Origin of the sequence: Planococcus salinus (assembly GCF_003719725.1) — a bacterium.
GTDB classification, from domain to species: domain Bacteria; phylum Bacillota; class Bacilli; order Bacillales_A; family Planococcaceae; genus Planococcus; species Planococcus salinus.
On sequence record NZ_RIAX01000004.1, the window covers coordinates 1 to 115343 of the forward strand.

The 115343-nt window shown below is 45.2% G+C and carries 102 protein-coding genes, 1 pseudogene and 1 riboswitch (1 of these 104 running past the window's edge); of the genes and pseudogenes, 24 read left to right on the forward strand and 79 right to left on the reverse strand.

Features of this window, described 5'->3' with window-relative positions:
* Window positions 1-52: 52 nt before the first annotated feature.
* Window positions 53-265, reverse strand: a complete 213-nt coding sequence (locus EEX84_RS06700) for a hypothetical protein (RefSeq protein ID WP_123164853.1) — start codon at window positions 263-265, stop codon at window positions 53-55.
* 337 nt (window positions 266-602) lie between these two features.
* Between EEX84_RS06700 and EEX84_RS06710 the strand changes: the two genes are divergently transcribed.
* The gene (locus EEX84_RS06710; protein WP_123164855.1) at window positions 603-1127 is read left to right on the forward strand and encodes a DUF421 domain-containing protein; all 525 of its coding nucleotides are present in this window, start codon (window positions 603-605) and stop codon (window positions 1125-1127) included.
* A gap of 12 nt (window positions 1128-1139) precedes the next feature.
* Here the strand turns inward: EEX84_RS06710 and EEX84_RS06715 are convergent, their stop codons facing one another.
* The gene (locus tag EEX84_RS06715; RefSeq protein WP_123164856.1) at window positions 1140-1616 is read right to left on the reverse strand and encodes an acyl-CoA thioesterase; all 477 of its coding nucleotides are present in this window, start codon (window positions 1614-1616) and stop codon (window positions 1140-1142) included.
* 91 nt (window positions 1617-1707) lie between these two features.
* On the opposite strand from EEX84_RS06715, the gene EEX84_RS06720 reads away from it, so the two are divergent.
* A complete protein-coding gene (locus tag EEX84_RS06720; RefSeq protein WP_123164857.1) occupies window positions 1708-2547 on the forward strand; it encodes an AAC(3) family N-acetyltransferase in 840 nt (279 codons plus the stop codon).
* A 35-nt stretch (window positions 2548-2582) separates the two neighbouring features.
* On the opposite strand, the gene EEX84_RS06725 is transcribed toward EEX84_RS06720, so the two are convergent.
* The 4 genes from EEX84_RS06725 to adh all read right to left on the reverse strand — a co-directional run bounded on the left by EEX84_RS06725 (window position 2583) and on the right by adh (window position 5396).
* Window positions 2583-3173, reverse strand: coding sequence for a Fic/DOC family protein (locus EEX84_RS06725; RefSeq protein ID WP_123164858.1), 591 nt, complete (start codon window positions 3171-3173; stop codon window positions 2583-2585).
* Entirely contained in the window at window positions 3166-3357 is a 192-nt protein-coding gene (locus tag EEX84_RS06730; RefSeq protein ID WP_123165139.1) for a hypothetical protein, read from the reverse strand. Before EEX84_RS06730 ends, EEX84_RS06725 begins: the two co-directional genes overlap by 8 nt.
* A gap of 136 nt (window positions 3358-3493) precedes the next feature.
* Entirely contained in the window at window positions 3494-3856 is a 363-nt protein-coding gene (locus EEX84_RS06735) for a DUF779 domain-containing protein (protein ID WP_123164859.1), read from the reverse strand.
* Window positions 3857-3875: 19 nt separating this feature from the next.
* Window positions 3876-5396, reverse strand: coding sequence for an aldehyde dehydrogenase (gene adh / locus EEX84_RS06740; RefSeq protein WP_123165140.1), 1521 nt, complete (start codon window positions 5394-5396; stop codon window positions 3876-3878).
* A gap of 255 nt (window positions 5397-5651) precedes the next feature.
* Here adh and rluF point away from each other — a divergent pair, with 255 nt between their 5' ends.
* Together rluF and EEX84_RS06750 are read left to right on the forward strand one after the other, a co-directional pair.
* Window positions 5652-6359, forward strand: coding sequence for a 23S rRNA pseudouridine(2604) synthase RluF (gene rluF / locus EEX84_RS06745; RefSeq protein ID WP_123164860.1), 708 nt, complete (start codon window positions 5652-5654; stop codon window positions 6357-6359).
* A gap of 11 nt (window positions 6360-6370) precedes the next feature.
* Complete coding sequence (locus EEX84_RS06750) at window positions 6371-7087, forward strand: DUF6904 family protein (RefSeq protein ID WP_123164861.1); 717 nt, start codon at window positions 6371-6373, stop codon at window positions 7085-7087.
* A gap of 41 nt (window positions 7088-7128) precedes the next feature.
* On the opposite strand, the gene EEX84_RS06755 is transcribed toward EEX84_RS06750, so the two are convergent.
* Both EEX84_RS06755 and EEX84_RS06760 read right to left on the reverse strand, forming a co-directional pair.
* Window positions 7129-7425, reverse strand: coding sequence for an AraC family ligand binding domain-containing protein (locus tag EEX84_RS06755; protein WP_123164862.1), 297 nt, complete (start codon window positions 7423-7425; stop codon window positions 7129-7131).
* 132 nt (window positions 7426-7557) lie between these two features.
* On the reverse strand, window positions 7558-8034 hold the full coding sequence (locus tag EEX84_RS06760; protein WP_123164863.1) for a thioesterase family protein: 477 nt from the start codon (window positions 8032-8034) through the stop codon (window positions 7558-7560).
* A gap of 230 nt (window positions 8035-8264) precedes the next feature.
* On the opposite strand from EEX84_RS06760, the gene EEX84_RS06765 reads away from it, so the two are divergent.
* Entirely contained in the window at window positions 8265-8675 is a 411-nt protein-coding gene (locus EEX84_RS06765) for a hypothetical protein (RefSeq protein WP_123164864.1), read from the forward strand.
* A 130-nt stretch (window positions 8676-8805) separates the two neighbouring features.
* Here the strand turns inward: EEX84_RS06765 and EEX84_RS06770 are convergent, their stop codons facing one another.
* From EEX84_RS06770 to EEX84_RS06785, 4 genes are all read right to left on the reverse strand, one after another.
* Window positions 8806-9231, reverse strand: a complete 426-nt coding sequence (locus EEX84_RS06770; protein ID WP_123164865.1) for a CBS domain-containing protein — start codon at window positions 9229-9231, stop codon at window positions 8806-8808.
* Between the two features lie 127 nt (window positions 9232-9358).
* Window positions 9359-10081, reverse strand: coding sequence for an amino acid ABC transporter ATP-binding protein (locus EEX84_RS06775; RefSeq protein ID WP_123164866.1), 723 nt, complete (start codon window positions 10079-10081; stop codon window positions 9359-9361).
* Between the two features lie 11 nt (window positions 10082-10092).
* Window positions 10093-10761: an amino acid ABC transporter permease gene (locus EEX84_RS06780; RefSeq protein WP_123164867.1), complete on the reverse strand. Its 669-nt coding sequence runs from the start codon at window positions 10759-10761 to the stop codon at window positions 10093-10095.
* A 29-nt stretch (window positions 10762-10790) separates the two neighbouring features.
* The gene (locus EEX84_RS06785; protein ID WP_123164868.1) at window positions 10791-11639 is read right to left on the reverse strand and encodes a transporter substrate-binding domain-containing protein; all 849 of its coding nucleotides are present in this window, start codon (window positions 11637-11639) and stop codon (window positions 10791-10793) included.
* A 319-nt stretch (window positions 11640-11958) separates the two neighbouring features.
* On the opposite strand from EEX84_RS06785, the gene EEX84_RS06790 reads away from it, so the two are divergent.
* Window positions 11959-12192 carry a DUF378 domain-containing protein gene (locus EEX84_RS06790; protein WP_123164869.1) on the forward strand — a complete coding sequence of 78 codons (234 nt, stop codon included), beginning with the start codon at window positions 11959-11961 and terminating at the stop codon, window positions 12190-12192.
* Window positions 12193-12324: 132 nt separating this feature from the next.
* On the opposite strand, the gene EEX84_RS06795 is transcribed toward EEX84_RS06790, so the two are convergent.
* The 14 genes and pseudogenes from EEX84_RS06795 to EEX84_RS06855 all read right to left on the reverse strand — a co-directional run bounded on the left by EEX84_RS06795 (window position 12325) and on the right by EEX84_RS06855 (window position 30483).
* Window positions 12325-13770, reverse strand: coding sequence for a DEAD/DEAH box helicase (locus tag EEX84_RS06795; RefSeq protein ID WP_123164870.1), 1446 nt, complete (start codon window positions 13768-13770; stop codon window positions 12325-12327).
* Between the two features lie 104 nt (window positions 13771-13874).
* Window positions 13875-14726 carry a transglutaminase family protein gene (locus EEX84_RS16775; RefSeq protein ID WP_420812564.1) on the reverse strand — a complete coding sequence of 284 codons (852 nt, stop codon included), beginning with the start codon at window positions 14724-14726 and terminating at the stop codon, window positions 13875-13877.
* Between the two features lie 135 nt (window positions 14727-14861).
* Window positions 14862-15746: pseudogene (locus tag EEX84_RS16780) on the reverse strand (alpha-E domain-containing protein); the annotation flags it as partial.
* Complete coding sequence (locus tag EEX84_RS06805; protein ID WP_123164872.1) at window positions 15739-17199, reverse strand: circularly permuted type 2 ATP-grasp protein; 1461 nt, start codon at window positions 17197-17199, stop codon at window positions 15739-15741. The pseudogene EEX84_RS16780 and the gene EEX84_RS06805, both read right to left, overlap by 8 nt.
* Before the next feature lie 119 nt (window positions 17200-17318).
* Window positions 17319-17828, reverse strand: coding sequence for a hypothetical protein (locus EEX84_RS06810; protein WP_123164873.1), 510 nt, complete (start codon window positions 17826-17828; stop codon window positions 17319-17321).
* A gap of 175 nt (window positions 17829-18003) precedes the next feature.
* Window positions 18004-18909 (reverse strand): HD-GYP domain-containing protein, encoded by a 906-nt coding sequence (locus EEX84_RS06815; protein WP_123164874.1) that lies wholly within the window; start codon window positions 18907-18909, stop codon window positions 18004-18006.
* Between the two features lie 87 nt (window positions 18910-18996).
* Window positions 18997-19428 (reverse strand): hypothetical protein, encoded by a 432-nt coding sequence (locus EEX84_RS06820; protein WP_123164875.1) that lies wholly within the window; start codon window positions 19426-19428, stop codon window positions 18997-18999.
* Between the two features lie 219 nt (window positions 19429-19647).
* The gene (locus EEX84_RS06825) at window positions 19648-21135 is read right to left on the reverse strand and encodes a glutamate synthase subunit beta (RefSeq protein ID WP_123164876.1); all 1488 of its coding nucleotides are present in this window, start codon (window positions 21133-21135) and stop codon (window positions 19648-19650) included.
* 27 nt (window positions 21136-21162) lie between these two features.
* Window positions 21163-25749 carry a glutamate synthase large subunit gene (gltB, locus tag EEX84_RS06830; protein ID WP_123164877.1) on the reverse strand — a complete coding sequence of 1529 codons (4587 nt, stop codon included), beginning with the start codon at window positions 25747-25749 and terminating at the stop codon, window positions 21163-21165.
* Window positions 25750-25986: 237 nt separating this feature from the next.
* The gene (gene recQ / locus EEX84_RS06835; protein WP_123164878.1) at window positions 25987-27759 is read right to left on the reverse strand and encodes a DNA helicase RecQ; all 1773 of its coding nucleotides are present in this window, start codon (window positions 27757-27759) and stop codon (window positions 25987-25989) included.
* Window positions 27760-27939: 180 nt separating this feature from the next.
* Window positions 27940-28422 (reverse strand): DUF4334 domain-containing protein, encoded by a 483-nt coding sequence (locus EEX84_RS06840; RefSeq protein ID WP_205125692.1) that lies wholly within the window; start codon window positions 28420-28422, stop codon window positions 27940-27942.
* Window positions 28423-28435: 13 nt separating this feature from the next.
* Entirely contained in the window at window positions 28436-29221 is a 786-nt protein-coding gene (locus EEX84_RS06845) for an SDR family oxidoreductase (protein WP_123164879.1), read from the reverse strand.
* 86 nt (window positions 29222-29307) lie between these two features.
* The gene (locus EEX84_RS06850) at window positions 29308-29820 is read right to left on the reverse strand and encodes a hypothetical protein (RefSeq protein ID WP_148039014.1); all 513 of its coding nucleotides are present in this window, start codon (window positions 29818-29820) and stop codon (window positions 29308-29310) included.
* Between the two features lie 306 nt (window positions 29821-30126).
* On the reverse strand, window positions 30127-30483 hold the full coding sequence (locus tag EEX84_RS06855) for a helix-turn-helix domain-containing protein (protein WP_123164881.1): 357 nt from the start codon (window positions 30481-30483) through the stop codon (window positions 30127-30129).
* A 273-nt stretch (window positions 30484-30756) separates the two neighbouring features.
* Between EEX84_RS06855 and pxpB the strand changes: the two genes are divergently transcribed.
* The 6 genes from pxpB (at window position 30757) to EEX84_RS06885 (ending at window position 35392) form a co-directional block, all read left to right on the forward strand.
* Window positions 30757-31473, forward strand: coding sequence for a 5-oxoprolinase subunit PxpB (pxpB, locus tag EEX84_RS06860; protein WP_123164882.1), 717 nt, complete (start codon window positions 30757-30759; stop codon window positions 31471-31473).
* Entirely contained in the window at window positions 31457-32431 is a 975-nt protein-coding gene (locus EEX84_RS06865; protein WP_123164883.1) for a 5-oxoprolinase subunit C family protein, read from the forward strand. Before pxpB ends, EEX84_RS06865 begins: the two co-directional genes overlap by 17 nt.
* A complete protein-coding gene (locus EEX84_RS06870; RefSeq protein ID WP_123164884.1) occupies window positions 32428-33198 on the forward strand; it encodes a LamB/YcsF family protein in 771 nt (256 codons plus the stop codon). Before EEX84_RS06865 ends, EEX84_RS06870 begins: the two co-directional genes overlap by 4 nt.
* Window positions 33199-33283: 85 nt before the next feature.
* Entirely contained in the window at window positions 33284-33976 is a 693-nt protein-coding gene (locus tag EEX84_RS06875) for a DUF1538 domain-containing protein (protein ID WP_123164885.1), read from the forward strand.
* Window positions 33976-34719 carry a DUF1538 domain-containing protein gene (locus EEX84_RS06880; RefSeq protein WP_123164886.1) on the forward strand — a complete coding sequence of 248 codons (744 nt, stop codon included), beginning with the start codon at window positions 33976-33978 and terminating at the stop codon, window positions 34717-34719. The genes EEX84_RS06875 and EEX84_RS06880 overlap by 1 nt, the downstream gene beginning before the upstream one ends.
* Window positions 34703-35392: a P-II family nitrogen regulator gene (locus EEX84_RS06885; protein WP_123164887.1), complete on the forward strand. Its 690-nt coding sequence runs from the start codon at window positions 34703-34705 to the stop codon at window positions 35390-35392. Before EEX84_RS06880 ends, EEX84_RS06885 begins: the two co-directional genes overlap by 17 nt.
* Before the next feature lie 59 nt (window positions 35393-35451).
* On the opposite strand, the gene EEX84_RS06890 is transcribed toward EEX84_RS06885, so the two are convergent.
* Window positions 35452-37074: a catalase gene (locus EEX84_RS06890; protein WP_192892929.1), complete on the reverse strand. Its 1623-nt coding sequence runs from the start codon at window positions 37072-37074 to the stop codon at window positions 35452-35454.
* A gap of 162 nt (window positions 37075-37236) precedes the next feature.
* On the opposite strand from EEX84_RS06890, the gene EEX84_RS06895 reads away from it, so the two are divergent.
* Window positions 37237-38424: a CDP-glycerol glycerophosphotransferase family protein gene (locus tag EEX84_RS06895; RefSeq protein ID WP_123165143.1), complete on the forward strand. Its 1188-nt coding sequence runs from the start codon at window positions 37237-37239 to the stop codon at window positions 38422-38424.
* Between the two features lie 66 nt (window positions 38425-38490).
* Here the strand turns inward: EEX84_RS06895 and EEX84_RS06900 are convergent, their stop codons facing one another.
* Window positions 38491-39246 carry an exodeoxyribonuclease III gene (locus tag EEX84_RS06900; RefSeq protein ID WP_123165144.1) on the reverse strand — a complete coding sequence of 252 codons (756 nt, stop codon included), beginning with the start codon at window positions 39244-39246 and terminating at the stop codon, window positions 38491-38493.
* Between the two features lie 215 nt (window positions 39247-39461).
* Between EEX84_RS06900 and EEX84_RS06905 the strand changes: the two genes are divergently transcribed.
* A complete protein-coding gene (locus tag EEX84_RS06905; protein ID WP_123164888.1) occupies window positions 39462-40739 on the forward strand; it encodes an MFS transporter in 1278 nt (425 codons plus the stop codon).
* 61 nt (window positions 40740-40800) lie between these two features.
* Here EEX84_RS06905 and EEX84_RS06910 read toward each other — a convergent pair whose 3' ends face one another.
* Window positions 40801-41604: a YkuS family protein gene (locus EEX84_RS06910; RefSeq protein ID WP_123164889.1), complete on the reverse strand. Its 804-nt coding sequence runs from the start codon at window positions 41602-41604 to the stop codon at window positions 40801-40803.
* A 245-nt stretch (window positions 41605-41849) separates the two neighbouring features.
* Window positions 41850-42953, reverse strand: a complete 1104-nt coding sequence (locus tag EEX84_RS06915) for an ABC transporter ATP-binding protein (RefSeq protein ID WP_123164890.1) — start codon at window positions 42951-42953, stop codon at window positions 41850-41852.
* A 250-nt stretch (window positions 42954-43203) separates the two neighbouring features.
* On the opposite strand from EEX84_RS06915, the gene EEX84_RS06920 reads away from it, so the two are divergent.
* The 3 genes from EEX84_RS06920 (at window position 43204) to EEX84_RS06930 (ending at window position 46494) form a co-directional block, all read left to right on the forward strand.
* A complete protein-coding gene (locus tag EEX84_RS06920) occupies window positions 43204-44526 on the forward strand; it encodes an ABC transporter substrate-binding protein (protein ID WP_123164891.1) in 1323 nt (440 codons plus the stop codon).
* Between the two features lie 141 nt (window positions 44527-44667).
* A complete protein-coding gene (locus tag EEX84_RS06925; protein WP_240033933.1) occupies window positions 44668-45579 on the forward strand; it encodes a carbohydrate ABC transporter permease in 912 nt (303 codons plus the stop codon).
* Complete coding sequence (locus EEX84_RS06930) at window positions 45580-46494, forward strand: carbohydrate ABC transporter permease (RefSeq protein ID WP_338048375.1); 915 nt, start codon at window positions 45580-45582, stop codon at window positions 46492-46494.
* 181 nt (window positions 46495-46675) lie between these two features.
* On the opposite strand, the gene rlmN is transcribed toward EEX84_RS06930, so the two are convergent.
* Window positions 46676-47749, reverse strand: a complete 1074-nt coding sequence (gene rlmN / locus EEX84_RS06935) for a dual-specificity RNA methyltransferase RlmN (RefSeq protein WP_123164892.1) — start codon at window positions 47747-47749, stop codon at window positions 46676-46678.
* A 157-nt stretch (window positions 47750-47906) separates the two neighbouring features.
* Between rlmN and EEX84_RS06940 the strand changes: the two genes are divergently transcribed.
* Window positions 47907-48374, forward strand: a complete 468-nt coding sequence (locus EEX84_RS06940; RefSeq protein ID WP_123164893.1) for a VOC family protein — start codon at window positions 47907-47909, stop codon at window positions 48372-48374.
* A 144-nt stretch (window positions 48375-48518) separates the two neighbouring features.
* Here EEX84_RS06940 and EEX84_RS06945 read toward each other — a convergent pair whose 3' ends face one another.
* A complete protein-coding gene (locus EEX84_RS06945) occupies window positions 48519-50033 on the reverse strand; it encodes an acetyl-CoA hydrolase/transferase family protein (protein ID WP_123164894.1) in 1515 nt (504 codons plus the stop codon).
* 617 nt (window positions 50034-50650) lie between these two features.
* Window positions 50651-51295: a LytTR family DNA-binding domain-containing protein gene (locus EEX84_RS06955; protein ID WP_123164896.1), complete on the reverse strand. Its 645-nt coding sequence runs from the start codon at window positions 51293-51295 to the stop codon at window positions 50651-50653.
* A 507-nt stretch (window positions 51296-51802) separates the two neighbouring features.
* Here EEX84_RS06955 and EEX84_RS06960 point away from each other — a divergent pair.
* From EEX84_RS06960 to EEX84_RS06970, 3 genes are all read left to right on the forward strand, one after another.
* Window positions 51803-53038, forward strand: coding sequence for an MFS transporter (locus EEX84_RS06960; protein ID WP_123164897.1), 1236 nt, complete (start codon window positions 51803-51805; stop codon window positions 53036-53038).
* Between the two features lie 135 nt (window positions 53039-53173).
* Complete coding sequence (locus tag EEX84_RS06965) at window positions 53174-54373, forward strand: MFS transporter (RefSeq protein WP_123164898.1); 1200 nt, start codon at window positions 53174-53176, stop codon at window positions 54371-54373.
* A 161-nt stretch (window positions 54374-54534) separates the two neighbouring features.
* Window positions 54535-55422, forward strand: coding sequence for a MerR family transcriptional regulator (locus tag EEX84_RS06970; protein ID WP_123164899.1), 888 nt, complete (start codon window positions 54535-54537; stop codon window positions 55420-55422).
* 206 nt (window positions 55423-55628) lie between these two features.
* Here EEX84_RS06970 and EEX84_RS06975 read toward each other — a convergent pair whose 3' ends face one another.
* A complete protein-coding gene (locus tag EEX84_RS06975) occupies window positions 55629-55817 on the reverse strand; it encodes a hypothetical protein (RefSeq protein ID WP_123164900.1) in 189 nt (62 codons plus the stop codon).
* A gap of 148 nt (window positions 55818-55965) precedes the next feature.
* On the reverse strand, window positions 55966-57264 hold the full coding sequence (locus EEX84_RS06980; protein ID WP_123164901.1) for an NCS2 family permease: 1299 nt from the start codon (window positions 57262-57264) through the stop codon (window positions 55966-55968).
* Window positions 57265-57673: 409 nt separating this feature from the next.
* On the opposite strand from EEX84_RS06980, the gene EEX84_RS06985 reads away from it, so the two are divergent.
* A complete protein-coding gene (locus tag EEX84_RS06985) occupies window positions 57674-58576 on the forward strand; it encodes a nuclease-related domain-containing protein (protein ID WP_123164902.1) in 903 nt (300 codons plus the stop codon).
* A 224-nt stretch (window positions 58577-58800) separates the two neighbouring features.
* Here EEX84_RS06985 and EEX84_RS06990 read toward each other — a convergent pair whose 3' ends face one another.
* From EEX84_RS06990 to EEX84_RS07015, 6 genes are all read right to left on the reverse strand, one after another.
* Window positions 58801-60012, reverse strand: a complete 1212-nt coding sequence (locus tag EEX84_RS06990) for a NupC/NupG family nucleoside CNT transporter (RefSeq protein WP_123164903.1) — start codon at window positions 60010-60012, stop codon at window positions 58801-58803.
* A 428-nt stretch (window positions 60013-60440) separates the two neighbouring features.
* Complete coding sequence (locus EEX84_RS06995; RefSeq protein WP_123164904.1) at window positions 60441-61877, reverse strand: DHA2 family efflux MFS transporter permease subunit; 1437 nt, start codon at window positions 61875-61877, stop codon at window positions 60441-60443.
* Window positions 61878-62024: 147 nt separating this feature from the next.
* The gene (locus EEX84_RS07000) at window positions 62025-65069 is read right to left on the reverse strand and encodes an efflux RND transporter permease subunit (protein ID WP_123164905.1); all 3045 of its coding nucleotides are present in this window, start codon (window positions 65067-65069) and stop codon (window positions 62025-62027) included.
* A gap of 104 nt (window positions 65070-65173) precedes the next feature.
* Complete coding sequence (locus EEX84_RS07005; RefSeq protein WP_123164906.1) at window positions 65174-65422, reverse strand: hypothetical protein; 249 nt, start codon at window positions 65420-65422, stop codon at window positions 65174-65176.
* A gap of 157 nt (window positions 65423-65579) precedes the next feature.
* Window positions 65580-66746 (reverse strand): TraB/GumN family protein, encoded by a 1167-nt coding sequence (locus EEX84_RS07010; protein ID WP_123164907.1) that lies wholly within the window; start codon window positions 66744-66746, stop codon window positions 65580-65582.
* Window positions 66747-67207: 461 nt separating this feature from the next.
* A complete protein-coding gene (locus EEX84_RS07015) occupies window positions 67208-67810 on the reverse strand; it encodes a class I SAM-dependent methyltransferase (RefSeq protein WP_123164908.1) in 603 nt (200 codons plus the stop codon).
* A 104-nt stretch (window positions 67811-67914) separates the two neighbouring features.
* Window positions 67915-68094: riboswitch (Lysine riboswitch) on the forward strand.
* Window positions 68095-68221: 127 nt separating this feature from the next.
* Between EEX84_RS07015 and dapA the strand changes: the two genes are divergently transcribed.
* Window positions 68222-69103, forward strand: a complete 882-nt coding sequence (gene dapA / locus EEX84_RS07020) for a 4-hydroxy-tetrahydrodipicolinate synthase (RefSeq protein WP_123164909.1) — start codon at window positions 68222-68224, stop codon at window positions 69101-69103.
* A 54-nt stretch (window positions 69104-69157) separates the two neighbouring features.
* On the opposite strand, the gene EEX84_RS07025 is transcribed toward dapA, so the two are convergent.
* The 13 genes from EEX84_RS07025 to EEX84_RS07085 form a co-directional block, all read right to left on the reverse strand.
* Window positions 69158-70069 carry an SDR family NAD(P)-dependent oxidoreductase gene (locus EEX84_RS07025; RefSeq protein ID WP_123164910.1) on the reverse strand — a complete coding sequence of 304 codons (912 nt, stop codon included), beginning with the start codon at window positions 70067-70069 and terminating at the stop codon, window positions 69158-69160.
* 26 nt (window positions 70070-70095) lie between these two features.
* Window positions 70096-71001 carry an SDR family NAD(P)-dependent oxidoreductase gene (locus EEX84_RS07030; protein WP_123164911.1) on the reverse strand — a complete coding sequence of 302 codons (906 nt, stop codon included), beginning with the start codon at window positions 70999-71001 and terminating at the stop codon, window positions 70096-70098.
* A 35-nt stretch (window positions 71002-71036) separates the two neighbouring features.
* Complete coding sequence (locus EEX84_RS07035) at window positions 71037-71954, reverse strand: SDR family NAD(P)-dependent oxidoreductase (protein WP_123164912.1); 918 nt, start codon at window positions 71952-71954, stop codon at window positions 71037-71039.
* A gap of 175 nt (window positions 71955-72129) precedes the next feature.
* Window positions 72130-72864, reverse strand: a complete 735-nt coding sequence (locus EEX84_RS07040) for a class I SAM-dependent methyltransferase (RefSeq protein WP_123164913.1) — start codon at window positions 72862-72864, stop codon at window positions 72130-72132.
* A 119-nt stretch (window positions 72865-72983) separates the two neighbouring features.
* Window positions 72984-73754 (reverse strand): SDR family NAD(P)-dependent oxidoreductase, encoded by a 771-nt coding sequence (locus EEX84_RS07045; RefSeq protein WP_123164914.1) that lies wholly within the window; start codon window positions 73752-73754, stop codon window positions 72984-72986.
* Between the two features lie 506 nt (window positions 73755-74260).
* A complete protein-coding gene (locus tag EEX84_RS07050; RefSeq protein WP_123164915.1) occupies window positions 74261-75328 on the reverse strand; it encodes a YeiH family protein in 1068 nt (355 codons plus the stop codon).
* 248 nt (window positions 75329-75576) lie between these two features.
* Window positions 75577-75798: a biotin/lipoyl-binding carrier protein gene (locus EEX84_RS07055; protein WP_123164916.1), complete on the reverse strand. Its 222-nt coding sequence runs from the start codon at window positions 75796-75798 to the stop codon at window positions 75577-75579.
* A 27-nt stretch (window positions 75799-75825) separates the two neighbouring features.
* Window positions 75826-77403: an acyl-CoA carboxylase subunit beta gene (locus EEX84_RS07060; RefSeq protein WP_205125693.1), complete on the reverse strand. Its 1578-nt coding sequence runs from the start codon at window positions 77401-77403 to the stop codon at window positions 75826-75828.
* A 32-nt stretch (window positions 77404-77435) separates the two neighbouring features.
* Window positions 77436-79040 (reverse strand): acyl-CoA carboxylase subunit beta, encoded by a 1605-nt coding sequence (locus tag EEX84_RS07065; protein ID WP_240033935.1) that lies wholly within the window; start codon window positions 79038-79040, stop codon window positions 77436-77438.
* Window positions 79041-79061: 21 nt separating this feature from the next.
* Window positions 79062-79757 (reverse strand): acetate--CoA ligase family protein, encoded by a 696-nt coding sequence (locus EEX84_RS07070; RefSeq protein ID WP_158599077.1) that lies wholly within the window; start codon window positions 79755-79757, stop codon window positions 79062-79064.
* Window positions 79758-79759: 2 nt separating this feature from the next.
* Window positions 79760-81193, reverse strand: a complete 1434-nt coding sequence (locus EEX84_RS07075; RefSeq protein ID WP_123164919.1) for an acetate--CoA ligase family protein — start codon at window positions 81191-81193, stop codon at window positions 79760-79762.
* 81 nt (window positions 81194-81274) lie between these two features.
* On the reverse strand, window positions 81275-82291 hold the full coding sequence (locus EEX84_RS07080) for a TAXI family TRAP transporter solute-binding subunit (protein ID WP_123164920.1): 1017 nt from the start codon (window positions 82289-82291) through the stop codon (window positions 81275-81277).
* A gap of 28 nt (window positions 82292-82319) precedes the next feature.
* The gene (locus EEX84_RS07085; RefSeq protein WP_158599078.1) at window positions 82320-84224 is read right to left on the reverse strand and encodes a TRAP transporter permease; all 1905 of its coding nucleotides are present in this window, start codon (window positions 84222-84224) and stop codon (window positions 82320-82322) included.
* Window positions 84225-84671: 447 nt separating this feature from the next.
* On the opposite strand from EEX84_RS07085, the gene EEX84_RS07090 reads away from it, so the two are divergent.
* Complete coding sequence (locus EEX84_RS07090; protein ID WP_123164922.1) at window positions 84672-85574, forward strand: LysR family transcriptional regulator; 903 nt, start codon at window positions 84672-84674, stop codon at window positions 85572-85574.
* A 120-nt stretch (window positions 85575-85694) separates the two neighbouring features.
* On the opposite strand, the gene EEX84_RS07095 is transcribed toward EEX84_RS07090, so the two are convergent.
* The 25 genes from EEX84_RS07095 to EEX84_RS07215 all read right to left on the reverse strand — a co-directional run.
* Window positions 85695-86336 (reverse strand): YIP1 family protein, encoded by a 642-nt coding sequence (locus tag EEX84_RS07095; RefSeq protein WP_123164923.1) that lies wholly within the window; start codon window positions 86334-86336, stop codon window positions 85695-85697.
* Window positions 86337-86478: 142 nt separating this feature from the next.
* Window positions 86479-87816 (reverse strand): NCS1 family transporter, encoded by a 1338-nt coding sequence (locus tag EEX84_RS07100; RefSeq protein WP_158599079.1) that lies wholly within the window; start codon window positions 87814-87816, stop codon window positions 86479-86481.
* 99 nt (window positions 87817-87915) lie between these two features.
* Complete coding sequence (locus tag EEX84_RS07105) at window positions 87916-88650, reverse strand: aspartate/glutamate racemase family protein (RefSeq protein WP_123164925.1); 735 nt, start codon at window positions 88648-88650, stop codon at window positions 87916-87918.
* A 91-nt stretch (window positions 88651-88741) separates the two neighbouring features.
* Window positions 88742-90163, reverse strand: a complete 1422-nt coding sequence (gene ncs1 / locus EEX84_RS07110; RefSeq protein WP_123164926.1) for an NCS1 family nucleobase:cation symporter — start codon at window positions 90161-90163, stop codon at window positions 88742-88744.
* A 145-nt stretch (window positions 90164-90308) separates the two neighbouring features.
* Window positions 90309-91565, reverse strand: coding sequence for a M20 family metallo-hydrolase (locus EEX84_RS07115; RefSeq protein ID WP_123164927.1), 1257 nt, complete (start codon window positions 91563-91565; stop codon window positions 90309-90311).
* Between the two features lie 20 nt (window positions 91566-91585).
* Window positions 91586-93358, reverse strand: coding sequence for a hydantoinase B/oxoprolinase family protein (locus EEX84_RS07120; protein WP_205125694.1), 1773 nt, complete (start codon window positions 93356-93358; stop codon window positions 91586-91588).
* Window positions 93355-95433 carry a hydantoinase/oxoprolinase family protein gene (locus tag EEX84_RS07125; protein ID WP_123164928.1) on the reverse strand — a complete coding sequence of 693 codons (2079 nt, stop codon included), beginning with the start codon at window positions 95431-95433 and terminating at the stop codon, window positions 93355-93357. The genes EEX84_RS07120 and EEX84_RS07125 overlap by 4 nt, the downstream gene beginning before the upstream one ends.
* A gap of 184 nt (window positions 95434-95617) precedes the next feature.
* Complete coding sequence (locus tag EEX84_RS07130) at window positions 95618-97216, reverse strand: sigma-54 interaction domain-containing protein (RefSeq protein ID WP_123164929.1); 1599 nt, start codon at window positions 97214-97216, stop codon at window positions 95618-95620.
* A 530-nt stretch (window positions 97217-97746) separates the two neighbouring features.
* On the reverse strand, window positions 97747-99138 hold the full coding sequence (allB, locus tag EEX84_RS07135) for an allantoinase AllB (protein WP_123164930.1): 1392 nt from the start codon (window positions 99136-99138) through the stop codon (window positions 97747-97749).
* A 27-nt stretch (window positions 99139-99165) separates the two neighbouring features.
* Window positions 99166-100104: a dihydroorotate dehydrogenase gene (locus tag EEX84_RS07140; protein WP_123164931.1), complete on the reverse strand. Its 939-nt coding sequence runs from the start codon at window positions 100102-100104 to the stop codon at window positions 99166-99168.
* Window positions 100101-100886, reverse strand: a complete 786-nt coding sequence (locus tag EEX84_RS07145) for a dihydroorotate dehydrogenase electron transfer subunit (RefSeq protein WP_123164932.1) — start codon at window positions 100884-100886, stop codon at window positions 100101-100103. Before EEX84_RS07145 ends, EEX84_RS07140 begins: the two co-directional genes overlap by 4 nt.
* 5 nt (window positions 100887-100891) lie before the next feature.
* Window positions 100892-102133, reverse strand: a complete 1242-nt coding sequence (locus EEX84_RS07150; protein WP_123164933.1) for a Zn-dependent hydrolase — start codon at window positions 102131-102133, stop codon at window positions 100892-100894.
* Between the two features lie 192 nt (window positions 102134-102325).
* Window positions 102326-103624, reverse strand: coding sequence for a CapA family protein (locus EEX84_RS07155; RefSeq protein ID WP_123165149.1), 1299 nt, complete (start codon window positions 103622-103624; stop codon window positions 102326-102328).
* Window positions 103625-103639: 15 nt separating this feature from the next.
* The gene (nfsA, locus tag EEX84_RS07160; RefSeq protein ID WP_240033936.1) at window positions 103640-104389 is read right to left on the reverse strand and encodes an oxygen-insensitive NADPH nitroreductase; all 750 of its coding nucleotides are present in this window, start codon (window positions 104387-104389) and stop codon (window positions 103640-103642) included.
* Between the two features lie 31 nt (window positions 104390-104420).
* Window positions 104421-105695, reverse strand: a complete 1275-nt coding sequence (locus EEX84_RS07165) for a TRAP transporter large permease (protein ID WP_123164935.1) — start codon at window positions 105693-105695, stop codon at window positions 104421-104423.
* Between the two features lie 70 nt (window positions 105696-105765).
* A complete protein-coding gene (locus EEX84_RS07170) occupies window positions 105766-106239 on the reverse strand; it encodes a TRAP transporter small permease (RefSeq protein ID WP_240033937.1) in 474 nt (157 codons plus the stop codon).
* Between the two features lie 168 nt (window positions 106240-106407).
* Window positions 106408-107460 carry a TRAP transporter substrate-binding protein gene (locus EEX84_RS07175; protein ID WP_240033938.1) on the reverse strand — a complete coding sequence of 351 codons (1053 nt, stop codon included), beginning with the start codon at window positions 107458-107460 and terminating at the stop codon, window positions 106408-106410.
* A gap of 197 nt (window positions 107461-107657) precedes the next feature.
* Window positions 107658-109250 carry a PucR family transcriptional regulator gene (locus tag EEX84_RS07180; RefSeq protein WP_123164937.1) on the reverse strand — a complete coding sequence of 531 codons (1593 nt, stop codon included), beginning with the start codon at window positions 109248-109250 and terminating at the stop codon, window positions 107658-107660.
* Window positions 109251-109285: 35 nt separating this feature from the next.
* Window positions 109286-109465: a hypothetical protein gene (locus tag EEX84_RS07185; protein ID WP_123164938.1), complete on the reverse strand. Its 180-nt coding sequence runs from the start codon at window positions 109463-109465 to the stop codon at window positions 109286-109288.
* 458 nt (window positions 109466-109923) lie between these two features.
* Window positions 109924-110988, reverse strand: coding sequence for an acyl-CoA dehydrogenase family protein (locus tag EEX84_RS07190; RefSeq protein WP_123164939.1), 1065 nt, complete (start codon window positions 110986-110988; stop codon window positions 109924-109926).
* A complete protein-coding gene (locus EEX84_RS07195; protein WP_192892930.1) occupies window positions 110985-112148 on the reverse strand; it encodes an acyl-CoA dehydrogenase family protein in 1164 nt (387 codons plus the stop codon). Before EEX84_RS07195 ends, EEX84_RS07190 begins: the two co-directional genes overlap by 4 nt.
* Before the next feature lie 60 nt (window positions 112149-112208).
* Window positions 112209-112982, reverse strand: a complete 774-nt coding sequence (locus EEX84_RS07200; protein ID WP_123164940.1) for an enoyl-CoA hydratase-related protein — start codon at window positions 112980-112982, stop codon at window positions 112209-112211.
* A 15-nt stretch (window positions 112983-112997) separates the two neighbouring features.
* Entirely contained in the window at window positions 112998-113804 is an 807-nt protein-coding gene (locus EEX84_RS07205) for an enoyl-CoA hydratase/isomerase family protein (protein WP_123164941.1), read from the reverse strand.
* On the reverse strand, window positions 113797-115233 hold the full coding sequence (locus EEX84_RS07210) for an acetate--CoA ligase family protein (RefSeq protein WP_123164942.1): 1437 nt from the start codon (window positions 115231-115233) through the stop codon (window positions 113797-113799). The genes EEX84_RS07205 and EEX84_RS07210 overlap by 8 nt, the downstream gene beginning before the upstream one ends.
* Window positions 115226-115343, reverse strand: partial view of an acetate--CoA ligase family protein gene (locus tag EEX84_RS07215; protein WP_123164943.1) — the end only. The gene runs 632 nt beyond the window's last position; 118 of the gene's 750 nt are visible here — the last part of the coding sequence; its start codon lies beyond the right edge, outside the window; the stop codon is at window positions 115226-115228. Before EEX84_RS07215 ends, EEX84_RS07210 begins: the two co-directional genes overlap by 8 nt.

A 115343-nucleotide genomic window follows, 5' to 3' on the forward strand; every position in this document is an offset into this window, starting at 1 on the left:
CTGCGTAAATAAAACTCTAACTTTAAGGGGTCACTACCCGGCTGCTCTTTTTTTAATCCTCTTTTCTCCTTCTGAACCTGACAAGGATGTATGCCAGGATGCCCACAATCGCCAGGAAAAGATAAAGGCGGGCAAAATAGATTTCAAACCAATGAACTTCACTGAAATTCATAACAAAATTCAATAAAGTGATCACCAATAAAACAATGGCTATTCCGAAAACGGCCAAACCTGCATACCGGAGCAGTTTTAAAAAAGGTTTCATCACCATTCCCTCCATAAGACGCGTATTCCATGGGAACTGCCAGCAATACTACCCTATTCCCGATTGGCTTTGAAACATGCAAAAAACTCGAAAACATTCTGTCAGCCGTGTTTGTTTCGGTAAAGAGCGGGAATTCAAGAAATACGGTCGTCCTCGCAATAGACCTGCAAGGCAATCAGCTTATGCACAATGAAGAAGGTTACTCACAATAAAATCGAAACAACTGTACATTATGTGGATAAATATTTGATAAAGTTCCAAAATTCGTATAAAAAATAACTTATCAACATGTGGATAACCGAATAACCATGCGTTTTCCACAGAAAGGAGTTTGTCTATGTTTGAAATTTCATTGGATAGCTTTATCCGTATCGTGACAGTCGGCGTCTTGGCGTATATCGGCCTCATTTTGTTTTTACGGATTTCCGGAAAACGAACACTGACCAAATTGAATGCTTTTGACCTGGTTGTCTCTGTTGCACTCGGTTCTACGCTTGCCACCATCCTGCTCGACAGCAGCATTTCACTGTTTGAAGGCCTGACAGCTTTTGCGGTGCTTATTTTTATGCAATACATTATTGCTATTGGATCTGTATATTTCAGTTGGTTCAACGACTTGATCAAATCGGAGCCCAAACTGCTTTATCTGGAAGGAAGGTTTTTGAGAAAAGCCATGAAGGAGGAAAGAATCAAAGAAATTGAGATTCTCCAGGCAATGCGCTCATCCGGAATGGGCGATACTGAAAAAGTAAAAGCGGTCGTTCTCGAAACAGACGGCAGCATGTCCATCATCAGCAGCGAACCGAAAGACGCTTTGGCGAATGTTAACTCACCCGACCAAAAACTAACTGCACCGGATTGACCGGTGCAGTTTTTATCGTGGCGTTTTTACGCGGTTTTTCCGATACTCTCTGCGCGCAGGAGCTGTATCAAAAAATCGCTTTTCCCCTTCCGACTCCGGAACAACAGGAGGAACCGGGACAGGCTTTCCATCATCCCCCATAGCCACCAGTGTTAAAAACGATTCTGTCGTCAGTTTCGTTTTTCCCGTCTGGAGGTTCTGAGAGGTCACACGGACATATACTTCCATCGAAGTTCTTCCGGTGGAGGTGACATTCGCTTCCAATCCCAGGACTTCCCCCACATGGGCAGAAGATAAAAAGTCGACCGAATCAATGGAAGCTGTGACCACTACCGGACGCCTTGAATGCTTCATAGCGGCGATGCCGGCTACTTCATCGATGTAAGCCAGTACTTTCCCTCCGAAAATCGAATCCATATGATTGGTATCCGGCGGTAACACTAATTTCGTTTGGATGGTGCGTGATTCTTTCATCGGAACCCCTTCCATAGCCATCTCTCCTTTTCTTCTATGACTTTTATTATACCTCAAAACACTAGACAGGCAGCTCGTGATATATTGAGATAAAGGAGGAATCGGCATGTCCGAATTACTGAACATATTAAACACCCCTGAATTTCAATCGAAACAGACTCTTACAGCCCAGATTCGGAAGCTGGGCATATCAGCTGGAGATGCATTGATGATCCATTCTTCGCTTAAGTCGCTGGGCTGGATTGCCGGCGGGGCTCAAGCGGTGGTCGAAGCGTTCATGGAAACCGTAACCCCTGAAGGCACACTTGTCATGCCAGCTCAATCAGCGGATAACTCTGATCCGGTCTACTGGATGGAGCCTCCCGTCCCTGAAAATTGGCATCAGGCGATCCGGGATCAATTGCCGGCCTATGACCCACATTTAACAGCGCTGCGCGGCATGGGGAAAATCGCAGAATGCTTCCATCGCCATCCGGGCACGGTAAGAAGTCCTCATCCCGCCCATTCCTTTATGGCTTGGGGAAAATACGCCTCCGCTTGGATGGCTGATCACCCACTGGAAGATTCGTTCGGCAGTCGCTCCCCGCTTGGCAAGATGATGGCGACTGACGTGAAAATTGTATTGATCGGCGTTGGATTCGACGTTTGCACGGCTCTTCACTTTGCCGAATTCATGCAGAAAAACCCCAGTTATTCCCCTCAAGGAGCAGCTGTTCTGGTGAACGGAAAACGCACTTGGCAAACGTATGATTGTGTGGATATGGATGCGGATCGTTTTCCGGAGCTGGTCAAACAATATGACGGAGACATTGTGAAAGGAACTCTGGGTCAAGCGGAAGTGAACATCACAGACATGCGGCCTTTAGTGGATTTTGGAATCCGCTGGCTCTCTGAAAATCCTTCACCGGTGCAACGGGCCTCCTCCATTGCAGACTCTGAAAGATAACCATGTCAAAAGCCGGCCCACATAAGTGAGCCGGCTTATTTTGACAAAATCTCATCCAAGAGTTGTTCCAGACGCTGATTGTCCGCATGGAATGAGTCCACAAACGCATTGATGATGTCAGCAGGTCGCAACACTTTTTGCCACTCTAATTTGTAGCCCGCATTCAGCATGAGCTGGCGGGCAAATTCACGAATTGTGCGCCCGTTGCCTTCCCGAAAAGGATGCAGAGCATTGAGCTCAGCCAAAAAATATGCAAGCCGCGATATCGTCTTTGACCGCGGCAGATCTTTCAAATAATTTTCTTTTTCCAAGTCGTTGAAAATCTTATCGAGCTGTGGCCCGATATATTTCGGATGGGCAAATGAAGAAGAACCTTTTGAAATCATTTCTCTTCTGATTTCCCCGGCAAAAGGATAGACATCCTGTAAAATGTAATGATGGATTGCGATAAAGGCTTTTTTGTCCAGCGGATCGGCCGGTTTCTGGATCAGCAGTTCTGAAAGACGGAAAAGAGTATAAACCGTTTCCAGCTCTTTCAGCTTTTCTTCGTCCTTTATCTCAAATAAATTAATCAGGACTTCCGTACCGGGATAGCAGTACAACGAAGTATGCTGATACTTAGACATCGAATTTCATCTTGATGGTCTTATGGAATTGATCTTCCGTCCGCTCACCAGTCAATACTGACCGTACAAAATTTTTGTCGTCACTAGTCACATGAAACCCTTCGGTAGCGAGTGAATGTGAGGCATATGAAATTGCATGGTTAGCTTGTTCGCTGGACACCCGATTCTCTAATTTCGTCAACATCATGACCACCTTTCATTCTCCTATTATACCATTTTCCACCCCCCATTTCCATTACGGGCACCCCTCAACTTTCGCTTAAAAGCTTGGCAGAACAACAAAAAGAGCGGTTGGGAGATACTCCTCAACCGCTCTTTCGCTATAGTTGTTCCTGCAGCTCCTGATTTTCCTCCGCGGTAAAAGCCCGCGATCTGGTAAGGAACCGTTTGCCTTCCACTCCTTCAAGAGAGAACATTCCTCCGCGTCCGGAAACAACATCGATAATCAATTGTGTATGCCGCCAGTAGTCAAATTGGTTTTTATGCATGTAGAATTTGCTGCCGCCGATTTCGCCCAGCAGCACATCCTGGTCGCCGACCATCAAATCGCCTTCCGGATAGCACATGGGGGAACTGCCGTCACAGCACCCTCCCGATTGATGGAACATAAGCGGTCCGTGCTTGCTTTTCAGCAGTTCGATCAACTCCAAAGCTGCATCTGTCGCAATCACTCGTTCGACCATTGATATCCCTTCTTTCCCATCAAAAGAATCCTTGTTTGTCCTGGCTGTAGCTGACGAGCATGTTTTTGGTCTGCTGGTAATGGTCCAGCATCATTTTGTGGTTTTCACGCCCCACACCGGACATTTTATAGCCGCCGAATGCTGCGTGCGCAGGATATTGGTGATAGCAGTTGGTCCATACACGGCCAGCCTGGATGCCGCGTCCGAAACGATATGCTGTGTGTGTGTCACGTGTCCAGATGCCCGCTCCCAGTCCATACAATGTGTCATTGGCAATTTCCATCGCTTCTTCTTTTGTCTTGAAAGTCGTCACCGACACCACTGGCCCAAAAATCTCTTCCTGGAAAATCCGCATCTTATTATTTCCTTTGAACACTGTCGGCTTGATGTAATAGCCTTCTTTCAGATCACCTTCCAGCACATTCCGCTCTCCACCGATCAGCACTTCAGCGCCTTCCTGTTTTCCGATATCGAGGTAGGACATGATTTTTTCCATCTGTTCCTGTGAAGCCTGCGCCCCCATCATCGTTTCGGGATCGAGTGGGTTGCCGATTTTAATCGCTTCGACGCGTTTCAGTGCCCGTTCCATGAATTCGTCGTAAATATCTTCCTGAATCAACACACGTGAAGGGCACGTACACACTTCACCTTGGTTCAGGGCAAACATCACAAATCCTTCAATTGCTTTGTCCAAAAATGCATCGTCTTCATCCATGATGTCTTTGAAAAAGATATTTGGTGATTTTCCGCCCAGCTCCAATGTGACAGGAATCAGGTTTTGAGACGCATATTGCATAATCATCCGGCCGGTAGTCGTTTCACCGGTGAATGCGATTTTGCTGATGCGAGGGCTTGAAGCAAGCGGCTTTCCTGCTTCCAATCCAAACCCATTCACGATATTCAGCACGCCTGGAGGCAAAAGATCCCCTACCAGCTCAGCCCATACCAGAATGCTGGCCGGCGTCTGTTCAGCCGGCTTAAGGACAACACAGTTCCCGGCAGCAAGAGCAGGCGCCAGTTTCCACGTTGCCATCAAAAGAGGGAAATTCCATGGAATGATCTGCCCCACCACTCCAAGCGGTTCATGAAAATGATAGGCTACTGTGTCTTCGTCGATTTGGCTGATGGACCCTTCCTGCGCACGGATCACGCCTGCAAAATACCGGAAATGATCGATTGCCAACGGCAAGTCAGCATTTAAAGTTTCCCTCACGGCTTTACCGTTGTCCCAGGTTTCTGCTACAGCAAGCATTTCCAGGTTTTCTTCCATCCGGTCGGCAATTTTCAGCAGGATGTTGGAACGTTCCGTTGTGGACGTTTTGCCCCACGCATCTTTGGCTGCATGTGCTGCGTCCAGTGCCGCTTCCACGTCTTCCGCCGTCGAACGTGCGACTTCCGTGAATTTTTTGCCGTTTACAGGTGAGACGTTGTCAAAATACTGTCCTTTGACAGGTGCTTTCCACTCCCCATTTATGAAGTTGTCATACCTTTCTTTAAAAGAACTCTTCGCGCCTTCCGTGTTCGGTGCAGAATAATCCATTACCATTTTGTTTCCTCCCTTTTTTGAGATTGCCGTTATGTATACGCTTACATTTAAACAAAGGAAATCATGAAAGCGCAAACGGCTCCACCTCTATATTGTCAAATAAGTAAGAAGATTGCAATACCTATATTTATTTTTTATTCAGCAGAACCAGCACTTTTTCATCTTGAAGACTGACTGGTTTTGCGGAAAAGTCAGAAAGGGTATACTAGTAACCATGGAATATAACTTTAGAAGTGAAGGGATCTAATTATGCGCATCAATAAATTTTTAAGTGAGACAGGTATCACATCCCGGCGAGGAGCCGACAAATTCATCGAAGCAAATCGTGTAACAATCAACGGAAAACCGGCTGAACTTGGCAGCAAAGTCCAAGAAGGAGATGTGGTGAGAGTCGATGGCACAATCATTGAGCAGCCGGACCAACAGTATGTCTATATTGCACTCAATAAACCCGTAGGCATCACCAGCACAACAGAACGTCATATAAAGGGGAATATTGTGGATTTCGTCAACCATCCACTTCGAATTTTCCATGTTGGAAGGCTCGATAAAGACTCAGAAGGACTTATTTTACTGACCAATGACGGTGACATTGTCAACGAAATATTGCGCGCTGAAAACGAGCACGAAAAAGAATACATCGTGAAAGTGGATATGCCGGTCACTGAATCATTCCTTAAAAAAATGGAGGAAGGCGTCGAGATCCTCGATACCAAAACCTTGCCTGCAAAAGCCGAAAAGTTATCAAAGTATACATTTAAGCTTACCATCCGTCAGGGATTGAATCGGCAAATTCGCCGGATGTGTTCTGCACTCGGTTATGAAGTCCGCAATCTGCGCCGGATCCGCATCATGAACATCCAGTTGGGGGATTTGGGCGTTGGGGAATGGCGCGATTTAACCGACCAGGAACGAAATGAATTATTCAAGCAATTAAATTATCGACCGAAACGGTAAGGAGGAATCATATGCTGACAATAACGGCCACTCCCCGGCATACTGGAGTGAAAATCAGTGGAGATTATTTTGACCTTGATGAACTCAATCAAGCCATCTACCGTGTCATCGGCGATGAAGACGATTACTATCACCTGGAAGGCTCCAGAATGCGGATACTTGGTGTATGCTATGAAATCCGGCATGCCGCTCAGGGAGACCGCAATGTGGAATCTGTTTTTAACGGACTGCATGAACAGGTAAAAAAGCAGCATGGCTTTATTGCTCCTGACAAAAATGTTTATTTCTCGGCTGAAATTTTATGGCCGGAAGTTCTGTACACAGCTATTGCGCTGAAGAATTTTACAAAGCTTTACCGCGAGTCTGTGGAATTTCCGGAATGGGATATCCATCTGCCGATCGTTCATCATTTCCAATCGCTCATCCTCGACTGTTTACACGGCCATGTGAAGGAGGATGAATACCAGGTTATATTGAAAGCTTTCAATCAGGCAGCCTCTGTCGAAGACTACGCAACCCAATATGTCGATTATTTCAATCTGCAGTACATCAAGATGACAAAACAGCAACGCGAAAAGAGTCTGTCGACCATTGCCGTCAAATTGGCGAACCAGGATAAAGATTACCAGACATTCCGGCAGCAAGTTCTGAAAGCGGCCACCCCGGCAAAAAAAGCAATTCACGAAATTCCGCTGCAAGCTGAATATCCGGAACAGATTGAATGGTAACAAAAGGCTCACGTTTACTTGACGTGAGCCTTTTTCAATCATTAACTTATTTGTATCACGATAATATCACATGCTTTTTCCGCCTTTAAGCTATGGGCTTCGCCCGGTTCTATGTGCAGTATTTTTCCAGGAGTCACTGTCGACATTTCCCCTCCAATATTAAAGGATACACTACCACTTCTGACAACAATCAGGACATCCGCGTCTATTTCGTGCTCCGGCACCACTTCGTTTTCCCGCAATTGAATATTGACGATATTGGTGTTTCCAAAGCTCGACACCTTATGCATATACTGCCTTTTTTCCTGTAAAAAGTCCGGCGTTTCAATTAATTCCATATTATCCACTCCTCCTCTTTACTGGTACTATACCCTCTTAACCCTTCTGAATGTCACAAATTTCGCTTCCTCCTAACCTTGTCCCTATCCGTCAGAAAATAAAGCCCGTGTAAATTCTGCCTGCAGCTGCGCTTAAGATTTTCGCTTAATCCCAATTTTACTGCCGGCTAGTTTGGGTACAGGCAACTCTTTATGGGTCGTCCACATCTTTTGGACCGCCTGCTCAACGTGGGCCGGAAAAGGAGCTGACTTTCTTTTCACGGAATCGATGCCCATCAGCATCTGTTCACTTGTCGCCACTATATCACCTGCTTTGTTCTTCATTTCAAAAAATAAATGAATCCGCTTGGCATCACGATCCAATAACTGCACGCTGGTTCTAAGCGTTTCCGTTTCGTGAACTTCTTTTAAATAACAAATATGGTGCTCCAGCGTAAACATCGTGTAATCATAGCTGGCACGGGCTTCTGCATCCAGGCCGATCAAGTCCATCACCCGGCCTCCCGCTATGCTGAATACTTTTGCGTAGGCAGCATCATTCATATGGCCGTTGTAATCCAACCAACGGCTATGTACTGTCGTTTCATGTATCAACGTCTGTTTTGTCATCCCAATCCCTCCTTATACTTCCTTGTAACAACAATTCGCCATACCCGCCCCAACTTCCTTTCGATTTATCTCTAAACAGCTTCTTTTAGAAGCAAAGGCAAGCCCTCTCCCCTTCAATCGATTGCTCGTATGTTACCGGCGATTTTCCACAGCAAGGCTTCCGTTTTAAAAGCTTCGCTAACAGGGTATATTCTTTACAACAGTTTTTATACAATCGGGAGTGATATAACATGAGAAAATGGTGGATACCTGCAGCAATCGCCTTATTGCTGACTGCATGCGGAAACCCGGAAGACACCAGCCTCCCTGAAGAAGGCGAAACGGAGGTTTCTGCTCCAGAAGGAGAGCTTGACCCTACCGACCCGGAAGAAGTCGACGAAGCCGAATCTGTCACTTTTTCCGCCTTGGTAAATGAGGAAATAGAAGTGGGTGAACCTGTTACCTTGTCAGGAACGGTACAGGAACTGACAGATGATAACGCCTTTCCCGCCTTCATTCTAACGGATGGAGAGCAGGAAGTATTTATCCGCAATATGGCTGAAACTCCAGTGGACGTAAACGACTCAGTGACCGTTCACGGCATCTACGAAGGACTTGCCGAAGAAAGCATGCCGCTTGTTTCCGTATCAGCCATTGAGTAAGCCGGAAGCGATTCATTTATCCACAAAAAAACCGGCTCCTGCAGAAGGGCCGGTTTTTGTAAGATTCACTGTAAGCCTTTTACTTTTTCACCATTTATCCATTCGAAAAACCCGAAAGTAACGCCTTTTCTTATCTTTCAGGTTCTGCAGGTTCGGAAACTTCGTCCAAAGCGGTATCTGCATTTCCGTAAGTTTTATCTTTCACCGCAATGTCTCCCAATGAAACGATGCCGACGAGCTGATCGTCTTCAACAATGGGCAAACGGCGAATTTGGTGCTCAGCCATTAAACTTGCTGCCTCTTCCACATCCATTTCCGCATTTCCTTTGACAATATCAGAAGACAGGATATCAGAGACGGGTGCATTCAGCGAAACCTGTTTTGCAATTCCTCGTGTAACAATATCGCGATCCGTCACAATTCCGAGCAATTTTTTATCATCACTGACTGGTATGGAACCAACGTCCAATTCCTTCATCTTCGAAGCGGCTTCCTGCAAGGTCGTATTCGGTCCGCAAGTCTCAACATCAGGTGTCATGATCTCTTTGACCTTCATCGATTAAGCCTCCTTTGTTTTTTCCTACTCTTCTTTATCCGTTTTGGCAGCAATAAAACTCGCTTCCATAAGAAAAACGGTTCCAGCCGCCAAGCTGAAACCGTTTCTGTACACTTATTCCAAGCAATTATTCGACCATTTGGATGAATTGGCGTGTTCGTTCATGTTTCGGGTTTTCGAAAAAGGTTTTAGGATCAGCAGATTCAATGATTTTCCCTTGGTCTATCATAATAATGCGATCTGCCACTTCTTTCGCAAACTTCATCTCATGCGTCACCACTACCATTGTCATCCCTTCTTCCGCCAATTGCTTCATGACTTGCAGCACTTCGCTGACAAGTTCCGGGTCCAGTGCTGAAGTCGGCTCGTCAAACAGCATGACTTTCGGTTCCATAGCAAGAGATCGGGCAATGGCTACACGTTGTTTCTGGCCACCGGAAAGTTTGCTTGGGTAGACATCCGCCTTGTCGGCCAATCCGACTTTTTCCAGCAATTCGCGACCTTTTTTCTCTGCTTCCGCCCTCTTCTGCCGCTTCACGATAAGCGGAGCTTCTATGACGTTCTCCAGAACAGTCTTATGAGGGAACAGGTTAAAATGCTGGAACACCATCCCCACTTCCGCACGCACTTTTGCTAAATTCTCTTTTTTAGGATCGATGGTATGGCCGTCGATTGTTATTTTTCCTTCGTTGATCAGTTCCAGAAAGTTGAAGCACCTGAGAAGCGTACTTTTGCCGGATCCACTGACGCCTACAAGAACAACCACTTCCTGGGGCTTTACATGCAGATCCACGCCTTTTAGAACTTCCAGATCGCCAAAGGATTTGTGAATATTTTCTCCGATAATCATATGATCCCTCCTCAGGCTTTATCCACATCAAGTTTATTTTCATACAAACGCAATAGGAATGTGAAAATCATAACAAGTGCCAAGTAGTAAAGCGCAACAACCAAAAATGTTTCAAACGGCTGAAAAGATTGCGCCGCTTCCCGGTTGGCAAGTGAAAAGATTTCCGCAACTCCGATGATGTAAACGAGGGATGAATCTTTTAATGTAATAATAAATTGGTTGCCCAGGGGCGGGATGGACCGGCGCAGGGCTTGTGGAAAGACGATTCGCTGCATCGTCTGTTTCCGGTTCATGCCGAGCGACATACTTGCTTCCCGCTGCCCTGGGTCTACACCCTGGATGGCCCCACGGAAAATTTCTGCGATGTATGCGCCGTTATGGACACCCAGAGCGATGGCACCTGCCCAAAAACCAGGCATTGCGTAAATCTCAGAAATACCAAAATATAAAAACATGATCTGGACAATAAGCGGAGTTCCGCGTATTACTGTGATATAGAGGTTTGCGATTCCCTGAAGAATTTTTGATCCGGAAATTTTCATAAGAGCAAAAATCAAACCAATGAGTGTCCCTAAAATAACCCCAACTGCTGTTAATTGGAGCGTGACAAGCGTCGCTTCCAGGAACCCAGGATATGTCCGCATCAATACATCGTATACTGTCACCAAAATTTCCGGCATAAAACTTCACTCCTCCGTATAGCAGCTGCTTATTCGAGAATTTCAATTCCTTCAATATCTACATCGAGGAGGTTACGTCCAAACCACTTCTGGGAAATCTCGTCATAAGTTCCATTTTCAATGATTGTGTCAAGTGCTTCGTTAATCGCTTCCAACAATGCCTCGTCTTCCGGACGCACAGCGATGGCAGCTTGTTCGATCCATAAGTTTTCCCCTACCATTTCAATTTCGAGACCTGCATTCTGTGCTTCGAATCCGACTACATCTGCGGTGATAACAGCATCCAGACGGCCTTCAATCTCCAAATCCTGCAATGCTACGACATCGCTGTCATAGTATTGGATGTTTTCAGTATATTCCTGGGCAGCAGTGTCATAGGTGCTTTGCCCAACGACTCCGATGGTAGCGCCTTCCAGGTCTTCTTTTGATTGGATTTCTGTATTTCCTTCACGAACAAAAATCACACCGCCTGAATAGTAGTAAGGATCTGAGAAAGCCACTTGTTCAGCGCGCTCATTTGTGATGGCCATCGAGCCAAGAATCGCGTCGTAACGATTGGATGTCAAACCTTGGATAATCGTCTGAAACGGAGTAGTTACCGGATTTGGTTCCAATCCCATCTCCTCAGCAATGGCATTGCCGATATCAATATCGAAACCGGTCAAAGTGCCGCCTTCTTCAAAATTGAAAGGTCTGTACAGTCCACTTGATGCTGAAGTGAATTTCCCTTCTTCCACCAGGTTCAACTCGCTGCCTCCACCTTCAGTGCCAGTGTCTGATCCTTCTGACCCGTTTGACGCTTCTTCTTCTGATCCACAGGCTGCCATTAGCATTCCTGCTGAGAAAACCACTCCTAAAAACGATAGCTTCTTTTTCATCTTGATCTCCCCTTTTCTCTTATGACTGACCAAAGCGCCAAAGCGCTTTGGGACTTACAGTATTCGGAAAAACGTGCATCGCGTCGCCTTGTTATGCTGCCGTTGCCAGTACAAAATCTCTCTTGACGAAAAAGAGAATTGCTTGAAAACCGGGCCAAGTACTTAAATTATACAGTTATGAGGTAAACCCTGCAACAAAAGGCAGAAATTTCTGTACATGTGCATCCTTCTCCCTGCGCCTTCTTCCATTTGTTTCAAGCTAAACCAGACGGGTATAGTAACAATAGATTTCAAGTCAAAAACAGAAAGGAGTAAACCCATGAAAACCTTGAACTTGATCGCTTTGATATTGCTGATTGTCGGCGGTTTGAACTGGTTGCTTGTTGGTCTTTTCTCATTTGACTTAGTTGCTGCAATTTTCGGTGGAGATGTTGGTGAAAAATCAGCCTTCTCACGTGTCATTTATGTCATTGTCGGGTTATGTGCACTTTATGCATTGAGATTCATCCCATTCGTCTCAAACGAGCCGAACCGCGATCGGACACACACCTAAAGTTAAACAAAAAAGCATTCCGTCATTTGTCGGAATGCTTTTTTTATTTTTTTATTTCCCGGGAAATAAGCTCTTGGCGTATCAGTGAGAGCGTGTCAGCACAGGAGCTTTATCAATGCCATGTGATTCTTGTTATTTTTTCGCCTTATGGACTTTCAACGTCTTACCTTTGACTGTCTTGCCTTTCATCGCTTTCAATACCATAGGACCTTTCCCGTTCAAAATATCGATATAGGTGACAGTATCCTGTATTTTGATAATGCCGATATCTTCTGCAGTTACATCAGGAATGCTTGTCAGCGTGCCCACAAAGTCAAAAGCCCGCAGCTTCTTTTTCTTGCCTCCATTAAAATACAACTTCATGATGTCTTTGTTTACTTGTTCATTTTTATTCTTTTTTAATGGCGGAAGGCTTTCCATCTTTTCTGTAAATGCTTTTTGTGCTTTTTCAATTTCCTGCGAGGAAGGTAAATTCCCATGATCGATAGCAAAGCCAATAAACTTTTCGATTTCACGGAGGAATTTATCTTCGTAAGGTGTAGCCAATGTAATCACTTTTCCTGTTTTACCTGCACGCCCTGTCCTGCCTGCACGGTGAACATAACTTTCCTTCTCCAACGGAATGTCGTAGTTGATGACATGGGTAATGCTGTCGATATCGATGCCACGCGCCGCTACGTCTGTAGCAACAAGATAACGGAACTCCCCGCGCTTGAATTCATTCATCACCGCAAAACGGTCTTCCTGTACCATACCGCCATGGAGTTTGTCACAAGTATAGTCGAGTTTCTCAAGTTGCTCCATGACAAAATCGACATTATCTTTGGTACGGCAAAAAATAATGCAGCTGTCCGGATTTTCGATGATGGTGACATCACGAAGCAGCGAAAACTTCTTTTGCTCTTCAACTGTGTAGAGTGAATGTTCAATTTGATCCGTTAAAGTGGCTGCAGAAGCAATTTCAATATATTGAGGGTCGGTCATGTACTTTTTCTGCAGCGATATGATATGTTCCGGGAGAGTGGCCGAAAACAGCATGGTCGTCCGATGTTCAGGAATTTTTCCGATAATCGCCTCAACTTGTTCAATAAACCCCATATTGAGCATTTCATCCGCTTCGTCAAGTACCAGAAATTCGATGCGTTCCAACTGCATCGTCCCTCTTTCAATATGGTCCAGTACACGGCCTGGAGTTCCGACGACCACATGGCATTTTTGCTTCAGCTCTGCCTGCTGATATGCAAAGGGGTGCTTGCCATAGACGGCGGCCGCTTTGATTCGCTTGAAACGCCCAATATTTGTGATATCCTCTTTTACTTGATCCGCCAATTCCCGTGTCGGGGTCAAAATGAGAGCCTGAGGCTTATTTTCTTCCCATTCGACCAATTCGCAAATTGGAATGCCGAAAGCCGCTGTTTTTCCGCTGCCTGTTTGAGACTTTACCGTTACGTCATTCTTCTCCAGAGCAACTGGCACCACTTTTTGCTGCACTTCCGTCGGTTCGGTGTAACCAAGACCTTCCAGTGCCTGTAAAATAGAGTTGCTTATCTTAAATTGAGTAAATTTTTTGCTGTTCATTTCCGTACTCCTTTGTTGTTCGAAGAATTGCCACTGCTCCTATTATGGCACGGATTTCTATTTTCTGCCGTTAATGAATTAATGAATCTTTACAGCGCTCTTTGTTATTGATCCAGAAGACTGACCGAAACTTTGACATCAAGGTTTTGGCTTCCTCCCCGGTAAACTCCCTGCACCGGACTGACATCATTATAATCACGCCCCACTCCAACGCGAATATGATTTTCCAGCGCTTCGACGTTATTGGTCGGATCAAGCCCGACCCAGCCAATGCCCGGTACCATGACTTCCACCCATGCATGACTGGCCGCATCTCCGATAAGCGCCGAGTTTTCTCCTACATACAGATATCCGCTGACATACCGGGCGGGAATCTGCTTGTTCCGCAATATCCCAAGCATGACATGGGTGATATCCTGGCATACGCCTTTCATCAAATCGAATGATTCCGTTCCTTTAGTGGAAACAGTTGTCGATTCGCCATCATAAGAGAAATGATCATGCATATACTCCATCACATCAATGGCATATTGAACGGGGTTTGACATAACGCCCAGCTCACGGTCCACCTGCTTCATCTGATCCACCGATAAATAAGTGTATGCAGTATTGCTTAAAAAGGCCAAATAATGTTCGCTGAATAACTGGGAATGAAAAATGGCGTTCATTTCCGGCGAATAGTCAATGCGATGGATAAAGGGACTTTTTTGTATGCTGACAATGGAAGTCGCTTTCACTTCCAAATGCTGATGATGTTCAGCGATAAAGAAAGTTTCTACACTATTGCCCCATATGTCGACATGTTCTTTTGTCAAAGAGGCAGGTGTGATATCTGCACGGTAAGACAATAAGCGCTGGCATTCATCCGTTCTCGGTTTCAGCCGGATGGTGTTCATGCTCTGGTCCACTATTGTTTCGTATTCGAAAATATTAGTATGTTCAATTTTATATTTCATAGAAGTAAGTCCTTCCATCGTTAAAGTTTGTGATTGATAGTTCCCCGACTGCTGTATGGCGGGATCGATTAAGTAATAGGTTTTTGAAAAGATATGTCCGATTTCATTGCAGCCGTCCTGAAAGTGGTTCAGGAAATCCATCATTTCGTCAGAATTCCATTCATCGATGTGTACTTCGTCAAAATCCGTCCGCAACTGATCCAGTTTCGCAAACAATTCCCATGAATAGTGAGACACTTTCCCACTCTCCAGCTCATTTACTGCATCTCTTACATGATCCAGGCAGTAGATGATCGAGCGTGGAAACGTTTTGTCGGAAATAAGGAAAGACAACACCATTTTCGGATCCATCTTAGGAGGATTTGCTTTCAGATAAGCTTCGTAGCCATTGGTCATACGCAATGCTGACAACCAGTAAAAATAATCTTCCGCTTGCGCTTCCAGTGCTCTTTCCCGTGTGCGTTCACATACGACATTTAAAATTCGGGCAATTTTTTCCGCCCTCTCGAGCCATTTGCCTATCTTGATGATTTGATAAGCGACTCCTCTGGACATAGTGGATTCAATAATGCCTTGAGAAATCAGTGAAGTCGTTTTGACGTGATCAAGGAACTGACGCACCTCTTTTACCGTATGATGCTGCCCCTCCATTTGCTGTAATGCCAAATAACAGCTGTTCCATGATTCCCAATAGTCGTCTGTCACGTGGTCACGGCTGACGCGGGCATTCTCCCTTGCTATACCAAGACAGCTTGCCACCGAATTTGAATTGCTCTGAGCCAATGCCAAAAAGTCTATGAGCTGGCTCTCTTCATAGGAAGGAAGAGATTTAAGCTGCGTCATAATTTCAGACGAAGCACATATATCAAAAATAAGCTTCCAGTCACTGTCACGCACCAGTTCTTCATCAGAAGCTTCCAGCATCTGCAGAAGCTGAACATCTAAAATTCGCGCGTTATTTTCCGCTCGTTCTGCATTGCGTGACATCCAATACAAAGAGTTTGCTACACGGCTAAGCATGATGAAGTCCCCCTCCCACGTCTTTATGGACCCATGTATCTTTTCCTCCGCCTCCCTGCGAAGAGTTGACCACGAGTGACCCTTTTTTCAAAGCCACCCGGGACAGACCACCGGGAAGTACCCTTGTCTTTTCGCCACGCATAACAAATACGCGCAAATCGACGTGGCAAGGATAAAATTCTTCGCCCTGGTACGCGGGAGCCCTCGATAACTTAATGGTCGGCTGGGCAATGTATTGGTGAGGTGTTTCAAGAATTTTTTCACGAAATTTTTCAATCAGCTCTTTTGAGGCATGGGGGCCTACGAGCATATCGTAGCCTCCGGAAGCGCCAACATTTTTTACTACCAGCTCTTCCAAATGCTCAAGCACCCATTCCCGGTCCTCTTTGTTATCCAGCAAATACGTTTTGACATTGTCGATGATCGGCTCTTCACCCAGGTAATACTGAATCATTTTCGGTACGTAGGCGTAGATCGCTTTGTCATCAGCCACTCCATTGCCGATGCCATTCAAAATGGCCACATTTCCTTTGCGGTAAGCCTGCACCAATCCTGGAACACCTAATGCGGAATCTTCCCTGAAGGCTTCGGGATCCAAAAAGTCATCGTCAATCCGCCGGTAAATGATATCTACCCGTTTTAATCCACGGATCGATTTCATATAGACGATATTCTTCTTGACCACCAGATCCCTTCCTTCTACAAGCTGCAGCCCCATTTGCTGTGCCAAAAATACATGATCGTAATACGCTGAATTGTACATGCCCGGAGTCAGCAGCACCGCAAATGGTTTGTCATTTCCTGTGGCGGGGGCATGGTCCAAAATAGCTTCATGCAAGTGGACCATCTGCTGTTCCAGTGTGTGAACGGAATATTTCGCGAAAAATTCCGGATACACTTGCCTCATGACATACCGATTCTGATAAACGTAGGACATACCGGAAGGATTACGCAGATTATCTTCAAGTACATGGTATTTCCCTTGCTCGTCCCGAATCAAATCGATTCCGGCCAAAAAGATATGGTTCTTCAGCGGAATATCAATGCCTTGGACTTGCTTGGCGTAGTAATAAGGGTTTTCTTCGATCAAATGCCTTGGAATGATTCCATCTTCAAGAATTTTCTGCTCATGATATACATCTTCCAAAAACCGATTAAGGGCTTCTGCCCGTTGAACCATCCCTTTTTCTATTGTTGCCCACTCCTCCGGAGAAATGATGATGGGCACAAAATCGAAAGGCATTGTACGTTCCGTCCCTACGTTATTATTGTAAACAGTGAAAGTAATCCCTTGTCTCAAAAAGGATAATTGAGCCGTTTCGTGTTTCTCTTTCAATTCCTCCTCCGAAAACTGGTTCAGAATCTCAAAGAACTTCCGATAATGCTTTTTCGGCTTTAGCTTGTCCGTGAACATTTCATCAAAAAATTGGTCGGTCGAGTAAGATTTAAACATCGGCTTTCCCCCTTTTTAATAGATTACTAAAAATTCTGAAATAATTATAGAGAGAAAAAAAGCTATCCCTCTTTTTTTATAGGAGCGATAGCTTTTCTATTGGTTATGTTATCCATCATTCACTTGTCAAAAGTGGAATCTTTTTTCGAGCCGTCTTCGTCCAGGTCTTTCTTGAGAGATTCGGTGTATGGAGTGCTTCCGCCATAAACTCCACCACTCGGTGCAGTATTGGACGAGGAACCGGTTTTCGAAGGTTCACTGCCGGAAGATGTATTTTCTGAAGAGCCTGTGGTCTTCTTATCAGATGAATCCCCAACTTCTTTTTGCAGAACCTGATTTGCCTTATCAAGCGTATCTTTCTCTTTATCCATCATTTTCTGCTGGCTGTCGATGACTTCTTTGACCGCTTCAACAGCCTTGCTGACACCAGGCTTTATCCGATCTACCATACCGCCTGACTGCTCATTTAAACGCTCCAGGCTTTTTTTCATATTCTCTTTCACGTTACTGGTTTGTTGTGTGCCAGTACCGTTTGAATCCACTTTCTTTTGTGCCATTGCAGAGCCGATTGCAGCACCAATTCCCAGTAATACCAACTTGCCCATGAGTCCACCTGATTTTCGTGCCATGTAAATTCCCCCTTTGATTTTAGATACACTACGACTTTTGTATCCCCTTTTCCTTGTATTTTCAAACCTAAGAAAATGAAAAATGCAAATAATTTTGAAAATAAATGGGATGCCGGCTTATAGTAAGATAATTTTCTTGGCCATCCTGCTATGTCAATTTGGCGAACGCCAGCTATCAAAAAATTTTTCCATCCTGTAACATGGCTTCTTCGAATGCTTTCACCACTTCCGGGTCATATTGTATGCCAGCAAGGCTTTTAATTTCATTCATGGCGTAATTCGCAGAATACGCTTTTCGGTATGCGCGGTCTTCTGTCATCGCATCAAACGTATCACAGACGCCAATTATTTTCGCCTCCAGCAATATCTCGTCCCCTGTTAATCCCAAAGGGTAGCCCCTGCCGTCTATCCGCTCATGATGCTGTTCCACGATGTCGGCCAGATCTGCATAAGCCGTTTTTCGAATCATGTCAGCGCCATCTCCAGGATGCTTTTTCACCATTGTAAATTCTTCGTCTGTCAGTTTGCCAGGTTTTTTTAATACTTTTTCCGGTATATTGATTTTTCCGATGTCATGAAGAATGGATGCAAGAAACAAGTTTTCTATTCTGCCTTTTCTTAATTTCATCTTCGTGGCTGTCTTTAGTGCATATTGAGATACCCGGGCACTGTGCTTGAAGGTGTAACGGTCCTTCTTTTCCACCGCTTCCCCCACCTTGCGCAACTCGTTGATTTCCTCACTGAGGTAATGAAATGTTGGAGCGGTGGAAACAGCCAACAGAACAACGTCTGTCTTGGCAGTAAAATGGAAGGTCTCTTGCAAATTCTTTGCCGAAAACACATCATCCTGCGCAAGCCCCACTTTTTCCCCGTTCAATTCCAGCTCAATTTCTCCCTGCAATATGTAGTAATATTCTTGGACACTGGCATCTTCGCTTGGAAAAAGAGCAAATAGATTCCCTTTCGGAATCGTCTGCTTCATGATTTCGATGCCATCCCCTCTTCCAAGGAGACTCAGAGATGTTAACCCGTTATTCACTTTTTCCAGACAACCATTTTTTAATATGTCCAAGCCTTTCATTTTCACACATCCTTTTAAATACATTATGAGAGTATAGAAGTTCTATACTCTCATAATAGTCCATCTATCCTTTTGTGGCCATTCAGTTTACCAACCAATCACACGAATAGGGTCGATCAACGCTTCCACATCCCCAAACTGGCCAGGTGTTAAATAAATTTCAGTCTCTACACCAGCTTTGGAAGCTTTGGAAATTTCTTTCACTGTCATTTTTTCCGCTTTGACTCTCAGATCAGCGATTAACTTATCTCTTTTCTGCTGGTATTTTACTTGCAGCCTCTCCTGTTTGGCTGAGTTTTTTTCCAGTGTTGACTTGTTCTTGTAATGCGCATAGAACCTGTCAGCTTTACTTTCATTTTTTTCAATTTCAAAGTCGATTTTGTTATTGGTTTTTTCGATACCGCTCAGAGCTTTTTCAACTTCTTGATTTGTTTCAGCCCCTGCTGCAAACCCTGGAGCTCCTGCTGATAAAATAAGTGCCAGCGAAACGCCGAAAGCCATTACCCCTTTTTTGAACATAAACTTTCCTCCTGTTTATTCATTGTCAGCAGGAAGCCAATATACATATCTTATTACACTTCATCCTCCCGGTACACAGTTAAAATAGGATATTATGACTACCCGCTGTTATTAGTATATATGAACTAACATAAATAAACAACAAAGATCGAAATATTCAATATATTTACTTTTTCAAAAAAAGACCAGGAGTATTGCATCCCGGTCCTTTTCAGTCATTTATGGCAACATTGTGGTTCCCATTAAAAATCGATCGCATTCTCTGGCAGCCTGGCGCCCTTCATTGATCGCCCATACAATCAGACTTTGTCCGCGGCGCACGTCGCCTGCTGCGAACACACCTTCAATATTGGTGGCATGTTCACCATACTCCGCTTTTACCCTCGAATTTTCATCCGTTTCTACAGCCAGCTTTTGAATCAATCCTTGGTCAGGACCGCTGAAGCCGATTGCCAACAGCACCAGATCCGCTTTCCAGACTTTTTCAGTGCCTGGGATCTCTTCGCGAATGCGGTTGCCGTTTTCATCGATTTTCAGTTTAACGTTAACCGTGTGGACTTCTTTCACGTTTCCTTTTTCATCGCCCACAAACTTTTTCGTCATCACAGCATAAGCTCTTGGATCATCGCCAAAATTGGCAGCGGCTTCTTTGTGGCCGTATTCTACCCGGTGGACGCGTGGATACTGAGGCCATGGGTTGCCTTTCTCGTCACGGAGGGCTCCTTTTTGATCGTAAACATCAAATTGGACAAGACTCTTGCAATTATGGCGGACTGACGTTGCCAAACAGTCCGTCCCCGTGTCGCCTCCGCCGATGACAATAACGTCTTTTCCTTCTGCTGAAATATAATTGCCGTCTTCCAGGTTGGAATCCAACAAGCTCTTGGTAGTGGAGTGAAGAAAGTCCATTGCATAATGGATGCCTTTCAAATCACGGCCTTCCACATCGATATTACGATGAACAGTGGCTCCTGCACACATCACTACTGCATCAAAATCGGCACGTAAAGTTGAAACAGGGTAATCTTTCCCCACTTCGGTATTTGTCACGAATGTGATGCCTTCCTGTTCCAGAATGTTGACGCGGCGCTTCACCACGTCATAAGACAGTTTCATCTCCGGAATGCCGTAGGTCAGCAGTCCACCGACGCGGTCACTGCGTTCAAAAACCGTCACAGAATGGCCCGCTTTGTTTAGCTGGGCAGCAGCAGCCAAGCCGGCAGGACCAGAACCGATGACAGCCACTTTTTTGCCTGTCCGTGTTTTCGGCGGTTCCGGTACTACCCATCCTTCTGCAAAGCCTCTTTCGATAATCGAGCGTTCCACCGTCCGGATGGCTACAGGCGGTTCATTGATGCCCAGTACGCAAGCACCTTCACAAGGCGCAGGACATGCGATGCCTGTAAATTCCGGAAAATTGTTCATCAGGTGTTCTCTTCTTAATGCTTCTTTCCACTGCCCTCTGTAAACGAGGTCATTCCATTCAGGGATCAGATGGTAAACCGGGCAACCTGTGGTCGTCCCGGCCAGTTCCATTCCCGACTGGCAGGTTGGCACGCCGCAATCCATGCAGCGCGCTCCCTGTTTTCTTACTTCTTCATCCGACAGCGGAATCGTATAGTCTTTCCAGTCATTCGTCCGCTCTGCAGGATTTCGCTCTTTGAGTGTCTGTCTGTCATATTCCATGAATCCAGTTGCTTTTCCCATCATTTCCCTCCTGTTCACGGCTTTGCTTTATTTTCCTGCACCAGCCATTTTACTTTCTTCAAATGCCGCCATCTCAGCTTCGAATTTCTCCATTCCGCTTGCCTGCAGCTTGTTGATCCGTTCGTTGATCTTCAAATAGGATTTCGGAATGACGCGCACGAATTTCGCGGAGAAAATTTCCCAATGGTCCAAGATACGCTGGCCATTTTTACTTCCTGTGTAATGAACATGTTTTTCGATCATTTGTTTCAATTCTTCGATTTCTGCCGGCTCCGCCAATGGCTGCAGATGCACAAGTTCGGTGTTGCATTGCTCGCCGAATGTGTCATCTTCATCCAGTACATAAGCGACTCCTCCCGACATACCGGCTGCGAAGTTTTTGCCTGTTTTTCCAAGAATGGCTACACGGCCGCCTGTCATATACTCACAACCATGATCGCCGACACCTTCGACGACAATATTAGCTCCACTGTTCCGAACGGCAAAACGCTCGCCGGCCAATCCGTAGATGTAAGCTTCTCCAGCTGAGGCTCCGTAAAATGCCACGTTGCCGATAATTATATTTTTCTCAGGTATGAACGTTGAATCATTTGCCGGATACGTGATGATTTTCCCGCCCGACAGGCCTTTTCCAAGAAAGTCGTTGGAATCCCCAATTAATCGCAAGGTCATTCCCTTTGGAATGAATGCCCCAAAACTTTGACCCGCAGAGCCCTGGAAATTCAATTTGATGGTATCTTCCGGCAACCCTTCCGCACCGTAACGCTTAGAAACCGCGCTTCCAATGATGGTTCCTGTCGCACGGTGAATGTTTCGGATGGCAGTCATGACTTCCACCGGCTCACCCGTTTCAATCGCATTTCTACAACGCGGCAGCAACTCCTGATAATCGAGTGTTTGCTTCAATCCATGGTCTTGTTTAATGGTTGCATAGCGGCCCACTTTTTCAGGAAGGTCCGGCTGGTAAAGAAGCGCAGATAAATCGATGCCTCCTGCTTTCCAGTGGTCAATCGCCTTATTAGCTTCAATTACATCTGTACGGCCGATCATTTCATTGATGGTACGGAAGCCAAGTTCCGCCATCAACTCGCGTGCCTCGCGTGCGATAAAGCGCATGAAGTTCGCGACGTGCTCCGGATCTCCCGTGTACTTCTTCCGCAATTCCGGATTTTGCGTGGCAATTCCCACCGGGCATGTATCCAAATGGCAGACACGCATCATGACACATCCCAGAACGACTAACGGAGCTGTTGAGAAGCCATATTCTTCTGCGCCCAATAAGGCAGCCGTTACGACATCCCGGCCGGTCATCATTTTCCCGTCCGTTTCCACAACGATACGATCACGTAATCCGTTCAACAAGAGTGTTTGATGTGTTTCTGCAAGACCGATTTCCCAAGGCAGGCCTGTATGCTTCAAGCTTGTTTTCGGTGCTGCACCGGTTCCTCCATCGTAGCCGCTGATCAAGACAAGGTCAGCGCGACCTTTCGCAACACCCGCAGCAATTGTGCCGACACCGACAGCCGATACAAGCTTCACGCTGACACGGGCGGAAGGATTGGCATTTTTCAAGTTGAAAATCAATTCTGCCAGGTCTTCGATGGAATAGATATCATGATGTGGAGGAGGCGAAATCAGTTCAACGCCTGTTGTCGATCCTCTCACTTCAGCAATCCACGGATACACTTTCTTTCCAGGCAAATGGCCGCCTTCTCCGGGTTTCGCCCCTTGGGCCACTTTGATCTGGATTTCATCCGCATTCACCAAATAATGGCTTGTAACGCCAAATCGGCCGGATGCCACCTGTTTGATGGCACTGCGGCGGTTATCGCCATTTTCATCCGGAGTAAAACGGGATACTTGTTCGCCGCCTTCTCCCGAGTTGCTGCGGCCTCCAATTTTATTCATCGCAATAGCCAGCGCTTCATGGGCTTCTGAACTGATGGAACCGTAGGACATAGCGCCTGTTTTGAAACGCGCACATATTTCCTCTACAGATTCCACTTCTTCAATTGGCACAGGCGTCCGTTTCTTGAAAGACATCAAGCCGCGCAAGGATTGCAGGTTGGCTTTTTCATCCGTCAATAAGCGGGTATACTTCTTAAACGTTTCATAGTCATTTGTGCGGCATGCCTGCTGCAGGGTATGGATTGTCATCGGGTTGTATTGATGGCTTTCCCCGTTCTCACGGTATTGGAACTCGTCGCCTGCCTGCAGCGCATTGTTCCCGCCTTCGCGTTCCGGATAACCCTGTTCATGTCTCATAAGCACTTCTTTCGCGATAATATCAAGGCCGATTCCGCCCAGTCTCGAGGAAGTCCGAGTGAAATATTTATCGATGACATCCATGTGAATGCCGACCGCTTCAAAGATTTGTGCTCCGCGGTAACTTTGGATAGTGGAAATCCCCATTTTAGAAAGGACTTTGATGATTCCGTCCGTAACCGCATTTACATATTTTTGTTCCGCTTGCTCAAAGTTTTCGTCAGTAATCTCTTTTGTGTCGACCAGTTCTTTGATTGAACGGAACGCCAGGTAGGGGTTAATCCCTTCCGCTCCATAGCCAAGCAACGCGGCGAAGTGGTGTACTTCACGCGGTTCACCCGATTCGAGAAGAAGGCTCACCCGTGTGCGTGTTTCTTTTCGGATCAAGTGGTGATGTAACCCCGAAACTGCCAATAGCGCTGGAATTGCAGCATATTCTTTATTGACTCCGCGATCAGACAGAATCAGCAGCGTGGCACCGTCTTCAAAAGCTTTGTCGGCTTTTTCAAACAATTCCTCCAACGCCTGTTCCATTGCCCCTTCTCCTTCCGCTGCGCGGAATAAAATCGGCAAAGTGACCGCCTTGAATTCTTTGATGTCCTGCTGACGCAGTTTTTCGAGCTCCCGATCGGTTAAAATTGGCGTCTCTAAGCGAATATGGCGGCTGCTTTCGGGACGCGGGTCCACCAGGTTTCCTTCCGCACCGATGGTTGTCCGTACCGCTGTGATAATTTGTTCACGGATTGCATCGATAGGTGGATTTGTGACTTGTGCGAACAACTGCTTGAAATAATTGTAGAGCAGTTGAGGTTTTTTCGACAAAACCGCCAATGGTGAATCGTACCCCATCGAACCGACCGGATCTTTGCCGTCTGTAGCAAGAGGTTTGATGATTTTCTGCACTTCTTCCGTCGTGTAACCGAAAGCTTTTTGCTGCTCGAGCACCCCTTCTGTATAAAGATTGTTTTTAAAATCTTTCGGTTCTGGCAAGTCTTCCAGATCCAGCATGTTATTTTGAACCCAATCTTTATACGGAAGCTCTGCTGCAATTTGCAGTTTGATTTCTTCGTCCGGAATGATCTTTCCTTCTTCCAGGTCCACCAACAGCATTTTCCCTGGGTGCAGGCGTTCTTTGTAAACAATATCATCTGCGAAGATATCGAGCGCTCCTACTTCTGAACCCATGACAATCATGCCGCTTTTTGTCACGTAATAACGTGCCGGACGCAATCCATTGCGGTCCAGGCATGCGGCAATCTGCTTGCCGTCTGTAAAGACCAATGCAGCGGGCCCATCCCATGGTTCCATCAATGTGCTGTGGTACTCATAAAAATCCCGTTTCTCTTGTTTGATGGTCGGATCGTTGACCCATGGTTCAGGCACCATCATCATGGCTGTATGCGCAAGAGAACGTCCAGATAAATGCAAAAATTCAAAGCAGTTATCGAACATGGAAGAGTCACTGCCTGTTTCATCGATGACAGGCAAAACCTTCTTCAGATCTTCTTCGTTGAAATATGGCGAAGTACACAATGACTGACGTGCGCGCATCCAGTTGACATTTCCGCGCAGTGTATTGAACTCTCCATTGTGGATTGAATAGCGGTTTGGATGCGACCGCTGCCAGCTTGGGAATGTATTCGTACTGAAGCGTGAATGAACAAGCGCCAAAGCTGATTTAAATTCAGGGTGGTTCAAGTCAATATAAAAAGAATCGAGTTGTTCCGGTATCAGCATCCCTTTGTAAACGATTGTGCTCGAAGACAGACTGCTGAAATAGACGTCCTTGTAGGAAGGATCGCCCGCCATCTCCTGTTCAATCCGTTTACGGATAATGTATAGCCGACGTTCCAGGTCCATACGGTCCTTAATGGTTTCTGCTGCACCGATGAATACCTGTCGGATGACCGGTTTTGTTTTCGCCGCGACTTTCCCGACAAATGAATCATTCATAGGAACTGGACGCCAGCCGAGGCTTTCCTGTCCTTCTTCCTGAATAATACGCTCGATCGCATTTTTTGCCTTCATGCGCAAATCGTAATCCTGTGGCATAAAAATCATGCCGATTCCGTATTTTCCTTCTTCGGGAAGGAAAATATCTTCTTTTTCGCATTGTTTCAAGAAAAACCGATGCGGAATTTGCGTCAGGATACCCGCGCCATCCCCGGTACTTGTATCAGAAGACTGCCCCCCACGATGTTCCAGGTTGCACAGGATATTGATTGCATTTTGAACAATTGCATGCGATTTTTCGCCGTTAATGTTTGCAATCATTCCAATGCCGCATGCCTCATGCTCCTGATCCGGATGATACAGCCCCTGTTGAATTGGATATTCTTTCTTTTCCATCGAATCGCCTCCTTCGTTATGGTAGAGTACCATAATGTTGGAATAGTATATCATAAAAAACTGAATAAATATAAGATTGTAATTAATAAAAATCGCTAAAAAATGTTGAAAACGCTTACAGTGCGTAGGTCTTAAGTGGTCTGATATTTGCTTAAAAATCCTTTTGTAAAGCGAATTTTTTAATATTCTCCTATAAAAAAATCCCGCCTGTCCGGCGGGAAAATTTGTTCACAAAATTCATTTTTTCACCGTTGTATTTTCGCGGAGAGCCGTTAAGAAGAACGACCCGTATTTCTCCAGCTTGTTGGAACCCACGCCGTTCACTTCCAGAAACTCTTCTTCGTTTTGAGGCAGCCGGGCACACATGTCGCGCAAGGTCTTATCTGAAAAAATGACAAAAGGCGGAACTCCCCCTTCATCAGCCAATTGCTTTCTCACTTTTCGCAGCTCTTCAAACAGCGGGTCATTTTCTGCGATTTGCTTAGTGGTCACCGCCCCTTTCCGAAGCACTTTCCGTTTACCCAGCAGAACATCTCTTCCTCCGTCCGGCACGTAGATGGTCGGAAACGAACCCTGTTCTACTGCCAGCAGTTCCTGGGAAATCATAAATTCAATCAGATTCGACACTTCTTTTGTATTTTGGTGCTTCAAGATGCCGTAAGTTGAAAGTTTATCAAATCCGAAATCCAGTACTTTTTTATTGCGGGAACCGGTCAGCACCTGGGCTGTCATCATTTTACCGAATTTCTGTCCCATCCGGATCACGCACGACAACACCATTTGAACATCCTGCGTCACATCGAGGCTTTCCCGATCGTCAACACAGTTGCCGCAATGACCGCATACTTCTGCGCCTGAATCCCCGAAATAGTGAATAATGAACTGCTGCAGGCAACTTTCGGTATGGCAATAATCGACCATCCCCTGCAACTTCACCAGTTCCGCCGGAATCCTGCTCGGATCCTGCGCCTGATCGATCAAAAAGCGCTGGGTCTGAACATCTTGAGGCGCGTACAATACAATGCACTCACTCGGCAGTCCATCGCGTCCTGCACGACCAGCTTCCTGGTAATAGCTTTCCATGTTTTTGGGCAACTGATAATGGAGGACGTATCGTATGTTTGATTTGTCGATTCCCATGCCGAATGCGTTTGTCGCGACCATTACCGTCACTTCATCGTTCAAAAAGCGTTCTTGTCCGTGCCGGCGCTCTGCATCCGGCATGCCGGCGTGGTACTTGGCGACTTTGACTCCTTTTTTAAGCAGCATTTCGTATACTGAATCGACTGTTTTCCGTGTAGCTGCATATATAATCCCGGCTTCGTTGCCATTTTTCTGTACGTATTCTTTCACAAAGCGCTGGCGATCCTGTCCGCGGATAACCGAAAATGTCAAGTTGGCGCGTTCAAACCCGGTCATCACCGTCTGGCGTTCATCGATATTCAATATGCGGCAGATGTCTTCACGCACTTGAGGAGTGGCTGTGGCAGTAAGGGCCAGCACGGTCGGGTTATTCGGAAATAGATCAGCCATCCGGTTGATCAATCGGTAACTCGGACGGAAGTCGTGGCCCCACTGGGAAATGCAATGCGCTTCATCCACAGCGATCAACGGCACCTGGACGCCTTGCAATTCGTTTAAAAACATTTCCGAATCGAGTCGCTCAGGCGCAATGTACAAAAGTTTTACGGCACCTCTTTGAACGTCGTGCAAGGTTTCCCTTACTTCGTCAAAATCGAGTGAGCTGTTAATATAAGCAGCCGGGATACCAGCTGCCAAAAGTGAATCCACCTGGTCTTTCATCAGGGAAATCAAAGGAGACACCACAATTGTCGTCCCTTCCATCGCAAGGGCCGGAATTTGATAACACATCGATTTCCCGCCGCCTGTCGGCATGACGCAAATGGAATTGTGCCCATCCAGCACCTGCGAAATCGCCTGTTCCTGTCCTGTCCGGAACGTTTCATAGCCAAAATACGACTGCAACAATCGTCTTGCTTCTTCCAACAAAATCACACACTCCTAATACTCGTATCGTATGTGTAGCTTACCACATTTTCGAGTGATTTTTGTTGATGGCTGTTCAGCGGTTTTGATGATTTTATGAAGTCCCTAACGAACTGGTGAAATTCATGGACAAACTAAAAAAGTTGCCACTCAAGCATTTTTGCTCAAGCGGCAACCCCGTTTCTATTCTACTTTCTCCAAAACAAAAAAATACGCTTGCTTGGCACCTTTCCAGTCCATTACTCCCAGCAGCATGCTGTCATTCACTTTCCTGAAATGGTCATGAATCGGCAAATTATCGTAAATCATGGTCCCGCTCACTTTCCCGCGGTATTCCATCATCCGCATCCGGGCTTTGCCGCCTGGCGCTTTGACCAGTTTGCGCAGATCCATGAAAGGCACAGGGTCTACTGCAAAAATATTTCCATTGAGACCCCTGAACAATAAAGGATCGACGTTTTCCGCGTCATGGAACGCCTTCCCGTACCAGTTCAACTTCTTCAATACTCCATCAAGAGGATGGCCAGTGTAAAATTCCTTTCCTTTCCAAGTGCCAACAAGTGATTCCAACTCAACCGCTTCCAACTTGTCGAAGAGCTCGAAAGCCGTATGCACATCCGTTTTCCCTTGCTCATAGATGGTGCGGAAATCCATTTCAGCGCTCACAGTCGCCACTCCTTTAAATTTCCAAATCCCAGCGTTTGGCTTCTTCTTCTTTCATCTGCTGTTCCGTTTCCGGCGGATAAGCTATACGGAATTTATGGGAATCCTGAGGAATGATTTCCACCATTTTGGCAATCATATCAGCAGGATCATACTGGTTTTCCAGCCCTTTTTCAGCCTCTTCCATATCACTCTTCCGGGTGAAATGCTTTTCCTCGTCGTACCATTTCCATTTTGCCTCGGCGCTGCGATCGTTAAATCCTGTGGCAAAAGCTCCAGGATTGATCGTGGCTACCTGGACACCGAATTCCTGCATTTCTTTCTGCAAGGTTTTGGCAATTCCTTCAATGGCATGTTTGGTGGCTGTGTAAGGTCCCACGTATGGCGTGGACATAATTCCCGCCATGGAAGACAGGAAAACGATTTTCCCTTTTCCTTTTTCCACGAACTTTTTCGCTGCCACCTGCACTGTCTCTAAAGTGCTGAACACATTCACTTCAAACAATTCACGGAAATTTTTCATCGGCACTTCTCCAAGAGGCCCGCCTTCGTTGATGGCCGCATTGGCTACAAATATGTCAAAATCGTATTCTTCCATTTGCGCACGGTCCTGTGGGTTTTTGATATCCAACTTAAAGACTTCCAGCTGCGCTCCTTCTGCAGCAGCTTCTTGTCTTAACGCAGTTACTTGGGGCGCTGTCTCCACAGATGCGATTACCCGGTACCCTTTCTTTGAAAGTCCCAGGGCGGTTCCTTTCCCAAGCCCGCTGCCGGCTCCTGTGATGAAGATCGTTTTGCTCATGACATTTTGCCTCCTATAATTATCTGTCTTCGTCTACTTCAGTGTTTCCCCTGCAGCGAATGGGATAAACAATTATAGAAGGAACTTCAGCTTTCCCAGTTTTTATCGTCGAACTCGTTGGCATAATGTTCAAATTTGGACAGCATATCGATTAACGCTTTTTCATTTTTAGCCAACATCCGCTCTCTCGCCTTTTTCCGTTTGAATCGCACGCCATATGCCTCCTGCGCTGCCTCATAAGCTTCCAGCAATCCCCTGAACTGGATCACCAGTTCACTGTCCTGGTCTTTCAGCAGAGCCAGCAGCAAGTCGATTTTTCCGTACAGCGCTTTTGTCGTGTATTGTTCCCGATTCCGGTAAAGCAAACCCACCACAATACAGCTTGGCAGCTCTTCATCTACCCCTTTGGCCAAATCCGTCAGCAGTTCCAGCATGTCCCGCCGACTTTTGGCCAGGGAAAGGACATAAAACACATGAGGAATTTCTTCTGTCGGAGTTTCGGATATAAAGTCATCAATTTCACGAATTAAGTCTTCCCGTTTTAATAGATCGATTAGCATACCCAATCGATAAGTCTCATATAATATGTACCGTTCCATTTCCTAATCGCCCGCTTTAGAGAAATTTACTTGCTCTTGTATGATTATGGTTGAACTGCCATCTTTTCTTTTATGCACTCCAGCAGCTGATTATAGGAAAGAACCACAACCAAACAAGTCCGTTACTACCAGAATACAAGACAGCCGACGGTTCGTCACCTAATCCACCAGCCGCCGGACAACAAAACAGGTCACTATTTCAAGTTCCCACGCCGCCCCCTTCTGCCGGGTCTGCTGTTCCTGGTCATTAAGAAACGCCCATTCCGAACCGGAATGGGCGTTTACTCAACTGTCAGATCACCTGGTTTATGAAGTGGCTGCACCGTAACCACCCATACGTCTTTTGACTTGGATATAGGAAGCAGCTTCTGCAATTTCTTTGGCATTGAGCGGTTTGTTGTCAATCATCAATTTATATTCACTTAATTCATTGGCATTTTGTAAATCAAGGTCAATTGTCCGGTCCACCCGATCAAGCAGGCCATCTACTGAAACTTCAAAAAAGTCGGCGATGCGGGCAAGATGGCTGACAGAAATTTGTTTCTTGCCGCTTTCATAAGCCCAAATCGTACTTTTCGCAAACCCAATTTTTTCAGCCAGTTCTTCCGGCGACAATCCTTTTTGCTCTCTTAAATCTCTGAGTTTTTTACTTAGTTGTTCCATTTACATTCCTGCTCCTTTTATAATTAAATTCTAACTATTTAAAATATACTGTATCTTAGTTTATTATACAATATATTTAGATAATTTTATGTAAAAAGTTTGAATATTTAATGAACAAATATCAACATTTTACCATTTCATTTCCATCCGCTTTCTAGCTATACCCTTTTTCTTTATTTTTAAAACAGTCTGAACAGTTAATTTTTCCTTCCTAGGAGGATAGACGCCATTTGTTATATACTATATTCAGAAAACTTTTAAGGAGTGAGCTATTTGACTTATTCGATTTCGCCGTTCGGCGATTGTGCTTTGATGATTGAAATTCATGCAGACAGCTCCAACGACACACAGCAGGAAATTCAAAAAATCGTTTCTTTCCTGGAAACCCATCCGCCTGTGTGGCTGGTTGAATACATTCCTGCATTTACTACAGTGGCTGTTTTGTTTGACCCTCTTCTGGCGGTTTCCGATTCCTTCGCCACCCCTTATGACAAAGTCAGGACAGAACTCCAGAGGTGCTTTCAGCAACTGGAAAAGAATCAGGAAAGCACAATAAAAACAGTGGAACTTCCTGTCTGTTACGGTGGAGAATGGGGGCCTGATTTGGAATTTGTCGCTTCCCACAACAATCTTTCACCCAAAGAGGTAATCCGAATCCATAGTTCCACAACGTACAGAGTTGCCATGATTGGATTTGCACCCGGCTTCCCCTTTCTGGAGGGGATGTCCGAAAAAATAGCTGCACCGCGAAAAGATTCCCCACGGCTGCGGATACCCGAGCGCTCAGTTGGAATCGCCGGAAAACAAACAGGCGTTTATCCCATTGAGACACCAGGGGGATGGCAGCTGATCGGACGCACACCTTTGCGCTTGTTCCTTCCCGAGAAATCAGAGCCAAGCTTGCTTCGTGCAGGAGATTTCGTTCGTTTTGTCGAAGTTTCACCACAGGAATATGAAAAATTGGAGGCTTCCTATGATCAAAATACATAAAGCCGGCCTTCAGACAACTGTTCAGGATTTGGGGCGCAGAGGGTTTCAGAAGTTTGGTGTGATTGTGAGCGGTGCAATGGACCTTTTGGCATGCCGCATGGCTAATATACTGGTGAACAATGCAGAAAACGAAGCCGTTCTTGAAATCGCCATCACCGGCCCAACAATGGAATTTACAGAAGAAGCTGTCATTGCCATTTGCGGAGCTGATATGTCTCCTTCAATTGACGGCCATGCTGTCAGAATGTGGCGTCCCTTGTTCGTGGAAAAAGGGAGCGTCCTGTCCTTCGGGCCTCTTCGTTCCGGGTGCCGCACATATGTGGCCTTTTCAGGAGGAGTTGGAGTACCGGAAGTGATGAACAGCAAGTCAACTTATCTGCGGGCACAAATCGGCGGATTTCATGGGCGTGCTTTGCAGAAGAGCGATGAATTGGAAATCGGCATTCCTTCATTAAAAGTGAAAAGCTCAGCCGCCGCAAATTGGGGAGTGTCCTCCTCTTTTATAACCGATTATTCAACAGAACCGGAAATCCGTCTGCTTCAAGGCAGACAATACGAATTATTCACAAAGGCAAGCCAGAAGCGGCTTGTAACAGAACGCTTTGAAGTTTCAACGCAATCCGACCGGATGGGTTACCGGTTATCCGGACAATCGCTGTCCCTTGAAGAGCCGGCTGAATTATTGTCGGAAGCCATCATTTTCGGTTCCATCCAAGTTCCGCCTGACGGCAATCCCATTGTGCTGATGGCGGACCGGCAGACAACCGGAGGATACCCGAAAATCGGACAGGTTGCATCAGTCGATTTGCCGCTGCTGAGCCAACTGAAACCCGGGGATGGAATCCGCTTCAAGAAAACGACGCTTGCAGAAGCTCAAAAAGCTTATCTGGAACGGGAACAGCTTCTCCAACAAATAAAGATGGCCATTCAATTAAAATATGGAGGGAACGGAAAATGAAATATAAAGTAGACGTAAACTGCGATATGGGTGAAAGTTTTGGAGCTTATAAAATGGGACAGGATGAACAGATTCTTGACTATATCACCTCTGCCAATATTGCCTGCGGATTTCACGCCGGAGATCCATCCACCATGCGCAGGACAGTCAAACTGGCTATGGAAAAAGACGTAGCAATCGGTGCACATCCCGGCCTTCAGGACCTCGTCGGTTTCGGCCGGCGAAATATGGCCATTTCGCCTCAGGAAGCATACGACTTAGTTGTCTACCAGATTGGAGCACTCGCTGCCTTTGTTCAGGCAGAAGGCGGAAACCTTCAGCACGTAAAACCGCATGGCGCTTTGTTCAATATGGCCGTTTCCAGTGATTCGCTGTCTGAAGCGATTGCAGAAGCTGTTTATCAAGTAAACCCCGAATTGATTTTGTTCGGCTTATCGGGCAGCAGAATGATTGAAGCAGGAAGAAAAATCGGCTTGCGCACAGCGAACGAAGTGTTCTCCGACCGTACATATCAAAAAGACGGAGCACTCACCCCCAGGACTGAACCGCAGGCATTGATCACCGACCCCGAAGAGGCTATTGGCCGGGTCATCCGCATGGTCAAAGATCAGAAAATCACGACGCTCCAAAATACAGAACTGGCTATCACTGCTGATACCCTCTGCATTCATGGGGACGGAGTGACCGCTCTCGAATTCGCACAAAATATCCACCAGTCCCTGCAAAACGCGGGAATTGAATTGAGGAAAGTACACGAAATCGTTTAAGGCATAACTGCAGAATCCAGGGCATAACAGTTTATATCGAAAACCTGTAGGGAAAAACAAGAAAAAGCGGAAAAAGGAGTTTTCAATGGATAATGTAAAAGACACTTTTAAAGAAGTTGCCGCTGCCATCCTGCCTGTAGCCGTCGTAGTCATTATTCTCCAAATCACATTAATCCGCCTGCCCTGGGAAGCGCTGCTTCAATTTTTAATCGGAGTGGTCTTTGTCAGTATGGGATTTTTCATGTTTCTCCTGGGCGTCAATGCGGGATTGCTGCCAGTCGGGGAACAAATCGGAAGGATATTGCCAAAAACGAAAAAAACATGGCTGATCATTGGGACCGGTTTTCTTCTCGGCATTGCAGTTACCGTGGCAGAGCCTGATGTACGTGTTCTCGCTGAGCAAATCGATCAGGTTTCAGAAGGTGCCATCAGCTCAGGAGTACTGATATTATCCGTCTCTCTCGGCCTTGCCATTTTTGTTGCGCTAGCTATGATCAGAACGATTTTCGGCATCCCGCTCCATTATATACTGATAGCCGGCTATGCCGCTGTCTTTCTTCTCTCTTTCTTCGTCCCCGAGGCATTTGTCCCTATCTCGTTTGACGCGGGAGGTGTCACCACAGGACCGATGGCGGTTCCGTTCATCCTTGCGTTGGGTGTGGGAGTCGCTACTGTGCTCCGCACCGGAAAAAATTCCTCGAGCGAAGGATTTGGATTGATCGGACTCGCTTCCATTGGACCCATTTTGGCTGTGATGATTCTGGGGGTGCTGTTCTGATGGAAATTCATATTTTCGATGGTTTTCTCGGCATTCTGGGGGAAGTCGGATTGGCACTGCTCCCACTTATAGTCTTTTTTGGAGTTTTTCAGGTTTTCATGTTACGGATGCCGATGAAACGATTGGGCCAAATAGCCATCGGTTTCATATTGACATTTTTTGGGCTCGCGTTTTTTCTGCAGGGCGTCCATGTCGGTTTTATGCCTGTCGGCGAATTGATGGGCAAGTCTCTCGGGGAAGGCGCCACTGTATGGTGGCTGATTCCCATCGGCTTTATCCTGGGGTTCGCAGCGACATTCGCTGAGCCCGCTGTCAGCATCATGAACGACGAAGTCGACCGAGTGACAGGCGGCTATATCTCCGCCAATGTGATGCTTTATACGTTATCGATCGGCGTCGGTGTCTCCATCGCCCTTTCGATGTTCCGTATTCTATCCGGCATTTCGTTATGGTACTTTCTCATACCGGGTTATTTGCTCGCTTTGATTTTAATCTTCTTTTCAAACCAAACATTTATCGCTATTGCATTTGATTCCGGTGGTGTTGCCACAGGTCCGATGACAGTGACGTTCATCTCTTCGCTCGCAGTGGGGGTAGCGTCTGTAACGGAGGGGCGTGACCCTTTGGCAGATGGTTTTGGTCTTATCGCCCTTGTGGCCTTGACTCCCATTCTCGCTGTGCTTATCCTCGGGCTGATTTTTACTAGAAAAGGTGGGAAAAAATTCGATGAATCTGAATCATAGACTGATGATAGCCATTGTGAAAAGAGGTCATTCCAGAACCGTCATACAGGAAGCTCAAAAAGCCGGCGCTGACGGAGCCACTATCCTGTATGGGGAAGGCGTTGGGCGGAACGAAAAACCGACTTTTCTCGGGTTGCCGATGACCCATGAAAAAGACGTGATTTTCATTGCTGTCGACGGCCATTTTGAAACGGCAGTAGCGGAAGCCGTTACACGTGCAGGAAAATTGGGGAAACCCGGATACGGCCTCGGATTCACTGTTCACTTGAGCAAATTGCTCGGTGTCCCTCACTTAAAAGAACGGCCTGATGATCGCAGAAGAAGGAAAGGAGAACAGATTATGGCACAAGGATTATCAAACTTCCAATTGATCGTGACGATTGTCAACAGCGGAGATTCCGAGAAAGTCATCGCAGCTGCCGCAAAAGCCGGAGCAGAAGGTGGCACAATCATAAGCGGACGAGGAACAGGTGTCAATGAGCGGCAAAAGTTCATGAATTTCACCATCGACCCCCAAAAAGATGTCGTGCTGACGCTTATCCCTGAAAGCTATACAGACGCAGTCATTGAAAGCATTGAAAATGCGGTTGATTTGAATGCTCCCGGCAGAGGAATCGCTTTCTTGATCGATGTAGAAAATGTTTTTGGCGTGAATCATTCATCGCTTGGGTGATAAAAAAGATAAACAAAAAAATCCGGCAAGCCGATAAGGCTTGCCGGATTTGCTGTTGCTTAATACCGTTCCGCTTCGTGACCTTTTTTAGAAGCACCCTGCGCTAATTTATTGGCGGCAGGTTTGCCGTAAACTTTTGGTCCGGAATCTTTCATTTCTTTCATCGCTTTCAGCTTTTCTTCCATGTTTTCACGAACACGACGGCCGTAATCTTCGTCGGCCTGTGTAAAGTGATGAATCATTTCTTCCTGGATTTTCGGATCGCACACTGATAATGCATCGCCCAGGTTATTGATCAGCTCATCACGTTCCCAGTCTTCAAAGCTGCGGTAAGTTTCACCTGCTTGTCCGTAATTGTTCGTACGGTCAATCGGCTGAGTGACAACTTTGTCATTGTAGGCCGGTGTATGAGGTGGCGTTTCACTTGAATCCGCTTCTTTATAGCCGCCCAGAACAGAAGGCTCATAGTTAATGGACGGATTTGAAGGGTTCTCATGAGGATTCTTCACATCCATCGCCCCACGCTGCTGGTTGGTAGCCACCCGTTTTTTCGGTGCATTGACCGGCAGTTTCAAGTAGTTGGCACCTACACGGTAACGTTGCGTATCAGAATACGAGAACGTACGGCCTTGCAACATTTTATCGTCAGAGAAATCGAGACCGTCAACAAGGACTCCGGTTCCGAATGCCGCCTGCTCAATCTCAGCATGGTGATCGACCGGGTTGCGGTTCAGCACCATTTTCCCTACCGGCAGGAACGGGAACTTATCCTGTGGCCATAGTTTTGTATCATCCAATGGATCAAAATCCAGTTCCGGATGCTCATCATCGCTCATAATCTGGACGAATAACTCCCATTCCGGATAATCGCCGTTTTCGATTGCTTCATAAAGGTCTTGTGTTGCATGTCCGACGTTTTCCGCCTGGATTTCGCTGGCTTCTTTTTGCGTCAAATTGCGGATGCCCTGTTTCGGCTCCCAGTGATACTTAACAAGTACAGCTTCGCCTTTATCATTTACCCATTTGTAGGTATTTACACCTGACCCCTGCATATGACGGTAAGTTGCTGGAATTCCCCATGGAGAAAACAGGAACGTAATCATATGGGTCGCTTCCGGTGACCGCGCAACAAAATCAAACATCCGTTGTGGATCTGGAATATTAGATGCCGGATCCGTTTTAAAAGCATGGATCATATCCGGGAATTTCATCGCATCACGGATAAAGAAGATTTTGAGGTTGTTCCCAACCAGGTCCCAGTTGCCGTCTTCCGTATACATCTTCACAGCAAAACCGCGCGGGTCGCGGTCTGTTTCCGGAGAGTGACGGGATCCTGCAACTGTTGAAAAGCGGACCATCAATGGCGTTTGCTTGCCTTCTCCTGAAAATACTTTTGCGCGAGTGTATTTTTCCACCGGCTCATCGCCAACTTTGCCGTAAGTTTCGAAATAGCCGAACGCACCGGTACCCCGTGCGTGGACAATCCGTTCAGGAATTTCTTCACGGTCAAAATGAGAGATTTTTTCAATGAAATGATAGTTTTCAAGAGTCGCTGGACCACGATTGCCAACGGTTCTGATATTCTGGTTATCTCTTACCGGATGGCCTTGACGGGTCGTCAGTGATTCTTCGTTTTCTCCCGTACCCATTTTCCGGTTTTGCTCTTCTTTATTTTCCTTCATAAATATCCTCCTTTTCTATTCTATATCACCTTATAATTTTCCCGTTTGCCATGCTTCTAAACCTTTTTCGGTAAAAAAATCATTTTTTCATCGAAGATGGACAAAGTTGACGCAGTGTGAAAAAATTAAAGGATGAAAACGCATCAGAAAGCAGGGCTTGGAATGAGTATAGAGTTAAAAGAAAAAAAGAAACTGGACTCCCTGAAAGTATTTTTCAAAGTGATGTCCGCCTACATACTGGCATTTTTTTTCAGACATAGAGAAAGCAAAAAAATCGTCCTGGTAGGGGGCAACCTGGGCGAAAAATACGAAGACAATGCATCAGTCTTCCACTCTTACTTAGTCAATAATCACAGTGACAAAGTAACCGCTTACTGGATGTATGATCCGGTTAAGTCCTTTAAGAGTGACCGAAATATCCCCAATGCCGTCCCACTTGGCAGCTTTAAAAATTACTTGTTGTTTTTCAACGCGGATTATACTTTCCACGGCCATTCGCTGATGTATGACATTGCCCCTTCTGTTGACAAGTTTCTATTCTTGAACCGAAAGACCATCATCACCCATGTCAGTCACGGGATAGAAGGGTTCAAAAAAATTCTGATCCAGAAAGAAGATGTCCCGTTGTTGAGACGCACCAATTATTTCAACTGCGCTTCTGTTTATGAGCGGAATTTGAAACGGGATGAGTGGAAAATCCCTGAAGACAAATTGATCATCACCGGCTTTCCCCGTTTTGACCGGTTTCCGACTAACCAGCCGGCTCCTGAAGTAAAAAAGATTCTGATGATGATGACATGGCGGGAATGGCTCTTTGACATGACGGAAGAGGAATTCCTTGAAAGTGATTATTTCCAGAGTACGGTCGGTTTGATCGCCCACGAAGGCATCCGCCAGCTGATTGCCGATAATGGTTTAAAAATGAGAATCGTGCTGCACCCGTTCATGAGGAGATTCGAGCAGCATTTTACCGGTCTGGATCATCCGGAAAACGGTATAGAATTCATGGATTTCAATAAAATGACCATCGACCGGGCCATTGTTGAACATGACATGCTGCTGACAGACATCACAAGCGTGTCCTGGGATTTCCTTTACTTGAATAAACCGATCATTTTCCATATGTTCGATAAGGAAGAGTATATAGCCAGACGAGGCACTTACTTAAGCCTTGACACGGATTTATACGGCTATAAAGCAAACTCCATCGATGAAGTGTACGGCTTCCTTCAGAAAATCGTGGAACAAGGCATCAATACGAACGAATGGTACCCAAAAGCTCCCGACTATATCGATTACTATGACCAGCGCAACTGTGAACGGCTGGCCAATAGAGTCATGGGAATCTAAGCGGAAAAGAGAAGCCATCCGATCGGAAAGCAAAAAGCGCACCGAAATTTCTTTCGGTGCGCTTTTTTATATCATCACTTCCAGTTCCACCGGACAATGATCAGATCCCCAAACGTCTGTATGAATTTTGGCGCCCGACAGTTTCGGAACAAGCCTTTGAGATGCAATGAAATAGTCGATGCGCCACCCAATGTTTCTGTTGCGGCAATCCGAACGGTATGACCACCAGGAATAAGCTCCCGCTTTGTCGGGATGGAAATAACGGAAAGTATCAACAAAGCCGCTGTCCAGAAAATGCGACATTTTCTCCCGCTCTTCCGGCGTAAAGCCCGAATTCTTTTTGTTGGCTTTCGGATTCCTCAAATCGATTTCCTGATGGGCGACATTCAGATCCCCACATAGAATGACCGGTTTTTCTGCATCCAGACCTTTTAAATAAATCAGGAGATCGTCTTCCCATTGAAGGCGATAAGCCAAACGCAACAAACCATGCTGAGAATTGGGCGTGTAGGCAGTTACAACAAAATAATCCTCAAATCCCAAGGTGATAAGTCTGCCTTCTCTGTCATGCCTCGCTATTCCCAATCCATAACGTACGGACAGGGCTGGTTGCCTGCTGAAAATGGCCGTACCGGAATAGCCTTTTTTCTCGGCATAATTCCAATATGTATGATAACCCGGAAGATCCAAATCGAGTTGCCCTTCCTGGAGCTTGATTTCCTGAAGACAAAATACATCTGCATTCACTTTGTCAAAAAACCCCATAAAACCTTTTTTCATTACAGCCCGAAGGCCGTTGACGTTCCATGATACAAATTTCAAAGCTGCACCTTCTTTCTTTGTCACCTCCCCAATTTTAATGGAAATGGAAATAGGCTTCAAACCTGCAACCTTCTTCCGTTTTGACCCGTCTGTTTAATAAAAACCTCCGTAAAGCAAACCTTCTTATAATTTTTCAGTAAATTTTTTGAAATATTAATTCTTTCCGTCTTTCTTCTTGTACAATGGACGTAACTGCTGATAAGGGGATAAGCCATATGAAAAAGTTCACGAAAGAAGAGAAAAGTTGGGCGTTTTATGATTGGGGAAATTCCGCTTACTCGATTATTATTACGACGGCCGTGTTTCCGCTGTACTACAAAGCAGCCGCAACCGATGCCGGTGTCAGCTTATCCGATTCCACCGCTTACCTTGGCTACACCATCGCTGTCTTCACCTTTATCCTGGCGATGCTCGGTCCGATTTTGGGAACCATCGCTGACTATGAAGGCATGAAAAAGAAGTTCTTCACCGCTTTCTTCCTGCTGGGCACTTTGTCCACGGCAATGCTGGCATTCGTGCCAAGCGACAATTGGCTGCTGTTACTGATCTGCTATATTTTTGCGGCGCTCGGTGCAACCGGTGCCAACTTGTTCTATGATGCCTTTATCGTAGATGTCACGGAGGAAAAACGGATGAACACCGTATCCGCATTTGGTTATGGACTCGGTTATATCGGATCGACCATCCCTTTCATCATTTCCATCGTCATTATTTTATTGGCGCAAAATGGGACGATTCCATTGTCCACAGTCAATGCCAGCCGTGCGGCCTTTCTGATTACCGCCGTTTGGTGGATCAGCTTTTCGATCCCCATGTTCCGCCATGTCCGCCAGCGCTATTACATTGAACGTGAAGCGAATCCTGTAGCTCAGAGCTTTAAACGGATTGGCAAGACCTTGAGTGAAATCCGGCAATACCGGGCCATCGTCTTGTTTCTGGTGGCGTACTTCTTTTACATTGATGGTGTCGGAACGATTATTTCCATGTCAACTGCATACGGAACGGACCTCGGCCTCTCGTCGACCAGCTTGTTGATCGTGCTGTTTGTGACGCAAGTAGTAGCCGCTCCTTTCGCTTTGCTGTATGGTCGACTGGCTGAGCGCTTTACCGGCAAAAAGATGTTGTATGTGGGAATTTGCATTTACATTATCGTCTGTATTTATGCCATGTTCATGGAGACCATTTCGGATTTCTGGGTACTCGCCATGCTCGTCGCCTCCAGTCAAGGCGGCATCCAAGCGCTTAGCCGTTCTTATTTCGGGAAACTGGTGCCGAAAGAAAATTCCAACGAGTTTTTCGGATTTTACAATATTTTCGGCAAATTCGCTGCCATTATGGGACCATTGCTTGTCGCCCTTACCTCACAAATCACCGGAAACTCGAGCTTCGGGGTGTTCAGCCTTGTTATCTTATTTATCATCGGCCTTATTGTCCTGTCCCGCGTACCGGAACCAAAGCCACATGCACCTGTTGATGAAATCACTCCACAATGAACAAGGAAAAGCTGCTTCCTGAAGCAATCAGGAAGCAGCTTTTTTAAAGTGACATCTCACGTTATTTGTTTTTATTGTCATCAGAGGTGATGGTTACATCTCCTGTTGAATTCTTTTCAACAGAAGCATCGCCCAGTTCTTCGAGTTGCACACCGCCACCTTGTTTGGCTTCTTTATCAGCTTTCTTTTGCTCTTTTTCTACTTGTTTTTCAGCTTTTTCGTGTTCTTTCTGCGCTTTTTCTTCTGCTTTCGCGTTTTTTTCAATTTCTTTCTCTCGTTTTTTCAGTTCCTTGTCTTCCTTCATTTCTTCACGTTTCGCTTTCGCTTTTTCAGTCATTCCACTGGCTTTCTCCGTTACCCCGCTCGCTTTTTCTTTTACTTGCCCAAGTTTTTCTTTCATTTGGTCCATTTTCCCTGGCCCTTGATCTTGGTTTTCATCTTTTCCTTGGTTTTGCTTCTCTTTCATTTCGGTAATCTTTTCTTTTACTGTTCCCTGCATTTCTTTACCGCTCTTCGGCGTCAACAATAAACCGGCTGCTGCACCGACAATTGCCCCTGTGGCAACTCCCGCTATAAATCCTCCACCGGATTTGCCACTATCCGATTGCGATTTTGGTGCTGCTATTTTGCCGGACCGTACCAGACGCTCCTCCACTTCTTCGATGATTTCCTGCAACGTCCGTCCCTTCGCTTCAACTAAAGGTACGTTCATGTGGAAATCCGCCAAGTCTTCTTTGTCACGGACAACCACGCAATCATAATTCATCGAATTTGTCTTGTCGTCCAGCATTTCCGCTTTGTAGCCTCTTTTTATTAACGCTTGATGTACGGATGTAAATGGTTCTTCTACTGCAATTCTCACCATAATCTGTCCACTCCTTTTTAGAAACGTTTATAGACATTTATTCCCCTAATTGGCCGGAATCTAAACACGGATGTGAAATTAGCAGGAGATTTCGCGCCATCTCCTCCGACTTCAGATTCTTTCGGCCCTGTCTTTACAAAATTCACGCTCTTAGCCAAAAGCAAATGCCGCTCTCCCTTTTGGGAAAGCGGCATGACAGATTCATTGACTGATAAAATCACCTATCGGGAAAGTTACCCTGTCTTCTATTCCGTTTTGATGCGTTTCCCGTCTTTGGGATCGAAGAACTGCGCATGCGACATGTCAAATGCCAATGTCGCATTGGTCCCCGGCGGTATCGAAGCGCTCGCATCGACACGCGCAATAAATTCCTGGCCATCATGGGCAGCGTATAAAATCGTTTCAGCCCCCGTCAATTCGGATACCGTAATCACCGCTTCGAACTCACTTGCCGGAAATCCTGATAAATCTTCGTTGTTCACATGAATATGCTCCGGCCGGATTCCAAGCGTAATCGCCTGTCCATCGAAGCCTTCCTTTTTTAAAACCGCTAACTTCTCCGGCGGGACGGTCAAGGATTTTTCTCCGATAACGAAAGAACCGTTTTCAATGGTTCCTTCAAAAAAGTTCATGGCTGGAGATCCGATAAAACTGCCGACAAATCGATTTTCCGGAAAATCATAAACTTCCTTCGGTGAACCCACCTGCTGGATAAACCCATCTTTCATCACGACAATGCGGCTGGCCATCGTCATGGCTTCTGTCTGGTCATGGGTCACGTAAATCGTTGTGGTCTTCAGGCGGCTATGAAGTTTGGCGATTTCCGCACGCATCTGCACCCGCAGTTTTGCATCCAGGTTGGACAAAGGTTCGTCCATTAAAAAGACTTTCGCATCGCGGACAATGGCACGCCCCAGTGCGACACGCTGGCGTTGCCCCCCGGAAAGCGCTTTGGGCTTACGGTTCAGATATTCCTCAAGACCCAGAATTGCTGCCGCTTCCTGCACTCTTCTTTTGATTTCGGGTTTTTTGAATTTCCGCAACTTTAAACCGAATGCCATGTTCTCATAAACGGTCATATGCGGATAAAGCGCATAGTTTTGAAAGACCATGGCGATATCCCGCTCTTTAGGCTGGACATCATTCATTCGTTTGCCGTCTATGAAAAATTCCCCTTCCGTTATTTCTTCCAATCCTGCAATCATACGCAGGGTCGTGGACTTCCCACAGCCGGAAGGACCGACAAAGACGATGAATTCTTCGTCTTTTATATGTAAATTAAAATCTGAAACGGCAAGAGCACCGTTGTCGTATGTTTTTCCCAGTTGGTTCAGCTTGATCTCTGCCATTTTGTCTCTCCCTACTTCGTTTTTCCTTTAATTATAAAGCGTTTTCTGTAAATTACAAATAACAGGTTGGAAAAGGAGGAGAAGTTGTTATATACTTCTCCTTAGAAGTCATAGAAGTTTTTTGTTTATTCATTTAAAAGGAGGATAGCAGGGCTGCAGGGCAATTTTCAGCTCATAATGTCCTATTACTTCGACTCTCGAAGTTAATTAGACAAAATATTCTAAATAAAAATTATAAGGAGTGAAGAAAATGAAGAATTCATTTAAGGTAATTGTTTTATTTTTATGTTCGATATTGATTCTCAGCGGTTGCGCCGGTTTCCAGACAAGCAACAGCGATGAAGGGAATACCAATGAAGACGGCAAAACCGTCGTCGATTTCTGGTCTTTCTGGGGCTCGGAACTTCGCAGACCCATTATCGATAAAATTGTGGCCGACTTCAATGCCTCACAGGATGAAATTGAAGTCAAACATACCTACAGCCCCTGGGGAGATATCTGGACAAAAGAACTGGCAGCAATCGCTGCAGGCAATCCGCCTGATGTAGTCATCAACGACATCAACGCCACCGCCATCCGCGGCCAGGAAAACCAGGCAATGAATCTCTCGGAATTCTACGATGACAGCTTTTCAGAAAAGTTCTATCCTGAGCTCTGGAACGCGACACTTTACGAAGGTGATTCATATGGTATCCCATTCAATACCGATACACGTGTGCTTTACTATAACAAAGATGCCTTTGAAGAAGTCGGCCTGGATCCGGAAGATCCACCGGAAACATGGGAAGAGCTGGAAGAGTACGCAGCTAAATTGGATGTGAAAAACGGCGAAAGTTACGACCGTCTCGGTTTTTATCCGCTGTGGGGCGTCGGCTATGATGTCTGGCTGCTCAACGCTAACGGCGAAAACTATTTTGGTGCAGACAATAACGTGGATACCGTTAACGTCAACACCGAAACAAACGTGGAAGTGTTGAACTGGCTGAAGTCATGGAGAGACCGGATTGGTGAAGACGTCGTCAATTCCTACCAGGCTCAGATTGACAGCCAGCAAGGAAATCCGTTCTTCAGCGGCGATTTGGCAATGCTTGTTCAGCAGCCTACTTTTTACACACAAATCCGCGACTATGCTGAAGATTTGAACTTCGGTGTGGCGCAACTCCCTGAATACGAGCCGGGCAACGGCCATACCAGCTGGGGCGGCGGGTTCGTAGCTGAAATTCCTGAAGGCTCGAGCGATCCGGAAGCGGCTTGGGCATTTATCGAGTATTTGACAGGACCGGAAGCACAGGAATATTGGGCAGTACAAAACTTTGACAATGTAGCGAACATCGAAGCTGCTGAAGCAGCCGCTCAGTCGGATGAATTTACAGAAGAAGGTCAGATGGTTTACCAGATGGCCGTTGACAGTATGGAAAACACGTTGCTGACACCGGCTCCGGTTGAAGCACCTGGTTTCTATAACTACATCAATCCGAAAGTTGACGAATTCTTCCTTGGTTCTTTGACTGCTGAAGAAGCATTGGCACAGGCGCAAGCGGACGTGGAAGCTTTAATCGAAAGCAATCAATAAAGAATGTCCTCATTTGAGTGAGAGCTTCGTCTCCCGCTCAAGTGAGGGTTATAACCCATCCAGCTTTTACGTTCAGTGAATCACTTGAAAAAGTGGGATTCTGACAATCCATTAAAGCGGGATAAGCGAGGAGGAAGTCCTTTGAGAAAAAAAGGCTGGACCATGAGGCGCAAAGAAGGCATCTACGGCTACATTTTCATCATGCCGTTTATCGTCGGGTTCATCGGATTCACCGCTGGCCCTTTGCTGTTTTCCTTGGCGGGAAGTTTCACAGATTATAATATTACATCACAGATGGAATTCATCGGAGTGGAAAACTACCAATCGCTCATCGTGGAAGATGGTCTTTTTCGGACTTCTTTATGGAATACACTGTATTACGTAGCTCTTTCTGTTCCTTTGACTACACTTGGCGCTATTTTTCTTTCGGCTCTTTTGAATCAGGACGTGCCGGGGATTCGTTATTTTCGCACCTTGTATTACCTGCCGGCCATCCTGTCGGGGGTCGGCGTCTATCTATTGTGGATGCAATTGCTTGAGCCCGGGACCGGAATGGTCAATCTGATCCTGAGTTGGGTCGGCATTGACGGGCCAAACTGGCTTTTTGACCCGGATTGGACGAAACCTTCCCTTATTCTGATGAAATTGTGGAGCGTCGGCGGATCGATGCTCCTTTACCTGGCGAGCATGCAGGGGGTCTCTAAATCCCTCTATGAAGCCGCAGAAATTGACGGAGCAAGCCGTTGGAAGCAGTTCATCCATATCACCATCCCAATGATTACACCCGTTATCTTTTTCGATGTTGTCACCAGTCTTATTGGAGGTTTCCAGATTTTCCAGGAGGCTTACATCATGTCCGGCAACGGTGAAGGCGGCCCTGCCAACTCATTGCTGTTCTATAATTTGTATATGTGGAATCAGGCATTTGAAAGTTTTGACATGGGTTATGCCATGGCGATGTCATGGATTCTGTTTGTCATCGTCTTTATCCTGACAATCATCAACCTGAAGCTCGCTCCCCGCTGGGTGCATTATGAAGGGGAGGAGAAGTAAATGGCCAAAACAGACGATAAAACCGTATATATGGATAAAAGCGAAAAAGCAAAAAGCCTTTCAAAGCCCCGTTATTTTGAACACAGAGGCAACCGGAACAACATGTGGAAAGTATTCAATTTTGTGCTGCTGGCAGCGGGAAGTTTGCTTATTCTGTCGCCTCTTTGGTGGATGTTTGCCACATCATTGAAGACCATGCAGGAAGTCATGGCTTATCCCCCTTCTTTTTTTCCGGAATCCTGGGAATGGGGCAACTACATCAGAACCTGGCAAGTGGCTCCGTTCACGACATACACCATTAATACACTGACCATCACCACTCTGGTGGTTTTTGGAAGTGTGCTGGCCAATTCGTTCATTGCCTACGGATTTGCAAAAATTCCGTTCCGCGGGAAAAACATCTGGTTCGCCATTGTACTTTCCACCATGATGATTCCGGGCTTTGTCACCCTTATCCCGCAATATGTTCTGTTTTCCAAACTCGGGTGGGTCAATACGTACTACCCACTCATTGTTCCGCATTTTTTTGGAAGCGCATTTTACATCTTCCTGCTCCGTCAGTTCTATATGACCATTCCGACTGAACTGATCGAAGCGGCAAAAATAGAAGGCGCCAGCCATTTTTACATTTGGTGGAAAATTGGGTTGCCGCTGACAAAGCCGGCTCTGGCCACCGTCGCCATCTTTTCGTTTAATGGGGCATGGAATGATTTCCTCGGACCGCTCCTTTACTTGAATGACGAGAACCTCTATACCTTGCAGCTTGGATTAGCTGTATTTAAAGGACAATTGAATACACAGTGGAATTACCTGATGGCCGGATCTCTTCTCGTGCTCCTGCCCGTCATTCTCCTGTTCTTCTTTTTCCAGAAATACTTTATCCAAGGCATCAACCTGTCGTCCGGCGGGAAATAGCAAAACTCTGCGAAAAAAGCACTCCTCACTTTCCAGGGAGTGCTTTTTCATTCTGTGAGAAACTTCAGGAAACCACTAAATGAGCTCATTAACATCCTGGAATGAAGCGGAAGGTTGGCAAGCCATTTTAACAAGCAAAAAAGCACTTCCGAAGTTTCCGGAAGTGCTTTTTGTGCTGCTGTTAAACTGTTGCTTTTTTCTTCTCTTTTTTGATTTGCTTGCTCCGCAATTGACCGCAGGCTGCGTCGATGTCCGCGCCGTTTTCGTGACGGACACCGCAGTTGATGCCTTTCTTTTTCAACGCATCATAGAAAGCCATGATCGCTTCCGGCTTGCTTTGCTGGTATTGGTCGTGCTCGTCGACCGAGTTATAAGGGATCAGGTTGACGTAAGACAAATGGCGCTTGTCTTCCAGAAGTTTCGCCAGCTGATTCGCTTCTTCCACATGATCATTGACATCATGCAATAAAATGTACTCAAACGTGATGCGGCGGTTGGTTTTCTCCAAATAATAATCAATCGAAGCCATCAATTTCTCGATTGGATAAGCTTTGTTGATCTTCATGATGCGTGAACGCAATTCGTTGGTCGGCGCATGGATGGAAATCGCCAGGTTGACCTGAAGGCCTTCGTCCGCATAATCATAGATTTTCGGAACAATGCCGCTTGTCGATACAGTAATGTGGCGCGCCCCGATAGCCAATCCTTTTTGTGAATTGACAACGTTCAGGAAGCCCATCAAATTCGTGTAGTTATCAAACGGTTCGCCGATTCCCATGACGACGATATGGCTGACGCGCTCGTCTTTTTGCTGCGCATCAAAATGCTCCTGCACCTTCATAATCTGCTCGACGATTTCACCTGCATTTAAATCACGGCTCTTTTTCAACAGGCCGCTGGCACAGAAACTGCAGCCGATGTTGCAGCCCACCTGTGTTGTGACACAGACAGAATTCCCGTATTTAAAGCGCATCAGAACAGTTTCAATCAAGTTGCCGTCCTGCATCTGGAAAAGGAACTTAATCGTTCCGTCTGCCGACTCCTGCTTTACCGTTTCTTTTAAAGTTTGGATAACAAAGTTCTCTTCCAACAGCTGAATGCATTCTTTGGAGAGATTATTCATCGCGGAAAATTCCGTTACACGCTTAATATATAACCAGTCCCAAACTTGTTCGGCACGGTACTTCTTCTGTCCATTTTCCAAAAACCATTCTTTCAGTTGATCAAGTGTCAATCCGTAAATGGATTTTTTCATTTCAGAACCCTCATTTCAATTTTTCACAATTGCTTATTATAATACTAAAAATAGAGCTTGACAACAACTATTTTTATTTAGACAGAAAACTCTGTGTTCAACCTTTGCTTATAAACGTTTTTTTCGGGGTAAAGCTTGGTAGATAGGAGGAGATACAATGGCCGAAATTACACATGTCGGATTAGCTGTACCCGACCTCGATCAAGCCATTTCCTGGTACGGAAAAGTATTCGGGTTTTACGTGCTGGCTGGCCCTTTCGATTTTGACGCAGCAGCAGAAGACCAATCCGATATGACGCAGGATTTACAGGGACACGAAATCAAAAAAATGCGGAATGTACATTTAATGTCTTCCGGAGGTGTCGGCATTGAACTTTTCGAATTCCAGTCACCTTTGTTCGATGAACCGCCTGCCAAGCACAATGGATTCTTCCATATATGTCTCATTGTAGAAGATCTTGTCGAAGCGATTGAACGCGTCGTGCTGCATGGCGGCAAGCAGAAAAGTAAGATTTGGAACGTCTCAGCTGGAAAGCCGCATTATCTCGTTTATACAGAAGATCCATTCGGCAATATCATCGAGCTCTACACCCGCAGTACTTCAGAAATGTATGCCAACAAATAAAGGGTTATGCATGATTGAAAAATTTTATGCGCGTTCAGTGGAGTTAATGCACGTTCAATAAAATCCAGTGAAAAATCCGCACTTTCTCCCGAAGTCTGCACAAAAAAAGCGGCTGATCCACAATGGTCAGCCGCTTTGTTGTTGTTATACGAATTGCTCTTCTTTTTGGAGCATCGTGCCGTTTTTCGCCAAGTTAATGTGCCATGACAACGCTTTTTCCAGAATATGAGGAGTTTGGCCTCCACGAGTCAAAGCTTCTTCGTAATAAGCGCGCAATTGCGGACGATACGATGGATGTGCACAGTTTTCAATGATCACTTCCACACGTTCACGCGGCGCAAGCCCGCGCAGATCTGCATACCCTTGCTCCGTCACGACAACGTCCACATCATGTTCTGTGTGATCGATATGAGAAGCAAATGGAACGATGCTTGAAATGTTGCCGCCTTTGGCGATTGACTTCGTTACAAAAATCGCCAGACGTGCATTGCGTGCAAAGTCACCTGAACCTCCGATGCCGTTCATCATTTTTGTGCCGGATACGTGAGTCGAGTTGACATTGCCGTAAATATCGAATTCCAAAGCCGTATTAATGGAAATCAAGCCGAGACGGCGAATAAGTTCCGGATGATTGGAAATTTCCTGCGGACGCATCACGATTTTGTTTTTGTAATTCTCAAATTCACCAAAAACCTGTTCCATTTTCGGTTCCGACAAGGTAATCGAGCAGCATGAAGCGAAATCCACTTTTCCGGCATCGATCAAGTCGAATACTGCATCCTGCAGCACTTCCGAATACACTTCCAGGTTTTCAAACTCAGAGTCGATCATGCCGTGCAGTACAGCGTTTGCGACGGAACCGATTCCGGATTGCAATGGAGCCAGTGTTTCATCCAGACGGCCGGCACGAATTTCCGAACGGAAAAACTCCAATAAATGATCGGCCATGATTTTTGTTTCTTCATCAGGCGGTACGATATTCGATGGAGAATCTTGTTGTTCTGTGAAAACAATTCCTCTGATTTTTTCCATGTCGACTGGAATGCCGGCAGAACCGATGCGGTCATCCACTTTTGTCAATGGTATCGGTGAGCGTTCACCTTGCTTGCCTGTATCGTAAATGTCATGGATGCCTTCAAACAGTTCCGGCTGTGCTGTATTGATTTCTACAATGATGTTTCTGGCATGTTTTGCAAAAACTGCGGAGTTGCCGACAGAAGTGGTTGGAATAATCATACCGTCTTCCGTAATGGCAAGTGCCTCTACTATGGCAAAGTCAATCGGCTCGATTACATTTGCTCTGATCCATTCAGCTGTGTGGGATAGATGATGGTCGACAAACAGCATGTCGCCTTCGTTGATTTTGCTGCGCATAGCCGGGTCTGCCTGGAACGGCAGGCGTTTCCCCACAATTCCCGCTTCAGCGAACAATTTGTCAATATCGGACCCCAATGAAGCTCCTGTAAAAACGTTCACTTTGAAACTTTCATTTTTCGATCGCTCTACAAGCGCTAAAGGAACCGCTTTCACGTCCCCCGCCCGAGTAAATCCACTTAAACCAAGAGTCATTCCATCGGCAATCCAAGAAGCAGCTTCAGCAGGTGTTACAACACGTTCCTGTAGTTCTGTCGCTCTGATCCGTTGTATATTCTTTTCCATATCAATCACTCTCTTTCGATAATATTTATGATAAGCACATTTTAAGAAGCAATCGTATTAAAGCGTTTTCATACACCATGGGAGAAAAGTGATTACTCTTTTTTTAATAATTATTAGATAATTTTATCTTATCTTTCACCGAATTTGAGTGTAGAGGATTGAAAAAGATGTTAATTGACCAAAGCAGAAAATTCCATGTCTGAAACAGCATTTTTTATCACCGTCATTACCGCCGCTGTCTCCGCTTTTCCATTGTCCAGCTCCGGTGCCCAGTCTCTCGAGGTCGCTTCGATCTTGGCTGCGATGGCAAAAACGCCATCACTGCCAAGACCTCCAGCGCTTGTCGAGACTCCACGGGCACCTCCGCTTTTCTATTGTCCAGCTCCGGTGCCCAGTCTCTCGAGGTCGCTTCGATCTTGGCTGCGATGGCAAAAAACGCCATCACTGCCAAGACCTCCAGCGCTTGTCGAGACTCCACGGGCACCTCCGCTTTTCTATTGTCCAGCTCCAATGGCCAGGCTCTCGGGTCATAAGCCACCCCCCTGTGCGGCTGAAAACATGCCGCTTCGGGGGGTTGGCTTATGCCCGTCGAGCCTACACGGCCATTTCCGCTTTTCTTAGAACCCCAGCAGTTTCCGGAAGTAGCTGGAGTAGGATTGGCTGACGGGGATTTGCTCGCCGTTATTCATCTTTAAGACGAACGTGGAGTGGGTGTCTGGGTGAATTTCTTCTATATGATGGACATTGACGATGAATGCCCGGTGACAGCGTATAAAAGTATCTCTTGGCAGCAGGTATTCAAATTCCTGCAGCGAGTTTTTATTGGTTCCCGAAAAGCCTTCAGCATGCACGTGCGTTTTACGATCTTTCACTTCCAGGTACTTGACTTCCGCAAAAGGGATGGGAATCCAGCCGTCCGGACTTTTGACGGTGACCACCGACTTCCCTTCCGTAAAAGTTGGGTAAATGGCCATCACGCAGCCTGCAAGCCGTCCGTCCCGTTCGAACGGCACCGCCATGCCGTGATACGGCACACCGAAAATATTGCGATCGATGAATTCAGAAACTTTTTGTCTGGACTGAAGTGCCTTATGGGCAATCGTTCCGGCTTTCACCGGATCACCGGCCTTGATTTTCAAATCCACCCGCTTACTGGAACGGTAATAAATATATTCTTCTGTATTTGAAACCGCTATGGATATCTCATCTGAAAACAACTCTCCAATGACATCCAACAGCGAACCATGTTCGAATTTCTCCATCATAAACCTCCTGTAACTTCCACAATTCTATCATGAAACAACCGTCTGCTAAATGACGGACTGGTGTCATTTCTCTTCTCAGTTCCATACACGGGCTAACCTTTCACATTGCTGTAACAAATTAATATCACTGTTTTTCATCTCAATTTTCAATTTTTTATCATCAAAAAGAAATTCTTATATAACAAAATATCTTGAAACTAGCAGAAATCCTTCTGTGAAGCCTCTTCAAAAATAATTAGAAAATTCCTTTTATAAGATAATATTTTGTTATATTTTTGTAATGTTTATTTGAGTTTATTCCATTGACTTTAACCGATAGCTATCATACTATGGGGAAGTTGTCAAAAAGACTTGTGATTTCACGATAATTAAATAGATGATTTTCTTGGCAAAAAAATTGATTTTCCCTGTCCATTCCGACACGTTATCGTCAAGACATCAAGAATTTATTATAAATATTTTGCACTACTACTATAATTTTATTAGAAATGGGGATATTTTTTAATGTCTGCAAACCAACGCAAAAAAATGGCCATCCTAATGGTCAATATGTTTATAGCCATCGCCAGTTTTGGAATTGTCGTCCCGATCCTTCCCGCTTACCTTGTGTCAATCGGCCAGGGCGGGACAGCAGCCGGCCTTATGATTGCCATCTTCGCCGGTGCACAACTTCTATTTTCTCCAATGGGAGGAAAATGGGCAGACAAATACGGTCCCCGAAAAGTCATCATTATTGGCTTAGGGCTGCTGACCGCTTCCATGTTGATGTTCTTTTCTTCTGATTCGATTTGGATTATTTATGCTTCCCGCATCGTTGGCGGAATCGGGGACGCCTTTTTGATTCCCGGTGTCTTCACTTATGTAGCCGGTATTACTACAGCTTCCCAACGCGCCAAAGGAACCGGCCTGGTAACAGCTGCCATGTCTCTTGGACTCGTTATCGGACCTGGGTTTGGTGGTTTCCTGGCTGACATCAGTTTGAAACTGCCGTTTTTAGCGGCTGCCATCGTCACATTTATCGCCATGACTTTTTCATTTATCATGTTGAAAGAAATTGAAGTAACGGAAGAAAGCAAAAAGCAAGCAGAGGAATTCGCGAAGGATGAGTCCATGTTCGAACAAATTGGACGTTCTGTTAAAATGCCTTATTTTATTCCGCTTGTCATCATCTTTATCATGAGTTTCGGACTTGTTGCTTATGAATCGGTGATCGGCATGTATTTAACGACTGAATACGGCTCGACTTCCGGCGACATCGCCATGATGATTACAGCGACGGGAATTGTCAGCGTCACGGTGCAGTTCTTTATCGTCGACCGCCTTGTCCGCCGCTTTGGTGAAATCGCTGTTCTCATTACGTTCCTCGGCGTTGCAACAACAGGATTTCTGCTTGCGCAAATGGCCGGAAGCTATGCCACATTCTTCGGTGTCTCCCTGGTGATTTTCCTGGCAATGGCTATTCTGCGCCCGGTGCTTAACGTGCTGGTGTCCAAAATGGCCGATGGTCAAGTCGGCTTTGCCATGGGCATGGCTACAGCTTATATGAGCCTCGGAAATGTTCTCGGACCGATTTCCGCCGGTTTGCTGTTTGACGTCAACATCAATTATCCATTCATTTTAGGTCTCGGACTGTTAGTGGCCACATTGTCAATTGCTGTGGCATGGCGCCGTACGAACACAGCCAAAACACTGGAAACTGAATATGCACACGACGCAAATGAAGCTGAAACCCTCGCTTAGGGTTTCAGTTTTTTGTATAAGCTCTATGTCTTCCTCAATGAGACAAACTGATTGACAAGAAGTGGAAGCTAAAATAATATAAGTAAGCTGAGAAAAAATTACCCTCCCACTATATAGAAGAAAAGAGGCTGCCTTATGACTGCAGACCAGAAAAAAAAGATTTATATTCTCATGATCAACATGTTCATTGCCATCGGAAGCTTCGGTATTGTCATTCCGATTCTTCCTTCTTATTTGGAATCCATTAACCAGGGCGGGATGGCGGCAGGATTGATGATTGCTATTTTCGCAGCGGCGCAATTTCTGTTTTCTCCCATCGCCGGTAAATGGGCGGACCAATACGGCCGACGCAAAATGATTATTTATGGATTATTGGGATTGACCGCTTCGATGTTTGTCTTTTATGTTTCCGACGCGATTTCGATATTGTACATATCGCGCGTCATCGGCGGAATCGGTGCAGCGATGCTGATTCCGGCTATTTTCGCCTATATTGCGGATATCACGACACCCGATCAGCGGGCAAAAGGAACAAGCCTTGTATCCGCCGCCATGTCTCTCGGCATTGTAGTCGGACCAGGAATCGGCGGATTTCTGGCGGATTACGGCCTCAAGCTGCCATTCCTTGTTTCCGCATTGGTGTCATTAGCCGCCGTTCTGTTTTCCGTCGCCCTATTGAAGGAGAGCGACGCAAAAGATGCAAATCCCGTCTTGGCGGCCACTTTGCCTGATGATGAGTCGATGATAGTGAAGATCGCCCGTTCCACGAAGATGCCGTATTTCGTTCCACTGATCATCACGCTGGTCATGAGCTTTGGTTTACTGGCCTATGAATCGGTTGTCGGTTTATATCTCGACAACCAGTTCAGTTCAAGCGCCAAAGACATTGCATTTATGATCACTGCTACCGGCATTGTCAGTGTCATCGTTCAATTGTTCATCGTTGACCGCATCGTTCGACGCTACGGCGAGATTGCGGTGCTGATCACATTTTTAGGAGTGGCAGCGCTTGGGTTTATGCTGTCGCTGTTCGCCGGAAGCTACGGCATGTTCTTTGCCGTATCACTGGTCATTTTCCTGGCAACTTCCATCCTGCGGCCTGTACTCAATACCTTGATCTCCAAAATGGCTGAAGGCGAAGTGGGATTTGCCATGGGCATGAACAACGCTTACATGAGCATCGGCAACGTCATCGGACCTTTGCTGGCCGGTGTGTTGTACGACGTGAACATCGTTTACCCATTCATTCTTGGATTGGCTATGCTGCTGGTCACGTTGTTCATCACTGTGGCATGGCAACGTTCCCGCACCGCCAAGTCAACTGCTCTTGTCTGATGTCGCACAATAAACCGGCCTCCGTTTTCGGGGGCCGGTTTTTCTTTCAAAAAAGCACTCCCGTTTTTACTGACAAGGCGCTGAACTTTACGTTTGCTTTGTATAAGTTGTATAATAATTATACATTCTCTATGTCAAATGAAAGAAGTGAAGGTCCTGCCATGTACAATATAAAAGCTGCCGCTAAAGTGCTGGATATGCCGAAAGTGACGATCCGCTCATGGGAAACCAGATACGGTGCCATCACGCCTGCCCGGTCGGAATCGGGTCATCGCCTGTATTCTGATCAGAACCTGGAAGATTTAAAATGGTTGAAAATACAAGTACAGGAAAAAGGTATGAAAATCAGCGAAGCTGTCAAACAACTGCACGCCTCACGAAAACAATTTCATCCGGCCGATGAAAACATCGACACCGATCCGGAACAAAAATATGACAAGCAAATCAGAGAGCTCTATACAGCAGCGGTGGATATGGATACCGAACGGTTCAATTATTTTCTTGATTTGAACTTTTCTTTATTTCACCACCGCATCGTATTTTTCTCTATACTTGTTCCGTTGATGATACGGATTGGGGATGCGTGGGAAAATGGGCAGATCAGCGTTGCACATGAACACATGATCAGCCACATCATTCAGCAGCGCTTTGCCCATTTTTTCCGCATCTTTCCGGTTTCCCCCCGGCTGCCAAAAGTCATGGCGCTTTGCCCGAGCGGCGAACACCATCAGCTGGGGCTTCTGCTGTTCACCTTGTTTTTGCGTGAAAACGGCTTTCCGGTCATCTATATTGGAGCAGATACACCGCTTGAAGGAATCAGTGAAATGGTCAACAAACAAGACATCGAACTGGTTTGTATATCCATCGCCCATCCGTCATTGCGCCCAACCATTGAGGAGTACGTAAATGACCTGTCCAACGCTTCTCCCGGACTGCAGTTTGTAGTAGGCGGTGCAGGAGCCGAAAAAATGGAAGCGGGTCAAAACACCCGATTGATGGGCTCTGACTACAATGACTGGAAAAAGTGGCTGACGGAAGAATTGTTATGAAAAGAACGGAAATGGCTGCTATATAAAAGGGCGCGGAAATTGGAATCCCAATTTCCGCGCCCTTTTTTAAACCGGACAGCAGCCAAACCAAATCTTTCATTAAATAATGGATCAACAAAATTTCATAAGAAGCTGATTGGGATTTCACAGCGAGTTATATCCTCTGCAGCATCCCCTTTGGAACATAAGCTAAAAAAAAGACCTGCCTATTTTGGCAAGTCTAAATCCTGGTAAGCCGATTGGTAAGGCCCATTGTCTGTCACTTCTGAGTGGTAAAGGGCTTTCAACGCAAAATTCTTTTCAAGCTCCATTTCTTTCATCAATGCGTTCAAACGCTTTTTCAACTCCGGATTTTCTTTGACGAGCTGCTCCATTTTCGTTTTCGTATACTTCACCGTGCGGCAACTCCTTTCCGTTCTTATATGCTTGCCTTCATTATACCACCTATCGCACTTTCAAAGGAAACGAACCGGGACATGGCTTTTTCCTTTCCTCCAAAAAACGCACCTGCATGAGCAAGTGCGTTTACTGATAGGTCTTTTATCAACCGATGACATGAAACACGAAATTCACCAGGAACAACGAGGCGATCACGTATAAAGTCACCGACACCTCACGCCATTTCCCGACGGCGATTTTTAAAATCGGGTACAGGATAAAGCCGATCGCGATACCGTCTGCGATGCTGTACGTAAAAGGGATCAGCGCGATGATCAACAGTGCAGGAAAACTTTCACTCATGTCCTGTAAATCAAGGTTGCGGATATTCTGCAGCATCAAACTGCCGATGATGATCAAAATCGGCGCGATGGCACTGTCTGGAATCAGTTTGATCAACGGAATGAAAAACGCCGATAACCCAAACAGCAGACCGGCTGTAACCGCCGGCAAGCCGGTCCGCCCGCCAGCCACCATACCCGATGTGCTTTCCACACTGGCTACCGTCGGGCTCGTCCCGAATACACCAGACGCCATCGCAGCAATTGACGTGGCCTGGAATGCGCGTCCGTATCGTTCGGGACGGCCGATGAAAGCCATTTGCCCATGGACGAGGCCGATGTTTTCAAACACCAGCACCATTGTCAGGGAAAACACAGCGACCCAGAACGTCATCGACACCAGGCTGCCAAAAGACATGGCGCCAAAGACGCCGAACGCTTCAGACGCTGTCAGCGACCCGCCATCCGTCTGGTTGAAGTCGATCAAGCCGAACAGCGACGCAATCAGCGTGCCCACCGCAATCGTGATAAGGAAATTCCCCGGAACGTTGCGGATGAACAAAACGATGGCTACCAGAAATGTCAGTACGGTTGCCAGCACCTGCGCCTCGCCGAGTGATCCAAGTGCCAAAATCGCACTCGCCCCTTTCTCGACAATGCCCCCTTTTTCAAGTCCCACCAGCATCAGGAACAGCCCTAAGCCTACTGTAATCGCTTCTTTCAAGGAATGCGGAACAGCTGCACTGATGATACCGGAAAACCGTGTAAAAGCGACGGCGACAAAAATGACGCCCGAGACGAAAACGACCGCCAGTGCCTCCTGCCATGACAAGCCCAGCGACTGCACAAGGGTATAGGAAAACAATGCGTTAATGCCCATTCCGGGAATGAGCAAAATCGGCACATTGCCCCAAAAACCCATGAGCAAACAACCAAAGACAGAAGCCCCGATTGTCGCTACAATCGCAGCTTCAACTGGCATACCCGATTCCGACAAAATCAGGGAATTGACCACGACGATGTAAACGACCGTAAAAAAACCGATCATTCCCGCCGTCACTTCCCGTTTCATAGTCGTTTCATTTTGCTGAAGACCGAAAAATCGATCAATCCAATTAAACATCATGATAACCTTCTATTAAATTAGCCCTCTCCCAACCCGCTCTTCCCAATTAATAGGTGAGCCAATATAGGAGTGTATGCCAAAACGAAAAAGCTGTCAAGGAGACAGTCTTTGTGGGCGGATGCGGTTGAAGTTTGGGTGAACGCGCATACGGTGCTGTTGAACGCGCATAAAATTTTTTAAGCGCGCAAAAGCGCCGGCGAGCGCGCATTTATTTTCCTGAACGCTCATAAATCAAAATAAGCGTGCATATCCTTGACAAACGGCAAAGAACAGCTAGTTTTTTCAAAAAGCACGCTCTTCTCATTTCAAAATGGTATAATCTTCTTAATTTAAGAGAAAGAGGTGTTTACTTATCAAAGAAAAGCTGAGTTTGCTTTCGGAAACGGAAGCGCTGGAGAGATTGCTTATGCGGCTTCCCGTCAATCATTCGCACCGAAAATTTCTTGAAACGGAGCTTTACCGGAGAGCGGCTGGCGCAAGAGGAGAAAAGCGATTGAAAGATCGGTTTAAAGAATTCCAACTGGAAGAAGAGTACCACATACTATGGAATCTCAGTTTACGCCTGGGTGAATGGAAAGTTCAAATGGACGGTTTACTGCTGACAGGAAAATGTGCCGTCATCCTGGAATCCAAAAACATTAGCGGAAAAATCCAATTCGACGAAAAAACAGATGAATTCTCACGGGAAAACCTGAATGGCGAGAAAACAATAATGGAAGATCCAACGGTCCAATTAAAGAAACACATCCGATTTTTAACCACATGGTTTAAGTCGAAGAAAATCGACCTGCCTGTAACCGGACTCGTAATATTTACAGCGAAACAATGTGAATTTCTCTCCAAACCGCCTGGCGCCCATATTTGCAAGACTTATCAAATGCCTGATTACCTGCTACAGATAGTGGAGTCCGCCCCCCTCAACTCTGAGCACCCCCAACTTTCCAAAATCAAAAGAACGCTTCAAACCAACCAAACTCCTTTTAAAAGAATCCCATTATGCAGTCAATATCATATTCAAACCGAAGACCTAACAACCGGCATTTTTTGCACGAATTGCAACCACCATCTGATGCAACGACATAAAAGAGCGTGGATTTGCAGGCAATGCAGCCATCGTGACAACCTGGCCCATAAGTTGGCGATCCAAGAATATTTCACATTAATCGATACACATTTGACCAATCTGGAATTCCGGAAATTCTGCGGCATTACTTCCCGTTCAGTAGCCACCAGGCTATTGACTCAACAAGACTTGCTAACGACAGGAGAATTTAAAGGCCGTGTATACCAATTAAAGAAGAAAAATTAAAGTTTTAAGTGTGTGGGGGAGGATGAAATTAGCTGAACGTGCAAAGAGTGCTGTTGAACGCACATAAAAATTTTTAAGCGTGCATAAGCGTCCGACGAACGTGCGTATATTTTTTTAAGCGTGCATATCTTCCCCCGAACGCGCATATCCGCCAAACAAGCAAACCTCCTCAAAAGAAAAAGCCCTGTGCGGAGAGATTTCCTCCACACAAGGCTTTCGATTCTTTACATAAACATGCCTGCAATCGATGCACTCAATAATGACGCCAGCATCCCGGCTGCGATCGCCTTGATACCGAGGCGGGCAATATCCGGCCGGCGGTTTGGTGCAAGTGAACCGAGACCACCGAGTAAGATCGCCAATGAACTGAAGTTCGCGAAGCCGCACAAAGCAAAACTGACAACCATTACCGTTTTTGGTGACAGATCCGCAATTTCAGGCGCAAATGCTGCATACGCGACGAATTCATTCAACACCAGTTTTTGTCCGATGAAACTGCCGGCCTGGACAGCTTCTGCCCAAGGCACACCAATGGCCCAGGCAAGCGGCGCAAAGACAAATCCCAGAATCGCTTGGATGGTCAAGTCTTCAGCACCGAACCAGCCGCCGATGCCGCCAAGCATGCCGTTCAACAGCGCGATCAATGCGATAAACGCCAACAGCATCGCTCCGACATTCAAAGCCAGCTGCAAGCCGTCTCCGGCACCACGAGCCGCTGCGTCGATAACATTTGTCGACGCTTTGTCTTTTTCCATAACGAAGTCTTTTTCTTCCACTTCTTCGGTTTCCGGCAGAATGATTTTAGCCATGATCAAACCAGCGGGAGCCGCCATGAAGCTTGCGGCCAATAAGTATTCCAAAGGTATGCCGAGAAGCGCATAACCAGCGAGTGTAGAACCGGCAACAGACGCCAGCCCCCCCGTCATGACCGCGAATAATTCAGAACGCGTCATCGTCTTCAGAAACGGTCGAACGACAAGCGGTGCTTCCGTCTGTCCGACGAAAATATTCGCCGCAGCCGATACTGATTCCGCTTTACTTGTGCCAAGAATTTTCGATAAAGCTCCACCGAGAAGTTTGATGACCCATTGCATGATTCCCAAATAATACAGCACGGAAATCAAAGAAGAAAAGAAAATGATGATCGGCAACACCTGGAAAGCGAACACGGAGCCGAAGTTGTCCACGTCAGCTGCCGGACCGAACAGGAACGCAATCCCTTCTCCTGCATAATCAATGACATTCTGCACAAGGCCTGTCAGCCTCAACAACATCGCTCTTCCGAATTCCCATTCCAATACAATAAATGCAAATGTAATCTGAATCGCCAAGCCACCCAATACAGTTCGTAACTTAATCGACTTTTTCGCATTCGACAACAAAAAAGCGATGCTCAACACAACAAATATACCGAATATGCCCCACAATAAATTCACTTCTTCACCTCATCTGATAAAAATTTATGCCGCTTCCGCAGGCAGTTCGATTGGATTTGCTAAATGCAGCGGAGAAGACCCCGGCTGTTACAAAATATAGCTTAACGTTACTTATCTATTCACTTCGTCTCAAACGTTGTTCCCAAGCCGTCTGCTGTCAGACATCTTACCAAATCTCTGAAAAGAAGTAAATGAACATCCGGTGACAGCTCTCATGAAACAAAATGTTGTAATGATTGAAAGATTTCAACTTTCGTCAAAAGAAATAAAATCCTTTCATTCACACTCCAGTTTCTGCTTCATTGAGGATGGAACGGACAAAAAGAAAAGCCGACCGAAAACTTTTCACAAGTATTCGGGCAGCTTTTCAGTCCGTTAATCCGCTAATACCCTCTTCAAGGGCAGGCTAAAACGTCAACATGGACAGATTATTTATTATCTGCCGGAGCAGGCTCTTGCTGATTTTCTGCAGGAGGCTTCCGTTTGATGAAAAATCCGAGAACCACACCGATGCCGCTAAGGACTCCTGCAACCATGAACGACATGTTGACGCCGTGGATCAACCCTTCCACTCCGTATTGTTCCGGATTCAACGCTGTGGTCGTCATAACCGTGACGAGGAGTGCCGTACCGATGGAGCCGGATACCTGGCGCATCGTGTTGCTCATAGCCGCACCGTGCGGAATAAGGTGTTCAGGCAATTGATTGATACCGGCAGTCGTCACTGGCATCATCACCATGGAAACCCCCAGCATTCGGATGGCATGCATCACCGTCAGATACGTGAAAGACGTGGTGGCTGTCAGAAAAGCGAATTGAAAAGTCGTGACTGTAACAAGAGACAGTCCGACAATAACCAGCCACCTGGCTCCGATTGCATCAAATACCCGGCCGGTCACAGGGTTCATGATTCCCATTACAATCGCGCCCGGCAGAAGCATCAGACCGGATTCAAAGGCGGTAAAGCCGTGCATGTTCTGCATATAAATCGGTAAAATCGTTGCGCTGCCGATCATCGAGATAAAGACGATGACACTGAGGACAGTCGAAAGAGCGAAAATACCGTATTTGAATACTTTAAACTCGAGAAGCGGCTCTTTCAACTGGAACTGTCGCCGGATGAAGAAAACCAGCGACACAACGCCAAGCGCAATTGATACAATAACCGCTGTGCTTCCCCATCCCATGCTGCCGGCGCTTGAAGCACCGTACAAAATGCCGCCGAAACCGAGCGTCGACAAAATCACCGAAAAAACATCAAGTTTCGGGAAAGTCTGCTTGGTGACATTTTTTAAGAAGAAATAAGCAAAAATAAGATCTAATATGGCAATCGGGATTACAATGTAAAACAATGCGCGCCACGGGTACTGCTCCACGATCCATCCTGACAACGTCGGACCAATTGCCGGCGCGAAGGAAATAACCAGGCCGAACAACCCCATCGCCTGCCCCCGCTTTTCAATCGGGAAAATGACGAAAAAAATCGTCTGGGTCAGTGGCATCATGATTCCCGCTCCGGAAGCCTGAATGATTCTGCCCAAAATCAAAACAGGAAAGCCGGGAGCGAGCGCGCAGACGATGGTACCTGCCGCAAACAAACTCATCGCTGTTAAAAACAGTGCCCGTGTTGAAAACTTACCGATCAAAAAAGCGGTGACAGGAATCATCACTCCGTTCACCAGCATGAAGACCGTCGTCAGCCACTGGGCGGTATTTTCATTGATCTCCAAATCTGCCATAATATGAGGCAATGCCGTGGCGAGAAGCGTCTGATTTAAGATCGCCACAAAGACGCCTGCCATCAAAACTGCCAGAAGAGGCCCTTTTTTGAAGCCTTGGCCCATTGCCGGTTCTGTATTTGTCATAGCCAAAACCTCACCGTCTTAAAAGTATTTTCATACCCGAATTAGTTTGTTTTCTATTATCCTTGTTCCCTTAACAATCTTCAACTATTCCATACTCTTTAGGAAAACAACAAAAACGCGCAGCTCTTCAGCTGCGCGTTCCATCCATTATGCAGTTTTCTCTTTCCGGTGGCTGACACGGTGAAACACCAGGTAAAGAGCCGGAATCATGATCAATGTAAAGAGACTGGAGAACGCAAGTCCGGCAATGATGGTGATAGCCAAAGGCTCGAACAGCGGATCTCCTGAAAGCGCCACTGGAATCAGAGCGACAATCGAAGTCACCGACGTCAAAATGATCGGCTTGATGCGGGCATAGCCTGATTCCATAATAGCTTCTTTGATTTCGAAGTCACCCGATAAACGGCGGGCTTCCACAAAATCGATCAGCACGACGGCATTGCGAACCACAATCCCTGTCAATGAGACGATCCCCATGACGCCGAGGAAACTGAGCGGTGTCTGAGTGATAAACAGGCCGAGGATTGCACCGGATATGCCCAGATATACAGCAATCAGCACCAGGAACGGCAAACTGAACGATTTAAACTGGAAGGCAATGACGAGATAAACGAGCAACAGCACTACCATGAACAGAATTCCGATTTCAGCAAAGAAATCTTCCTGCGCCGAATTTTCCCCGCCTGTTGAAACCGTATAACCTTCCGGCAAAGAAGAACGCTCGCTGTCCACTACATCCAGCATACTGCTTTCAAAGCCATCGCTTGTGCCAAATGCTTTTAATGTAATGGCACGCTCCGCCTCCACATGGGGCACTTGGGCGATGGAAGTTGTCTGTTCCGCTTCCAGTAATTCGTCCATACCGATCAACTGCGGCGGTCCTTCCCCGGTTGTCTGCGGAATGGTGAATTCCGACAGATCAATTTCCTGGCCTTCTTCAATGCCATCCTGCTTCAAAAAGACTTCATAAGGCATTTGGCCTTCGTAGACGGTATAGAGGGGAACCCCTTGCGTCAGCAGCTGAAGCTGATTGGTCACCATGCTGAGCGCAATGTTATTTTGTTCAAGCGCTTCCCTCTGCGGCACGTATTCAATTGTCGGAATGGATTCTCCCAAATTATCCGTCACGACATCTGCGCCATTTTCGAGCATCTGCTGTTTCAGAGAATCACGAAGACTCTCCAGCTCGACAAGGTCCTGTCCGGACACCGTAACCGTTACCGGCGCACCGACAGGCGGTCCCTGTACAATCGTATCGAGGAAAATTTCCGCCTCTGGATAGCGATCACGCAATTCCTCCTGCCATTTATCGATAAACGCGGAAGCTGATGTACTTTCCCGGTCAATACGGAATGCCACTTGGCCTGTGTTGGCACCGGTATTATCCATCGAAGCTGCGAATAAACTCGGCAGGCCTTCTCCGGTAAAGACAGCGGTTTCGGTAATGTCTTCATCTTCCGACTGCAATTGCTGCGTCAATTCAGCAAGGAATTCATCCGTTTCTTCAATCGTCGTCCCTTCAGCAAGCCGGACATCCATCGTCACTTCTTTGCGGTCGGCTTCCGGGAAAAACTCAAACGGCGTGAAAAACGCCAGTGACAGCAAGCCTGTCGAAACCACAAGGCCTGAAATACCGACCAGTAACGGACGCTTCAAAATACCCCGTAAAACTTTTTGCGAATAAAACCCAGCCAGCTTTTCAAGCGGCTTCCCTAAAAATCCGGGTGTGTCGGAAATGGCTTTCGGCTTCCGCTTCGTTTTCATGTATTGCATAATCGGCACAAGTGTCACCGATAAAATTGTGGATGCAATAATTGTCGTAATCAAAATACTCGGCAACGCTTTGATGAACGCTCCGTTTCCGCCTGACAAAAACAGCAGAGGGGAAAACGTGACAACAATCGCCAAACTGGAAGAAATGATGGAAGAATACACTTCTTTAACACCTCTTACCGCCCCTTCGCGCGGCGTATCCCCCAATTTGTAGCGGCGCTGTATATTGTCGTTCACCACAATACTGTCATCCACCAGGATTCCGATTGCGATAATCAGACCGATTACGGAAATCTGATTCAAATCGACACCCATCGATGGAATAGGGATCAGTCCGACCAACACGGAAGCCAGGACAGTCAACGCTACAGCCAAGGCTCCGAACAACGTCAAACCGGCTGTCGTCGTGATCAGTACCGCAATCACAGCAATCAATAAAGAAATATACAGGCTGTCAAAAATGGAATTGACATTGTCAGCCTGCGATTCGTACTTATCGGCCTGAACGCCGGCAGGCAAAGATTCTGCAAAGTCATCGATGACCCGCGAGACATTTTCATCTACAGAAGGGACATCCTGACCGGTCTGCAGGAAGACCGTATAGGAAATGGCCGGCTGCCCTTCATACGTCACGATATCCGTCGTCTCTTCGTCAACAATTTCAATCTCGGCAATTTCACTCAAAGGCGTTGCAGAAGAACCGACCTGCAGCTGTTCCAGCTTTTCAATGCCTTCGTTTTGACGGACAGTCAACGAAAGACGTTCATTGCCATTGTCATGAGTTCCCAGTGACAGCGGCTGGTTAGCCTGACGAAGTGATTCCAGCACTTCGAACGGCTGCAGCTGGTTTGCTGCCAGCTGCTCGCTTTGAAGCTCGATCACCACTTGCTGGGAATTTATCCCTTTGACGGTCGTCCCCGCAACGCCCGGGACTGCCTCCACGTCAGCGGACAAGTCCATCAGCGCCTGTTCCATGCCCGCCAGTTCTGCCTCATCTCCGTAAAACATGTAAGAAACGAGCGGAAACGTCAGGTCCAGCGGCTCGACAGTCGTTTCCTGGACTTGTTCCGGGAATTGTCCTGAGGCTTGCTGTGCCTGTTGCTGGATGGTATTGACCAGTTCATCCGGTTCAATGCCGTCCTCGATTTCCAGCGTAATAACCGAAGCGGAGTTCGCGGAGACTGACTGCATCGAAGAAATCCCGTCGACATTCTGGATCTCCTGTTCTATCGGTGTTGTAATGGTCGTTTCGATTTCTTCCGGTCCCGCTCCCGGCAAAACGGTCGACACCAGAATGAGATTAGGCGCCGTTTCCGGTATTTCCCGCTGCGGCAATGTCATAAAAGTATAGACACCCACCAGCATAAAGATAAAAATCAAAAACAGAAATAATTTTCCCCGTTCCAATATGTATGTCATAAGCTTTCTCCTTTTCTTTTGTATAACAATTGTATAACATCATCAGCGTAAGCACCAATTTAAAGCAAAGCAAATCGAACAAAAGCTGCCAGTTGACCCGGCAGCTAGTCAGAAAAGTTATACCAGTGGTGTTTCATGTAGTAGGCACCGGCTAACAGCAGGAGAGGGGGCACGATGCATAACCGGAACCAAATTCCTGAGCCTCCCATGAAAATCAGCAACATCGGCGGCAGCAACGCGGTTCCACTCCATGCCAGCGCTTTCCAGGAGCGCTTCCATATTCCCCAGATAAACAGCACTGCCGATAAGCCAATCAGAAACCACAAAAAGATTCCTACAACGAACAATTCCATCTGTTTCTTCCTCCTTCCCCGCTTGCTGCTCCTTGTTATTCTATACCCCATCTTTTCCGAAAGAATACAGGCTGAATGAAATAAACCCCCAAAGCAACTGTGCACCGAATACAAAAAAACCAATCAAAGCATCTGCCTTGATTGGTTCAGAGTGTTCTTATAAATTTTCAAAAAATAGCCGGATCACATCGGCGCCGCCGATAAAAGTGCCAAGCGAACTGCCGACATTCGTCAATACGATGACAAGCAGGACACGTGTGACTTTATTGTCCCAGAAGCCTTTAATCGTAAAAACGTCTTTGGACAAAGTTTCAAAATCACCGACATTCGGCCGGCGGATTGACGCCTGGACGATACCGGAAAACCAGCCTGCCGCCATCAGCGGATTCAAGGAACTGATCGGCGCCGCGAAAAATGCCGTCAATATGGCCAGCGGATGGCCAAGCGCCACGGTGGCTCCAATTGCCGCCAGGCTGCCGTTCCACAGGACCCAGCTGAGCGTCTGTTCCAAACCGGCGACCGGGTTGTTGTAGAACGTAAAAGCGATAATGGAAATAATGATCAACGGAATCGACCATCCGATGATTTTCGGCCACTTCGATTTCGGCGGCACTTTTGACAACTCTTCCAGGTCATGTTCATGGTGAATCTCTTTCGTAATACCCGGCACGTGAGCCGCTCCCAGGACCGCCACCACTTTATTGCCGGGCGCTTGTTTGATCTTCTGCGCCAAGTATTGATCGCGTTCATCGATCAACGGTTTTTTAAGGCGCGGGAAGGCTTGTGTGAAATCGTCCAGCACGGCATTCAGCGTATCCTGCGACTTCATCTTTTCCAAATCCGCTTCGGAAATCGTCTCTTTGCTGAAAATACTGAAGAACACCGAAGTCAGAAGCTGGGCTTTGCCCATAAGCCCGATGTTTCCCCAGATCCGCGAAAAAGTCGTCTGGATGTTCCGGTCTGCCAGTACCAGCTCTGCACCGGTCTCTTTCGCCGACTCGATGCCCTGAATCATTTCCTGTCCCGGCTTGATGCCGAATTGGTCCGCCAGACGGTTTTGAAACGAGGAAATTGCCAGGCTCATCAACAGCAGACTCGCTTTTTTGTCTTTGATAACTTTAAAAATATCGGTTTCCTTCCATTTTGTGCTTTCTGTCACGGACTGATAACGCTGTGCATCGAGTTCGATGCACACGGAATCCGGACGCTCTGCATGGATGACTTCCTTCACCTGCTCCGCACTTTGCCGTGAGACATGCGCTGTGCCGATTAAAATGAGTTCTTTGCCGTCTACTTGTATACGCGTAATATTTTCTTCAGGCATGTTGTACTTCCTTCATAGAATTTATTTCTTTTCATTAATTGTGTAAGTTGAACCAATTACCTTTCCGTGCCGATATTCCGCAAACCAGCTGCGCTTTCCTGCGGGCTTGCGCTGAACTAACTCGGGCTCGGCGCCCGAGTGGATTTCAGCACTTCGCTATCCCGCTGGAGTCTCCGCTGTTTTGCTCCATATCTTTTATGGAAATAGAAAAAAACAGCTCCTTGCTCATTAAGCCAATAACTTTCCTGGAGCCGGCACATTCGCAAGTGAAGCGATCCGGAAGAGTTAATTCTTGTGTTCAACTTATACAGAATGAAAAGACTGTCTATTCATTTATAATGAATTACATCGGAGAAAATATCAATGCCGGAGCCCCGTTTTCGTGGATTGTCCGCATTGAATGTGTCCGCTTCTGCAAGGTCGCCGCTCAGCTTCTACACAAAACCAAGTTTCAGCACCTTTCAGGACAGGCGATACACCAAAAAACGCTCGCGCGGCTCTTTTTCGGCACCGGGAAGCACCACTTCCTGAAAGAGTTCAAATTGCGTCTGCCGTTCCAGATAGTCGGTGTAGTCAGCCGACGGGAAAAACAAGATCAAATCGACTTGCCGCGGTTCTGTTTCCGCGGAACGCAAAATCTTATTGACGACTGTCATGAAAATCTGAACGGAAAATGGATTGAAAAAATAAAACTTGTTGTCCTGTGGTTTGATTTCATAGGATTGCGCAAGTCCGCATTCAAATTCAATTTCCCTGTTGGCACCTTTGTGCTTCTTTCCATAACGTTCCCGGTTTTTCAGTGCCTGCTTGAAAAATGCTTCACTCATTTCCACGCCGGTGCCACCCGTTCCGAATAAGTGATGAGCATAAAAATTCAATCGCCCTTTGCCGCAGCCAAAATCGATCAGCCGGTCACTGCTGTCCAGTGGATAGACAGCAAATAAACGGTCCAGCAGCTCATAAGGCGTGGCTTCGTAACGGTGAAAATGCGGCGAATCATTAAAGCCATGCTGCTCTTTCGTCGTGGCAATGTTTAATAATTCATCGTATTGCCTGTCTCTCACTTGACCACCTCTTTTTCGCATAATTTTTACGGATTTCTCTTGCAATTCACAAAAATATTTGGTACAGTCTAGCTAATTCAATATTTTCTTGCTTCGATTTATGAAGTGAGGATAGAGGCGCAAAAACCATCAGTACACAAGCCGAGGAGTATGAGCTCTTGGGACGTTTGTCGAAAGGGGAATTTGCCGAAGCGGTTGGAAGCTCATATTCCAATGCGCTGGGCCTGCTCTTGAAAAAAGGCAGGACTGTCATATAGGAAACTATATGGTGGGCTATCTGATGCAGGAACGATCGGTAAACATTGTTTCTACTGCAGCAACGGATCCCCCGTTGCTGCTTTTTTTGTTTATTCCTGAATGGCCCTCTCACCTCTAAGTTTTGAAAAAAAATTAGAAAAGGGTGTGTGCTTTATGAATTTCGGCCAAGTCATTACAGCAATGGTTACCCCATTTGATGCCAACGGTGAAATTGATTTTCAAGCAACAAGAACATTAGTGGAACATTTGATAGAAAACGGCTCAGACGGAGTAGTTGTCGCCGGCACAACCGGTGAATCCCCGACTTTATCGGCAGAAGAGAAAGTGCAATTATTTGAATTTGTCGTTGAAACCGTACATGGACGCATTCCGGTCATCGCCGGCACCGGTTCCAACAATACGCGCGCTTCGATTTCCTTGACGAGACAAGCAGAACAAGTGGGCGTTGACGGCATCATGCTGGTGACTCCATATTACAACAAACCATCACAGGAAGGCATGTTCCAGCATTTTCAGGCGATTGCGCAGGCGACACGTTTACCGGTGATGCTTTATAACATTCCGGGCAGAAGCGTTGTCAATATGTCTCCGGACACCATCGTCCGCCTGTCGGAAATCGATAATATTGTTTCCGTCAAGGAAGCCAGCGGTGATTTGGATGCGGCAGCGGAAATTATCGAACGAACACCGGACAGCTTTACGGTCTACAGCGGTGATGACAGCCTTACACTGCCGATGTTGTCCATCGGCGGAACCGGCATTGTCTCAGTTTCCGCTCACATCATCGGCAATGAAATGCAGGAGATGGTCAGCAGCTTCAAGCAGGGAGATGTCGCAAAGGCCGCGGCAATCCACCGGAAATTACTGCCGACCATGAAAGCTGTGTTCGCAGCACCGAGCCCGTCACCAGTCAAAGCGGCACTTAACCTGGCAGGTGTCCAGGTCGGCGGCCTCCGCTTGCCGATGCTGCCGCTGAACGACGAAGAAATGACAGCGCTGAAGCAGGCTTTGCCACCAGAACTGGCTGTCAATTAACTGAATGAAAAGACGTAAAAGCCTTCCTGGCATGCAGGAAGGCTTTTGTCTGTATTATTTCCCTTTATGCTCTTTCTTCATCCGTTCCCTCACGCCGCCGTCCACTTCCGTTCCGTTCGGCATCGGTGTATGGAGACTGCCGGAAGTCGGTGCGGCAGGTGGCGCGTCTTCAATCACTTGCTGAACGAATTTGGCGTTCGCTTTTTCAGTGGTGCCCGGCATGATATGGCTTGAGAAAACCGTCGCTTTTGTTTTGGCCCCGACCGCCACCGTTTCCTGCGGCTTATCGATGGCACCGATGATGGCATCGATGACCAACTCCGGATCGTCCATCGGTTTCATCTCGGCAGCATGTCCCGTGTAATTGCCGGTATGTTCGAACCACGGCGTATCGGTCGCCCACGGGAGTACTGTGCAAACATGGATATCCGAAAATCCTTCCAGCTTCATTTCTTCGTTCAGCGCCGAGCTGAAGCCGGTAATGGCATGCTTGGATGCACTGTAGGCCGTATAATACGGGAACGCCACTTCGCTGGTGACGGACCCCAGATTGATCAGTGTGCCCTGCTTCATTTCCTTGAAATGACGCAGCGCGAAATGGCTGCCATTGATGGTTCCTTTCACATTGATTTTGACCATCCGCGTCAAATCCTCCAGTGGAATCTCGGTAAACGGACCGATTGCCCCAATGCCCGCATTATTAATCCACACATCGATCTTGCCAAATGAGCCCAGCGACGTTTCGAACAGCCGCGCCACATCCTCTTCTTCGCTGACATCGGTTGTTACAGCAATCGCTCGAGGTCCGAGCTCTTCGGCAAGAGCTTTGATCAACTCCGTACGGCGTGCAGCGAGGACCACATTGGCTCCTTCTGCCGCAAGCCGCCGCGCCACTCCTTTGCCAAAGCCGCTGGAAGCACCGGTGATGACAACGGTCATACCTTTCCGGGGCAGTTTTTTGGGCATAATAATTCCTCCTTCGCGATTCTTTTTTATTTATTTTTGTTCTTCAGCCGTGCCCGCAGATCACCCGACACATCCGTCCCACCCGGCTTCGGTTCGTGTAAACTGCCGGACGTATACTTTGCCGGCGGTGCTTCCCGCATCATCTTCTGCAGCGATTTGCCGGTCAGCTTTTTGGTCGTTCCCGGTGTGACTGTGCCGGAAGTCGCGACTCCTTTCGCTTTAGCGCCCACTTCCACACCTTCCTGAGGTTCATCAAGAAGTCCGGTGATGACATCCACCACTTCCTGCGGGTCATCCGCTGGCCCGACCAGGATTTCGTGTCCGCTGTAATTGCCTGCATGCTCGGTCCACGGTGTATCCGTAACCCATGGATCCACTGCGCAGACATGGATGTCTTCAAAGTTCTCCAGTTCCATTTCCTGATACAAACCGTGGCTCAGCCCCGATATGCCGTATTTGCTGGCCGTATAGGCAGCGCCGTAAGGCAAAGGGGTTTTGCTGGCAAAAGATGAGACGTTGATGAGCGTGCCATGTTTTTGCTTTTTGAACTGATTCAGCGCCAGGTGGCTGCCGTACAAAGTGCCGAGAAAATTGACGTCCACGGTGCGGTTCAGATCGGCAAGCGGAGTGTCCGTAAAAGCGCCATAGGTACCGATTCCTGCGTTGTTGATCCAGACATCGATGTTGCCGAACTTGGACATGGCGGTTTCAAACAAACGAATCATGTCCTGCTGCCTGCTGACGTCGGTGGTCACCGCCACCGCATTGGGTCCGCAAGACTTGGCCAGCTTCTCAATTTCATCGGTGCGCCGCGCCGCCAGGACCACATTGGCCCCCTCGGAAGCCAGCTGCTGCGCTACTCCTTTGCCGATGCCGCTTGAAGTTCCGGTGATGACCACGGTCAATCCGTTACGTGATAGTTGTTTTGACATGTAAACTCCTCCAGTACGATAAACTGTATAACCCTTTACTCTTTCGTATCAGTAAGCTTTCTTTTTAACCGCTTCCGCATATCTCCGGATACTCCTGTCCCCTCAGCTACAGGTTCATGCAGGCTGCCGGATGTGTCTGGAGCAGGCGGCGCGGCTTTGAGCATCGCCAATAAGGACTGGCCATTCAATTTCTGTACAAGGCCGGGCATAACTTGGCAAATAGCGATGGCTCCTTTTGCTTTAAAACCGATATCGATATTTTCTTTTGGCTCGTCGATTAGGCCGATGATTGCCGCAATGACATTTTCGGGAGCATCCACCGGCCCCAGTTCGATGACATGGCCACTGTAATTGGCCGCATGTTCAGTCCAGGGCGTATCGGTGACCCAGGGCTGCACGGTGCAGACATGGATATTGTCGTACTTCTCCAGCTTCATCTCCCGATACAACCCGGCACTGAGTCCGGTAATGGCGAATTTGGTCGCTGTGTAAACCGCGCCATATGGGAGCGGCACCTGGCTGACAAATGAAGACAAACTGATGAGCGTACCTCTTTTCTGCTTTTGGAACTGGCGCAGCGCATAATAGCTGCCGTACATTGTGCCCAGCAGATTGGTTTCCACCAGACGGTTCGCATCCCTCAGCGGTGTATCGGTGAACGGTCCGATAATCCCGAGCCCCGCACCGTTGATCCATACGTCAACGCCGCCAAATGCTTCCACTGCTGCATCCAGCAGCTTTTCGACATCCCGCTCCTTGCTGATGTCCGTCGTCACAGCCAGCACATTCGGACCGCTTCCCGTAGCCAACTCTTTCAGCAGCGCTGTTCGCCGTGCTGCCACTACCACATTCGCCCCTTCTTCGGCGAGCTGCTGTGCCACTCCTTTTCCAAACCCACTCGATGCTCCCGTGACCACAACCGTCAAACCGTTACGTTTAGGCGCAGCTGACATAAAAAGGCCTCCATATGGAAAGAAAATAGTTTAATTAGCTTATACGTACCCGCTTGAAATAAGGTTAACCATTGCAGGGGCAATGCAACGGAAAGAAATCGAAAAAGCAAAGCGGACACCCTTTGGAGTGTCCGCTTCTTGTTAACCGCTGCTTTTTTCGACTTCAATGCGCTCTTCAGCCTGAACCAGAAATCTGTTCAGCGACAATGCCAAAATATACGCCTGGTTCTTCCGAAAACTCGATGCGTTCAAAGATGGCCCGAAATCCGGTCTCTGCAAGCAGCTTTTCCCATTCGACCATGGAGAACAGACCCGATTTCTCACTGTCATATTCTCTCGTAACTCGGCCATCTTCATCTTTCAGTACATAGACGTATTCGGTTTCCACGATATGGTCGTCCGGATTGCGGTCATAACTCCACTCCAAATACCTCATGGAGCGCTCCCCCTGGTCGGTGCCGCCGTGGCGCGTAATAGACTGGAAGGTTTCTTTGTATTGATCCGGCATGATAAACAGAATACCGTCCGGCTTTAGGTGCTTTTTGGCATTTTCCAAAACCTTCCGCAAATCTGGTTCAGAAGTGAAATAAGAAATGGCGTCATGGATAAAAACCAAGTCAAACAAAGCTCCCGCCTCAAATTCCCGCATATCCCCCTGAAGGTGCTCACACTCAGGATTCAGCCTTTTGCTCACCGCCAGCATCTCAGGAGACACATCACTCAACGTCATGGAAAAATACTGTTTGAAGTAAAAGGCATTGCTGCCTCCCCCTGATCCGAATTCCAACGCTTTCTTCACTTCTGGATGATACCGGTGAATGATTTTCAGAAAGATCGATGCTTCTTCTTCGTATTCGGTATGGGGCGACATCAACGGCCACCATTCTGCTAATTCCTTATACAGCTTCATCACAACCCACCGCCATTCCGTTATTTTCTTCATTATAGAAAGACGGCCGGTTAAAAGCCACAGGAAACACAAAACAGCCCTTCCGAAAAATCTATCCTTATAGGATTGCCTCAGCCAATTTATCCAACAGGTGCTCCTGCTACATAGATAACTTGCCCTGTCACATAACCCGCTTCTTTGGAAGCCAGAAATAAGATGACATTGGACACATCCTCCGGCTGTCCCACCCGTCGCAGAGGAATTCGCTGAATCATAGCTTTTTTATAGTCATCAAAATTGTCAATTCCTCTTTGTTTGGCAAAACCTGCTGACACTTTGCTCATTTCTGTTTCAATAAAGCCGGGAGCCACCGCATTTACATTAATTCCTTTCGGGCCCAATTCCAATGCAAAAGTTTTTGTCATGCCCTGAACCCCCGCCTTAGCTGCCGCATAATTGACACGGCCAAGCGCTCCTGTTGCAGCCTGCGAAGAAGTCATGACAATCTTTCCATAGCCTTGTTGTTCCATATAGGGCTGTACGGCTTGCGTGCACAGGAAACTGCCTTTTAAATTAACATCCAAAACAAAGTCCCAGTCTTCTTCTGTCAATTGACTGCTTAAATTGTCTTTCAGCACACCAGCATTATTGACGAGAACATCAATTTTCCCATATTCTTCAAACACCTGGTCGACGCAGCGACGGACCTCTTCCCGGTTTGTGATGTTTACATTGCATACCAGGCACTCCGTATTTTTTCTGCGAATCTTTTCTGCAGTCTCTTCACTGCCTTGTGCATCCAAATCAAAGATAGCTATTTTCGCTCCCAGTTCCGCAAATTTCATTGCAGTGACAGCGCCAATTCCTCGAGCGCCTCCGGTAACGATTACCACTTGCCCATCGAATTTCATAATTTCACTTCCTTTATTTTGTTATTGGTCATAGGCTTGCATGACATATCTTTCAAACGAAAGTGCAGCGGAAGGCTTGCCGTTTTGCCGCCTTCGCGTCCCATCCTCAAGCTTTCTATAAAAATTGAAGCAATTTTAATGCCAACAAGCTTACAGTCAAGCCAACTCCAACGTCTATTTTTCGCGGGAACAGGAACTTCAGAAAAAATAGCCCTTCAACCGGCATAAATCTTTACATCCTGTGACGGCTGTTCCTGCAATTCCATACGGCTTTTGTTAACAAAATCTATAAATTCCATTCAACTTCATATTTATCTGACACACTGATGCGGGCACTTCTTCCATTTTGGTTTCACTATAGGAGTTGACGTTTTAATTTTGAAACATAATTATTCTTCAAAAAACACAAAACGGCCTCTCCGGAAACATCCAGAGAGGCCGTTCATTATTTTTATTCGATTAAAAGTCAAAGCAGGATTATTACATATCTGTACAATATCTTTTTCTCATAAAATTAAATAGATAATTAAAATGCTAACTAAAGCAACAATCAAAGACGCGATTAATCCTAGATAAATGGGTTTTAAACCGATTTCTTTTATTTGTTTAAAATTCACACCAAGCCCTACACTGGCCATAGCCATGAGTATCATAAACTTTGAAGTTTGAGTTATATTTTGAACTGCACTTTCACTAAACATTCCTAATGTATTTAAAACTGACATAGCTAAGAACCCCAATAAAAACCATGGAAAAATTTTCGATATTTTTACACCGCTGAGTGTTCCGCCTTCTTTACTCGCCCTTGAACTTATATAAATTCCTATGAGAAGTGCTAAAGGTATTAAAAATAATGTCCTAGTTAACTTTACTACTGTAGCTATGCCTCCTGCCTCGTCACTGTAGGCAAAACTTGCTGCTACTACTGAAGAAGTGTCGTGAATAGCAGCACCTGCCCACATGCCGAACACTTCATCATTCATCCCTGTTAATACTCCTATAATAGGATACAAAATTACTGCAATTATATTGAAGATGAATATTGTTGTGATAGCAAATGCCGTCTCTTCTTCTTTAGATTTCATAATCGGAGAAATAGCAGCAATAGCTGTAGCGCCACAAATAGCCGTTCCAACCCCAATCAAAGCAGGGATGTTACCTGAAAGTCCCATCCATCTTCCTATGCCTATAGTTAGTATAATCCCCAAAATTACCACAGCTGAAATGACTACTATTGATTGGCTTCCTATTGTAAAGACTTGTACAAGATTAAGACTCGTTCCTAAAAGGATGATCGCAAGCTTCAATACTGACTTTAGTGAATACTGAATGCCCGGACTGAAAACCGTGGGCATACCGATGAAATTGCGGATTAGAACTCCCAGCAAAATTGCCGTGACAGTAGAGCCTAGCAAAGGTATATCTTTACCCACACTTTGAGATATGTATGCGATTATAAAAACCATCAACAAACCTGGAATGTTTTTCTTTATGTTTGATTCTTTAAAAGCCTGTACTGTACTTGCAGAGCGCCGGACATTTGATCTCTTTTCTTGATTAATCATTTCAGTCATTCCTAGCACCTCTTCAGTTAAACTCTTACTACTACCTCAATTCCACTAAAATATAAACCAGTAACTTTACACTCGATTTAAATATTTTGAGATAAGAAACTCATTTCTTTGATAGTTCGGAGCAAGAACTTGTAGTAAAACACTTTGTTCGTATTTTACTTTTCAGCTTTCTGCTTATTTATTGCACCGGCAACCTCTCAGGATGCCGGTGCTCCTCTTGTACAGAACAAGAAATAGCACATGGACAATTACTCTTCGATGATAACTGCTACTTTTCCTTCCTGTAAATCTTCTCCTTCTTTGACCCTGATTTCTTTTACAACGCCTGCTATAGTGGATAATAAGGGGATTTCCATTTTCATTGACTCAATAATTAGCAATACATCATCCTCTTCGACCTTCTGCCCTTCAGTGACTTCAATTTTCCAAACCGACCCTGTTATTTCCGCTTCAACTTCTTTTAATATCATTTAAATTCCTCCCTTGCATTCTTTTACTTAATAGTTTGTTGGCCAAGTACGCATCAAGTGCTCACCAATGCCGTTGCTAAGTCTCAATTTATGAATCTCTAACATCTCGATCAAATAATTCCGTGTTTCTCGCGGATCAATTACCGCTTGAGCGCCATAAACAGCTGCCATATCGTATGCAGAAGTGTCTTTTTTCATTTCATTTAATTTTTCTTGAAATTTTTCGGGTTCTTCTTTTTCATTTATTCCATATACTACGCCTACTGCCGACGCAGGATCCATAAAACTGATATCTCCCGTCCACCAAGCAGCTACTTCGTGAGCATTTCCGCCTCCGCCCATGTTCAAGAAAGCTTGACCATAGCTTTTCCGTAGGATGATAGAAATTTTCGGCACAGTGCAAAGAGAGATAGCATTCATCCAATTCATCACTTTCCCAGGCATACGTTTTTTTTCAGCTTCAATTCCGATTAAAAAACCGGGCTGATCAACTAAGAAAACAAGCGGAATATTGTAAGAATCACATAACACTAAAAAACTTACTACTTTATCACAAGCATCCGCGTCTATAGCTCCACCTTTCATTAACGGATTATTTGCGATTATGCCAACCGATTGACCATTCAACCTGGACAAAGCTGTTACCATTGTCTTGCCAAATTTCGGCTTTAATTCAAAATAACTGTCAGCGTCAACTACAGATTTGATTACTTTCCGAACGTCGTAAATACTTTTTTTTGATTCTGGAATCAAATCAAGAATCTTTTCACTTGCTTCTTCAGATCCTTCAGGCACTTTAGCAACAGGCGGTAATTCGTTGTGGTTGCTGGGCAAATAACTTAAAAACCTTTTAACGGCCTCTATGGCTTCCTCATCAGTATCCACTACCACATCAGCCATACCTGTTATTTCCGAATGCATTTTCCATCCTCCCAATGTTTCGGGATCCACTTCTTCTCTTGTAGCTAGAGAGGCGAGTCTGGGGCTTGAAACAGCCATAATCGCCCCTTTTTTCATCACATTAAAATCCGACATTGAAGCGTACCATGCTGATGAGCCAAAACAATTTCCGAGTACAGCAGACGCCCATGGAGCTTCTCTCATTCTTTTATATTGCGTTGGACTCGATGCCCCCCCCATACTTTCAGCACCCATTACATCCGGCATTCTGGCCCCAGTGGACTCACCTAAAAATACGATTGGAATACCGCGTGTTTTCGACACTTCTTTTATGTGACTAACTTTTCTGCTGTTTGTTTTACTGCTCGACGCTCCCATTACAGTAAAATCATTAGCAATTACAGATGCTTTTCTTCCTTCTATATTGCCAAACCCTGCAATTTTACCATCAGCAGGAGAACTTTCTCTTTTCTCACGTCGAAATGAGGTTGCGTATAAACCCGATTCCGTAAAAGTGCCTGGATCAAACAAATAATTTATTCTTTCTCGCGCATTCAGTATTCCTTTTTCTCTTAGCGCATCGAGCTTTCTTTTACCTCCCATCTGCATTGCTTTTTCAGTACGTTCTTGATGCTCTTTTATCTGATCTTCAAACTTAGATTTATGGATTTTTTCAGTCTCAACAATTTCCTCTTTGAATTTCAAATAAATCATCCTCTTTTAATTGTATTTTCATATTAAAGACGCATTGTTCGTTTTCTGACACCTACGAGTTGAGGAAGGAGTGCATAAGCTTCTTCCACCCACTCACATAGCACAGGGCGGGTATTCCTCGGATCGATCATCTCCTCAATTCCAAAACGTTCAGCGGTTCTAAATGGAGATTCAAATTTCCGATAATAGTCAATTAAATTTTTTAGTTCTTGCTCAGAGTTCTCAGATGCTGAGAGTTCTTTTCGAAACGCTGCCTCTACCCCACCTTCTACGGGAATCGACCCCCAATGTGCAGAAGGCCAGGCATATCTGACATTCGCTCTTCCTCTGGGTGCATATGCCGCTCCAGCGACCCCAAAAGATCTTCTGACAAAAACTGTACTCCACGGTATATTAACTTGAGAAATCGCCATCATTGCATTAATAGCTTTTTTGATTGTCCCTTTGTTTTCTGCCTGGGTTCCAATTGAAACTCCTGGTTGGTCCACCAAGTTAACGACAGGGAGATGAAATGTATCACATAAATCGACAAAGTATGCAATTTTTTCTGCAGATTCTGCACTCATGGAACCCCCATAAATATAAGGATCATTTGCCATAATACCGACTGGATATCCATTTAAACGACCAAACATCGTAATAGTTGAACGTCCGTGAAACTTACCGATTTCAAAAAGGGAACCTTCATCGAATATCAGTTTTAAAATTTTTCGCATATTGTATACTTTCCTTTTATCCCGCGGGATGATTGAAGCAAGTTCATCTTCACATCGATCAACCGAGTCTTCAAGTTCAATTCGTTCAGGAAGATTATGCACATTCGATGGAAGATACGACAAAAATGCTTTCACTTGCTCAAAAGCATCTTCTTCATCTTTCGCTTCATTTTGAACAACCCCACTTTTATGGACATGGACTTGACTTCCGCCTAATTCTTCTTTCGTTACATATTCATTTACTCCTGGGCCAACAACATATGGACCGGCAGCAAATACCTGGCTTTTTTCTTTCACCATCACTGAAAAATGGGATGCCACTACTCTTACAGCGCCTAAGCCTGCACAAGGTCCTAATGCAACACCCACAACAGGAGCTTGCCCTAACATTTCTGCCATATTCCATTGAGCATAACCAGGAATCTTGGTAGATTGATTTTTTTCTAATATTTTTATACTGCCTCCCGCAGCATCTACTAGACGTATCAAAGGTACCTGCAAATCCAAAGCTAAGTTCTCAGCAAATACCATCTTCTCTGGTGAGGCTGCCTCTGAAGAACCGCCTCTCACCGTAAAGTCATCTGCAGAAACAACTACTTTCATTTTATTCACTTTACCTTTTCCGATTATAATATTGGCTGGAGTAGATTCAAGAAAGCTCCCATCTTCACTATACGTTGCTTTTCCTGTCAGAGCTCCATACTCATGAAAACTGTTATCATCTAACAAGGCTTTGATACGCTCCCTTGCAGTTAAGCGACCAGTATCATGCTGCCTTTTAATATTTTTTTCTCCGCCAAGCTTTTCTGCAAATTCCTGTCTTTTGTTAATCTCGTCAATCTCTGGCTGCCAAATGTGTTCTTCTTTTTCCAATTCATTAACTTTCTGATTCTCTTCGATTTTTGTATCCACAAAAACACCTCTTACTTCTTCTTATTTTTCTTGCAACACTATGCGAGCATCTACCGCAATAGCGCCTTTTCCTTCTTCTCTAAGAATGACTGGATTTAAATCCATTTCCAGAATTCCATCCTCTCTGATCGCCATATCCACAACTTTTTTGCACAATTGAACTAATGCATCTATATCCAATTTCTCTTTTCCTCTGTATCCATTTAATAACGGATAAGCTTTCAATTTTTTTAACATATTTAGAATTTCATTTTCTTCCAAAGGAGCAATACCAAGTGATACATCTTTTAGTAATTCAACGAAAACTCCTCCCAGTCCAACTACAAGAACAGGACCAAAAATGGGATCTCTTTTAATTCCTACAAGTATTTCTTCTTTTCCTTCAATCATCTCTTGAACGATGACACCTTCAATTCCATTGGAAACTACGCCTCTTTTTTTGGCATTTTCGTAAATTAAATCGAAAGCTTCTTCGACTTCCTGTATATTTTGCAAATTAATTTGAACTCCTCCAAAATCACTTTTATGCACAATCAGTGGAGAAACAACTTTTAGGACAACAGGAAATTCCATTTTATCAGCTTCTTGAATAGTCTCTTCCTTTGTTTTAGCAAAGGCTGACTTATTGTGAGGAACCGCGTATTCTTTGAGAATTTTTCTGCTTTCAACTTCATTCAACACGTGGATTGGTGGATGATTTACCGGTACAGTGTTCATTGTCATCTCCCTCCCTTCAAGGACTGATTTGCAATAACACTGATTCCGGCAAGCCCTTCCTCAATTGCTTTAAAGGTAGGAATCTCTTGGCTCTCTAAAAGTTTCATCGCTTTGTATCGAATCTTTTCCACTTCTGGCTCGCCATTGTATCGCAACACAGCGACTAAGTTTGTTTTTGTTCGATCAATACTTTCCAGCTCAGTTATCATTTTTTGAACGATGCTTTCTAAGTCCATATAATTCATAATGGGCACTAGATTGAAATGAAATAGAATATAGCCGACTTCCGAATCCTCTGCAAGTATCTTCATGACACTTCCAAATAACCGACCTTCTTCTGCAGCTAACTGGTTTGCCGGCATATCGATTGGATTTGTATTCCTTCCTCCATCTGCCACACCCAGCTGATCCAAAGAGGTTGCTGATAAATTGCTGAGCTCAGCCAACTCCAAATTAACTTCTTCACAATAATCGGTGGCTAATACTGTAGCACCTCCACCATTTCCAACTATCGCAACTTTTCCGCTTTCAATCGGTGATATTTTTTGTAAACTCAACAAAACAGTCAGCATTTTATCTATACTTTTCACAGAAATAGCTCCAGTCTGGTCAAACAATGCTTCCCAGACCTGGTAATCTCCTGCAACATTTCCTGTATGAGAAGCTACAGATTGGGAACCGGTAGCTGTTCTTCCTCCTTTTAAAATAACTACTTTTTTCTTGGAAGCCGCTTTTTTTAAGGCATCTATAAACCTTTTCCCATTTTTCACACTCTCAATATAAAAACCGATAATTTCAGTCTCTTCATCATCTGCTAAATACTCTAAATAATCTGCGTGATCCAAATCAATGCAATTTCCTACAGAAATAATTTTATTGAAGTGTATTCCTGTAATATGACCTCTGGATACCATATCAAACGCAATTCCTCCACTTTGAGATACAAATGCAATATTGCCGGATATAGTCGAAGCACCTTTAGTAAAATTCAATCCACTTGAAGGACAGTAGGTTCCAATGCAATTCGGTCCAATAATTCTCATATTGTGCTCACGTGCAGTGGTTACCATTTCTTGTTCTAATCGTTCTCCATCCCCACCCATTTCACTAAATCCAGCCGAATAGATCTGGACAACTTTCACCCCTTTTTCAGCACATTCTTTTATAACTTGCGGTACTACTTTTGCAGGTACAATCACAGATGCTCTATCCACTTCATGGGGAATATCTCGGATAGAGGCGTAAGATTTATGGCCTTGAATTATCTCTTCTTTAGGATTGACAGGATAAATCTGGCCATCATAGCCCGATTCCAGAAGCAAACGCATTTCAGTTCCACCCAATCGCGCCCCATTAGAAGCTCCTATTATTGCGATGGATTTAGGTTTAAAAGCTGCGTCCAAAGATTCTTGTAAAAGCGTCAATGTATTCTCCATATTTCTCCTCCTGAATTACCAAAGATAAAGGAGCTATTAAACTTGCTTTCAGCAATAGCTCCCTTTTTTATTATCCTTTCCTTATTCTGAAGCCCCTTCTCTACGGTTTTCCCAGGCACCTATTTCTTTGTAATACTTAACCGCCCCGGGATGATAAGAGAAATCAAGTCCTAATAAAGCGTTTTCAATAGTCCATTGACTAGCAGCAGGGTGAACTTTCTCAATTTCATCTGCTTTCTCTATAAAGGTCTTTGTTAATTCATATGCCAAATCTTCATCCATGTCTTTATTTACAACATAAGCAGCAGGAGAGCCAGCTGTCGGAACATCCTCTGTTTGGCCTTCATAAGTTCCAGCTGGTATTACAGATTCCACAAACCGGTCTCCATAACTCTTACTCAGTTTTTCAACATGTTCTGCATCCATCCCTATAAATTTCAAATCTTTCTGAGTGGCAATAGACATAATCCCTGGATTAGGCAGTAAGGTTGTAATTAAGATGGCGTCTACTCGGCCATTTTGTAACTCGTCCACAGATTCCGCAAATGAAATATATGCTGGCTCAATATCATCGTAAGTAAGCCCATAAGCCTCCAATAACTTTCCTGATACCGTTTCGGTTCCACTTCCCGGCTCACCTACCGATACTTTTTTCCCTTTTAATTCTTCTACTGAATTGATACCACTATCAGCAGCCACCACAATATGTTGTAAATTCTGATGACCCGTAGCTAATGTAGCAAGTTCCTCAACTAGTTCCGGGCGATCTTTCATTGTCGTTTCGGCGTTGGCGCGGCTTGTGGTAGCAATATCCGCATCACCAGTTGCGAGTAACGCTGCATTTTCACCATATCCTGCACTACCAACCACTGTCACATTGGCATTGGGTATGTGCTTTTCAATTGCTTGTGCATAGCCGCCTCCAAGCGCATAAATAGCTGATGAAGTATTACCGGTTGCAATTTTGAGTGATACTTTCTCAGCGGGGCTGTCATTCGCTTCTGAATTTGCTGATTCCGTTTCTTCAGAACAAGCACCTAGTAATCCAATAATTAGTATGAGTGTTATAAAAAATATACTGTTTGAAATTTTCTTCACTAGTAATTCCCCCTAATTAATATAATTGTTATATCACTTCATTCAGACTCCGGTTCTCTTTCATCACCTCTCTTTTCTTATTAATCCACTGAATAATCAGTATCGCCAAGAAAGTCCCGACCCCTATCAAATCTGTCAAAAAGGTAGGCTCTATTAACATCAAAGAAGAACCTATGAGTAAGATTCTCCAAAGAATGTTTGTGCGGTAAACCAAATAGTTTTGAGCACCAGCGGCCAATGCAAATGTTCCGATAAGTGCTGTAGAAAGTGCCAAAAGTATTTCAATAGGCGATCCAATCATCAATAATGCTTCATTTCTGACAAACATAAACGGCGCTATATAACCTGCAATCCCTAATTTCATAGACATCATTCCTGTTTTCAAAGGGTTGGCGTCTGCTATTCCGGCTGTAATATAGAAGCAAGCTCCTATCGGTGGTGTTACTAAAGCCAATACTCCAAAGTATAAAACAAACAAATGGGAACCAATTGGATGTAAACCGAAATCAATTAAGGCTGGAGCCACTAGAATTGCCAAAATAATATAACTGGCTGTCGTCGGCAGCCCCATTCCTAAAACGATGGAACTGAACATCGTCAAGACCAGCAATAGCATGAGTGAACCGCCTGCCAATCCTATTAGCATAGAAGACAATTCGAGCCCTAATCCTGTTAAATTGATAATTCCAACGATTATCCCTGCTAATGCGCAAAGAGAGACAATAACTATCGAACCTCTCGCTCCATCTTCCATTGCATTCAATATTTGTTTTGGGGTCATTCTTTGACCTTTTCTCAGCCAGCTTACTGCTACGATAAAGCCAATAGTGATTACTGCAGAGTAAAGTGGTGTGTATTTGAATACCGTCAATAAAACCACTAGCACCACTGGAGGCAAAAAGTGATGAAACCCTTCTTTCAATAACGGCAATAATCGCGGAATCTGATCTTCCGGCACCGGTTCGAGATTCATTTTTCTAGTTTCAAAATATATCATAAAGAAAATAGTTATAAAAAAGAGAAGCGCAGGAATCAAAGCTGCTTTGATGATAGAAGTGTAAGGAACTCCCAAAAAATCGACCATGAGAAATGCGGCTGCTCCCATAACAGGAGGCATAATTTGTCCCCCGGTAGAAGCAAGCGCTTCCACTGCTCCTGCAAAGTGAGGCTTGAATCCAACTTTTTTCATTAGAGGAATAGTGAAAACTCCTGTTGTGGCAGCATTAGCTACGCCGCTTCCGGACACCATTCCCATCAATGCGCTGCCAAGCACTCCAACATATGCAGGTCCACCTTTTAATCTTCCTACAAATGCTAAAGCGAACTTTATATAAAATTCACCGGCACCGGATTGGTTTAGGAAAGCACCAAACAAGATGAACATAAAAACAAATGTAGCTGAAACTCCTAAAATAGAGCCAAAAATTCCTTCTGTTGTTAAAAACATAGAACTGATAAAACGTTCAAATTGGATGCCTGTATGTTCAAACACCCCTGGTAAATAAGGGCCTAAAAATACATAGGATATTGCAATAATCGTAAGAATTGGTAATCCATACCCTGCTACTCTTCTCGCTGCTTCTAATGAGAGCAGAATCACTAAAGTGCCGAATATCAAATCCCAAGTAGTGGGAAATCCGAAATTATCTATTAAAGTCTCTGACTTTTTATAGATATAAGCTATAGAAATAATTGAAGCACTGATTAGCAAAACTTTTATAGCATTATCTATGTTGGATTTTCCTCCTTCTTTTTTGAAGGAAGTAACCAAAAATGTTAATACTAAGCCGAACCCTAAATGGATTGCCCTTTGCTGCATTAAGCTGATATCGGGAAACAAAGATATATACAATTGGTACACCGACATAGCAACAGCAACAAAAGCTGCCAGCATGATTAATTTTTTATTATCAGTCGTCTGTTTTTTTTTCATTTGAATATACATTCTCCTTTCCAACATAACCTTCAACAAATAGAAAGCGCTTCCATTTTACAATATTAAATTCGAATAATAGATTATAATTAATAAGGAAAGGCAAGTACGAGGCCACTTTTTAGTTAACGAAATAAGATCTGTGAAGCTTGATATTGATAAAATTTCTTGAAAAGTAGTACCTCTTTTTCGTTTAAAAACCTTCACACCGCCTTCCTTTTGCAGAAAATTAAGCGATTTTCTTAATTGAAAAAATTTAGCAAACTAACTTATTTTTTCTTAAATATTAAGTTTATTTATTTTTCTAATTATTCAAAACTATAAATTAATTTTCTCTTAAAGTAAAATCGGAATTTCTTATATATGTTATAATAAAAAGGTATTCATTATCCTTCACTCAAGTTTTGAAGCATTAAAGCAAACAAATAATTTGCCAGGGGGAAAACAATGAGAATAGAACAGCTGGACTATTTACTTAGTATTTACGAAACGGGTTCTTTTTCATTGGCCGCAGAAAAGAACCACATCACACAACCAACAATCAGTCAATCCATTAGAAATTTAGAAAATGAACTGGATGTGAAAGTATTCACCAGAACCAGGCAAGGAGTGGAACCAACCTTAGAAGGCGAAATTGTAATAAAAAAAGCAATTTCTATTTTAACCATTCATCAGGAACTGAAGGATGAGATTAATATTCGCTCATCTTCTGTGAGAGGAACTTTAAAATTAGCGATTGTACCGAGTATTTGTTCTACTATTCTCCCGAAGACCTTAATGGCTTACAAAGAAAAGTATCCGTTAGTCAATATAGAAATCTTCGAGAAAGGTTCTTTTGAAATAGAGAAAGATATTTTAACAGGCAATTCAGAAGTAGGAGTTATCGGCTTCAACGCGAACCACAACCGACATAAAGATTTAGAGTTTATAGAATTGCTTAGAAGTAAAGTGAAGGTGTGTGTAGGAGTTGACTCAGAACTCAGTAAACAAAAAGAACTTTCGGTCAAAGAGATTATTGAATATCCTATAGTCATGTTTAAATCGAATTACTATATGAATTTTTTTGTTAATCACCTGCTTTCTCCATATGGTGACATTAATGTGCTGTTCACCTCAGGGAACACAGAAGTTGCGAAAAAAATAATTTCACAAGGGGTTGGCATCGGCTTTTTTACAGATTTGTCTTTAAAGAAAGATCCATACATTTTAAATGGAAGTCTCATCCCCATTGATATTAAAGATTTGAAGACAAATTCTATCTTTGCCTCCATCCATTCTAAAAACAGAAAAATTTCAAGAGCGGCTGAAGAATTTATTAAAGAATTAGAAATTCAAGCTGAACTTTACTAACATACATTCTTTAATGTCACTAAATAAAATATACTTAAACAGTTCTCAAATGCTTAAGCTATGAAAACGGCCCCCTCAGAAAATCTGAAGAGGCCGTTCATCATTCAGTTCCACTAAAAGTCAAAGCAGAAAAGTGAAAAATCCGAAAGCAACAACTAATACCAGCAGAATGATGAAAATCATTGGGATCAGGATGATGAAAAATCCTTTCCAACTTGAGAGTCGATGAGCTTCTCCGACTGCTTTGCACTGAACCACAAATGTCCATACAGAAACGACGAGAAGCACGATTGATAAAAACAGCGCCAGTATATTGCCGCCAAGAGAAGGTTCGTCCCAGGAAACTGCAAAGAAGGTGGTTGGTGAATACAGCATCCACAGCAACAAAACCGGCAAGATACAAATCTGCGGAATCTGTGAGGTCACGACTGCCTTGAACATCTCCGGATAAGACGCACGTCCTTTGAGTAGCTTGCCGACCAGCAGAAAGATCCCGGAAGCCACCAAATGGCCGATGATGCCAAGAATCGGACCAACCAGTACCGCCAGCAGCAGGATTCTCCACAGCGGCATCATCACGTTGAGATCCGTATCCAGCACACCGAGAAGTCCCGCTGAAGTGCCGGACAAGAAAATGAGCAACCAAATGAAGTTCCATTCTTTTTTTTCAATGACAAAACGGACGGTTTCCCGCGTTTTCAGCCAAATGCCCGTAAACGGATTCAACTCTTCCCCAATTTTCTGTTCATCTATTTTGTTCATATATGTATTCCTCCTTACCTCTTTCTATCCTACCGCAAAATCCTGTTTCTTCACATGGTTTATGCTTCAGATGTTGGAGAAAAGAAATGCAAAAAAGAAGCATCTCCATTTTCTGGAAACACTTCTCTTTTGAATCCTTCATTCAGTTCTTGGCCACTCTTGCTTGAGATTCCTTTTTGTAATATGGGACCAGTTGATAGCCTCCCCAATAAAGAACGACACTCAGCGGAAGACTCACCATCCAGGAAATCGGCAAGAAGATGATGCCTACTATTCCACTGATGAGCAAGACTCCGATTCCCAGCCAATTATATCCTACTTGTTGGTTGTAGTAATCTTCAACATTTATTTTTTGCTTTCTAATTAAATAATAATCAGCTAATAAAATTCCTAACAATGGACCCAGGAAAGCTGAATAGAAAGCAATGAATTGATTGAAGGCGCTACTGGTCAAAAGCAGCCATGGGAACGTGGCGATGCTGAGAAAGCCGACTACGATTACAGCCATCCCCCATTTCATATTGAACATTTCAACTAAAACAAGAGCAGGAGGTTTTATATTAATTGTTAAATTGGTGGTAAATTGAGCAACTACAATAAAAATCATCATGGCTACTGCAACAAGCGGGCTGGGGATAACCGAAACCAACGCTTGGATCGGATCCCAAATTCCAGTGGCTGCAGCAGATAGGATACCAATTAATAGCATAAGGATAAACATAGGAACAATACCGAAAAAGTGGCCAATGTAATTATTTTTCGGCTTATTCTCCAAATACCTGCCCAAATCTCCATTATTGATAGAAGCTGTGATCAACACCCCTACTGAAGCGGTGATGGCAACAAAGAAAGGCATCCCCCAACTACCGGCAGAAGTCCAGTTTTCCGTTAGCCTCAAACCGCCTAATTGAATGATTTGGTACAATATATAAATTAGAAAACCAAGGACTACAACAGAGAGAATAGAATCGAACCACTTAATTGATTTGATCCCGAAGTAAGCAATTGCGGTTTGAGCAATTTGGAACAGGATAAAGAATAACCAAATATTCCCCCAGCCCCAAATTGTCTCAGTTATGAATACCATGGCACTGGCACCAATCCAAGAACCGATCCCATACCAAAATACAGCTGGAATAACACGGATCAACGAAGCGATACGTGCTCCTTTGTATCCAAAAGAAGCTCTGGCTTGGACGATAAAAGGAATACCGTATTTGATTCCAGGAGCCGAGTTCAGAACAAACATCACCCATAGAATGAAGGCTGAAATGATTGTCACCCAAATAGCCTGCATAATATTGAGAGCTCCGCTCGGAGGAAGGAATGATTGTCCGACGATAAAAATCTGTATGACTACCATGGAAGATACCCACATGGCAATATACGACGGCAAGCCGAAAACCCGCTCGTCATTTGGAATTGGATCCATCGAACTTCTTCTGGAATTCTGCGTCAGTTCTGATGTAGGTGAAGCCATATTCATCACACTCCCTCTAGATAACTTAGCCACCAATTAATCGATGACCATAAGTCATATTTGTAAAGCCAAACTTCAATCATCGGAGTTCAGCGGCTTTTATTTATGAGCAAATTCGGTCAGCAGTCCCGTGTATTCTTTTCTTTCGGGATATTTATAAGTTTTTAATTTACTGGTCTTTTTACCAAGATCTACTATTGATTCTGCAAATTTGACTGCTGCCACTACGCCGTCAATGACCGGTACGCCAAACTCTTCTTCAAGACTGTCTGCAAACTCAGCCATTCCAGCACATCCTAATAAAATTGCTTCAGCATCGTCTTCCTCAATAGCCCTTTTAGTTTCCGCTCTTAACATTTCCATGCCTCTAACGGGATCGTTTTCAAAATCAATTACGCATAAAGGAGTTGTGCGGATATTTACAACTTTTTTACTCATTCCGTACGAATCAACTAATTCTTCCAACATCGTCTTGATTCTTGGTAAGACTGTTACAACTGAAAATCTAGCTCCCAGCATTGAAGCCAAATAAAGAGAAGCTTCAGCTATTCCTACTACAGGCTTGTCAGTCAACTCTCTGGCCGCGTGCAGCCCAGGATCTCCCCAACAGGCGATTACAAAGGCATCAACACCTTCTTCTTCCCCTGCCTTAATCTCTTCCAAAACCCCTGGTATGCTTAGATATTCGTCGTAATAAGATTCAATTGAGATAGGCCCCATTTTGGGACTAACCGCGATTATTTCCGTATCTTTGCGGGCCATATGTTCCGCTGCATGCTTGATACTCTCAGTCATTTCAAGTGTAGTATTAGGATTAATTACTTTAATTTTCATTATTTTCCCTCCTATTTTCTGTTAACTTGACAAGGCATGCTCTATCTTTTGACACGATAACCTCTTGGGTTTTATTACAGTTCTTATTAAATTACTTCAAAGTTTCCAAAGTAACCGATTCTTCGACATTTGCAGTAGGTTTTTCAGTCTCAGGTTGAGGGTATACCTTGCATATCCAGAGTTTCATCAACGTATAATACAGGGCAGCTGCTATGAGTAAGGCTGAAAAGAAACCATAATCAGGGAACAACAATACTGACACACCAGAAGGTACGTAAGCAATAAGCGCTGCTGGATTGACGTTATTCCAATATTTGTATTGGCCATCCACTTTATAAAGTTCTTCAGTATTCAAAGTTCGCTTTCTAAGCAAATAATAATCTGCAAACATGATTCCCACTATTGGAGCCAATAAAGCGGTAATTACCATAAGAATTTGTGGTACAAAATCTGCGTATGCCCACGGCTGGGCTATCAGACCGATAACCCCTGCAACAATGGCACCTGTGGCAAAGGAAATTTTTCGAGGGAAAAAGTTGACGATTATATATCCTGGCGGCAATAAATTTGCGCTAATATTAGTTGACCATTGAGCCAAAATAATAAAGACTAAGCAAGCTATCAAAACTACCGGACTGTTTGCACCCATGGTGGCAACCATTACATCGATGGGATTCCAGTTTCCAGTAGCAACTCCACTCGTTAATCCTAAGATTGTAAACATTAACATTGCACCTACAAGGCCGAATGTGTGACCAATCGAACTGCCTTTGTTTAATTTAAACCAATTGTTTTCTCCTTTTTTCACATTGACTTTTAAAAATCTGGTGAAGTCCGGTGCGTTCAGGGCCATGGTGATGTAGGTACCCATCATAACCACAATAGCGTAGCCCATCGAGATACCGCCTTCTCCGCCTCTTGAAAAAATGTCTCCAAAAGTTAAGCTGTAAGATGTCATCACCACATATTGCAAATAAATTCCGATTATTATAATGCTTGGGGCAGCAAGCCATTGAAAGCGGCTAATAGTCTTTATCCCCATTGCTGTATTAATGATTTGAACCGCCCCAAATAATATAATGAGCAAGGTTAGATTTGAATACCCTGTAAGCATCTCCATGATGATATTGAGAGCATAAGCTCCCATCCACGTTTGGAAACCAAACCAAAATATAGCAGGAAGCGCTCTAAAGAAGGCTGGAATATGTGCTCCCAAGTAACCAAAACTGGCTCTGATAAAGACAGCATAAGGAATACCATATTTAATTCCGATGTCTCCAAGCAAGGTCAAGAGTAAGGCAACGATTAAATTCCCTACTATACAAGCGATAATGATTTGAACTGGAGATAACGCCGGATATAATTGGGCTGCAGCAATGAATGTGACAAGTTGCACTGCAATCCCGATCCATAAAAGAAAGAAACCGAATGTCGATATGGTTCTTTCTCTATCTGTCGTAGGCATAATATCTTTCCCTGTTAAGCTGATCCCTTTTTCGCTGGTCTTTTGCATAATCTAGTCTCCTTCACTGAGTAATTTTAAACTCATCCGAGGTAGCATCAGCAATAGTCGTGATAATCAAATCTTGTTGGAATATCTAAATCTCTTACCTTGTTCACTTAGTAGTGGTATTATCACTATCGGGAATTTCACTTGCTCATTTTTCATTTAGCAACACTCTCGCCGTGTCGAGTAAGACTTCTGTTCCTTTGGCAATGTCTTCCTTATCGGCCCATTCTTCCAGTTGATGACTTATGCCGCTTCTGCATCTGACAAAAAGCAATCCTACTTCGGTTATTTCTGCAACCAGCATGGCATCGTGGCCTGCTCCACTGATCATAGATCTTGGAGACAGTCCAACGGAATCCATACTCTTTAACAGCTGTTCTGTAACCCGGGGGCTGCAGGAAACCGGAGGGACTCGCATCCCTTCCTTCAGGATCCATTGCAGTTTGCGTTGTTTACATACAGTTTCCACCTTCGCCTGAATTTCCTGATAGAGCTTTTCCCGTCTCTCTAATTCGACATCCCGCAAATCCAAAGAAAATTTCACTTCACCCGGAATAATGTTGCTGCCTCCAGGCAACGCTTCCAGAATGCCTACTGTGCCAACCGTTTCCTCCCTGGAAGGATGATTGCAGACTTCCTCGATATAAAGAATGATCTCCGCTACAGCAGGTACCGGATCTTTCCTCAACTGCATGGGAACCGTCCCCGCATGCCCAGCTTCTCCAGTAATACTGAAAGTCATCCAATGAGGACCCGCAATATGACTGACGATCCCGACCGGCTCACCTTGCTGTTCCAAATAAGGGCCTTGTTCAATATGCATTTCCAAATATGCGTGAATATCATCATTGGTCAAAACTGATTCTTGGATTCTTTCAGGGTCAATCTCCTCTGCAAAGTCAGAAAGTGCATCATAACGAGTAATGTTTTTTTCGTCCATCCTTTGCAAGTCTTTCTCCGTGATTTTGCCAATCACTCCTCTGCTGCCAAACAAACCATCATTGAACCTGGAACCTTCCTCTTCGCAAAAAGCTACTATCTCCAATGATCTTTTATGCGGAAAATTTTCCTCATAGAGAATTTCTGCAATTTCAATGCCGCCGAGAACACCAATGATTCCATCAAATCTGCCACCGTTTTTAACAGAGTCTATGTGAGAGCCAATAATTACCGGTGATAAAGAGGGATCTGTTCCCTCTTTACGACCGATTAAATTCCCAAAATGGTCATAACGGACCGTCATACCAATAGCTGTCATCCAACTAATGACAAGTTCGTGGCCTTTTTTATCTTCAGAAGATAATGCCCGTCTCGTGACTCCTCCTTCCGGAGCTCTTCCAACCTCCCCCAACTCCAAAATTCTTTCGAATAAACGCGTTGCATTCACTTTTTGTGATACTTGCATTCACATTCTCCTTCACGATTCTATTTCGATGCTCTGAGTTTGGTTGTCGCCTCTGTATCTAAGCGTCCGTCTTCCGTAATCACTACGCCGTATTCATCTCTGGCTTGTTCGATGAGAATATAATCATCCAAATAATCTTCCAGCACGGCTTGCGGAGACCTTTCAAATGGATTTCCATACCCTCCGCCGCACGGACCTGTCATTTTTAAAGAGCTTCCTTTTTTGACAATTGTATTTGGAATTTTAGACGGCAGTTCCTTTTCTGTTCCGTCCGGATATTTCAACGACAAGGCCCCTACTTTTCCATCTTTGCCATTCGCAAACCCCCATGGTTCGTATTTATGCCCATCTCCTTCCACAGAGAATCCACCCTCCTCCAGAAAAGTCATTTCCCTGATGGAGCCAATTCCGCCTCTCCATTTCCCAGGCGCGCAGTCGTGGTTCCTCAATTCATATCTTGTTACACGCAACGGATAATGGGATTCAATATCTTCAATCGGATTGTTCCGTGTGTTGGCATACAAGGTATCTACAGAATCCATGCCATCTTTGCCATAACGTCCACCGTAACTACCTTCCATAATATCCATGTAGACCCAATAATCTTTACCGCGCTTGCCGTTCATCGCCAAGACTTTCAAATTCCCAACTCCGGCACTCACTTGCTTCGGCACTACTTCTGCTAAAGCTTTCATTAGTGTATCCGCCACCACATTCCCTGGACAGAAGCGGGCGATGGTCGGTGCAGGGAAAATCGGGTTACAAAGCGTACCTTTTGGCGCCACTATCCTGACCGGTCGTGTCAGCCCAGTATTCTGAGGGAAATTTCCGTAATCGACGGAATCCAATAGAATGGACCGCAATGTCAGATAAATGGCTATATCCACTGTCCCTTCCAAAGGCATATTGATCGGTTTGTCGTCAATCTGTGGAGATGTTCCAGTCAAGTCCACTGTCAATTCATCACCTTGAACAGTTAACGTCACCGCAATCTTCAGATCTTTCTTGCTGGAATCTGCACTGTCCAAATATCCGTCCATCAGTCCCTCCGCATGGTATTCTCCGTCCGGAAGTTTACTGATGGCATTTCGCATCATTTTTTCCGAGTAATTGGTCAAACCTTCTGCTGTTGCTTTAACTGTATCCAATCCATATTTGTTGACGATTTCCAAATAACGCTCGGCTCCGATTCTTGCCGCTGCAATCTGTGCTTCAATATCCCCTACCACCATGTCCGAGCTTCGGATATTGTCTCTTAAGATGTTCCAGATGAAGGAATTTTTCTTTCCTTTTTCGTATACTTTAATTGCCTTGAACTGCAAGCCTTCAGCATAGGCATCCACCGCATCTACGATTCCACAGCTTCCTGGAGTAGAAGCCCCGACATCCAAATGATGTGCTGTGGTGACAGAGAAACCAATCAGTTTCTTTTCGTAGAATACGGGTACACATAATCCAAAATCCGGTCCATGTGATGCACCATGGTAAGTCGAGTTGTGTAAGATGACATCCCCCGGCTCGAAACGTTCGCCTCTTTCTTCCATGATTTGACGAATCCCTTTTACATATCCGGGAATCGGTCCGGATTGAAGCGGTGTACTGTGTGAAGACTCACATAATTGCTGATTTTCAATATCCACCAACGCACAACCAAAATCTTCAGATTCACGGATAATACTGGAGTAAGACATACGAGCTAGTTTATGCCCCATCTCAACAGCCGCATTTTCCAAAGCGCCTAGCACAACCTGCATTGTAACAGGGTCCAACATACTTTTTGTTTCGATCGTCATGACTGCTCACCAACCTTAATAATAAGATTTCCATATTCCTCAAGAACAAATTCGTTATCCGGCGGAATCACAGTTGTTGTGTCTTTTTGAAAAATGATGGCCGGACCTGCTATCCACTCTCCAATCGGAAGCAATTCCCGTTGATAATGAGCAGTTTCCACTTTTTGCAATTCACCTTGATGCCGGAAAGTCACTTGATCTCTTTTCACAACCGCTCCTTCTAAATCTTTGCGAGCTTGCATTTTTTCTTTTTTCAGTTTCGGCATCTTCCCAGAGCCAGTCACACGAATATTAACGATTTCTATAGGCGAATCTGTAAACGAGTGACCATACTCATTCCTATGCATTTCGTGGAAAAGGTCGAAATAATCTTCAATATTAGAATCAGTCAATTCGTCACCTGGCAGGGGAACCCTCAACTCATATCCTTGCCCAATATACCGGCACTCCGCGAAGCGCTGCATGGAAATATCCTCTTCCATTACACGGTCCTCCAACAATTGCTGTCTCAGCCCTTTTTCCAGCTCTTTAAAATCTTCATTAAGCATTGTCAAATCCAAATTATTGCTGAGAACGAACTCAGTTTTGATAACATCGTATTTTAAGTCGGTCGTTAACAGCCCTGTCGCGGAATTAATGCCTGGATAAGGCGGAATCACGATTTCCGGAATTTTTAATTCTCTTGCAACATCTACAGCGTGAAGTGGACCGGCTCCGCCAAAAGCAACCAACGAAAACTCACGTGGGTCAGCCCCTTTTTGTACGGTTTTTTCACGTATTGCATTGGCCATGTTGTTATTCAAGATCCGGAGAATACCTTCCGCCGTCTCTTCTTTTGTCATTCCCAACTTTTCAGCCAACTCCCCGATAACTTTGTGAGCAGCCTCTACATGCAACTTCATCTCACCGCCAAGGAAGTTCTCCTGATCCAACCTGTTCAGCACAACGTTGGCATCACTTACGGTCGGCAATGCTCCTCCATGCCCATAGCAAGCAGGTCCTGGGACAGACCCCGCACTTTTAGGACCAACTTTGAATAGGCCGCCTTCATCTATATAAGCAATACTTCCTCCACCTGCTCCAATGGTATGAATATCAATCATCGGCACCATGACTGGATAACCGGCAATCCATGTATCTCGGGCTGATGCTTCCCCAAAGCCCTGCTCCGTTACAATGCCGATATCTGCACTTGTTCCACCGATATCAAATGTAATTAATCTGTTCCGATCTGATAAAGTCCCGGCGTATGCTCCGCCCAATACCCCAGCAGCAGGGCCAGATAAAAGGGTGTTTACAGGTTTGGCAGCAATGTTCTCCGGAGTGGCCACTCCTCCGTTGGAGCACATGATATGCAAGTCTGCTCCAATGCTGGCTTCCTTTAGACCACCAGAGAGATTGTCCACGTAATTTTTTACTTTCGGGCCGATAAAACCATTCAGTCCAGCAGTAGTAAAACGTTCAAATTCCCTGAATTGCGGGGATACGTCTGAAGAACTGGTGATGAATGCTTCCGGGTACTCTTCTTTGATCAATTCCACCACTCTTTGTTCATGTTCCGGGTTAATATAAGAAAACAGAAAACCTACAATGATGGAAGTAACACCCTTTTCTTTCAGCTCCCTGATTGCCTCCCTCACTTCCTCTTCATTTAATTGCTCAATTACTTCTCCTTTGTTCGGACCCATCCGTTCCGTGACCGTTTGCCGGTTTCTTCTCGGTACTAAAGGGCGGTGCTGCCAGGGGATGTCTTGCATAATCGAATAGTTTTCAGGACGCTGATGGCGGCCGATATGAAGAATGTCTTTGTAACCTTTCGTTGTAATCATTCCAGTTTTCGCTCCATCGAATTCCAAAATAGCGTTAGTGCCGATGGTTGTGCCGTGGAAGACATGGTCAATTTCGTTTACACTTAAGTTATGGGCTGCAGATAATTCCAATATGCCGTTGATCACTCCAATGGAAGGATCTTCCAGAGTTGTTGGCAACTTATGGATAAAAGTATGTTGTTTTTCCGTATCATTATAAAATACGTCTGTAAATGTTCCTCCTACGTCTACGCCGAATAATTTCATGATTTTCCTCCTTTTTTGTAATTACTAAAATACAATGCAAAAGCCATGCCAACATCAGAAATCGTTGTCTGACGCTGTTCATGGCTTTACTTGGTTTAAAGGATTTGCAAAATCGCAATAAATTGTTCTAAATAGTTTAATTATTCTGTTATTTTAAGATTTGCAATATTGCAATGGTTTTGCGTTATTGCAAAGTAAGATTGTGTTTCTTTAATTTCCTACTGATTGTAGAGATGTCCTGCTTTAAAAATTTCGACATTTCATATAAATTTTTTGATTTTTTTATAGTTTCAAGCAAAATTTCTTTTTCGCAGCGGTCCATTCTGTCTTTCAACGACTCATTTCCCGTTTCTGCCGAGTTACTGTAGCTGTTTATCCTCCTCATTGATGGAGGTAAATCCGTCAATTCAATTGATAGTTTTGGAGAAGTGATGACAATGCGTTCAATTACATTTTGCAATTCACGGACATTTCCAGGCCACCTGTAATGAGTCAATTGCTCAATCACTTCTAAAGACAGGCTGCAGGATCGGTTGTAGCGGTTATTGAAAACCTCCAAGAAATGCTGCAGCAGAAAAGGAATGTCTTCCTGCCTTTCTCGGAGTGGCGGAACAGTAATTGGCACAACATTTAACCGGTAGTACAAATCGCTGCGGAACTCTCCCTTTTCAACCATTTCCTCTAAATTTTTATTAGTGGCAGCGATAAATCGGACATCGACAGTAACGGGGGCAGTCTTTCCGATTGGCATGAAGGATTTTTCCTGCAGCACTTGCAATAACTTAGCCTGTGTCTGCAAAGGGAGTTCCCCAATTTCATCCAGAAATAAGGTCCCATGGTCCGCGGCTTCTATCAACCCTTTTTTTCCTTGGATATTTGCTCCAGTAAAAGATCCTTTTCCATAGCCGAACAGTTCCGATTCTATTAAATGTTCCGGCAGGACACTGCAGTTTACGTTAATAAAAGGCGAATCTTTCCGATCACTAACGTTATGGAGGTGTTGAGCGAAAACACCTTTCCCTACACCTGTTTCTCCAAGAAACAGAACAGTGGCATCCGTTTTCGCTACACGGTTCAACAAATAATAAATTTCTTCTATTTTGAGAGATTTGACTATGATCTTTCTATCTTTAGAATCTTTGTTGGCTTCTTTTGATAATAGCTCCATTTCCCGCTCCGTCTGTTTCAACCTCTCCCTGAGTATCGACTCTTCCGTTACGTCTCTAGAGATATTGAGGATTTTTTCCAAAGAACCGTTCTCATTGAAAATCGGATAACCTTGAACATATAAGCGCCGGTTTCCTCTTGTCATTTGAGTTATTGTCACTTCTCGCATCGTCTCCAAGACTTTTTTGGTAGAAGATAAGCTCACAATTCCGCTTTTTTCAAGCTCAAAAATGGACCTCCCCACAAACTCGTCCACTTCAATACCCATTATTTGTTTGCAGTTTGAGCTCACCCTTTCAACGAGTCCTTGATTATTTACGATGGTCACCAGTTCTCCCGTTGAATCCAGAATGAATTTCAGCTCTTCTTCTATACTTCTGTAGAGGCTGCTTTTCCTCACATAATTTTCCAATAGCCCCGGCTCAATTTGCGATGCCAGTGTATTTTCCGAATCGAGTTTTTGAAGATGAAAATCGCCACCTTCTCCAATACTGCAAAGCGAAGATGCGCTTTTTCTTGTGTGCTTCAAAAGTTCGGCAACCTTCGGAAAATCCACCTTTTCTCCTTTTTCAATTTCGGCTTTGTAGCTTGTTCCGTCCTTTTTTAAAATTAGCATTTGCGATTTTCCGCTCCTTTTGTCTTTGGACTTTTCAAATCAGAACTTCAGAACTTAAATACAAAAAATACCGAATGCGATTGACGATCGGTACCTGAGAAGGCAGCCATTCATTTCTCCGTTTCTTCGGCTGCTATTTTCTGACTCTGAATACATAAGCTTTTAGGCCTGGTTTTATCCTTTCCCTTCTTCTCCATAATATCGTTTTTATGAATGAAAAACCTTGCGAATATAAAGCTTTCTGCCTCACTCAAAGCGCAATGAAAATAAGTCACCCTTCCTTGAATTTTAATTTTTCCGATTATTACTAAGGGATCGTTTTTATGGAATTGAAGTTAAATATCGTCATTCAAAATTGGCATGTTAAAATCGTTTAAAGCGAAATTCCTTCGTCAAGAAGAGTCTGTCATCAATTACGAGGATTTTACAATGGGGAGAACCCACAAACATTTTACAACGGATTCATGCCGCCAGTTTCCACTGACGGCAAAAAACCATTTATAAAATATATTCTGAGTGAAGATTTTTCATCAAACCGGCTTAACCAGCTTACCAATCGGCTCTGCCACAATCTTGCCGTCTTTCATGACAGTCGTTCCTCTGACAATTGTCGCGACTGGCACACCTTTTACCTGGAAGCCGTCATAAGCCGTCACTTTGCTTTTGCTATGAAGGTTTTCTTTCTTGATTTCCATCTGCTTATTCATATCCACAATCGTGAAATCAGCATCGGAACCTGTTTGAAGGGCACCCTTTTGCGGGTAAATGCCGTATTGTTTTGCAGGATTTGCGGACAGCAGCGAAACCAGCTGCTGCAGCGTGATCTTTCCTTCAGATACCGCATTCAGCATCAACGGCGCCAACGATTCGACTCCGCACATTCCTGCCGGCACCGACCAGAGGTCTCCTTGCTTTTCTTCTTCCGTATGAGGCGCATGGTCCGAACAGACAAATGAGAACGTTCCTTCCTCAATGCCCTGCCAGATCCGTTCCTGGTCTTCCTTGTACTTTACAAGCGGATAGACTTTCATGGAAGGGCCGATTTTCTCATAATCCTCATTTGTCAGGAACAGGTAATGAGGACAGGTCTCTGCCGTGATCGGGTAGCCTTCTTCCTGTGCCTGTTTGATCGATTCCGTGCCGTCCGCCGAACTGACATGCAGAATGTGCAGACGAGTTCCGGTTGCCTTCGCCATTGCGATACCGGCCTGGATCGTCATATTTTCCGCCAGGCTCGGCCGGCCAGCCAGAACCGTTTCATAATCGTCTTTCCCCGTCTTTTTCATTTCCTCTGTCAGATGATTGATCAAGTCGCTGTTTTCAGCGTGGATGGCAAATGTCTTGCCGGTCTTGGCCACTTCCTCCATCATCCGGTAAACGCCGCCATCGTTGCTCGGTGGAATGACGTCTTCCATGCCTTCTTTGTAATCGTAGATCAGCCGGAAATTGTTTTTGTCCACCGCATAACCCCAGAAATACTTGAAGCCGATAACGCCGGAGTTGTTCAGATCTTTGAGTTCATGCAAGTTCAGATCGCCCAGGCAAATGCCCCACAATCCGAAATCCACATGAGCTTTCGGGCTCAAATTCTCTGTCTGCCGCTCAAAATTCTCTGCGTTGTTCACCGGTGGGTTAGTGTTCGGCATTTCAAAAATCGTTGTAATGCCCCCTGCAGCAGCAGCCTGTGTCGAATGAAAGAAATCCTCTTTGTATGTGGAACCGCCATCTCTCGAATGGACATGGGTGTCGATCAGTCCGGGCAATACGTATTGCCCTTCTGCATCTGTCGTTTCTTTTGCTTCACCCTCCAGCAATTCCTGTGCAATTGAAGCAATTTTGCCGTCCTTGATATAGACATTCGCCTGATACGTGCTTTCCGGAGTGACAATTGTACCGTTTTTAATAAGGTGATCCCATTCCATTTTCCAATTACCTCCATGTCCTTTTAGTTAATAAAGAGTGGTTGTCGAAGAAGGAATATTCACTTTCCCGACAAGGTTGTTAATATCACTGATATTATATTCTACCATATATTCTTTAATTCCCTCCAGGACCTCTATCATGGAAAGTGGGTTGATGAAGTTGGCAGTGCCGACTTGAACAGCGCTCGCACCGGCCAGTATCATTTCAATGGCGTCATCGGAATTCATGATGCCGCCGCAGCCGATGATCGGCAGAGTGGAGACATTGCGGACCTGATGGATCATCCGCACGATGATCGGTTTGATGGCCGGTCCCGAAATGCCGCCCATGACATTGCCGATTTTCGGTTTGCGGGTATGGATATCAATTGCCATCGCCAGAATCGTATTGGCTACGTTTAACCCGTCCGCTCCCGCTTCTTCGCAGGCAATCGCAATTTCCTGGATACTGGTCACGTTCGGTGTCAGCTTGGCGATCAATGGCTGATCGGTAACACCTTTGACTTTCTGGATCAACTCAAATGACAGGTCACCATCCATACCAAAAGCTTTCCCGTCCCCTTCCAGGTTCGGGCAGGAGATGTTCAATTCAATCGCTGAAACAGCAGGGTCTTTGCCGATAATCTCCGACATTTCCGCAAACTCTTCAATCGAATCCGCTGAAATGCTGGCAATCAACGGTACGTCATACTTTGCGTACTCCGGAATGATGTGTTCCATGTAATACGGCAATCCTTTGCTTTGGATGCCGATGGAATTGATCATGCCGCCTGTCACTTCACAGACCCGCGGCGTATCATTTCCGCCTCTCGGATATTTGGTAATACTTTTGGGCACCAGGGCACCCAATTCGTTAAAGTCAAAAAGCGACGCCATTTCAAACCCAAACGCGCCGGAAGCGGGCATCACCGGGTTCTTCATGTGCAGGCTTCCAATTTTGACATCCAGTTTCAAGTTTTTGGTCATGTCAGCACCACCTTTTCCAAATCGAATACCGGGCCTTCTTTGCAGACACGTACAGAATTGATGCCATGCGGTCCCCGCACATCGCATACGCAAGCGTAGCATACTCCAACCGCGCATCCCATGTGCTCTTCCAGGGCGATCTGGCCAGGTATCCCTCTTTTTTCAGCGCTTCGCTGCATCAGCCGCGACAATCGCATCGACCCGCATGTAAAAGCCGCTTTAATGTCATGCTCCTCGAACAATTGATTCACCAGACGCTGGACATTTTCCACATTGCTGGTGCCGTCTTCTTCTGTGACTTTCACCACCGTCGCCCCGAATCCCTGCAGCGTTTCCGCTGCCAGCAGATCGTTATTGCTCCGTGCACTCAAAATCGCCACGCACTTCACATTCTTTTCCGCCGCTTCCTGCGCAAGAGCCGCCAGCGTCGCAATGCCGACACCTCTGGCCAGCAATAAGATGGAATCCCACTCTTCTTTCAAGCTGAATCCCACACCGAGCGGTCCGAACACATCGATGTTTTCACCCGGGACAAATTTGGTCATTTGAACCGTTCCGGACCCTTTCACCAAATACAGAAACTCAATGGTCTTTTCTTCCCTGTTGATCCGGTAAATACTGAAAGGCCGTCGCAGAAACGGCAATTCGCCTTCTCCGCATTTAATATTGAAAAACTGGCCCGCTGTAATCGACTCGTCTATGATTGTCGAATCCACTTTCATGTGCCAATACCGTTCGCTGACCTGTACATTCGACAGCACTTCCAATGGATAGGCTTTCATCGCTCTCACCTCTCTGCTTCTTTAACAACTTTGGCCCATTTCATGATTTCTTCCTCCAGTAACTCCGCGCCGATTCCGATATCTTCAATTGATGAATATTCTTGTGGATTGTGGCTCAAACCGTCTTTCGAAGGGATGAACAGCATACCTGTAGGACATAAATGTGCCATGTTCATGGCGTCGTGTCCTGCTCCGCTCGGCATCAGCAGATAAGAATGGCCCAGCTTGTCAGCCGTTTCCTTCAGACTGTCGATCACTCTTTCTTCGAGCTGCACCGGCGTTTCTTCGGCCAGGACCGTGCTTGTAATTTCCAATCCCCGTTTTGCTTCCGCTTTTTCGACAGCTGATTGTAGCTTCTCGATGACTCTCGCCTTGGATTCTTCGGAGACTCCCCGGATATCGACCTTCATCTCAACCAATCCCGGCACGATGTTCATGGCACCCGGCTTTACGTCGCAGACACCCACCGTCGCCACTGTATCGTACTGTTCTTCCTCCATTGCCTGTTCTTCAAGCGCCAGGGCAATTTCGGATGCCCCAAGCAAGGCGTCTTTGCGGTATTTCATCGGTGTTGTGCCGGAATGGGAAGCGAGCCCTTTGACCAGCAGCTTAAAGCGTGTCGGCGCCGCAATCCCTGTGACGATCCCGATTTTTTTACCGGTTTCCTCGAGCGCCGGCCCCTGTTCGATATGGATTTCGAAAAACACCTCCAATTCCTCTTTCGGGCGTTTGGCTTCCTCCAGATTCAGTGAATATTTCGACAATTCTTCTTTTAAGTATACACCATCCTTGTCCCGCAGGTTCTCATAGTCACCGCTCAGCAGGCCTGTCATCGCTTTGCTGCCGATGGTGGAATAACCGAAACGGGCTGATTCCTCACAGGCGAATGAAATGATTTCCAGCGGATGCGCGGTCTTGATTTTTTTATCGTTCAAGCTGCGGATAACTTCCAGTGCTGCGACGACTCCTACCGCTCCGTCATACTTTCCACCTTCATAAACCGTATCGATATGTGAGCCGAAAGCGACAGCCGGAAGCGACGGGTCCTGTCCTTCGCGTCTGGCAATGATGTTACCGGCAGTATCCAGGCGGACGGACATGCCTTCTTTTTTGCACAGTTCCATGAAAAAGTTTTTGGCTTCCTGCTCTTCTTCTGTATATGCCAAACGGTTGATTCCCTGGCCTTCATTGCCGTATTCGTTGAGCTGTTCCAAGGTTGTTTGCAAGCGCTTAATATCCAAATCCATTACCTCACTTTCACGGGTCTCTTGTACCATTATTATACAATAGGGCGCCGGTGATTTTTTATGGCTAAACAAACAGAAAGTCCGGGTTATTTTTATCGTTTTTTGCACTAAAAAGAAGGCAGTGGACCGGAAATGGGTAAAACAAAAAGACGACCGGCTGATCGTCTTTTGAATGGACATCCCGAAAGCAGTTTACACTTTCACAACCCCGATATGCTTTTGGATATCAATTGCGGTGCCGTATGGTTTCGACAATGCCTGCAGGTCTTTTAAAACCTTGTCATTGTTCGTAAGCTCCGGCCATCCCCGCTGGTAGCGCTTCTGTCCGAACCCAAGGTCAATGGGATAAAGATGCAATTCGGTCAGTTCGCCGTCTTTCATCTTCCAGCGGGGAATGACCGATTCCCACACCAGCGGATTCGTCCCGAGTCCGATGGTATTGTTCTTGCTTCTGGCGTCAATGCCATCCGCTACATTGCTGTCTGCCGGCAAACCGTGTTTCGCGTAAAAATCGGCCGGCAGAAAATCAACCGTGTCGTTCTGGAAGATGAAATTCCCCAGACTGTAGAAAATCGGCCGTTTGCGGTAGATTTCAATGCCTCTGACAATATGAGGGCCATGCCCCAATACAGCATGCGCTCCTTCGTCGATGAATGTGCGGGAAGCCGCTTCGATGAAATCCGCTGCCGCCTGTTTGTCTTCTCCTTGCATTTCATGGGAATGGACGCTGACGACGACATAATCCGCCTGCCGTTTCGCTTCGTGGATGGACCGGATGACACGTTCCATATCTTTCGGCTCCGGCGCCCGCTCAAGGCGGGATTCCGGACCTTCGGAAAATTTGTACTCTCCGAACACCACTTCGCCACTTGGATCTTCCGGCAAAAAGCCTTCGAGGATATCCAGGTTGCGGCGGGCATTGATGCCCACTTGTTCCGCAATTTCCTTCAGCAGCTTCAAATTCTCTTCTGTCGTCTGGTACTTGCTGCGATACCGCAAACCGTTTACGCCGGGTCTGCCGGGAACGTCTCTTCTCTGCTCTCCCGCAATCCAGGTTTCGTGGAAAGTGGAAGTGACCGCAATCAGCGCCACGCGTCCTGCAGCAGTTTCCATGTACTTCGGAGCGCTGGCGTCCGCTAAATGCCCGCCGACGCCTGCATGCACGAAGCCCGCTTTTTCCAACTGTTTCTGTGTCTCTTCCAGCCCGTTGTACAGGTAGTCCAATGTGTGATTATTGGCCCAAGCCACACAGTTAAAGCCGTATTCCTTCAAGTCGCCGACGACTTCCGGCTTTCCGCTCGCCCACGTGCCGCCGGATACCGGAGAAGGCATCGGATTTTTTCCAGGCGTCGTCACTTCAAAGTTCGTGAAGCGGAAGTCGCCTGTGCCAATCAGCTCCGCCAGCTCCTTGAATTCTGTGGACTGTGAAGTCGGCAATCTTCTCGTGATAAAGCTGTCTCCTGTCGCTACAAAAGTAAATTCTTCAGTCATTCGCATTCCCAACCTTCATTTCAAGTTGAACCCTTGCTTTTTAATGAACTCCGTCAGCTCTTTTCGTCTCGGTTTGGAAATATAAGCCGCCAGCTGTTCCGTCCAGCCACTGGTCCGACGCCCGTCCGTCCGTCTTGTATAATAATCGGACATGATTTCGTCGTATTCCGTCAGCGCGGCCGGCACTGCTTCCGTGTGGTATGTCTCTTCATGAAATACCGCTTGAACCGGCATCCGCGGCTTCTGCCAAGGCTCCTTGTCGGGATCCGGATAACCCAGGCACATCCCCATGACCGGAAAAACATATTCGGGCAGCTTCAGCAGTTCGCCCACTGCCTGGGCATCGTTGCGGATGCCACCGATCATGACGCCACCCAGACCATAAGCACGCGATCCCAACAGCAGGTTCTGCGCCACCAGTGCGGCATCGACAGACCCGACAAGGACATTCTCCAGTTCTTCGACAGCCAACGTTTCTCCATGCATCTCAGAAGCCAAACGCAATTTGTAGAAATCGGCGCACACTACCAGAAACACAGGGCACTCCCTGACGTAACGCTGATCGCCGCAAACTTCACTCAATTTCCGTTTGGTCTCCGGATTTTTGACAATGACGACGCTGTAGGCCTGCATATTATGTGAAGTCGGGGCCCAGCGCGCAGCATGAAGAATCGACTCCAACACATCCGGCTCAATCGGCCGGTCCAAAAATTTCCGGATCGAACGGTGGCTTTCAATCAATTCAATCGTTTCCGGCTTTTTCAAGAACATTCGTCCTCCTTGCTTCTCTTTATCGTCAGCTGAATAATTTCACCAGGAACAGCGAGACATCCGGCACATACGTGATCAGCATAAGACCCGCGAGGTTAAAAGCTAAAAACCTCATCAGTCCGGGCATCATTTGGCTCAGACTCATTTTTGTAATGGTTTGGGCGACAAATATGTTGATGCCGAACGGCGGCGTGTACATACCAATCGCCAAGTTGGCAATCATGATGATTCCCAGGTGTACCGGATCCACACCGAGTGCCGTCGCCGCCGGGAAAATCAGCGGTGCCGTTACAATGATGGCCGCAACGCCTTCCATGAACATCCCCATAACCAACAGAACAAGGTTCAAAAGCAACAGGAAGATGATGACGGACGTGATATTGGTCGTGATGAATTCGACGACCATTTGCGGCAACCGTTCTCTTGTCAGCACCCATCCAAGCACTTGTGCTGCAGCTACAAGCACAAGCACCTGTGCCGATGTAATAGCCGACTCGATGCAGATCGTATAAAATTCTTTAATGGTCATTTCTCTATAGACAAAGTAACCGATCGCAAAAGCGTATACCGCCGATACACCGGCCGCTTCAGTCGGGGAGAAAATCCCTGAGTAAATACCGCCGAGAATAATGACCGGAATCAGCAAAGCCCACCAGGCGCTTCCGAACGCTTTGAGCAATTCTTTTCCGGAAGCCCGCTTGTCTTTTGGGATGTTATGGCGTTTGGCGTAGATGTAAATATAAACGATCGAGGAAAGGCCGAAGACAATCCCGGCCCCAATGCCCGCAATAAACAGGCTCCCTACCGATACACCCGTGACAGATCCGAAAATGATCAGCGTGATACTGGGGGGGATGATCAGGGAAATCGATCCAGCTGATGCCAGGAGCCCGGCTGAGAAAGTTTTGTCATAGCCATTGCGGATCATATCGGGATACATGATTTTCCCGATGGCAATCACGGTGGCCGGACTCGAACCGGAAAGCGCTCCGAAGAACATGCTGGCGACTTGTGTCGTCAACGCGATCCCGCCCGCTAAATGGCCGACAAGCGCACGGGAAAAACGCAAAATCCGGTCCGACAAGCCCCCACCGTCCATGATATTGGCCGCCAGGATGAAAAATGGCAGCGCCATCAAAGCAAACTGGTCAATGCCGCCGAACAACCGCTGGATCAAGACCATCGGTTCAGTGGTGCTCAAAAAGATGACAGACAGAAAAGCGGCCATACCGAGCGAAACAAAGATCGGTACACTGGTAAACAAAAACAGCAAAAGCAAAATGCCCAAAGTTATTAACATAATAAATTCTCCTTTGAATCAACTCACACCCAGCGGATATAAAGGATCCCTCACTGAGTGAAGTTCCTCTTTATTCCTCGCTCAGTTTGGGATTGCGCAGCAGCAGGTAGGTTTGATGCACAATATGGATGACGGACAGCAAAGCGCCCAGCGGAATCGCCAGGTAAATCCAGAACGTCTGAATCTCCAGCGACGGGGTGATTTGTCCGGTGCTGACGCTGAACATGACAAGGTCGTAGCCGTATTTAATAAGGAAAAACATAAAAACAAGAGAAACCAGGTTAATATAGATTTGCAAAGCAGTGCGTCCCTTGCCCGAAAAATAATTCATCAGCAAGTCGATGCCCACGTGGATGCCTCGCCGAAAACAGATGCTCGAGCCGATAAAAGCGATCCAAATCATCGCATAGCGGATAAATTCTTCCGCCCAAGATGTATTGGCCGAGAAAAAATAGCGCAGGATAATGTTTACAAACAAGACAATGGTAGCCGCAAGGATGGCGGAGCCCACAAAAATGTCTTCGCATTTCTTCAAAATGTTCATCATTTCACCTTTTTCTATTAGCTGATGGCAGGCCTGAGGAAAACTTCTTTCCCGGCAAGCAGTATGTATGAATGACAGCTGGAAATACTGCAAAAAGAGAAAGAAACAAGAGATTATTGAATGCTGTCGCGTATTCACATCTCTTGTTTCTTCTTCAATTAAATAGCTTTAGTTATTTTCGATTTCCGCTTTCACTTTTTCCAATAACTCGAGTTGTTCCGGTGTGTTGTACACTTCTTCGTGGAATGGCTCTGAAGCTTCTTTGAATGCTTCGTATTCTTCATCCGACAATTCGTAGTACTCAACACCTGAATCGATGATTTGCTGTCTGTAATCTTCTTCCGTTTCGCTGAGGTTTTCACGGGCTGCTTGCTTCCCTTGCTCTTCCGCGTCCAGGATCAATTCCTGAACATCTTCCGAAAGGCCATCAAACCAGCCCTGGTTCGCCATCAGCAAATACGTCATCGTGCCGTGGTAGCTCTCGATGATGTTGTTTTGCACTTCATGGTAGTTGTTCAAAAAGATGGTCTGCAACGGGTTTTCCTGTCCGTCCACAACCCCCTGCTGCAGGGAGTTATACACTTCTGCATAAGGAACCGGGATGGCGTTCGCGCCCCAGTGTTCATACTGCGCGATCAACAACGGAGATTCCATGACGCGCATCGTCAAACCGGACATATCTTCCGGAGAAGTGATGGCTGTGTTTTGAGTCGTGAACAGTTTGTAGCCGCCCGGCCAGAAGCCAAGCCCTTCAAATCCGCCCGAATTCAATGTATCGAGAATCTCTTCCCCTACGTCACTGTCCAGTACACGGTATTTCTCTTCCGCTTCTTTTGGCCATAAATAAGGCAGGTCAATTAATTTCACGTCGTCCACGAACGGTGACACAACGGCAGAAGGCTGCATTGTGATGTTGATTTCCCCGATCTGCGTGGATTCAACTTGCTCACGCAGGCTGCCCAGTTGTGAAGCCGGGTAGACATCCACGGTGATATTGCCTTCCGACTGTTCTTCAACCACTTCTTTGAATTTTTCAGCCCCTACATGTTCAGGACTTTCAATCGGCTGGTTGTGACTGAATGTAATGGTCATTTCCGGATAGCCGCCGTCGCCCCCTTCAGAGCCAGAACCGCCTTCCGATTCTCCGCCACCGCAGCCTGCCAATACCAACGCACTGACGCCCAGACCGGCTGCCAGCGACTTCAACTTTTTGAACTCCATAAATATACCCCTCTCTATTTTGAAACTTCCGAACTTCCCTGAGTACAAACAACTGCATCCAGTGCTTTCAACAATAAATTATTTCTTTTATCTTACCTTTATTTTCTGAATACTTAAATGATGCTGAAGCACAAAAAAACGAACATTTCATTGTCCAAAGTGACAATTCACCTTATTTTTGAATAAAATCTCTGCGATTATTTTTCGTTTTGGTACAGCAGTTCGTGTATTTTCAACCCCAGGAAAAGATTCATCTTCCCTTCTGAGCTCTTCAGGCTGCATGCGGTGATCTCTTCTATTTTCTTCATCCGATACTTCAGCGTATTGATGTGGATAAACAGCGCTTCAGCGGTGCTTTTCAGCACTTCGTCATGGAAAAAGTACGCTTTTAATGTCTTGATCAATTCATGATTGGTGTCTTGTTCGATCAGCCTTCCGACTGTTTCGCTGTAGAAGTCCTTCAGTTCCTTTTCCTCTTTCAGCTGATCAAGCAGGCGATAGGCACCCAGGGCATCGTAGTAGTAAATACCTTCCGGGCGGTTGATGGTTTTGTTCAGGTCAATCGCCTTCTCGGCCTGGGCATAACTGTTCTGAATTCCTTCCGGCCCTTTCCCCGGCCGTCCAACGCCGAGCAGCAGCGGCATACCAAGCGCCGTTTCTTTGGCAAGGACGTCATGGATCTGTTCATATAGCCGGCTGGATTGCCCTTCTTCGACAGGCAGAATGATGCAGATGCCATTTTTCAAATGGCCCACCAAGGCAGACGGATGAATCTTACGGACGGCTGCATCGACTTGATAATCCTTCATCTGCATATTGTTTTCCTCGTAAGGCACACCGTCCTGGAAACTCAGCAGCAGACTGACATAATCCGCGTCGCGCGTGATGTGGTATTTGTCGCCCCATTCGATGATGTTCTTTTCTTTGATGTTTTCGCTGAACAGCAGTTCCCGTATGAAATCGCGTTTGTACTGCTGCTCAATTTCGTATTTGACACGAAGTTTCAGGAACTCGAGCGACAAAAGGCTGGACGCTTTTTCCAGAATCGCCAGGTCGATCGGCAGATTCTCGTTGTTGACTTCCCAGCACGTGATGTTGCCGTAGTACTCGCCGTCATTCATGATGGGCGCCGCGATGCTCGATACCATCCGCCCATCGTACTTGCGCTTGAAATGGAGCGGCCGCTGGATGATGGACAGCTCGTACACCTGAGCTTCGTTCAGCGCCGAAATTTCCACGGGAGGCTCCGGCACATCAACGAACGAAAACTCGCTTTCGATGGTGATGACGTTTTTCGTCAAATAACTGACATTGTTCAAAAACTCCTGAATGCCCTGTGCACTCAAGGAAATTTCATGCAGCACCTTGCTGGCCTGCTCCAGATCTTCCTGCAGCACCACTTTGTCATTGAAGATATAATGCATGACCGGCGACAGGATATCCAGGTACTTCACCGGATCCGGAATTTCAATAATCGGAAACCCCAGCTTATTGCCGCTGTCGATAATGCCTTCCGGAATCTTCTCGATAAACTGAGACGGTTTGATGGCAAGGGCTGTGGCCCCGGCACTGTGCAAATGCTGAACCAGCATATTCTGCGCCTCAATATCGTCTTTGATGGCAAAAAGAGACGTCAGGATCAATTCTTTCCCCTTCAGCCACTGCACCACTTCCGGCACTTCCATAATGGTGACAACCTCGACCATTCTGGTTAACCCTTCATGGCCCGCCACCACTTTGCATTCATTGAATTTCCCCAACTTCATTGCATTTCGCAAAGAAATTCCCATTGTTTTTTTCTCCTCGGTAATTTGACTGAGCGTCTTCAGCTTAGCTGAAACTCATTCTTCAGATCTTCATAATCCAAGTCCAGGATCTCGCAGCACTTCTTCACTTCCTGGAAGAAATCAAAGCCCTCTTCCACTGGACGGTCTCTATATTCGGAATAAAATACGATCAAACTGTGCAATTTTGAAAAAGCTTCTACTCGTGGGTCTTTCGCCATTGTCAATCACTCCTTCTCATTCTGCCTGTATAAGTTGCACTAATTAGCAGCACCTGCCGATATTCCGCAAAACAGCTACGCTTTCAGGCCCAGAGGATGTGGGTCATGCAGCTGGCGCGACAGGACGTCGCGTTGCCAGCTGCCGCGGGCTTGCAGGAGTCTCCGCTGCTTTGCTCCATATCTCTATGGAAAAATTAAAGTCATTAGTTTCACTTATATAGTTAAAAAATTTTCATTATTCTATTCATTATACACTATATCAGGCTTTCAGATGAATCCCTTCGAGGAAAACATTATGTGGATTTTGTGTAGGAGCGGTGGGAAAGGTGCATGAAAATAGACTGCCCCAGAGAGCAGCCTGCTTCTATTATTTTATTTACTTTTCTGCTTTCCTCTAAATATACGCTCCTTTTTTTCACTTCTTTAAAATTAAAATAACACATTTCAAGATTCTAGAATTAATCTAAAGCAGTTATAAAAGGCCAGAATTCTTCAGGTCCATTGTTAATAACTTGCGCTCCTAATTGTTCCGCCCACTCGCTTTCTGTTCCATACTCATCTCTCCAAGCCCATAACCTTCGAGTAGTAAATTGCAGTACATGCTCATCCGTAAACCCAATTGCTCCGAGGACTTGATGAGCAATTGGCACGGATTTACTTGCTGCTTCACCTACCACAATTTTAGTAATCATTGCTTGTGTTTCGTAACTATTAGTATCAACAGCTTCGATTAGATTGTCCGCAGCAATTTTTGCAGCCGTAGCTTCTCCAGATAATACAGCTAAGTGATTTTGAATAGCCTGAAACCGATGTATCGGCCGCCCGAATTGGGAACGTTCTTTTGTATAAGCAGCTGTTAATTCTAGCAATCTTTCAAGAGATCCTGCCATTAAAGCCGTTTTTATGATTGTTCCTTTATAATAATTACTCATTAATACAGCTTCAGTTACAGCGATTACTTCTACCTTTTTTATAAACTGGTCTTGGATCTCCACAAAGTCACGAGATTCGCCGCCCAAATTTGTTCCAGGTTTAATCTGACATAAGGCAGGGTCGACTACAGTAATAAGAGTCTCTTTTTCTGATGTTCCTATAATGACTATACCCTCTACAAATCGAGCCCATGGTATGTAATTGGATGCGCCAGTTAGGCTCCAACCTCCTTCAACTTCAGTGAAAGTAAAATTATCTTTTTCATCTATAGAAGATAATGTAAGGGGCTTAATAGAAGCTCGAAGACCTATATCAGCCAATAGCCAGTTTGCTAGCAAAGTTTCTGGAAGAGGAATTGGTGCCGCAAATTTCCCGATAACCCTCAGCATACTTATTGCATCACCAAAAGTTCCACCTGTACCTCCATTTTCTTCTGATATCGCAACAGTAGTTAGACCTGATTCTTCTATTATCTGCCATAAATCTTTTGGCCAAATACCATTTTCTGTTTCCACTATCGTCTCTTTTGTAGAAAAATCTCTCATGATTTTTTTTGTAGAATCAATTAGCATTTCATTAATATCACTCATTTCGCTACTACCTCCTTTGCAATAATTCCACGGAGAATTTCAGTTGTCCCTCCTCTTAGCGTGAAACCTGGTGAATGCAATATAGCTTCTGCTAACCTTCTCTCAAAAGCGGAAGAAAAAGGAGAAGTCACAGAAGGATTAGAAGACACCAATAATCTTGAAGTTTCAGCAATTTGTTTTTCAAATTGAGTTCCTAAGTCTTTAACTAAAGCAGCCATTAAATTAGGTGTTTCGCCATTTTCAAGCAAAGTCGCTACACTAATAGACATCTTCCGCAAAATCCATAAACGAGATACAAGTTTTCCTACCTCAATTTTCGCGAATCGATCTGGATCTACTTGTATAACCCGTAATAATTCAACCAGTAGAGGAAATGTACTTAAAAACCTTTCCGGCCCACTTCTTTCATAGGCTAATTCCGCCATCCCTTGTGTCCATCCATTTCCTATTTCGCCTACAATTTGATTCTCAGGAATAAATACGTTGTCTAATATCACTTCATTAAAGTGATGTTCACCCGTCATTAAATGAATTGGCCTGACTGTTACTCCCGGATTCGTTAAATCAATAATAAATTGACTTAGTCCTCCATGGCGATTATTAGAGTCTTGCGGAGAGGTACGGACTAAACCAATCATATAATGAGAATAATGAGCGCCACTAGTCCATAATTTACTCCCATTCAAGACCCATCCTCCATCGACCTTTTCCGCCACTGTCGACAAAGAAGCCAAATCAGATCCAGAGTTCGGTTCGCTTAATCCTATGACAAAATAACTTTCTCCGCTAGCAATTTTAGGCAAATAGTATTTCCTTTGTTCTTCAGTACCGTACTTGAGTAATAACGCACCAGATTGTCGATCTGCTACCCAATGAGCAGCTATAGGAGCCCCAGCTGCTAATAATTCTTCCGTAACTACAAAACGAGCAAGCGCACTTTTTCCGCTTCCTCCATACTTTTTAGGCCAAGTCATTCCGACCCAACCACGTTTTCCTAACTTATGACTAAATTCAGTTGAAACTCCGCCTAGCCAAGAGTCACATTGTGGCTCAAAAGTTCCTTTAGCTTTTTCTTCATCTATGAAGTTACGTACTTCATTGCGCAACTCTTTAAAGTTGTCCACAAGTTCTTCTGTTGACTTATTTGTTGTTTTTTTCAACTGCTATCCCTCCGCCACTTCAGATTAAATTACTTAGTCAATGAAAATGGCTCTGTAGAGTTAATCTCCTACAAATACCGGCATTCTCTTGTTCTTAAAAGCATCTAAAGCTTCTTGACGGTCTTTAGTAACAATAAGACGACTATACGCTTCGCTTTCAAATAAAAAACCGTCCATTTCCTTACTGTACGCCGCGAAATTCATTACAGATTTCGCTTCTTTAATCGAAAGGGGCGCGTTCTTGCTTATTTTTCGCGAAAATTCTATTGCACTTTCCAAAATATTTGAGCCTTCTATTACTTCGTTTACTAATCCAATAGATTTTGCTTTTAGAGCTGAGATAGATTCTCCCGTCAATACCATTTCTTTTGCTGCCCCTAATCCTACTATTTGCACTAACCGTTGTGTACCACCAGCTCCTGGAATTATTCCAATTTTAACCTCTGGCAGTCCAATTTCTGCCTGCTTTGCAACAATTCGCAAATCACAGGCAAGAATCATTTCTGTCCCTCCTCCAATACACATTCCATTTACAGCTGCAATAACGATTTGCGGGATTGATTCGATTAATTTGTAGGTTTCTCTTATTTTAGCGATATATAAATCGACTTGAGTATTATTCATTTCTCTTCTTTCTTTTAAATCTGCTCCAACAGTAAAAGCTTTTTCACCTTTCGCCGTTATAATTACAACATTAATGTTCTTATTATCTTTAATGGACATCAGATAGTTGCTGAGTTGGCAAATTGTTTCATAATCCAAAGCGTTATATTCATTTTCTCGAAATAAACTTAAGATAGCTATATTTTCATTTCTTTCATAAATGATACCCATGTTCTCCTCCTCCTTCTAAACCTTTTTCGCCATAGCTTCTAAACGTTCATTATAATCTGGCAGTTCAGTGACTAACCCCATAGCAGAAGACATCATGTCTAAAGATGTACGCAAGTCACTATTTAACCCTTGATATATAGCTCGTTTTGTAAGTTGGATTGCTACCGGCGGTTGATTTGCAATTTGAGAGGCAAAACTATAAACTTTTTCAAGTAATTCATCTGGCTCGGTTAAGTAAGTGATCATACCGCACTCTTTAGCTTCTTGGGCAGTTAATATCCTCCCCGTCCACAGCAATTCTAGTGCTTTATCTATTCCTATAATTCTGGGAAGAAAATATGCCCCGCCATCTCCAGGGACAATCCCTAAGTTAATGTAGGTTTCTCCCATTTTTGAAGTTGAAGAGGCAAATCTTAAGTCACACATGAGCGCCATATCTAACCCCGCTCCGGTTGCAGGGCCATTAATAGCTGCTATAGTAGGCTTGTCAATTTCACTCATTAAAAGTGGAATTCTTTGAACATACTTCCAAAGAACGTTCTTACGGTCTATTCCACTACTCATGAAATCTTCTTTTTCTTCTTCTTTTTGGTAAAGAAAGCCATCTCCTTTAAGCATCGATTTAATATCCCCACCTGCACAAAAAGCTCTTCCTTCACCAGTTAAAACCAACACTCGAATGTTTTCAGAATCTCGGACTTCTTCCAATGCTTTAATCCAATCTTTAATCATTTCCAGACTAAAGGCATTCAACCTTTCTGGGCGATTAAGCTTAATAGTAGCTATGCCTTCTTCATTTACTTGAAAATTCAAATCACTCATTACTCGCACCCTTTCTTTTCACTAACAAATTTCTATTTAGATAATAATCCGAAATATACTTGAGTACCGTGATACCGCGTTCCGGAGTAGAAAATATTGGAATTCTATTCTGACGAAGTAATGAAAATGCGTTTGCAGCCAAAGATTCGGATATTAACCAAGTAATAATAATTGGTTTATCTGATTGTTTGGAAAGGTCGATAATGTCTTCAGCAATGATAGAAGCAATTGGTTCTCCAACAGTTGTAAGCATGAGAACAATAGAATCAATTTCCGGATCTTTAATTAGAGTCTCCATAGAAAGATGAAACAACTTTGGATCATTAATAACGTTAGCTGTAGTATCGAACGGATTTTGAACAACGCCATAGGAAGGTAAACGATCATTTAGTATTGCTTGAGTTTGTTCGGAAAAGGGTAGAACGTTTAAACCTTGCTGAATACAAGAATCAGCAATTATTGTACATGCTCCTCCAGAAGTAGAAATGACTCCAACATTTTTTCCTTCTACATTTTTTATCGTTACTAGCGCTTTAGCAACTTCGAACATTTCTTCTAATTGTTGAACAGAAATAACTCCAAATTGTTTGAAAACTGCTTCATATATTTCAAAGTCTCCAGCTAAACTACCTGTATGAGATTGAACTGATTTCTTACCAAGTGCAGTCCTGCCATTTTTGTAAATGATGACTGGTTTTTTTTTCTCATAAGCTTTTTTTAAGGAGTCTATGAATTTCTTTCCGTTTCGGATACCTTCTAGGTAAACACATATAACTTCGGTATTTTGATCTTCAGCCAAAAAACTAATATAATCAGAGGTATCTAAATCCGCTTCATTGCCTGAACTAATAAAAGTATGAACTCCAATACCTTCTGACCAAACCCTACTAGTTAACCCACCACCGATAGCTCCGCTTTGAGTGATAAACGAAATTTTCCCTTCTTGAGGAATTGTTGGTGTTTCCATCGCCATGCTGAAACTTCCGAAAAAATTATGGGTTGTATTAACAACTCCAATTGCATTCGGTCCACAAATGTATAACCCCAATTCACGGGCTTTTCTAACAAGTTCTATTTGTAAGGATTCTCCTTCTTTTCCTACCTCTGCAAAACCAGATGTGAAAATAACAAGTACTTTAATTCCTTTTGCAGCACATTCTTCCATAACAGTAAAAATCGTTTGAACCGGCAGAACTACTAGCGCCACATCGACTCCTAATGGAAGGTCGTGGATCGTCTGATAGCAATTATATCCCTGTATTTCTTTTTCTTTCGGATTAACAGGATAAACGTTATATGGATAGTGATGCTTTAACAAATAAGACATCAACCTTCCACCCGTTTTTTCAGTATTATTCGAAGCCCCTACTATTGCAATCGATTTAGGATAGAGTAGTTTGTGTATAGCTTCCATTCTATTTTCACTCAATAGATATCACCTCTTCTATATATAAGCTGCTCACTGTGTTAAGAACAATTCTCGCATCGACAACTATATTTCCATGCCCTTTTTCATAAAGGAAAACTGGATTTAAATCT

What these genes read in the sequence shown, in the direction of transcription:
- EEX84_RS06700 (WP_123164853.1), bottom strand. Translation starts at nt 265, where the DNA reads ATGAAACCTTTTTTAAAACTGCTCCGGTATGCAGGTTTGGCCGTTTTC.
- EEX84_RS06710 (WP_123164855.1), top strand. Translation starts at nt 603, where the DNA reads ATGTTTGAAATTTCATTGGATAGCTTTATCCGTATCGTGACAGTCGGC.
- EEX84_RS06715 (WP_123164856.1), bottom strand. Translation starts at nt 1,616, where the DNA reads ATGGAAGGGGTTCCGATGAAAGAATCACGCACCATCCAAACGAAATTA.
- EEX84_RS06720 (WP_123164857.1), top strand. Translation starts at nt 1,708, where the DNA reads ATGTCCGAATTACTGAACATATTAAACACCCCTGAATTTCAATCGAAA.
- EEX84_RS06725 (WP_123164858.1), bottom strand. Translation starts at nt 3,173, where the DNA reads ATGTCTAAGTATCAGCATACTTCGTTGTACTGCTATCCCGGTACGGAA.
- EEX84_RS06730 (WP_123165139.1), bottom strand. Translation starts at nt 3,357, where the DNA reads ATGTTGACGAAATTAGAGAATCGGGTGTCCAGCGAACAAGCTAACCAT.
- EEX84_RS06735 (WP_123164859.1), bottom strand. Translation starts at nt 3,856, where the DNA reads ATGGTCGAACGAGTGATTGCGACAGATGCAGCTTTGGAGTTGATCGAA.
- adh (WP_123165140.1), bottom strand. Translation starts at nt 5,396, where the DNA reads ATGGATTATTCTGCACCGAACACGGAAGGCGCGAAGAGTTCTTTTAAA.
- rluF (WP_123164860.1), top strand. Translation starts at nt 5,652, where the DNA reads ATGCGCATCAATAAATTTTTAAGTGAGACAGGTATCACATCCCGGCGA.
- EEX84_RS06750 (WP_123164861.1), top strand. Translation starts at nt 6,371, where the DNA reads ATGCTGACAATAACGGCCACTCCCCGGCATACTGGAGTGAAAATCAGT.
- EEX84_RS06755 (WP_123164862.1), bottom strand. Translation starts at nt 7,425, where the DNA reads ATGGAATTAATTGAAACGCCGGACTTTTTACAGGAAAAAAGGCAGTAT.
- EEX84_RS06760 (WP_123164863.1), bottom strand. Translation starts at nt 8,034, where the DNA reads ATGACAAAACAGACGTTGATACATGAAACGACAGTACATAGCCGTTGG.
- EEX84_RS06765 (WP_123164864.1), top strand. Translation starts at nt 8,265, where the DNA reads ATGAGAAAATGGTGGATACCTGCAGCAATCGCCTTATTGCTGACTGCA.
- EEX84_RS06770 (WP_123164865.1), bottom strand. Translation starts at nt 9,231, where the DNA reads ATGAAGGTCAAAGAGATCATGACACCTGATGTTGAGACTTGCGGACCG.
- EEX84_RS06775 (WP_123164866.1), bottom strand. Translation starts at nt 10,081, where the DNA reads ATGATTATCGGAGAAAATATTCACAAATCCTTTGGCGATCTGGAAGTT.
- EEX84_RS06780 (WP_123164867.1), bottom strand. Translation starts at nt 10,761, where the DNA reads ATGCCGGAAATTTTGGTGACAGTATACGATGTATTGATGCGGACATAT.
- EEX84_RS06785 (WP_123164868.1), bottom strand. Translation starts at nt 11,639, where the DNA reads ATGAAAAAGAAGCTATCGTTTTTAGGAGTGGTTTTCTCAGCAGGAATG.
- EEX84_RS06790 (WP_123164869.1), top strand. Translation starts at nt 11,959, where the DNA reads ATGAAAACCTTGAACTTGATCGCTTTGATATTGCTGATTGTCGGCGGT.
- EEX84_RS06795 (WP_123164870.1), bottom strand. Translation starts at nt 13,770, where the DNA reads ATGAACAGCAAAAAATTTACTCAATTTAAGATAAGCAACTCTATTTTA.
- EEX84_RS16775 (WP_420812564.1), bottom strand. Translation starts at nt 14,726, where the DNA reads ATGAAATATAAAATTGAACATACTAATATTTTCGAATACGAAACAATA.
- EEX84_RS06805 (WP_123164872.1), bottom strand. Translation starts at nt 17,199, where the DNA reads ATGTTTAAATCTTACTCGACCGACCAATTTTTTGATGAAATGTTCACG.
- EEX84_RS06810 (WP_123164873.1), bottom strand. Translation starts at nt 17,828, where the DNA reads ATGGCACGAAAATCAGGTGGACTCATGGGCAAGTTGGTATTACTGGGA.
- EEX84_RS06815 (WP_123164874.1), bottom strand. Translation starts at nt 18,909, where the DNA reads ATGAAAGGCTTGGACATATTAAAAAATGGTTGTCTGGAAAAAGTGAAT.
- EEX84_RS06820 (WP_123164875.1), bottom strand. Translation starts at nt 19,428, where the DNA reads ATGTTCAAAAAAGGGGTAATGGCTTTCGGCGTTTCGCTGGCACTTATT.
- EEX84_RS06825 (WP_123164876.1), bottom strand. Translation starts at nt 21,135, where the DNA reads ATGGGAAAAGCAACTGGATTCATGGAATATGACAGACAGACACTCAAA.
- gltB (WP_123164877.1), bottom strand. Translation starts at nt 25,749, where the DNA reads ATGGAAAAGAAAGAATATCCAATTCAACAGGGGCTGTATCATCCGGAT.
- EEX84_RS06845 (WP_123164879.1), bottom strand. Translation starts at nt 29,221, where the DNA reads ATGAGCAAAACGATCTTCATCACAGGAGCCGGCAGCGGGCTTGGGAAA.
- EEX84_RS06850 (WP_148039014.1), bottom strand. Translation starts at nt 29,820, where the DNA reads ATGGAACGGTACATATTATATGAGACTTATCGATTGGGTATGCTAATC.
- EEX84_RS06855 (WP_123164881.1), bottom strand. Translation starts at nt 30,483, where the DNA reads ATGGAACAACTAAGTAAAAAACTCAGAGATTTAAGAGAGCAAAAAGGA.
- EEX84_RS06865 (WP_123164883.1), top strand. Translation starts at nt 31,457, where the DNA reads ATGATCAAAATACATAAAGCCGGCCTTCAGACAACTGTTCAGGATTTG.
- EEX84_RS06870 (WP_123164884.1), top strand. Translation starts at nt 32,428, where the DNA reads ATGAAATATAAAGTAGACGTAAACTGCGATATGGGTGAAAGTTTTGGA.
- EEX84_RS06875 (WP_123164885.1), top strand. Translation starts at nt 33,284, where the DNA reads ATGGATAATGTAAAAGACACTTTTAAAGAAGTTGCCGCTGCCATCCTG.
- EEX84_RS06880 (WP_123164886.1), top strand. Translation starts at nt 33,976, where the DNA reads ATGGAAATTCATATTTTCGATGGTTTTCTCGGCATTCTGGGGGAAGTC.
- EEX84_RS06885 (WP_123164887.1), top strand. Translation starts at nt 34,703, where the DNA reads ATGAATCTGAATCATAGACTGATGATAGCCATTGTGAAAAGAGGTCAT.
- EEX84_RS06890 (WP_192892929.1), bottom strand. Translation starts at nt 37,074, where the DNA reads ATGAAGGAAAATAAAGAAGAGCAAAACCGGAAAATGGGTACGGGAGAA.
- EEX84_RS06895 (WP_123165143.1), top strand. Translation starts at nt 37,237, where the DNA reads ATGAGTATAGAGTTAAAAGAAAAAAAGAAACTGGACTCCCTGAAAGTA.
- EEX84_RS06905 (WP_123164888.1), top strand. Translation starts at nt 39,462, where the DNA reads ATGAAAAAGTTCACGAAAGAAGAGAAAAGTTGGGCGTTTTATGATTGG.
- EEX84_RS06910 (WP_123164889.1), bottom strand. Translation starts at nt 41,604, where the DNA reads ATGGTGAGAATTGCAGTAGAAGAACCATTTACATCCGTACATCAAGCG.
- EEX84_RS06915 (WP_123164890.1), bottom strand. Translation starts at nt 42,953, where the DNA reads ATGGCAGAGATCAAGCTGAACCAACTGGGAAAAACATACGACAACGGT.
- EEX84_RS06920 (WP_123164891.1), top strand. Translation starts at nt 43,204, where the DNA reads ATGAAGAATTCATTTAAGGTAATTGTTTTATTTTTATGTTCGATATTG.
- EEX84_RS06930 (WP_338048375.1), top strand. Translation starts at nt 45,580, where the DNA reads ATGGCCAAAACAGACGATAAAACCGTATATATGGATAAAAGCGAAAAA.
- rlmN (WP_123164892.1), bottom strand. Translation starts at nt 47,749, where the DNA reads ATGAAAAAATCCATTTACGGATTGACACTTGATCAACTGAAAGAATGG.
- EEX84_RS06940 (WP_123164893.1), top strand. Translation starts at nt 47,907, where the DNA reads ATGGCCGAAATTACACATGTCGGATTAGCTGTACCCGACCTCGATCAA.
- EEX84_RS06945 (WP_123164894.1), bottom strand. Translation starts at nt 50,033, where the DNA reads ATGGAAAAGAATATACAACGGATCAGAGCGACAGAACTACAGGAACGT.
- EEX84_RS06955 (WP_123164896.1), bottom strand. Translation starts at nt 51,295, where the DNA reads ATGGAGAAATTCGAACATGGTTCGCTGTTGGATGTCATTGGAGAGTTG.
- EEX84_RS06960 (WP_123164897.1), top strand. Translation starts at nt 51,803, where the DNA reads ATGTCTGCAAACCAACGCAAAAAAATGGCCATCCTAATGGTCAATATG.
- EEX84_RS06965 (WP_123164898.1), top strand. Translation starts at nt 53,174, where the DNA reads ATGACTGCAGACCAGAAAAAAAAGATTTATATTCTCATGATCAACATG.
- EEX84_RS06970 (WP_123164899.1), top strand. Translation starts at nt 54,535, where the DNA reads ATGTACAATATAAAAGCTGCCGCTAAAGTGCTGGATATGCCGAAAGTG.
- EEX84_RS06980 (WP_123164901.1), bottom strand. Translation starts at nt 57,264, where the DNA reads ATGTTTAATTGGATTGATCGATTTTTCGGTCTTCAGCAAAATGAAACG.
- EEX84_RS06985 (WP_123164902.1), top strand. Translation starts at nt 57,674, where the DNA reads ATGCGGCTTCCCGTCAATCATTCGCACCGAAAATTTCTTGAAACGGAG.
- EEX84_RS06995 (WP_123164904.1), bottom strand. Translation starts at nt 61,877, where the DNA reads ATGACAAATACAGAACCGGCAATGGGCCAAGGCTTCAAAAAAGGGCCT.
- EEX84_RS07000 (WP_123164905.1), bottom strand. Translation starts at nt 65,069, where the DNA reads ATGACATACATATTGGAACGGGGAAAATTATTTCTGTTTTTGATTTTT.
- EEX84_RS07005 (WP_123164906.1), bottom strand. Translation starts at nt 65,422, where the DNA reads ATGGAATTGTTCGTTGTAGGAATCTTTTTGTGGTTTCTGATTGGCTTA.
- EEX84_RS07010 (WP_123164907.1), bottom strand. Translation starts at nt 66,746, where the DNA reads ATGCCTGAAGAAAATATTACGCGTATACAAGTAGACGGCAAAGAACTC.
- dapA (WP_123164909.1), top strand. Translation starts at nt 68,222, where the DNA reads ATGAATTTCGGCCAAGTCATTACAGCAATGGTTACCCCATTTGATGCC.
- EEX84_RS07025 (WP_123164910.1), bottom strand. Translation starts at nt 70,069, where the DNA reads ATGCCCAAAAAACTGCCCCGGAAAGGTATGACCGTTGTCATCACCGGT.
- EEX84_RS07030 (WP_123164911.1), bottom strand. Translation starts at nt 71,001, where the DNA reads ATGTCAAAACAACTATCACGTAACGGATTGACCGTGGTCATCACCGGA.
- EEX84_RS07035 (WP_123164912.1), bottom strand. Translation starts at nt 71,954, where the DNA reads ATGTCAGCTGCGCCTAAACGTAACGGTTTGACGGTTGTGGTCACGGGA.
- EEX84_RS07040 (WP_123164913.1), bottom strand. Translation starts at nt 72,864, where the DNA reads ATGAAGCTGTATAAGGAATTAGCAGAATGGTGGCCGTTGATGTCGCCC.
- EEX84_RS07045 (WP_123164914.1), bottom strand. Translation starts at nt 73,754, where the DNA reads ATGAAATTCGATGGGCAAGTGGTAATCGTTACCGGAGGCGCTCGAGGA.
- EEX84_RS07050 (WP_123164915.1), bottom strand. Translation starts at nt 75,328, where the DNA reads ATGACTGAAATGATTAATCAAGAAAAGAGATCAAATGTCCGGCGCTCT.
- EEX84_RS07055 (WP_123164916.1), bottom strand. Translation starts at nt 75,798, where the DNA reads ATGATATTAAAAGAAGTTGAAGCGGAAATAACAGGGTCGGTTTGGAAA.
- EEX84_RS07070 (WP_158599077.1), bottom strand. Translation starts at nt 79,757, where the DNA reads ATGAACACTGTACCGGTAAATCATCCACCAATCCACGTGTTGAATGAA.
- EEX84_RS07075 (WP_123164919.1), bottom strand. Translation starts at nt 81,193, where the DNA reads ATGGAGAATACATTGACGCTTTTACAAGAATCTTTGGACGCAGCTTTT.
- EEX84_RS07085 (WP_158599078.1), bottom strand. Translation starts at nt 84,224, where the DNA reads ATGAAAAAAAAACAGACGACTGATAATAAAAAATTAATCATGCTGGCA.
- EEX84_RS07090 (WP_123164922.1), top strand. Translation starts at nt 84,672, where the DNA reads ATGAGAATAGAACAGCTGGACTATTTACTTAGTATTTACGAAACGGGT.
- EEX84_RS07095 (WP_123164923.1), bottom strand. Translation starts at nt 86,336, where the DNA reads ATGAACAAAATAGATGAACAGAAAATTGGGGAAGAGTTGAATCCGTTT.
- EEX84_RS07100 (WP_158599079.1), bottom strand. Translation starts at nt 87,816, where the DNA reads ATGGCTTCACCTACATCAGAACTGACGCAGAATTCCAGAAGAAGTTCG.
- EEX84_RS07105 (WP_123164925.1), bottom strand. Translation starts at nt 88,650, where the DNA reads ATGAAAATTAAAGTAATTAATCCTAATACTACACTTGAAATGACTGAG.
- ncs1 (WP_123164926.1), bottom strand. Translation starts at nt 90,163, where the DNA reads ATGCAAAAGACCAGCGAAAAAGGGATCAGCTTAACAGGGAAAGATATT.
- EEX84_RS07115 (WP_123164927.1), bottom strand. Translation starts at nt 91,565, where the DNA reads ATGCAAGTATCACAAAAAGTGAATGCAACGCGTTTATTCGAAAGAATT.
- EEX84_RS07120 (WP_205125694.1), bottom strand. Translation starts at nt 93,358, where the DNA reads ATGACGATCGAAACAAAAAGTATGTTGGACCCTGTTACAATGCAGGTT.
- EEX84_RS07125 (WP_123164928.1), bottom strand. Translation starts at nt 95,433, where the DNA reads ATGAAATTATTCGGCGTAGACGTAGGAGGAACATTTACAGACGTATTT.
- EEX84_RS07130 (WP_123164929.1), bottom strand. Translation starts at nt 97,216, where the DNA reads ATGCTAATTTTAAAAAAGGACGGAACAAGCTACAAAGCCGAAATTGAA.
- allB (WP_123164930.1), bottom strand. Translation starts at nt 99,138, where the DNA reads ATGGAATGGGATCACCTTATTAAAAACGGTACAATTGTCACTCCGGAA.
- EEX84_RS07140 (WP_123164931.1), bottom strand. Translation starts at nt 100,104, where the DNA reads ATGACCAAAAACTTGAAACTGGATGTCAAAATTGGAAGCCTGCACATG.
- EEX84_RS07145 (WP_123164932.1), bottom strand. Translation starts at nt 100,886, where the DNA reads ATGAAAGCCTATCCATTGGAAGTGCTGTCGAATGTACAGGTCAGCGAA.
- EEX84_RS07150 (WP_123164933.1), bottom strand. Translation starts at nt 102,133, where the DNA reads ATGGATTTGGATATTAAGCGCTTGCAAACAACCTTGGAACAGCTCAAC.
- EEX84_RS07155 (WP_123165149.1), bottom strand. Translation starts at nt 103,624, where the DNA reads ATGACTGAAGAATTTACTTTTGTAGCGACAGGAGACAGCTTTATCACG.
- EEX84_RS07165 (WP_123164935.1), bottom strand. Translation starts at nt 105,695, where the DNA reads ATGTTAATAACTTTGGGCATTTTGCTTTTGCTGTTTTTGTTTACCAGT.
- EEX84_RS07170 (WP_240033937.1), bottom strand. Translation starts at nt 106,239, where the DNA reads ATGAACATTTTGAAGAAATGCGAAGACATTTTTGTGGGCTCCGCCATC.
- EEX84_RS07175 (WP_240033938.1), bottom strand. Translation starts at nt 107,460, where the DNA reads ATGGAGTTCAAAAAGTTGAAGTCGCTGGCAGCCGGTCTGGGCGTCAGT.
- EEX84_RS07180 (WP_123164937.1), bottom strand. Translation starts at nt 109,250, where the DNA reads ATGGGAATTTCTTTGCGAAATGCAATGAAGTTGGGGAAATTCAATGAA.
- EEX84_RS07185 (WP_123164938.1), bottom strand. Translation starts at nt 109,465, where the DNA reads ATGGCGAAAGACCCACGAGTAGAAGCTTTTTCAAAATTGCACAGTTTG.
- EEX84_RS07190 (WP_123164939.1), bottom strand. Translation starts at nt 110,988, where the DNA reads ATGAGTGATATTAATGAAATGCTAATTGATTCTACAAAAAAAATCATG.
- EEX84_RS07200 (WP_123164940.1), bottom strand. Translation starts at nt 112,982, where the DNA reads ATGGGTATCATTTATGAAAGAAATGAAAATATAGCTATCTTAAGTTTA.
- EEX84_RS07205 (WP_123164941.1), bottom strand. Translation starts at nt 113,804, where the DNA reads ATGAGTGATTTGAATTTTCAAGTAAATGAAGAAGGCATAGCTACTATT.